Annotated in this window: 103 protein-coding genes, 5 tRNA genes and 1 riboswitch (2 of these 109 cut by a window edge); of the genes, 62 read left to right on the forward strand and 46 right to left on the reverse strand. The window is 66.6% G+C overall.

The annotated features are described in order from the left end of the window. The 7 genes from ASF34_RS15785 to ASF34_RS15815 form a co-directional block, all read right to left on the reverse strand. Window positions 1-898, reverse strand: partial view of a TonB-dependent receptor plug domain-containing protein gene (locus ASF34_RS15785; protein ID WP_443136543.1) — the start only. It extends 1055 nt beyond the left edge of the window; only the first 898 of its 1953 coding nucleotides appear in the window; it begins with the start codon at window positions 896-898; its stop codon lies off the left edge, out of view. A 148-nt stretch (window positions 899-1046) separates the two neighbouring features. Next, window positions 1047-1258, reverse strand: a riboswitch (cobalamin riboswitch). Between the two features lie 250 nt (window positions 1259-1508). Further along, complete coding sequence (locus tag ASF34_RS15790; RefSeq protein ID WP_056162300.1) at window positions 1509-4676, reverse strand: efflux RND transporter permease subunit; 3168 nt, start codon at window positions 4674-4676, stop codon at window positions 1509-1511. After that, on the reverse strand, window positions 4673-6169 hold the full coding sequence (locus ASF34_RS15795; RefSeq protein WP_056162303.1) for an efflux RND transporter periplasmic adaptor subunit: 1497 nt from the start codon (window positions 6167-6169) through the stop codon (window positions 4673-4675). Before ASF34_RS15795 ends, ASF34_RS15790 begins: the two co-directional genes overlap by 4 nt. After that, window positions 6166-6561, reverse strand: a complete 396-nt coding sequence (locus ASF34_RS15800; RefSeq protein WP_056162306.1) for a FixH family protein — start codon at window positions 6559-6561, stop codon at window positions 6166-6168. Before ASF34_RS15800 ends, ASF34_RS15795 begins: the two co-directional genes overlap by 4 nt. An 82-nt stretch (window positions 6562-6643) precedes the next feature. Next, window positions 6644-7039, reverse strand: a complete 396-nt coding sequence (locus ASF34_RS15805; protein WP_056162309.1) for a hypothetical protein — start codon at window positions 7037-7039, stop codon at window positions 6644-6646. 106 nt (window positions 7040-7145) lie between these two features. Next, window positions 7146-7700 (reverse strand): metallophosphoesterase, encoded by a 555-nt coding sequence (locus ASF34_RS15810; protein WP_056162311.1) that lies wholly within the window; start codon window positions 7698-7700, stop codon window positions 7146-7148. Window positions 7701-8175: 475 nt separating this feature from the next. Further along, window positions 8176-10185 (reverse strand): ATP-dependent nuclease, encoded by a 2010-nt coding sequence (locus tag ASF34_RS15815; protein WP_056162611.1) that lies wholly within the window; start codon window positions 10183-10185, stop codon window positions 8176-8178. A gap of 371 nt (window positions 10186-10556) precedes the next feature. Here ASF34_RS15815 and ASF34_RS22880 point away from each other — a divergent pair, with 371 nt between their 5' ends. After that, window positions 10557-11330, forward strand: coding sequence for a hypothetical protein (locus tag ASF34_RS22880; RefSeq protein ID WP_156465749.1), 774 nt, complete (start codon window positions 10557-10559; stop codon window positions 11328-11330). Between the two features lie 15 nt (window positions 11331-11345). Here ASF34_RS22880 and ASF34_RS22400 read toward each other — a convergent pair whose 3' ends face one another. The 7 genes from ASF34_RS22400 to ASF34_RS15850 form a co-directional block, all read right to left on the reverse strand. Further along, on the reverse strand, window positions 11346-13034 hold the full coding sequence (locus ASF34_RS22400; protein ID WP_081612673.1) for a site-specific integrase: 1689 nt from the start codon (window positions 13032-13034) through the stop codon (window positions 11346-11348). A gap of 89 nt (window positions 13035-13123) precedes the next feature. After that, window positions 13124-13215: transfer RNA gene (locus ASF34_RS15825), tRNA-Ser, on the reverse strand. A gap of 12 nt (window positions 13216-13227) precedes the next feature. Next, window positions 13228-14058, reverse strand: coding sequence for a glycosyltransferase family 2 protein (locus ASF34_RS15830; protein ID WP_056162316.1), 831 nt, complete (start codon window positions 14056-14058; stop codon window positions 13228-13230). 114 nt (window positions 14059-14172) lie between these two features. Further along, on the reverse strand, window positions 14173-15711 hold the full coding sequence (locus ASF34_RS15835) for an acyl-CoA synthetase (RefSeq protein ID WP_056162319.1): 1539 nt from the start codon (window positions 15709-15711) through the stop codon (window positions 14173-14175). Between the two features lie 123 nt (window positions 15712-15834). Beyond that, window positions 15835-17172, reverse strand: coding sequence for a methyl-accepting chemotaxis protein (locus ASF34_RS15840; protein WP_244479018.1), 1338 nt, complete (start codon window positions 17170-17172; stop codon window positions 15835-15837). Between the two features lie 559 nt (window positions 17173-17731). After that, on the reverse strand, window positions 17732-19978 hold the full coding sequence (locus ASF34_RS15845; RefSeq protein ID WP_443136544.1) for a sensor histidine kinase: 2247 nt from the start codon (window positions 19976-19978) through the stop codon (window positions 17732-17734). Beyond that, entirely contained in the window at window positions 19975-20280 is a 306-nt protein-coding gene (locus ASF34_RS15850; RefSeq protein ID WP_056162326.1) for a SelT/SelW/SelH family protein, read from the reverse strand. Before ASF34_RS15850 ends, ASF34_RS15845 begins: the two co-directional genes overlap by 4 nt. Before the next feature lie 231 nt (window positions 20281-20511). Between ASF34_RS15850 and ASF34_RS15855 the strand changes: the two genes are divergently transcribed. The 11 genes from ASF34_RS15855 to rpmG all read left to right on the forward strand — a co-directional run bounded on the left by ASF34_RS15855 (window position 20512) and on the right by rpmG (window position 33908). Next, window positions 20512-21165: a LemA family protein gene (locus tag ASF34_RS15855; RefSeq protein WP_156465750.1), complete on the forward strand. Its 654-nt coding sequence runs from the start codon at window positions 20512-20514 to the stop codon at window positions 21163-21165. 49 nt (window positions 21166-21214) lie between these two features. Then, window positions 21215-21961 carry a TPM domain-containing protein gene (locus tag ASF34_RS15860; protein ID WP_056162328.1) on the forward strand — a complete coding sequence of 249 codons (747 nt, stop codon included), beginning with the start codon at window positions 21215-21217 and terminating at the stop codon, window positions 21959-21961. 1 nt (window position 21962) lies between these two features. After that, entirely contained in the window at window positions 21963-22574 is a 612-nt protein-coding gene (locus ASF34_RS15865; RefSeq protein WP_018044583.1) for a TPM domain-containing protein, read from the forward strand. Window positions 22575-22680: 106 nt separating this feature from the next. Next, window positions 22681-24741: a carbon starvation CstA family protein gene (locus ASF34_RS15870; protein WP_056162331.1), complete on the forward strand. Its 2061-nt coding sequence runs from the start codon at window positions 22681-22683 to the stop codon at window positions 24739-24741. 5 nt (window positions 24742-24746) lie between these two features. Then, window positions 24747-24971, forward strand: a complete 225-nt coding sequence (locus ASF34_RS15875) for a YbdD/YjiX family protein (RefSeq protein WP_027172736.1) — start codon at window positions 24747-24749, stop codon at window positions 24969-24971. 249 nt (window positions 24972-25220) lie between these two features. Continuing rightward, entirely contained in the window at window positions 25221-26513 is a 1293-nt protein-coding gene (locus ASF34_RS15880; protein WP_056162334.1) for a YjgN family protein, read from the forward strand. After that, window positions 26513-27610: a M48 family metallopeptidase gene (locus ASF34_RS15885; protein WP_056162336.1), complete on the forward strand. Its 1098-nt coding sequence runs from the start codon at window positions 26513-26515 to the stop codon at window positions 27608-27610. Before ASF34_RS15880 ends, ASF34_RS15885 begins: the two co-directional genes overlap by 1 nt. Window positions 27611-27768: 158 nt before the next feature. Next, a complete protein-coding gene (locus ASF34_RS15890; protein ID WP_056162340.1) occupies window positions 27769-30996 on the forward strand; it encodes an efflux RND transporter permease subunit in 3228 nt (1075 codons plus the stop codon). After that, window positions 30993-32336 carry an efflux RND transporter periplasmic adaptor subunit gene (locus tag ASF34_RS15895; RefSeq protein ID WP_200913308.1) on the forward strand — a complete coding sequence of 448 codons (1344 nt, stop codon included), beginning with the start codon at window positions 30993-30995 and terminating at the stop codon, window positions 32334-32336. The genes ASF34_RS15890 and ASF34_RS15895 overlap by 4 nt, the downstream gene beginning before the upstream one ends. A 123-nt stretch (window positions 32337-32459) precedes the next feature. Continuing rightward, window positions 32460-33641 carry an MFS transporter gene (locus ASF34_RS15900; RefSeq protein ID WP_056162619.1) on the forward strand — a complete coding sequence of 394 codons (1182 nt, stop codon included), beginning with the start codon at window positions 32460-32462 and terminating at the stop codon, window positions 33639-33641. 99 nt (window positions 33642-33740) lie between these two features. Further along, window positions 33741-33908: a 50S ribosomal protein L33 gene (rpmG, locus tag ASF34_RS15905; RefSeq protein ID WP_018044575.1), complete on the forward strand. Its 168-nt coding sequence runs from the start codon at window positions 33741-33743 to the stop codon at window positions 33906-33908. Between the two features lie 77 nt (window positions 33909-33985). Here the strand turns inward: rpmG and ASF34_RS15910 are convergent, their stop codons facing one another. Together ASF34_RS15910 and ASF34_RS15915 are read right to left on the reverse strand one after the other, a co-directional pair. Beyond that, complete coding sequence (locus tag ASF34_RS15910; RefSeq protein WP_056162342.1) at window positions 33986-34621, reverse strand: general stress protein; 636 nt, start codon at window positions 34619-34621, stop codon at window positions 33986-33988. 50 nt (window positions 34622-34671) lie between these two features. Beyond that, the gene (locus ASF34_RS15915) at window positions 34672-35061 is read right to left on the reverse strand and encodes a hypothetical protein (RefSeq protein WP_018044573.1); all 390 of its coding nucleotides are present in this window, start codon (window positions 35059-35061) and stop codon (window positions 34672-34674) included. A gap of 361 nt (window positions 35062-35422) precedes the next feature. Here ASF34_RS15915 and ASF34_RS15920 point away from each other — a divergent pair, with 361 nt between their 5' ends. The 5 genes from ASF34_RS15920 to ASF34_RS15940 all read left to right on the forward strand — a co-directional run bounded on the left by ASF34_RS15920 (window position 35423) and on the right by ASF34_RS15940 (window position 42388). Continuing rightward, window positions 35423-36421: a calcium-binding protein gene (locus tag ASF34_RS15920; RefSeq protein ID WP_056162346.1), complete on the forward strand. Its 999-nt coding sequence runs from the start codon at window positions 35423-35425 to the stop codon at window positions 36419-36421. A gap of 188 nt (window positions 36422-36609) precedes the next feature. After that, entirely contained in the window at window positions 36610-37995 is a 1386-nt protein-coding gene (gene gor, locus ASF34_RS15925; RefSeq protein ID WP_056162349.1) for a glutathione-disulfide reductase, read from the forward strand. Between the two features lie 84 nt (window positions 37996-38079). Beyond that, the gene (locus ASF34_RS15930) at window positions 38080-40377 is read left to right on the forward strand and encodes an FdhF/YdeP family oxidoreductase (protein ID WP_056162622.1); all 2298 of its coding nucleotides are present in this window, start codon (window positions 38080-38082) and stop codon (window positions 40375-40377) included. 82 nt (window positions 40378-40459) lie between these two features. Next, window positions 40460-40759 carry an RNA polymerase sigma factor region1.1 domain-containing protein gene (locus ASF34_RS15935; RefSeq protein ID WP_018044569.1) on the forward strand — a complete coding sequence of 100 codons (300 nt, stop codon included), beginning with the start codon at window positions 40460-40462 and terminating at the stop codon, window positions 40757-40759. 228 nt (window positions 40760-40987) lie between these two features. Beyond that, window positions 40988-42388 (forward strand): class II 3-deoxy-7-phosphoheptulonate synthase, encoded by a 1401-nt coding sequence (locus ASF34_RS15940; RefSeq protein WP_056162351.1) that lies wholly within the window; start codon window positions 40988-40990, stop codon window positions 42386-42388. A 272-nt stretch (window positions 42389-42660) separates the two neighbouring features. Here the strand turns inward: ASF34_RS15940 and ASF34_RS15945 are convergent, their stop codons facing one another. From ASF34_RS15945 to rpmI, 12 genes are all read right to left on the reverse strand, one after another. Beyond that, window positions 42661-43404, reverse strand: a complete 744-nt coding sequence (locus tag ASF34_RS15945; protein WP_056162354.1) for an NUDIX hydrolase — start codon at window positions 43402-43404, stop codon at window positions 42661-42663. Beyond that, window positions 43361-43840, reverse strand: a complete 480-nt coding sequence (locus ASF34_RS15950; protein WP_056162356.1) for a DUF983 domain-containing protein — start codon at window positions 43838-43840, stop codon at window positions 43361-43363. The genes ASF34_RS15945 and ASF34_RS15950 overlap by 44 nt, the downstream gene beginning before the upstream one ends. A 200-nt stretch (window positions 43841-44040) precedes the next feature. Continuing rightward, window positions 44041-46353 carry a ribonuclease R gene (gene rnr, locus ASF34_RS15955; RefSeq protein ID WP_056162359.1) on the reverse strand — a complete coding sequence of 771 codons (2313 nt, stop codon included), beginning with the start codon at window positions 46351-46353 and terminating at the stop codon, window positions 44041-44043. Between the two features lie 138 nt (window positions 46354-46491). Then, the gene (locus tag ASF34_RS15960; protein ID WP_056162362.1) at window positions 46492-46821 is read right to left on the reverse strand and encodes a hypothetical protein; all 330 of its coding nucleotides are present in this window, start codon (window positions 46819-46821) and stop codon (window positions 46492-46494) included. A 293-nt stretch (window positions 46822-47114) separates the two neighbouring features. Then, window positions 47115-47693 (reverse strand): NADPH-dependent FMN reductase, encoded by a 579-nt coding sequence (locus ASF34_RS15965; protein WP_056162365.1) that lies wholly within the window; start codon window positions 47691-47693, stop codon window positions 47115-47117. A 121-nt stretch (window positions 47694-47814) separates the two neighbouring features. Next, the gene (locus ASF34_RS15970; RefSeq protein WP_056162368.1) at window positions 47815-48651 is read right to left on the reverse strand and encodes a DUF1186 domain-containing protein; all 837 of its coding nucleotides are present in this window, start codon (window positions 48649-48651) and stop codon (window positions 47815-47817) included. Between the two features lie 38 nt (window positions 48652-48689). Continuing rightward, window positions 48690-51113, reverse strand: a complete 2424-nt coding sequence (gene pheT / locus ASF34_RS15975) for a phenylalanine--tRNA ligase subunit beta (protein WP_056162373.1) — start codon at window positions 51111-51113, stop codon at window positions 48690-48692. A 17-nt stretch (window positions 51114-51130) separates the two neighbouring features. Continuing rightward, on the reverse strand, window positions 51131-51616 hold the full coding sequence (locus ASF34_RS15980) for a hypothetical protein (protein WP_018044559.1): 486 nt from the start codon (window positions 51614-51616) through the stop codon (window positions 51131-51133). Then, window positions 51616-51924 (reverse strand): hypothetical protein, encoded by a 309-nt coding sequence (locus ASF34_RS15985; RefSeq protein WP_018044558.1) that lies wholly within the window; start codon window positions 51922-51924, stop codon window positions 51616-51618. The genes ASF34_RS15980 and ASF34_RS15985 overlap by 1 nt, the downstream gene beginning before the upstream one ends. Window positions 51925-51946: 22 nt before the next feature. Further along, a complete protein-coding gene (pheS, locus tag ASF34_RS15990) occupies window positions 51947-53029 on the reverse strand; it encodes a phenylalanine--tRNA ligase subunit alpha (protein WP_018044557.1) in 1083 nt (360 codons plus the stop codon). Between the two features lie 198 nt (window positions 53030-53227). Continuing rightward, window positions 53228-53602, reverse strand: a complete 375-nt coding sequence (rplT, locus tag ASF34_RS15995; protein WP_018044556.1) for a 50S ribosomal protein L20 — start codon at window positions 53600-53602, stop codon at window positions 53228-53230. Between the two features lie 46 nt (window positions 53603-53648). Continuing rightward, on the reverse strand, window positions 53649-53852 hold the full coding sequence (gene rpmI, locus ASF34_RS16000) for a 50S ribosomal protein L35 (RefSeq protein ID WP_018044555.1): 204 nt from the start codon (window positions 53850-53852) through the stop codon (window positions 53649-53651). Window positions 53853-54170: 318 nt separating this feature from the next. Here rpmI and ASF34_RS16005 point away from each other — a divergent pair. The 4 genes from ASF34_RS16005 to ASF34_RS16020 all read left to right on the forward strand — a co-directional run bounded on the left by ASF34_RS16005 (window position 54171) and on the right by ASF34_RS16020 (window position 55415). Beyond that, window positions 54171-54247: transfer RNA gene (locus tag ASF34_RS16005), tRNA-Asp, on the forward strand. 57 nt (window positions 54248-54304) lie between these two features. After that, a tRNA-Asp gene (locus tag ASF34_RS16010) sits at window positions 54305-54381 on the forward strand. Window positions 54382-54506: 125 nt separating this feature from the next. Further along, window positions 54507-54722: a hypothetical protein gene (locus ASF34_RS16015; RefSeq protein WP_056162379.1), complete on the forward strand. Its 216-nt coding sequence runs from the start codon at window positions 54507-54509 to the stop codon at window positions 54720-54722. Between the two features lie 192 nt (window positions 54723-54914). Then, the gene (locus tag ASF34_RS16020) at window positions 54915-55415 is read left to right on the forward strand and encodes a CAP domain-containing protein (protein ID WP_051074329.1); all 501 of its coding nucleotides are present in this window, start codon (window positions 54915-54917) and stop codon (window positions 55413-55415) included. A gap of 25 nt (window positions 55416-55440) precedes the next feature. Here ASF34_RS16020 and ASF34_RS16025 read toward each other — a convergent pair whose 3' ends face one another. The 7 genes from ASF34_RS16025 to ASF34_RS16055 all read right to left on the reverse strand — a co-directional run bounded on the left by ASF34_RS16025 (window position 55441) and on the right by ASF34_RS16055 (window position 62564). After that, window positions 55441-55695, reverse strand: a complete 255-nt coding sequence (locus ASF34_RS16025; RefSeq protein ID WP_056162382.1) for a hypothetical protein — start codon at window positions 55693-55695, stop codon at window positions 55441-55443. A 46-nt stretch (window positions 55696-55741) separates the two neighbouring features. After that, window positions 55742-55817, reverse strand: a tRNA-Val gene (locus tag ASF34_RS16030). Window positions 55818-55933: 116 nt separating this feature from the next. Beyond that, complete coding sequence (gene lon, locus ASF34_RS16035) at window positions 55934-58363, reverse strand: endopeptidase La (RefSeq protein WP_018044551.1); 2430 nt, start codon at window positions 58361-58363, stop codon at window positions 55934-55936. A 251-nt stretch (window positions 58364-58614) separates the two neighbouring features. Next, on the reverse strand, window positions 58615-59886 hold the full coding sequence (clpX, locus tag ASF34_RS16040; RefSeq protein WP_018044550.1) for an ATP-dependent Clp protease ATP-binding subunit ClpX: 1272 nt from the start codon (window positions 59884-59886) through the stop codon (window positions 58615-58617). 223 nt (window positions 59887-60109) lie between these two features. Then, window positions 60110-60736, reverse strand: a complete 627-nt coding sequence (locus tag ASF34_RS16045; RefSeq protein WP_026176059.1) for an ATP-dependent Clp protease proteolytic subunit — start codon at window positions 60734-60736, stop codon at window positions 60110-60112. A gap of 132 nt (window positions 60737-60868) precedes the next feature. Next, window positions 60869-62305 (reverse strand): trigger factor, encoded by a 1437-nt coding sequence (gene tig, locus ASF34_RS16050; protein WP_056162624.1) that lies wholly within the window; start codon window positions 62303-62305, stop codon window positions 60869-60871. A 174-nt stretch (window positions 62306-62479) separates the two neighbouring features. Beyond that, window positions 62480-62564 (reverse strand) — tRNA-Leu (locus tag ASF34_RS16055). 196 nt (window positions 62565-62760) lie between these two features. On the opposite strand from ASF34_RS16055, the gene ASF34_RS16060 reads away from it, so the two are divergent. Then, entirely contained in the window at window positions 62761-64260 is a 1500-nt protein-coding gene (locus ASF34_RS16060) for a multicopper oxidase family protein (RefSeq protein ID WP_056162385.1), read from the forward strand. A gap of 137 nt (window positions 64261-64397) precedes the next feature. Here the strand turns inward: ASF34_RS16060 and ASF34_RS16065 are convergent, their stop codons facing one another. Both ASF34_RS16065 and ASF34_RS16070 read right to left on the reverse strand, forming a co-directional pair. After that, window positions 64398-65438: a calcium-binding protein gene (locus ASF34_RS16065; protein WP_157196556.1), complete on the reverse strand. Its 1041-nt coding sequence runs from the start codon at window positions 65436-65438 to the stop codon at window positions 64398-64400. Window positions 65439-65935: 497 nt separating this feature from the next. After that, a complete protein-coding gene (locus tag ASF34_RS16070; protein ID WP_056162391.1) occupies window positions 65936-67426 on the reverse strand; it encodes a bifunctional ADP-dependent NAD(P)H-hydrate dehydratase/NAD(P)H-hydrate epimerase in 1491 nt (496 codons plus the stop codon). Between the two features lie 216 nt (window positions 67427-67642). Between ASF34_RS16070 and ASF34_RS16075 the strand changes: the two genes are divergently transcribed. The 4 genes from ASF34_RS16075 to ASF34_RS16090 all read left to right on the forward strand — a co-directional run bounded on the left by ASF34_RS16075 (window position 67643) and on the right by ASF34_RS16090 (window position 70724). Next, a complete protein-coding gene (locus tag ASF34_RS16075; protein WP_003600526.1) occupies window positions 67643-67981 on the forward strand; it encodes a P-II family nitrogen regulator in 339 nt (112 codons plus the stop codon). A 239-nt stretch (window positions 67982-68220) separates the two neighbouring features. After that, on the forward strand, window positions 68221-69633 hold the full coding sequence (gene glnA / locus ASF34_RS16080; RefSeq protein WP_018044544.1) for a type I glutamate--ammonia ligase: 1413 nt from the start codon (window positions 68221-68223) through the stop codon (window positions 69631-69633). 163 nt (window positions 69634-69796) lie between these two features. Further along, window positions 69797-70450 carry an RNase A-like domain-containing protein gene (locus tag ASF34_RS23020; protein ID WP_162240045.1) on the forward strand — a complete coding sequence of 218 codons (654 nt, stop codon included), beginning with the start codon at window positions 69797-69799 and terminating at the stop codon, window positions 70448-70450. Window position 70451: 1 nt separating this feature from the next. Further along, entirely contained in the window at window positions 70452-70724 is a 273-nt protein-coding gene (locus ASF34_RS16090; protein WP_018044541.1) for a hypothetical protein, read from the forward strand. Between the two features lie 204 nt (window positions 70725-70928). Here the strand turns inward: ASF34_RS16090 and rocF are convergent, their stop codons facing one another. Beyond that, window positions 70929-71858 carry an arginase gene (rocF, locus tag ASF34_RS16095; protein WP_056162394.1) on the reverse strand — a complete coding sequence of 310 codons (930 nt, stop codon included), beginning with the start codon at window positions 71856-71858 and terminating at the stop codon, window positions 70929-70931. Window positions 71859-72067: 209 nt separating this feature from the next. Here rocF and ASF34_RS16100 point away from each other — a divergent pair, with 209 nt between their 5' ends. Beyond that, window positions 72068-73504 (forward strand): amino acid permease, encoded by a 1437-nt coding sequence (locus ASF34_RS16100; protein WP_056162397.1) that lies wholly within the window; start codon window positions 72068-72070, stop codon window positions 73502-73504. 110 nt (window positions 73505-73614) lie between these two features. Further along, window positions 73615-73875, forward strand: a complete 261-nt coding sequence (locus tag ASF34_RS16105) for a DUF6894 family protein (RefSeq protein ID WP_018044538.1) — start codon at window positions 73615-73617, stop codon at window positions 73873-73875. A 14-nt stretch (window positions 73876-73889) separates the two neighbouring features. On the opposite strand, the gene ASF34_RS16110 is transcribed toward ASF34_RS16105, so the two are convergent. Together ASF34_RS16110 and ASF34_RS16115 are read right to left on the reverse strand one after the other, a co-directional pair. Further along, window positions 73890-74759: a hypothetical protein gene (locus ASF34_RS16110; RefSeq protein WP_056162626.1), complete on the reverse strand. Its 870-nt coding sequence runs from the start codon at window positions 74757-74759 to the stop codon at window positions 73890-73892. A 110-nt stretch (window positions 74760-74869) separates the two neighbouring features. Continuing rightward, window positions 74870-75172, reverse strand: coding sequence for a hypothetical protein (locus tag ASF34_RS16115; protein WP_238253793.1), 303 nt, complete (start codon window positions 75170-75172; stop codon window positions 74870-74872). 548 nt (window positions 75173-75720) lie between these two features. Between ASF34_RS16115 and ASF34_RS16120 the strand changes: the two genes are divergently transcribed. The 19 genes from ASF34_RS16120 to ASF34_RS16210 all read left to right on the forward strand — a co-directional run bounded on the left by ASF34_RS16120 (window position 75721) and on the right by ASF34_RS16210 (window position 93368). Further along, window positions 75721-77601 (forward strand): methanol/ethanol family PQQ-dependent dehydrogenase, encoded by a 1881-nt coding sequence (locus ASF34_RS16120; RefSeq protein ID WP_056146245.1) that lies wholly within the window; start codon window positions 75721-75723, stop codon window positions 77599-77601. 240 nt (window positions 77602-77841) lie between these two features. Then, window positions 77842-78690, forward strand: coding sequence for a methanol oxidation system protein MoxJ (gene moxJ, locus ASF34_RS16125; protein WP_056162401.1), 849 nt, complete (start codon window positions 77842-77844; stop codon window positions 78688-78690). An 88-nt stretch (window positions 78691-78778) separates the two neighbouring features. After that, on the forward strand, window positions 78779-79369 hold the full coding sequence (moxG, locus tag ASF34_RS16130; protein WP_018044533.1) for a cytochrome c(L), periplasmic: 591 nt from the start codon (window positions 78779-78781) through the stop codon (window positions 79367-79369). A 91-nt stretch (window positions 79370-79460) separates the two neighbouring features. Continuing rightward, the gene (locus tag ASF34_RS16135) at window positions 79461-79751 is read left to right on the forward strand and encodes a methanol dehydrogenase [cytochrome c] subunit (RefSeq protein WP_018044532.1); all 291 of its coding nucleotides are present in this window, start codon (window positions 79461-79463) and stop codon (window positions 79749-79751) included. A gap of 110 nt (window positions 79752-79861) precedes the next feature. Then, entirely contained in the window at window positions 79862-80893 is a 1032-nt protein-coding gene (locus ASF34_RS16140) for an AAA family ATPase (protein WP_056162404.1), read from the forward strand. Next, window positions 80890-81762, forward strand: coding sequence for a DUF58 domain-containing protein (locus ASF34_RS16145; RefSeq protein ID WP_018044530.1), 873 nt, complete (start codon window positions 80890-80892; stop codon window positions 81760-81762). The genes ASF34_RS16140 and ASF34_RS16145 overlap by 4 nt, the downstream gene beginning before the upstream one ends. Window positions 81763-81770: 8 nt before the next feature. Beyond that, window positions 81771-82691, forward strand: a complete 921-nt coding sequence (locus tag ASF34_RS16150) for a hypothetical protein (protein WP_056162406.1) — start codon at window positions 81771-81773, stop codon at window positions 82689-82691. A 57-nt stretch (window positions 82692-82748) separates the two neighbouring features. Then, window positions 82749-83789 (forward strand): vWA domain-containing protein, encoded by a 1041-nt coding sequence (locus ASF34_RS16155; protein ID WP_056162409.1) that lies wholly within the window; start codon window positions 82749-82751, stop codon window positions 83787-83789. A gap of 194 nt (window positions 83790-83983) precedes the next feature. Beyond that, window positions 83984-84538 carry an MxaK protein gene (locus tag ASF34_RS16160; protein ID WP_244479019.1) on the forward strand — a complete coding sequence of 185 codons (555 nt, stop codon included), beginning with the start codon at window positions 83984-83986 and terminating at the stop codon, window positions 84536-84538. Next, window positions 84535-85524, forward strand: a complete 990-nt coding sequence (locus tag ASF34_RS16165; protein ID WP_056162411.1) for a vWA domain-containing protein — start codon at window positions 84535-84537, stop codon at window positions 85522-85524. Before ASF34_RS16160 ends, ASF34_RS16165 begins: the two co-directional genes overlap by 4 nt. Before the next feature lie 3 nt (window positions 85525-85527). Then, window positions 85528-86079, forward strand: a complete 552-nt coding sequence (locus ASF34_RS16170) for an SRPBCC family protein (protein ID WP_056162414.1) — start codon at window positions 85528-85530, stop codon at window positions 86077-86079. After that, entirely contained in the window at window positions 86076-87029 is a 954-nt protein-coding gene (locus tag ASF34_RS16175; protein WP_056162416.1) for a YncE family protein, read from the forward strand. The genes ASF34_RS16170 and ASF34_RS16175 overlap by 4 nt, the downstream gene beginning before the upstream one ends. Then, the gene (locus ASF34_RS16180; protein WP_056162419.1) at window positions 87026-87556 is read left to right on the forward strand and encodes a hypothetical protein; all 531 of its coding nucleotides are present in this window, start codon (window positions 87026-87028) and stop codon (window positions 87554-87556) included. The genes ASF34_RS16175 and ASF34_RS16180 overlap by 4 nt, the downstream gene beginning before the upstream one ends. Continuing rightward, window positions 87553-88188, forward strand: coding sequence for a response regulator transcription factor (locus ASF34_RS16185; protein WP_056162423.1), 636 nt, complete (start codon window positions 87553-87555; stop codon window positions 88186-88188). Before ASF34_RS16180 ends, ASF34_RS16185 begins: the two co-directional genes overlap by 4 nt. 158 nt (window positions 88189-88346) lie before the next feature. Further along, the gene (locus ASF34_RS16190; protein WP_056162425.1) at window positions 88347-89669 is read left to right on the forward strand and encodes an SLC13 family permease; all 1323 of its coding nucleotides are present in this window, start codon (window positions 88347-88349) and stop codon (window positions 89667-89669) included. Between the two features lie 156 nt (window positions 89670-89825). Continuing rightward, window positions 89826-90227 (forward strand): succinate dehydrogenase, cytochrome b556 subunit, encoded by a 402-nt coding sequence (gene sdhC / locus ASF34_RS16195; protein ID WP_056162429.1) that lies wholly within the window; start codon window positions 89826-89828, stop codon window positions 90225-90227. Window positions 90228-90239: 12 nt separating this feature from the next. Then, window positions 90240-90653, forward strand: coding sequence for a succinate dehydrogenase, hydrophobic membrane anchor protein (gene sdhD, locus ASF34_RS16200; RefSeq protein WP_018044519.1), 414 nt, complete (start codon window positions 90240-90242; stop codon window positions 90651-90653). A gap of 28 nt (window positions 90654-90681) precedes the next feature. Continuing rightward, a complete protein-coding gene (sdhA, locus tag ASF34_RS16205) occupies window positions 90682-92502 on the forward strand; it encodes a succinate dehydrogenase flavoprotein subunit (protein WP_056162432.1) in 1821 nt (606 codons plus the stop codon). Between the two features lie 62 nt (window positions 92503-92564). After that, on the forward strand, window positions 92565-93368 hold the full coding sequence (locus ASF34_RS16210; protein WP_018044517.1) for a succinate dehydrogenase iron-sulfur subunit: 804 nt from the start codon (window positions 92565-92567) through the stop codon (window positions 93366-93368). An 83-nt stretch (window positions 93369-93451) separates the two neighbouring features. Here ASF34_RS16210 and ASF34_RS22885 read toward each other — a convergent pair whose 3' ends face one another. After that, window positions 93452-93634: a hypothetical protein gene (locus ASF34_RS22885; RefSeq protein WP_018044516.1), complete on the reverse strand. Its 183-nt coding sequence runs from the start codon at window positions 93632-93634 to the stop codon at window positions 93452-93454. 215 nt (window positions 93635-93849) lie between these two features. Here ASF34_RS22885 and ASF34_RS16220 point away from each other — a divergent pair, with 215 nt between their 5' ends. From ASF34_RS16220 to ASF34_RS16280, 13 genes are all read left to right on the forward strand, one after another. Beyond that, a complete protein-coding gene (locus ASF34_RS16220) occupies window positions 93850-95094 on the forward strand; it encodes a glycosyltransferase (protein ID WP_244479020.1) in 1245 nt (414 codons plus the stop codon). A 321-nt stretch (window positions 95095-95415) separates the two neighbouring features. Further along, window positions 95416-95775 (forward strand): phasin, encoded by a 360-nt coding sequence (locus ASF34_RS16225; RefSeq protein WP_018044514.1) that lies wholly within the window; start codon window positions 95416-95418, stop codon window positions 95773-95775. A 407-nt stretch (window positions 95776-96182) separates the two neighbouring features. Continuing rightward, window positions 96183-96668, forward strand: coding sequence for a hypothetical protein (locus ASF34_RS16230; RefSeq protein ID WP_156465752.1), 486 nt, complete (start codon window positions 96183-96185; stop codon window positions 96666-96668). 82 nt (window positions 96669-96750) lie between these two features. Further along, window positions 96751-98202: a DegQ family serine endoprotease gene (locus ASF34_RS16235; protein ID WP_056162441.1), complete on the forward strand. Its 1452-nt coding sequence runs from the start codon at window positions 96751-96753 to the stop codon at window positions 98200-98202. Window positions 98203-98546: 344 nt separating this feature from the next. Next, window positions 98547-99863, forward strand: a complete 1317-nt coding sequence (locus ASF34_RS16240; RefSeq protein ID WP_026176052.1) for a replication-associated recombination protein A — start codon at window positions 98547-98549, stop codon at window positions 99861-99863. Window positions 99864-99930: 67 nt separating this feature from the next. Further along, the gene (locus ASF34_RS16245; protein WP_056162444.1) at window positions 99931-101427 is read left to right on the forward strand and encodes a carboxypeptidase M32; all 1497 of its coding nucleotides are present in this window, start codon (window positions 99931-99933) and stop codon (window positions 101425-101427) included. Window positions 101428-101579: 152 nt separating this feature from the next. Further along, entirely contained in the window at window positions 101580-102137 is a 558-nt protein-coding gene (locus tag ASF34_RS16250; RefSeq protein ID WP_018044508.1) for a tellurite resistance TerB family protein, read from the forward strand. Window positions 102138-102215: 78 nt separating this feature from the next. Continuing rightward, the gene (locus tag ASF34_RS16255; RefSeq protein WP_056162447.1) at window positions 102216-103463 is read left to right on the forward strand and encodes an Hsp70 family protein; all 1248 of its coding nucleotides are present in this window, start codon (window positions 102216-102218) and stop codon (window positions 103461-103463) included. Between the two features lie 70 nt (window positions 103464-103533). Then, window positions 103534-104952, forward strand: coding sequence for an RluA family pseudouridine synthase (locus ASF34_RS16260; RefSeq protein WP_056162449.1), 1419 nt, complete (start codon window positions 103534-103536; stop codon window positions 104950-104952). Window positions 104953-105058: 106 nt separating this feature from the next. Next, complete coding sequence (locus tag ASF34_RS16265) at window positions 105059-105442, forward strand: hypothetical protein (protein ID WP_056162452.1); 384 nt, start codon at window positions 105059-105061, stop codon at window positions 105440-105442. A 7-nt stretch (window positions 105443-105449) separates the two neighbouring features. Continuing rightward, window positions 105450-106163, forward strand: a complete 714-nt coding sequence (locus ASF34_RS16270) for an HAD-IA family hydrolase (RefSeq protein WP_056162455.1) — start codon at window positions 105450-105452, stop codon at window positions 106161-106163. Window positions 106164-106238: 75 nt separating this feature from the next. Continuing rightward, on the forward strand, window positions 106239-107033 hold the full coding sequence (locus ASF34_RS16275; protein WP_056162458.1) for an ATP12 family chaperone protein: 795 nt from the start codon (window positions 106239-106241) through the stop codon (window positions 107031-107033). A gap of 117 nt (window positions 107034-107150) precedes the next feature. Beyond that, window positions 107151-108683 carry an acyl-CoA carboxylase subunit beta gene (locus ASF34_RS16280; protein WP_018044502.1) on the forward strand — a complete coding sequence of 511 codons (1533 nt, stop codon included), beginning with the start codon at window positions 107151-107153 and terminating at the stop codon, window positions 108681-108683. A 246-nt stretch (window positions 108684-108929) separates the two neighbouring features. Here the strand turns inward: ASF34_RS16280 and ASF34_RS16285 are convergent, their stop codons facing one another. After that, the gene (locus ASF34_RS16285) at window positions 108930-109778 is read right to left on the reverse strand and encodes an FkbM family methyltransferase (protein ID WP_056162460.1); all 849 of its coding nucleotides are present in this window, start codon (window positions 109776-109778) and stop codon (window positions 108930-108932) included. Between the two features lie 419 nt (window positions 109779-110197). Between ASF34_RS16285 and ASF34_RS16290 the strand changes: the two genes are divergently transcribed. After that, a complete protein-coding gene (locus ASF34_RS16290; RefSeq protein WP_056162463.1) occupies window positions 110198-111544 on the forward strand; it encodes a NarK family nitrate/nitrite MFS transporter in 1347 nt (448 codons plus the stop codon). A gap of 232 nt (window positions 111545-111776) precedes the next feature. On the opposite strand, the gene ASF34_RS16295 is transcribed toward ASF34_RS16290, so the two are convergent. Then, entirely contained in the window at window positions 111777-112223 is a 447-nt protein-coding gene (locus ASF34_RS16295; protein WP_056162466.1) for an SRPBCC family protein, read from the reverse strand. A 265-nt stretch (window positions 112224-112488) separates the two neighbouring features. Between ASF34_RS16295 and ASF34_RS16300 the strand changes: the two genes are divergently transcribed. Continuing rightward, on the forward strand, window positions 112489-113253 hold the full coding sequence (locus tag ASF34_RS16300; RefSeq protein ID WP_056162470.1) for an alpha/beta fold hydrolase: 765 nt from the start codon (window positions 112489-112491) through the stop codon (window positions 113251-113253). A gap of 6 nt (window positions 113254-113259) precedes the next feature. On the opposite strand, the gene ASF34_RS16305 is transcribed toward ASF34_RS16300, so the two are convergent. The 3 genes from ASF34_RS16305 to ASF34_RS16315 form a co-directional block, all read right to left on the reverse strand. Further along, window positions 113260-114021 carry an ABC transporter permease gene (locus ASF34_RS16305; protein ID WP_056162631.1) on the reverse strand — a complete coding sequence of 254 codons (762 nt, stop codon included), beginning with the start codon at window positions 114019-114021 and terminating at the stop codon, window positions 113260-113262. Between the two features lie 11 nt (window positions 114022-114032). Then, window positions 114033-114959 (reverse strand): ABC transporter ATP-binding protein, encoded by a 927-nt coding sequence (locus ASF34_RS16310; RefSeq protein WP_056162473.1) that lies wholly within the window; start codon window positions 114957-114959, stop codon window positions 114033-114035. A gap of 149 nt (window positions 114960-115108) precedes the next feature. After that, on the reverse strand, window positions 115109-115343 hold the final stretch of the coding sequence (locus tag ASF34_RS16315; RefSeq protein WP_198290853.1) for a F0F1 ATP synthase subunit B family protein. It continues 251 nt past the right edge of the window; only the last 235 of its 486 coding nucleotides appear in the window; its start codon lies off the right edge, out of view — the gene reads right to left on this strand; it ends in the stop codon at window positions 115109-115111.

Raw genomic sequence — 115343 nt, forward strand, 5'->3', positions numbered from 1 at the left:
CGGCGAACGGTGTCCACTCGGCCTCGTTGCGGGTGAAGACTTGCTGCACGTCCGCCTGGCTGCGCAGGCCGCCCAGCGTCACCGGGAAGGTGCCATAGTCGTCGCCGCTGAAGAGCAGCTTCGAGTTGATGAACCGCGTGATCGAGTTGATTCGGAACGTGTCGGTGAACTGGTAGCCGAACTTCGCCGAGACGGTCTCGTTGTCGTAGTAGTTCGGGCGGGTCGTCGTTCCTGGGGCGACGAGGTTGGGCGGCGTCACAGGCGTTGCGGCAGCCCGGAGATGCTGGATCGACACCGAGTAGTCGAAGCCGTTTTCCGACCCGCTGATCCGGCCGCTCTGGTTGAACGTTCCGAATGAGCCGCCCTCGATCCGCGCGGTTGCCCTGGCCGGTCCTTCGCCACGCTTCGTCGTGAAGGAGATCGCGCCGCCGATGGCGTCGCTGCCGTAGAGGCCGCTCTGGGGACCCCTGAGCACCTCGATGCGGGAGAGGTCGTCGGTCAGGAGTTGCCCAAAGTCGAAGGAGCCGTTCGGGTTCGACGGGTCGGTCGCGTCGATGCCGTCGATGAGCACCTTCACGTGGTTCGAGTTCGAGCCGCGGATGAATACCGAGGTCTGACCGCCCGGGCCGCCGGTCTGCACGACGTTGAGGCCCGGCACCTGCTGGAGGGCATCCGGGACGGTGCGGCGCTGCTGGGCCTCCAGAGTGGCGGCGGTGAGCACGGTGACGCTCGATCCGACCTGGTCGACGGGCGTCGGCACGCCGGTGGCGGAGACGGAAAGCTCGGAGAGCGTGACGGCCGCCTCTGCCCCGCGCGGGACGTCGGCGAAGGGGGCGGCGGTCTGCTGCGCCAGGGCGGATACGGGAAGGGAGGCGCAGGCGAGCGCGAGCGTGCGCAAGCACGCGGATCGAGAGGGGAAGGACACGGGACAAGCCTCGGGCGACGTCTGTGGCACGTCACCGCGAACGAGGCCTGGGCGCTTGCCTGCCGTAAGGACAGCCGAACGCCTCGACACCCATCAGGACACCCCGCCCGATGCGTTTCGCGTGTGACCACGACTGACGGCAGGTCTCCTGGCTCGCGGGTCACCGCCCTCTCATCGTCTTCCCAGGCCCGAAGACCCAGTGACGTGTTGATGATGGGCTCGCCGCTTACAGTTGCGGGGGCAGCCGCGGCTTCGGGGAGGCCCTTTCGGACCTCATCCTCACCGCGTTCCCTTTTGATCCTCCGGGGAGGAACCGTCGGAGATAAGGAGCGCGATCAAAGCGTCCGCCGTCAATGGCACGCAAAGGCTTTCCGACGATGTGTGCCTGGAAGGTTACAGGTCAGCACTTACGAAGGTTTGCCTCGGTGCTATGCAGCGTCCGCTTTTCAAAAATTCGGCCCGAAAGCAGACCTTCGCATAACCACCCAACTCAGTCGTTGACTTCTGCCTCGACAGCTTTGGAGCGGACCTTCCGAAGGTCGGCAAGGGGTCGGGAGTGGGCCCAGGGCATGGGTTCCATCCGTCAGATTGTTCCTAACGTTAAAAGTCGGGCCTCGGGGTCAATGGCATTCGGTTCGGACCGTGGCAGGCCCCATCCTTTCACGAGCCCGTAGACCGCCGGGATCACGACCAGGGTCAGGATGGTGGACGAGACCATGCCGCCAATCATCGGCACGGCGATCCGCTGCATCACCTCAGAGCCCGACCCGGTGCTCCACAGGATGGGCAGGAGCCCGGCCATGATTGCGACCACCGTCATCATCTTCGGGCGCACTCGCTCAACCGCGCCGACCATGATGGCTCGCCCCAAGTCCTTTTGGGTGAACGCCCTCCCGTCGCGGTCGCATCCTGCCCGGATCTCGGCCAGCGCGTGGTCGAGGTAGACCAGCATGATTACGCCGGTCTCGGCCGCGACGCCGGCCAACGCGATGAAGCCGACGGCGACCGCCACCGACAGGTTGAAGCCCATCCACCACATCAGCCAGACCCCACCGACGAGGGCGAAGGGCAGCGACAGCATGACGATGAGCGTCTCGGTGAGCCGACGGAAATTGAGGTAGAGCAGCAGGAACACGATCAGCAGCGTCAGCGGGACCACGACCTTGAGCCGGGCCGTCGCCCGGTCGAGGTACTCGACCTGTCCGCTCCACTGCACGAGGGTGCCTTGCGGGAGGCTCACCTCTTTGGCGACCGCCGCCCTGGCCTCGGCGACGTAACCCCCGAGGTCGCGATTGGCGACGTCGACGTAGATGAACACCGCGAGCTGGCCGTTCTCGGTGCGGATCTGGGTCGGGCCGCGGTTCAACTGCACCTTGGCGACCTCGCCGAGCGGTACCGTGCCCCCGTCCGGGATCGGCACCTGCACCTCGTTCGCGATGGACCGCGGGTCGGAGCGGAAGGCCCGGGGGTAGCGCACGTTGACGGTGTAGCGCTCGCGGCCCTCGACCGTGTTGGTGACGCTCTCGCCGCCGAGCGCCATGGCGATCACGTCCTGCACGTCGCCGACCGTCAGCCCATACCGGCCCAGCACCTCGCGGTCGGGGGTGATGTCGAGGAAGTAGCCGCCCTGGACGCGTTCGGCGTAGGCGCTCGACGTACCCGGGACAGCCTTCACAACCGCCTCGACCTGGCGGGCGACCTTCTCCATCTCGGTGAGGTCCGTCCCCAGCACCTTGATCCCGACCGGCGTACGGATGCCGGTCGAGAGCATGTCGATCCGGGCGCGGATCGGCTGGGTCCAGGCATTCGAAACTCCGGGGAACTGGAGTGCCGCGTCCATTTCGGCTTTTAGGCTCCTGGTCGTGACCCCGGGGCGCCACTCGGCCTTCGGTTTCAGGTTGACGATGGTCTCGAACATCTCGCTCGGCGCCGGGTCGGTCGCGGTATTGGCCCGTCCGGCCTTGCCGTAGACCGAGGCGACCTCGGGGAACGACTTGATGATCCTGTCCTGGGTCGCCAGCAGGTCACCGGCCTTGGTCACCGAGATGCCCGGCAACGTGGTCGGCATGTACATCAGGGTGCCCTCGTCGAGGTCGGGCATGAACTCCGACCCGAGCCGGCTCGCGGGCCACGCCGTCGCCGCCAGGACGACCACGGCCAGCAGGATGGTGACGACACGCGCCCGCAGGACGCCGGCGATGAGGGGGCGGTAGACCCAGATCAGGAGTCTGTTCACCGGGTTACGGTGCTCTGGGATGATCCGGCCGCGGACGAACAGGACCATCAGCGCCGGGACGAGGGTCAGTGACAGCACCGCCGCCGCCGCCATCGCGAACGTCTTGGTGAAGGCCAGCGGCCCGAACAGGCGCCCTTCCTGGCTCTCCAGGGTGAAGATCGGCAGGAAGCTGACCGTGATGATCAGAAGCGAGAAGAACAGCGACGGCCCGACCTCGCTTGCCGCCTCGATCAGGATCTCGACCCTGGGTTTGTCCGGCGGCGCCCGTTCCAGGTGCTTATGGGCGTTCTCGATCATCACGATGGCGGCGTCGATCATGGCGCCGACCGCGATGGCGATGCCGCCGAGGCTCATGATGTTGGCACCGAGCCCCAAAACCCTCATGCCCGCGAACGCCATCAGGATGCCGACCGGCAGCATCAGGATCGCCACCAGCGCACTGCGGACGTGGAGCAGGAACACGACGCAGACGAGGGCGACGATGGCGCTCTCTTCGATCAGCGTACCCTTGAGGGTCTCGATGGCCGCCTCGATCAGGTGCGAGCGGTCGTAGACCGGAAGGATCTCCGTGCCCTTGGGCAGGCTGGCGGCGACCTCGGAAAGCCGGGCCTTCACGTTGTCGATCACGTTCAGGGCGTTGGCACCGAAGCGCTGCAGGATGATCCCGCCGGCGACCTCGCCATCGCCGTTCATCTCGGTGATGCCGCGGCGCTCGTCGGGGCCGAGCTCGACCTTGGCGACGTCCTTCACCCGCAGGGGCGTACCCGCCTCCGTCTTCAGGACGATGCTCTCGATGTCGGCGACGCTCCTGAGGTAGCCCCGCCCCCGGACGACGAACTCGAACTCGGAGAGCTCGACGGTGCGGCCGCCCACGTCGGCGTTGCTCGCCCGGATGGCCTCACGGAGTTTCGTCAGGGTGATGCCCTGCGCCCGCAACCGGTTCGGATCGACCACGACGTTGTACTGCTTCACGAAACCGCCGACACCGGCGACTTCCGCCACGCCCTCGGCGCGGGACGCCCCGAAGCGCACGACCCAATCCTGGAGCGAGCGGAGCTCGGCCAGCGTGCGTTCCTTGGCGACCACGACGTACTGGTAGACCCAGCCCACCCCGGTGGCGTCCGGTCCGAGGGTCGGGGTGACGCCGGGCGGCAGGCGCTTGGCCACGGTGTTGAGGTATTCGAGCACCCGGCTGCGGGCCCAGTACGGGTCGGTGCCGTCCTCGAAGATCACGTAGACGAACGAGACGCCGAAGAACGAGAAGCCGCGCACGACCTTCGACCGGGGCACCGTCAGCATGGCGGTGGTCAGCGGGTAGGTGACCTGGTCCTCGATGACCTGGGGCGCCTGCCCGGGGTACTCGGTGTAGACGATGGTCTGGACGTCCGAGAGGTCCGGGATCGCGTCGAGCGGCAGGGTCTTCAGGGCGTAGAGCCCCGCTCCGACGGCGAAAACGGTCCCGATCAGGACGAGCACCAGATTCTTCGCCGACCAGGCGATCAGTCGGGCGATCATGGCGCCTTCCCCTCGACGGCGGCCTGCGGGCGCGGCTCGGGCTCGGAGAGCCCCTGCAGAGCCGCCTTCAGGTTGCTCTCGGCATCGATGAGGAAGTTGGCCGACGTCACCACCCGCTCGCCCGCGGCGATGCCATCGCGGATCTCGACGTAGCCGTCGCCGCGGGTGCCGAGCCTGACCGGTCGGGGCTCGAAGCGGCCCTCGCCCCTGTCGAGCAGGACGACTTGTTTCGTGCCGGTGTCGATGACCGCGTCGTCGGGCACTGCCACCACCGGCTTGTCGCTCCCCGTGGCGATCGTCACGTCGGCGAACATGCCCGGGCGCAGGTCCCCGTTCGGGTTGGGCAGCTCGATGCGCAGGCGGGCGGTGCGGGTCCCCATGGCGAGGTGCGGGTAGATCCGGGTCACCGCGCCGGTGAAGACGCGGTCCGCGAACGTCCTGGCGCGCACGGTCGCCGTCTGGCCTTCGGCCACGGCCGCCAGGTCGCGTTCGGTCACGTCGGCGAGGACCCAGACCCTGGAATGGTCGACGAGCTTGAACAGCGTGTCGCCGGACTTGGCGCGCATGCCGTCGGAGACGTTGCGCTCGACCACGACGCCGTCGCGGGGCGCCGACCACGTCATGGTGGAAGGCACCTTCCGGGTGCGCTCGATCTCGTCGATGACCTCGGGCGGGATGCCGAGGTTCTCCAGGCGCCGGCGGGCGCCCTCGTAGCCGATGCCGGTGAGGTACTGCGCGGCGGCCGCGTTCATCTCCGACGAGAACAGGCGCAGGAGGGGCTGGCCCTTGTGCACGTGGTCGCCGGTGGTGACAGCCTCGACCTTCTCGATGAAGGCGTCGGTACGCATCGCGATGACCGAGATCCGGCGCTCGTCCTCTTCGATGGCGCCCGGCGCCCGCACCGGCATCGACAGGACGCGTCGCTCGACGACCGCCGTCCGGACCCCGGTGCGTTGGAGCTTGCCGGGCGAGATTTTCACGGTGCCGTCGTCGGTGTCCTCCCCCTCATAGACGGGGAGGTAGTCCATCCCCATCGAGTCCTTCTTCGGGGTCGGCGAGGTGTCGGGCAGGCCCATCGGATTGCGGTAGAAGTGCACCTTGCGGGCGCTTGCAGGGGGCGTGGCCTGAGCCATGGCCATGTCGCCGCGCCCGGCGTCGGGCATTGCCTCCGCCTCGTCGGGTTCGTCGAAGCGCACGTCCTCGCTCGCGTGGACGGCGCGATAGTCTCGACCGTCCGCCGTGCGCTTGGGCTCGGAGGCGTAGTCCGGCTTCCCGTCCGGGTCCCGGTAGTAGACGACTGGTCCCGTCGCCTTGGCCGGGACCCGAGCGGGCACCGAAGAGGGCTGCCGGGTTCCCGGCAGCCAGTGGGCGAACCCGGTCCGCGCCTGCTGGACGAGCGCCGGCACGGGGCTGCCCTCATGCCCCGCGCCATACCCCAACCCCCCCGCCGCGAGCGCTGCGAGGGTCCCGGCTGCCCAAGCCGACCGGCTCACTTGGTGGCCTTGAACACCAGCCTGTTCTCGACGGTGCCGGTCTCGCCGGGGACCTTGGCCCCGAGCGAGAGGCGCCAGCCGCCGGCCATCGTCAGCTTCGCCTTGAACCGGTAGAGGCCCGGCTCCGGCGACGGCATCTGCTCGATCTTGGAGGTCATCTCCTCCATGCTGTCGGGCGCCATGTCGATGCGCTTGGCGAAGATGACGGCGTTCGGCACGGGCTTGGACGTGCGCTTGTCGACGAGGCGGACGTCGAGGATGGCCTCGCCCTGCTTGGCCTCGTCCTTCACCAGCTGGAACTCGTAGTCCTTGGTGTCGGCCCGGGCCGCGGCAGTGAGGGCGAGGCCGAGCAGCGCAGCCGTGAGGGCGCGCGAAAACGATGTCTTGGACACGGTCGATGATCTCCTGAAAACGATGGGACCCGGGCCTTCAAGCGCGCGGGATCGGCCGGCGCAGGCGCCGGCGGCATCGGGTTCAGGCTCGGGGAGGCTCGGTGGGCGGCCCTTGCGAAAGGCTGTCGAAGGAGGCGGTGACGGCCCAGGCGGGTCCCTCGACGCCGGCAACGCGGCCCGGAAGCCCGAGGGCGACCGGCAGTCCGGTGGCGACCTTCGCCAGGCAGAGCGCCATTAGGGGGCAGCCCTTCGAGCAGTCGGGCATGTCCGGCCGCTCCTTGGGGCAGCACGGCATCTCGTCCATGGCCATCCCGGCCATGTCATCCATGGCCTCGTCAGACATCGCCATGGCGTGACCTTGAGCGGCCGTCGGCGCGCGCATGCCCGCGGCGGCCGCGGAGGCGGTCACCGGCGCAAGGGCGAGGCTGAGAACCGCCAGGAGCGGAAGCAGCCGTCGAAGGGCGATCCAGAAGGTCACGGAATGACGATGCCATATTGCGGGGCGGTGAGGAAGCGAAGGATCCGCGGCGTGCATTCCTCCGACACGGGGGGCCTCCTCCCTACCCCGTGAGGCAGGCTTGGCATCACGCTGACGAGCGGGTTGCAGGGGCTTCCGCCATCCTCGCCATGATCTCACCGAGGGTGACCGGCGCCCAATCCCAGCAGTCGACGCCGACGTCGAGGCTTGTCCGGGTAGCCGGAATGCCGCCGTGGGAATGGCCGTAGACGTGAAGGTCGCCGTGCCAGGCATTAGGCCACGTCACGTGCGCATAGTGGCTCGCCCAAAGGGCGACGCGTTCGGGCATCCCCGGGTCCTGGACGAAGACCCGTTGGACGTCGACGACGGGTCCGGCCCATTGGAGGCGGTCACCAAGTCCGAAATCGTGGTTGCCCCGGATCAGATGGATGCGGCCGTGCAGGCGCGCCTTGATGGAGGCGGCGTAATTCAGGCCGCACTTGTAGGCGAAGTCGCCGAGGTGCCAGACGATGTCATCCGGTCGGACCGCCTTGTTCCAGGCGGCGACCAGGGCCTCGTCGTGGGCCTCGATGGTCTCGAACGGTCGGGGTCGGGGCATGCGTGGACTGAGCATGCTCTTGTGCCCGAAATGGGTGTCGGCGGAGAGAAGTGTCCTTGTCATCGTAGCCTCCGAAATGACGGAGGCCTTCTCGCTTCGCGCGGCGCTCCAGGGTCAGGGGTGAGGGCGGAAGTCCCTGGCTTTCATCGGTCGAGCGCTCCTGTCGCGAAGTGTCGATCGCATCGTCCGTGTCTCTCCCGCAAGGGGACGGCGACCCGGATCCACCGGCCAGGGCTGTCCGTTGGCCGCTCCCCGTCCGATCACCCCTGCTTCCCGGGTGCTTCTTCATCGGCCGCAGGAGCGATCCGTTTTCGAAGCGGCGGCCCCGACGAGGGCCGCCCACCCATGGTTAAGGAATCCTTGATTCCGGAAGCGAGCAACGGGAAGCGCATCCTGCGTCCCGCTTCCATCGGAGTCGAGTTCGACCGCGTCAGCGCCTCGGATTATCGTGAATTCCGCCACCATGGCGACCCGCATAGCGAACCGTGACGACGAGCACCGTGGCCTCAATCGATGCCTGTGTTGTCCGGCGATGCCCCTACTTGAGAGCGGCGTTCATGGCGGTGATGAGGGCTTTCCACCCCTTGCGTTCCAAGGCGCTCAGGTCCGATGCCTCGTGCTCGCGTGCCCAGCGCAGGAAAACCTTGGCGAGCTTGTATTTCGAGAAGCCTGTGACCTCGGCCGTGAAGATATCGACCAAAGGCCGTGCGACCTGCGTCGATGCCTTGGTCTCTATGTCCCATCCGAGCTCGGACTTCGCGACCTTCACAAGGGTATCGCGAAGCAGGTCCTCGATCTCCGCCTTCGTGACCTTGCCCTCGCAGTAATCCTTCGTTCGAAGAATGGCCTTCTGCCCGAGCGTATGGACGAGGGTGTCCTGGCTTGCCACCTGGTCGCCGGCCGTATCGGAGTCGAGAAGGGCGGCTACCTTGAGCTTATGGGCATGCAGGATGGTGGCGAAGTACACGACCTTGCTCGCACTTCCGGCCGGAATGAGCGAAATCTTGTCGTTGAGCTTGACCTCCCCCGCGGCTCCCATGAGGGCCGCGACGGCCTCGACGTACCAGAAGTCCGTGAGACCTTCGAGAACGAGGTTGCGCTGGTTCGCGAACAGGCTCTGGGCCAGATCGTAGCCGAGCGCTTCCTGAAGCGGGAGGAGTGCCGCCTGGTCTCCGGAGGTAACCGAGGTATGGACCTTGGTGCCCTCGTTCCGGTCCGTCATCTGGACTACGCGTACGAGATCCAACTCGTCGGGCCCGACGAGGAACGGCGAATGGGTCGTGTAGATGGTCTGGTTCTTATGGGCCAGCCGGGAGATCGTCTCACGGAAGGTCCTTTGCTTGAGCGCGTGCAGGCTCAGCCCGGGCTCGTCGAGCAGCAGGATGGCATTGCTGTGCTTGCCTGCGGCTTCGGCGAAGAACACGACGAAGAACGAGACGAGCCACTGGAAGCCTTCCGAACGCTGGTCGAGTTCGATCTCGACGCCCAGGTCATCCTCGACGGCGACCTTCAGGTACTGCCCGTCCGCCTGGACCTTGAGCCTGTCCGCCTCGACCCTGTTGGGGTCGGGGTTCCAGATCGACCTGATCTCCTTCGTCAACATCACGCTCGCGGCGTTGAGTTGGTATCGACGCTTGTCGAGTTGGTCCCTGTATTTCTGTAGCTTGCCCGGTTCCCCCTGATCGGGCTCGTCAGCCTTTCCGAGATCGGACAGCTCCTTCGGGGTGAAGCCGAGCAAATTCAACAGGCAGGAATTTCCGTAGTCGTACTGATCGTCATCGAGCAGGTTGTTCTCAAGCCGCTCGGCCAAATGAGCCAGGTGAATGATCGGGCGAACCCGGAAATAGTTACTGAACAACACTAAGACCGGAACTCGTTTCTCAAGTGCCTTCAGAACAGTGTCCTGGCTTCCAGCCTTTTCGATCTTGTCCTGCAGAGTTACGAGCCGTTGGGTCTCGCGCTCGTTGTCCTCGTCGACAAGTATGAGCGCGGTCTTCAACCAGTTTGCCGTGGCCGTGCAGAATTCCGAGTTGAGGTAGCTTCCCCTTCTCAGGTCCTTTGTGATCACCGATAACGCCGCACCGGGAAGGGCTTTGCCCTCAACCTTGGCACGCTCATCGACATGGGCGGCCAAGCGCAGCAGATCGTTTTCCACGTCGGAGTACGACGGCACGGCAGGGCCGTTGCGCAAGTAATGAACGCCGCGATTGCTGAGATATCGCTCCAGCACATAATCGGAGTTGTGATACTCCGATGGAATAGCCGACCTATCATCGTCGTCGAGCTCGTACACGCCTGTAGCGACGATTACGTTCTCGGGGCTGACCGCGCCTCGCGTGATGTCGTTGTAGAGCGCCCTGGGATAATCGCGCAGCGGATCGAAGCCCTTTACGCCATCCGGCTTCTTGAGGCGCTGCAGGGCCTGGAGGATCGCGGTCTTGCCGGCTTCGTTCGGGCCGACCAAAATCGTTTTCCCGGGCTCCACCGTGAACTCCCCGGTGTCCCTGATGCTGCGATAGTTGCGGACTCGCGCGCTCTTCAGTCTCATGGCCGTCCAGGTCGTCGCAGGCATTGTGTCCGGCACGGATCGCCGACCATCTCCGCCATCGGTCATGGCTCACCGCCTACCATGGGAAACAAGTAAGCTTGGCCAGAAAGCCAACACGGCAGAACCCTGTTGGTTGCTGATTTCGTGCGACTTTTGTTCCCCGTTCGTGCGTCGGAAGCGGTCTCGACGACCTGAGACCGACGCCGGACGCTGTAACCCATGTTTGACGGCACCTTCCGCGATTGCGTCAGGATCAGATCAGGGCATTGGGATGCGGACGGAGCAGAGCACAGGAGCCTGACACAACCTTAGCTGGACACCGGACGACCCGACCCGGAAAATGCCACGGACGATTCCCGGTCGGAAAAACGATGAGACCTTACCAAGCGTTGCGCGTCACCGACCTTGAACGAGTGTTCGAGGCCGCGAAGGACGACCGGGACATTCTAGGCGCCCTAAAGGCGGAACTGGGTCACCGCTCGACGCCCAGCGCCGAGAAGCTCCGTGCGAAGGTCGAGAAGGCAATCGCGAACCTTACCCGAACGTCGGGTACTCATGCGGAACGCGATGCCGTTCAGCCCAAGGCGGCGAGCGACCGTCCCCGAGAGGCGCCGCCGTCCCGTCCCCCACCGCCGCCGGACGAGGAAGCCGCGGGTTCGGCATCCCGGCCCCGTACCGAGCCGCCACCCTGGACGAGGCCTGGTCCGCGTCCCGCCCCTCCGGCGGTACGTGACCGCCCCGAGGACATCCTCTCGGCCTGGACGGCCCTTGAGGTGCTCACGCCGATGACCTACCGGAAGCCGGCCGACATGGCGGACGGCGACCAGAGGCGCATCGCCGCCATTACCGGTCCGCTGCCATGGCAGCCCCCCGGCGAGAAGGCCCGGCCGAACAAGCAATTGTTCTATCAGGTGGTCCTCGGCGCGATCCGCATGGACGAGGCCACGAATGCGCTCCTGTCCGTCTTCGTCGACGGGAACCAGGACCGCCGCGGCCAACCCGGCCTCGCCGCGATAGCCACCCTGACCCTCGACAAGTCCGGCGTGCCCGTAGCTGAGGGCGAGGCGACGGCCATCTCCAGCTTCGCCTGGGGCCTGCCCTGGCCTGCCTCCCAAAAAGTGGTCCTCCCTGAGGTATGGCTTTAAGCCATGTGATAGGCACTATTTTTTTAGCCCACCCGGCACGGGAATTTGCTTAATCGCGGCGAACAACATCTCAACTGAATAATCATCGCCATAGAGCTCGCTCGATTCGCCTTCACTATGGCCCATCAGTCTGTTCCTGATCTCCGGCGGAATTCCACAATTTTTGCATTGGGTTGAGAAACGGTGTCTGAAGGAATGGCTTGGGCTGATGCGAGGATCCGTAATCCCAATTTTATCTCTTACCCATCTACTAATCACCTTAGTTGCGTTTCCCCCACGATTGCCGAATCGATCCGGCGTTGCGTCGGAAAATAGATCGTTTGTTTTACACGACGCAACGAATAGTAAAAATCCTTCCTCTATTAACTGAGGATGGATTGGAATGTGGCGTTTCGAACTAAAGTTTTTGAGATTTTTCTTTGCAATTCTGATTTCTTTGGATGCTGCACCTTCTCCTTCGTTGTCGTATTCAACCGTCATCCGAAAATAGTGAATTCCCATAGACGAGGCGACGTCGGATTTTTCCAACTGGCAGATCTCTGAAATGCGTGCGCCCGTGAAACAGGCGATCCAGGGAACCCACCTTCGATAGCCGTTGCGGTCACGTGCGGCCATGAGGACGCGAACGGTTTCTTCGTCGGTGAAATCGCGTTTTGCTGATCGCCGTTGCCCTTTCATGCCGGCCCGAGGCTGCTTCAGGCCCGCGAAGGGATTAACTGAGCATTTTCCATTCGCCACGGCCCAGCTGTAAATTGCTTTGATGGCGTTGAGGTCATTCGAAACGCTTTGTGCCGACCGCTTGGCAGCAGAGGCGCTCTTCCAGTCAGAAGCATCCGAGAGGCTGGCATTGTGGAATGTCAAACCTCGTTCCGTGAGAAAGGAGGTCCATCGGTGGACCTTGCTGGAGAACGTATAGAAGGTCTTCTCGGCCGGCTTATGATCACGTTTCCAACCCTGCAAAATTTCTTCCGGGGTTGGTGCACCCACCTTCTCGCGGGGAGACCAAATCAAGCGCTCCGTCCGATCATCGAGTCGAGTGATCGCCGTCAGGGCAGGCGTGGGCCGGGTGGCTCCGCCTTGTCGATCCCTGAGGATCGTCATCACCTCCAATTCTGCTTCGACGAACGCCATATAGAGGCGCCGATCCGCCGGAGAACCGTATGCGATGTTCAATCCGGCATCGATGACGGTCATCATCGCATCGTGGCTGAAGTGAGTTGCAGCGCAGTCACCGCGCGCGTTGGCATCGCGCAGCTCAGCTTCCCTGGCAGCGATCTCCTGGCTGAGGGCAGTGAAGGCTTCAATGCTGAGCGGCACGGCTCCACGACGTAGGGCTTCGTCATTCGCGAGTTTGCGGTGACGGAAGATGGCGACCAGCTTCTGAATGGTCTCGTCGTCGAGTTGTGAGATCAACGGCTGCGAGCTTAGAAGAAGGCGGCGCTTGGCGAGACTGATGAGAGTGTCTGCCTCACCATCCAGACGGCGCGCTCGGCGGCGAGCCTCATCCTCATCGCGGGTCCCAAGGCTGACCCAGAACTCGCGGCCTGCTCTGCTCGCTTTCAGAGAGACGGGAGCGCCCTCGTCGAAAATTCCATGGCCTGCGGTTCCGAGCACGGCCGGCATGTTCGCGCGCAGCGCTCGCGGTATGGTGCGACGAAAATAGAAGATGCCCCGACGCTGGACCAGACCCACCATCTGCCTCATGACTTCGTAGCACTCCTTCGTAGCAGGAGCGCGCTCAGAAGCCTACGGCATCATAAAGATGCCGTAATCGCAAGGGTTTAGGGGCTATATGGCGGAGACGGAGGGATTCGAACCCTCGATACCCCTTTCGGGGTATGCTCATTTAGCAAACGAGTGCCTTCAGCCGCTCGGCCACGTCTCCGTAGGGGTGGCTCTAGAATTTCGCGTCGGACGGGTCAACCCGCTTGGCCGGTTCAATAGGCGGCAACGGGGGGGAAATTAGCGCGCTGCGCCGTTCGTAGTGCTTGGCCACCCGGAGATGGCGGGAGATCGCGTAGTTGGCGGCTGTGAGGAAGCCGTAGACGCCCCTCACGAAATGGCGCCGGCCGAGATAGGCCTTCAGGAAATTCAGCGGCAGCTCGACGAAGATCCGCCAGGTGGGAATCGTGACGCCGCGGGCTTCGAGGTCCCGGGCCTGCTGGTCGGAATAGCGGTTGAGCTTGTCGAGTTGATCGCCGAGCGAGCGCACGGAAAAGTGGTGGATGACCCCCTTCAGGCGTCCGACGCTGGCGCCGGGATCGAGCTCCACCCGGTCGTGGACGGGGGAGGGCGAGTAGCGGCCCCTGTCCTTGCGGTAGAGGCGCACGGGATGCAGGGCATAGGCCCAGGGATGGGGCCTCGACTCACCGGGGAAGATTTCCGCGATGGCGATGCGATAGGCCGGGTGGGTGGGCTCACCGGCGGCGAACAAGGTCCGGATGGCGTCGGAGAGGTCCGGGGGCACCACCTCGTCGGCATCGAGGTTGAGCAGCCAGTCGTGACGGCAGACGGTCTCGGCGAAGCGCTTCTGCGGGCCGTAGCCGGACCAGGCGTTGTGGATCACCCGCGCACCGAGGGAGGCCGCCAGGGCTTGCGTTCCATCGGTGGAGCCGGAATCGACCACCACGAGGTCGTCGGTCAGGTCGCGCACCGCGCGGATGGTCGCGCCGATCCGGTCTGCTTCGTTGAAGGCGATGAGGAAGATCGAAAGCGGCGGCGCGGACATGGTGAGGGCTCTACGATATCGGTCCGGCCGGCCGATACACCTTTCTCGCCACGTTCGTCATGGAACGAAGACCCTGGACTCGGGATCGGCAGGGCTGGCCCGGCGACCTCGACTTCATGCCGCGACCGGCTGGTCGGCGAGCCGCTTGCGCTGGACCTTGCCATTGGCGGTGCGGGGCAGGGCATCGAGGAACCGGACCTCGCGCGGGCATTTGTAGGCGGCCAGTCTCTCGGCGCACCAGGCCAGGATCGAGGGTCCATCCGCCTCTTCCCCGGGCTTCAGCACCACGAAGGCGGCGATGACCTTCAGGTCGGCCCGGACGGCGAGTTCGGTGACGCCGACCTCCGCCACGGCGGGATGTCCCCCGACCACGCCCTCGACCTCGTTGGGCGAGACCCGGTAGCCGAGGGCGTTCATCAGGTCGTCGTTGCGCCCGTGGAACCAGAGGTAGCCGTCCTCGTCGAGGCTCGCGAGATCGCCGCCCGCGAACCATTCGCCGCGCAGGACAGCGGCTTCCTCCTCGGGCCGGTTCCAGTAGCCGAGCATCAGGCCGGGCTCCGTGCGGTGGATCGCGAGGAGCCCCGTCTCGCCCTCCGGAAGCGGCTCGTCCGGCCCGTCCACGGGCAGGATCGCCACGCGGCGCCCGGGCTGGGGCTTGCCAGGAGAGCCGGGCTTCACCGGGATGGTGGGGCCGCTGGAGACATAGGTGGAGATCTCGCTCATGCCGAGCGCCTCGTAGAGGGGCTTGCCGGTGGCGGCAGTCCAGGCGTCCAGCAGTTCGGCGGGAAGGGCCTCGCCGGCGGTGCAGCCGTGCCGCAGGCGGGACAGATCGTGCGCGGACAGATCGGCGTATTTCAGGATCTGGCGGTAGAGGCTCGGCACGGCGGCAAACAGCGTCGCGCCGTGCCGGGCGATGAGGGCTGGCCAGACGGCGGGATCGCGGGGCCCGTCGTAGAGGACGCTCGTGGCCCCGCAGGCCCAGGGATCGGTGATGCCGACGCCGAGCGTATAGGTCCAGTTCATGGTGCCGGCATGCAGCATGACGTCGGCCTCCGTCAGCCCCAGCCAATGCGCATGCATCGGGCGGCGCCCCCAGATCGCGCGATGGGCATGGAGCACGCCCTTCGGCCGGCTGGTGGTGCCGGAGGTGTAGACCAGGGTCGCCGGATCGTCCGCCGCGGTGTCGGCGTACTCCGCCACCGGCTCGGCACGCTTCATCGCGGCGATCTCGGAGGGGCCGAGGACGATGCGGCCCTCGGCCTCGGCCGGGTCGAGACGGTGGCCCGCCCCGGTCACCACGACGGCGGCGCCGGAATTCTCCATGAGGAACGCGGCTTCCGCCGGCGTCAGCTGGGGCGAGGAGGGGAGGGCCACGAGCCCGGCGGCGAGGGCGCCGAAATACACGAGGACGTAGTCCGCCTCGTTGCCCATCCGGATCATCACGCGGTCGCCGCGGCGCAGGCCGAGGGCGAGGAGACCGGCGGCGATGCCGCGCACGGCACGGTCGGCCTCGGCGAAGGTCAGGTGAAACGCCCCGTCCTCCGCGCCCGCCATGATCAGCGCGGTCTTGTCAGGCCGCAGGCGCGCATTCTCAGCGAGACAGTGGCGGGCGGCATTGAAACGGGCCGGTGGAGGAGCGTCCGGTCGGATCATGAAACGGTTCGGGTTCTCGCGTGGCGACGCGCTCAAGCCATGCCGAAACCCGCGGCCGGCAACAAGGGGCCGACCGCGGGACTTCGGAACGTTCGAGTGCGCGCTACCCACAAGGGGCGTCGATCACGCAGCCTTGACGGCGAGCAACTCTTTGGCCGCCGCGAGCATCTCCTTCATGGCGGCGGAAGCGGCCTGATAGGCCGGCGTGCCCACGTCCCAATTGTTCGCGGCGACGGCGTCGGTCATCGTCTTGGCTTCCTCGAGCGCCGTCTTCTCGGCAGCGGCGAGACGGGCCAGTGCCGGATGATCGCGCAGCGGGCCATTTCGCAGGTCCGTGCAGACGCTGTGATCCGCGCGGCCGAGCATCGTCGGATCGGAGGACGCGGCCGGGGCGAGGCCGACGAGGATGCGGGCGAGCTTGCGCTTCCACATGCCGACATCCGCCGGCAGGCAGACCAGGCCATGGGCCTTGACGCGTCCGCTTTCCGCCGCGAGGGCGGTCCGGCCGAAATCCTCGGCCTTCACGAGACGCGTCGTGATCTTGTCGATCTCCTCATGGGTCTTGGCGGCCTTGCCGGCGATGTTCTGCACGCTGGTGGAGATTTCGGCGGTGGCCGAACGCTGCTGGGCGAGCATCTGCGAGATCGCCTGGTTCAGGTCGCTCGCCTGGGAGATCCGCTCGTTGGTTTGCTCGACCCGCGTTTCCAGTTGCTCGACGATGGCCCGGCCGGACGTGACCGCATTCCGGCTCTCGCCGACGGCGGTGGAAATGGCCGACATCTCCGATGTCAGCGTGCTGAGAAGCCCCCGGATCTCGCCCGTGGACTTGGCGGTCTGGGCGGACAGCGACTTCACTTCGGCTGCGACCACGGAGAACCCGCGACCGGCCTCGCCGGCGCGCGCCGCCTCGATGGTCGCGTTGAGGGCGAGCAGGTTGGTCTGGGCGGAGATCGACGCGATGGCGGTCGCCATGACCTCGATCTGGGCGATGGCCCGCTCCAGCACCACAACCCGCTCCGAGATGAGCGAGGTGCGGACGTCGATCTCCTGCATGGCGGACTTGGCCTCGCGCCCGTCGCCGATGCAGGCGCTCATGGCGGTCAGGGCGTCCTGGGCGACGGTGACGACCGTGTCGGACGTCTGGGAGACCTCGGCGATGGATGCCGCCATCTCTTCCGTGGCGCCGGCGATCGTCTGCGTGGCGCGGGCGACTTCGCCGACATCGTAGGTCATCCAGCCGATGTTGATGGCCGCCTCGGACGTCTCCTTCGCCATGGCGGCGATGGAGGAGAGGTTACGCCGATTGTCGTCCTCGCCACGGCCGTTGAGGCGCTCGATCGCGGATTTGAGCTTTCCGTCGGGCAGGTCGATCGTCGACAGCCCCTGGCTCGACATCAGCGCTTCCACCGCAGCACCGAGACGAAGGTCGTCGGCCTCGGTCTGCTGAGCCGCGGTAGGCACCGCAATCGTGTCGTTGGCCGGACGCTTTCGGGAGAAGCCAATCATAAAACTACAACCTTGAGATACCGATAAGACAAAGTCATAGACGCTATTGTTTAATGGCGCCTTAGCAGTCCCCCCTTCCGCGCCGGCCGGAACGAATGGTTCGTCGACTTCCCTGGTACCGGCGCCAGCAACCAATGGTAACCGTGCGCCATGTTGCGGACGATTTCTTTTCCATGGCAGTATCGAACACCGGAGCCCCAAGACAGAAGAGCCGACCGATCTAATGACCTAGTCTTAGCATGACGCGCAGATAAAAATCCTCGGTTTCGCCTTTTGCCCAATCACACCATTGAGCCAAAGGAATTAAACTCAAGCCAATGACAAGACATCGGTGTACTTGTAGTTGAATTATAGCTCATAGGACGCCGCAACCCCTCAAGTAAATTTGTCGCGAACGTCGCGCCGATGCCGTGGGAGACACCTCCGCGCGGACGAACGAGGCACGACGGAGCACCGACGTCCCGAAAGTGTTCGGCAGAGCGCCCATCATGACTTGCTCGGATCGCTGAAAAGATCAGGCCGAATGGGGGAGAAGCGTCGCGGGTCGCAGGGGAACGAGGCCGGCCTTGCGCTCCAGCAGGGTCGGCGGAGGCACGGGCGCTTCGATGGAGCAGACCACCCCGCTAGCCGCGAACATGAGCTGGACCTCGCCGTCGAGCTCGCGGGCGAGGCTGCGCTCGATGAGGCGCGAGCCGAACCCGGTGCGTGTCGGCTTCGTCACCGGTGGCCCGCCGCTCTCGCTCCAGCGCAGGAGGAGGCGGGTTTCAGGCTCCTTCACCACGCTCCAGCTGATCGTCACGGTGCCACCCTCCTGCGAGAGCGAGCCGTACTTGACCGCGTTGGTGCCGAGTTCGTGCAGCGCCATGGCGATGGAGAGCGCGAGCCGGGGCGGCAGGCGCAGATGCGGTCCCGACACGATGAAGCGGGATCGACCCGCTTCGGTGGAATCGAGGGGAGCGGTGGCATCGGCCACCACGTTGCCGAGTTCCGCTCCCTCCCAGCTTTCGCGGGTGAGCACGTCGTGAACGCGGGCGAGTGCCAGAAGCCTCGCTTCGAACGCGGCCTTGGCCGCCGCCGCCTCCGGCGTGTCGAGGCCGCGCAGGGACTGGATGGCGATGGATTGGACGGTGGCGAGGGTGTTCTTCACACGATGGTTGAGTTCATGGATGAGCAGGAGCAGATGCTCTTCCGCGCGCTTGGCATCGGTGATGTCGACGTTGCAGCCGGTGTAGCCGAGGAAGGTTCCTGTATCGTCGAGGCGCGGCACGCCTTCGCATCGCAGCCAGCGCACCACCCCGTCGCGATCCACGACCCGAACCTCCGCCCTCACGGGAACGCGCCCGACGAAGGCGTCAGAGAACTTGGCGGAGAACGCCGGCAGGTCGTCCGGATGGACGATCGTCTGCCAGCCGCCGGCCGCCAGCGCGCTGGCCGGCTTTCCGAACAGGTGGTCGAAATGCAGGTTGGCGAAGCTGATCTCCCCGACCTCGTCCGTCATCCAGATCAGGGCGGGAGCCGAATCCGCCATGTGCCGGAATCGTGCCTCGCTCTCGCGCAGGGCCGAAAGGCCGCGTTCCGTCTCGGCGAGCGCCGTGTCGCGTTCCTCGCCCCGGGTGCGCAAGCGCAGGGAGGCGTCCGCCAGCACGTCGCCGAGGCGGCGGATCTCGTGGATCGGCGAGGTGATGCGCGGGATCGCCTCGCCGCGCGCCAAAGCCGGCCCCGTCGCCACGAGGCGGCGCAGCGGCTGGGAGACCTTCGACCAGAGATTGATGGCCAGGATCGACGAGGTCGCGAGGACGAGGAGGCCGAAGCCGGTGAAGGCCCAGATCCACCCGCGCAGCCGCGCATCCACCAGCGCCTTCGGGATCACCGCGCTCACCGTCCAGCCGGTGAGGCGCGAGCGGGCCTCCACGACCGTGACGGGGCGCATGTTGAAATCCTTGCCTTCCCAGACCCCCGGCGTCTCGGTCTGGCGCTGGCGAAGGGTCGCGAGGCGCGGGCGCCCGACAATCGATGCCGGATCGGGGATGCGGGCAAGGGCGATGCCGTCCCGGTCCGACACGCCCGTCATCCAGCCCTGGACGTATTCCCGGCCGAGGATGCCCTGCAGCCGGCTCACCGGCGCGAGGAAGCTGAGGACATAGGCGACCTCGCCCTCGGTCTGGACCGGCACGGCGATGGCATAGGTCGCGCGGTCGGGCATGCTGCCCGACAGGATGCCGGAGATCATCGCCCGCTGCGTGCCCGATGCGATCTCGCGGTCGAAGGGCAGGGCGGTCTTCGGGAGCGGCGCTCCGCGCGGGACCGAGGTGTTCACCAGTTGCTGGCCGTCCGGCCGGCGCAGCAGGATGTCGAGCCCGACGGTTTCCCGGACGAGCCGTGCCTGCGCGTCGAAATTCTCGAATTCCGAGTCCTTCAGGCGGGGCGACGTCGCCAGGGTCTGCAGCACGGAGACGAGCCCCGCCGTGTCGCGGTCGATGGAGAGGGCGATCCCGCGAACGTTCTCGCGCGCATCCTGCTCGAAGCGTGCCCGCTCGGTCCCGGCATAGCGAAACAGCAGGATCGCCGTGAACAGCAATCCCGGCCCGATCAACGCCACCACGAGGGCAACCAGATACACCTGCGTCGAGAACCCGCGCTGCCGGATGCGCGCGAACAGCCGGCCCGGGGCCGTGGCCTGCCACCCACCGCTCTTCGGCCGCTCGGAAGCGGGGTCGATGTGGTTCTCGGGCTCGGCGTCGTGATGGGTCTCGGCGGTCATGGCCTGTCGATGTGACCGAGGTCGCGGGACGGCGCCAGCCGATCGCGGACACGCTGTTTCAAGGTCTTCACGTCGGGAAATCCCCCGTCCCGCGTCCGGTCCCAGATCGTCTCCGATCCGCAGACGATCGGGAAGACGCCGCCATTCCCCGGGATCAGGGCGACCTCGCCGATATCGTCGCGGAAGGTGGAGAGGAGCTCCTGCGCCATCCAGCCGGCGCGCAGGAGCCACTGACACTGCGTGCAGTAGGTGATGGAAACCCTGGGTTTCTCGACCTGTGGGGCAGGTGGCGTTTCATCCATGGCCGGCACAGCGACCCATGCACGGTGCCTTGTCAACCTGCGACCGTGATAGTCGGCCCGTCGCTTGAACGGTTCGGCCGCCGGATCGATAGGGCATTTGACGGCCGGAGCGCGCCCATCCGGCCTTTCACCCGCGGCATCGCGCCCTATCTCAACGAGCGTAGCCGGGCGGCAGAGGCCTGGACCCGTCATGCCATGCCCGATGCCGCGCCCGTCCGCGAGGAGCCACCTATGCCGTCCGTTCTGCGTCCCGCCGCCGCCGCGCCCTTCGCGCGCTCGCCCCGCCCATCGCTGATCCGCCGGATGCGGTCCGCGCTCGTCGCCGTCGCCCTGGCCACGACCCTTTCGGGCTGCGGCGCGATCAACCGGGTGCCCACCCTGGAGGAGAGCGCGAAATCCTCGTGGAGCGAGGTTCAGAACCAGTACCAGCGCCGCGCCGATCTGATCCCGAACCTCGTGGAGACGGTGAAGGGCTACGCGCAGCAGGAGAAGGACGTGCTCGTCGGCGTCACCGAAGCCCGCGCGAAGGCCTCGAGCGTGAAGGTCGACGCCTCCACCGTCTCCGATCCCCAGAAGTTCAAGGAATTCCAGGACGCCCAGAACCAGCTCTCCGGCGCCCTGGGCCGTCTCCTCGTCACCGTCGAGCGTTATCCCGACCTCAAGTCGAACCAGAACTTCCTGGCGCTGCAATCCCAGCTGGAGGGGACCGAGAACCGGATCGCGGTGGCGCGCCGAGACTATATCGGTGCCGTCCAGGCCTACAACACCGAGGTCCGCACCATTCCGGGCCGCTGGATCGCCGCGTGGTTCTATCCCGAATCGAAGCCGATGGAGACGTTCACGGCGACGCCCAATTCGGACAAGCCGCCGGCCGTGAAGTTCTAGCGCGGTGACGAGGGCGACGGTTGTTCGAGGGCGCGCGCCAGCGTCCGTCATGGCACTCGTCCTCGTCGTCCTGGCGGGGATGATGCTGCTTGTGCGCGGCGAGGCCCTGGCGGCGGAGCCGACCTTCCCGGCCCTCAGCGGCCGGGTCGTGGATGCCGCCGGCATCCTCAAGCCGGACGAGACGGCCGCGCTCGAAGCGCAGCTGAAGGCCTACGAGGAGAAGACCTCCGATCAGGTCGTCGTGGCGACGGTGCCCAACCTCCAGGGACTGACCATCGAGGATTACGGCAACCGGCTGTTCCGCTCCTGGGCCATCGGGCAGGCCAAGACCAATAACGGCGCGCTCCTCCTCGTGGCGCCCAACGACCGCAAGGTCAGGATCGAGGTCGGCTACGGCCTCGAAGGGGCGCTCACCGACGCCCTGTCGAAGGTCATCATCACCACCACCATCGCGCCCCGCTTCAAGGCGGGGGATTACGGCGGCGGCATCAAGGCCGGAATCGATGCCATGCTGTCGATCCTGAGCGGCGACGCCGAGGAGTGGCAGCGCAAGGGGAAAGTGCGAAGCGACGAGGCCGAGCCGTCCCACGTCGTCGGCTTCATCGTCCTATTCCTGGTGATTCTGTTCGTCGTGTACCGGATGAATCGGGGCCGCCGTGGCGGCGGGTTCATCATCCTGCCCGGCCCATCGTCGGGGGGATGGAGCGGCGGCGTCTCCGGCGGCTTCGGCGATGGCGGGGGATTTTCGGGCGGTGGCGGCTCATCGGGAGGGGGCGGCGCCTCCGGGGATTGGTAGGATGCTGAGCGACACCGACAGGACGCGCATCGCCGACGCGATCGCCACGGCGGAATCGACCACGTCGGCGGAGATCGTCGTTCTCGTGGCCGCCCGCGCCGGCCTCTACCGGTCCGCCGCTTCGGTGCCGGCTTTGGCCCTCGGGCTCGCGGCGCCCTGGCCGCTGATCCTGCTCACCCCGTGGAGCGCCGCCTCGATCGCCCTGGCGCAGGCCGCCATCGTCCTCGCGGCGCTCGCCGCCGCCGCCCATCCGCGAGCCCGCCTCCTCCTCGTTCCCCGCTCGATCCGACGGGCGCGAGCGCACGAGGCGGCATCGCGGGAGTTCACCGCCCGCGGATTGGCCCGGACGCGCGGGCGCACGGGCATCCTGATCTACCTCGCCGTCGCGGAGGGCCATGCGGAGATCGTCGCCGATTCGGGCATCGCCTCCCGGATTTCCCCGGCGGCATGGTCCTCGGCCATCGACGCGCTGCTGTCCTCTCTTCGGCGGGGCGCGGCGGCCGACGGTCTCGTCTCCGCCGTGGAGGGGATCGGTGCGATCCTCGCGCAGCACTTGCCGCGACGGGCGGGCGATATCGACGAATTGCCGAACCGGGTGATCGTCACGGACTGACATCGCCGGCGACTTCGTATTTTTCTCTCTGGCCCCGAAAGAATTTTTGAGCGAGAAGAGCCTTGACGATCCGCCATCAAGGACGGGTCGCGGGAGCGAGACGTCGATGGGTGCTATACAGAAGCACGGGCCGTGGGCCCTTGTGGGTGCGTTGGGCGCGGCGGCCCTGGCGATCGTCGCCACCAGCCGCGGCGAATCGATCAACGCCCTGTGGATCGTCGTGGCGGCGGTCTGCGTCTATCTCATCGCCTACCGCTATTACTCGCTCTACATCTCCGACAAGGTGATGCAGCTCGATCCGAGCCGCAAGACCCCGGCCCACCGTCACAACGACGGGCTCGACTACGTCCCCACCAACAAGACCGTCCTGTTCGGCCACCATTTCGCGGCGATCGCGGGCGCGGGTCCCCTCGTCGGCCCGGTCCTGGCCGCGCAAATGGGCTACCTGCCCGGCATGCTCTGGATCCTGGCGGGCGTCGTGCTCGCGGGCGCGGTGCAGGACTTCATGATCCTGTTCATCTCCATGCGCCGAGACGGGCGCTCCCTCGGTGAGCTGATCCGGGCCGAGCTCGGCGTGATCCCCGGCGTGATCGCGCTGTTCGGCACCTTCATGATCATGGTGATCCTGCTCGCCGTGCTGGCGATGATCGTGGTCAAGGCGCTGGCCGAGAGCCCCTGGGGCACCTTCACCGTGGCGGCCACGATCCCGATCGCGATCCTGATGGGCCTCTACGCGCGCTTCATCCGGCCGGGCAAGATCGGCGAAGTGTCGATCCTCGGCTTCATCCTGCTCATGGCCGCCATCATCGGCGGCGGCCAGATCAACGAACACCCGGTCTGGGGTCCGGCCTTCACCTTCACCGGCACGCAGCTCACCTGGATGCTGATCGGCTACGGCTTCGTCGCCTCGATCCTGCCGGTCTGGCTCCTGCTCGCCCCGCGCGACTACCTCTCGACCTTCCTCAAGATCGGCACCATCATCGGCCTCGCTCTCGGCATCGTCGTGGTCGCCCCGCATCTGCAGATGCCGGCCATGACGAAGTTCGTCGACGGCACCGGCCCCGTCTGGGCGGGCTCGCTGTTCCCGTTCCTCTTCATCACCATCGCCTGCGGTGCCGTCTCCGGCTTCCACGCGCTGATTTCGTCGGGAACGACCCCGAAACTCATCGACAACGAAGCCGACACCCGCTTCATCGGCTACGGCGGCATGCTCATGGAGAGCTTCGTCGCGATCATGGCGCTGGTCGCCGCGAGCGTGATCGATCCGGGCATCTACTTCACCATGAACTCGCCGGGCGCCCTGCTCGGCACCTCCGCCGAGACGGCGGCCGCCGCCGTGACCAATCTCGGCTTCCCGATTTCCGCCGATGTGATCACCCAGACCGCCAAGGATGTCGGCGAACACTCGATCATCTCGCGCACCGGCGGCGCCCCGACGCTCGCCGTCGGCATGGCCCACATCATCTCGTCCGCCATCGGCGGCAAGACGATGATGGCCTTCTGGTACCACTTCGCGATCCTGTTCGAGGCCCTGTTCATCCTCACCGCCGTGGATGCCGGCACGCGGGCGGGACGCTTCATGCTGCAGGACCTGCTCGGCCTGATCTCGCCGACCTTCAAGGACACCTCGGCCTGGGCGCCCAGCATCCTGGCCACGGCCCTCTGCGTCTCGGCCTGGGGCTACTTCCTCTACCAGGGCGTCACCGACCCGCTCGGCGGCATCTACACCCTGTGGCCGCTCTTCGGCATCTCGAACCAGATGCTGGCGGCCGTGGCGCTGACGCTGGCCACCGTGGTGATCTTCAAGATGAAGCGCGAGCGCTACGCCTTCGTCACGATCATCCCCACCGTCTGGCTGTTGATCTGCACGCTCACGGCGGGCTGGCAGAAGATCTTCTCGGCCGATCCCAAGATCGGCTTCCTGTCCCATGCGGACCGGTTCTCGGCGGCGATCGCCGAGGGCAAGGTGCTGGGTCCGGCCAAGAACATGGCCGACATGCACAAGATCGTCTTCAACGACCGGATCGACGCGGCGCTCGCCGTCATGTTCGTCGGCCTCGTGGTGGCCATCGCCGTCTTCGGCGTCCAGGCCTGTCTGAAGGCCTACAGGGCCGACCGCTGGACGGCGCTCGAGAGCGGCGGCCCGTCCCCCGTCCCGGCGGAGTAAGAACCATGGCGCTGTCGTCGACGGAATTGCGGGACCGGCTCAAGACCTTCTCGAAATGCGTCTGCGACGGCGCCCGCCTCATGGTGGGGCAGGGCGATTACGAAGCCTATGCCGCCCATATCCGCCGGACCCATGCCGACCAGGAACCGATGACCGAGCGGGAATTCTACCGCAACCGGGAGAATGCCCGATTCGGCGTCGGTAACCGGAATGGTTTCCGCTGCTGCTGATCGGAGCGATCTCCTTCGATCATTCGACAGTCGGTGAGACAGATCTCCCCCTCCATCGCGATCACGCGATGAAAACGCTTCTAATACAGGTCTCCGGGCAGACATTCGAAGACCGGACGGGGGCTTTGTGACCATGGCGGCGGCCCCGTACTTCATCCGGGCAAGAGCAGGCCGATCTAAAGTCACGTCGGCGGGTAGCCTCGTCTGAGACGATAGGCTTATATGTCGCCTCCCGAGAGAGGAGGTATCATGTCGCAGCCGCCAATGACCGACACGCGATCCGGGATGGACCGCTCCGGCCCGATCACCTTCGACAGGACACTCCAGGGCCTCACCGGCATCGCCGTCCGTGGCTTCCTCCTGTCCCTCGTCACCTTCGGCATCTACCGGTTCTGGTACATCACCGAGTTACGGCGCTACTTCTGGAACCGGACAATCGTCAACGGCAGCCCGGGCGAATATACCGGAACCGGCAAGGAGTTGTTCCTCGGCTTCCTCGTCGCCGTCGCCATCCTGATCCCCGTCTACGTGCTGATCTTCATCGCGACGATCTCCGCGCCCTGGCTCGCGGCCTTCGGCAGCGTGCTGTCCTTCCTCGTCCTCTTCGTCCTCGGCCAGTTCGCGATCTATCGCGGCCGGCGCTACCGTGCCTCGCGCACCCTGTGGCGCGGCATCCGCCTCGGGCAGGACGGATCGGCGATCACCTACGCGCTGATGGCCATCGGCTGGTCGCTGCTGACGCTTCTGACCCTCGGCCTCGCCTTCCCCTTCATGCGCGCGAGCCTGGAGCGGTACCGGATCAATCACACCCTGATCGGGTCGAGCCGGATGGAATCCACCGCGCGCGGGCGCTCGCTGCTGCTGCCCTGGCTGGCCTTCTACGTGGTGGTGCTCCTGCCCATCGCCGCCGCGCTGATCGCCTTCCTCGTGGCCGCCGATTTCACCATCCCCGACGACCTGTTCATCCCCAAGGAGGGGGGCAAGCCCGGCGAGACGGAGTTCAACAGCGATTACGAGGGCACCCCCATCGCAACGTTCGGGGAGCTCTTCCTCACGACGCTGGGGATTACCATTCCTCTCGGGCTGCTGCTCATCCCCTTCTACCGGGCGCGGGAGACACGGCTCTTCATGAACGCGGCCAGCCTCGGCCCCGTGCGCCTTTCGTCCACCCTGAAGGCCCGCCAGTTCTACTGGCCCTATCTCGTCTATCTCCTCTCCGTGATCGGATTCGTGCTGATCCTCGGCCTCGTCATCGGCGGCGGCGGCCTGCTCCTCCAGGCGCAGGGCATGGAAAGCGGATTTCATTGGGCGCTCTTGTTCGGCATGGCATTCGGCTATCTCGGCGGCGCGCTGTTCTTCGCGGTCCTCTATGTCCGGGTCATCACGGCGCGGCTCTGGGCCGCGGTCGCCACCACGACGGTGGTCGAGAATGCCGGCGGCCTCGATGCCGTGCTCGCGTCGAGCCGGCGCGTGGGCAGCGGTCTCAACGAGGGCCTCGCCGACGCGCTGGATGTCGGCGGCGCCCTCGAAGTGGGGTTCTAGTGCCGGCACAAGCGGTCCACGGCACGTACTACGATGGCTTGAGCGCCAGGGCCCATCCGGTGACCCTGGTCCTCGAGGACAGCCTGGAGATCACCGGGCGGGACCTCCGCCTCGCCTGGACACTCGCCGACCTCGCGGCCGGCGACACGGCCGCCCCGCTCATGCGGGTCGGCCCGGCGGGACGTGCCGAGCGGGTCGATTTCACCGACGAGACTCTGGCCGCCGCGCTGAAGGATCGCTGTCCGGACCTGTACCGGGCCGACCCCTCCGCCTCGGGCGGTCGCCTGCGCCTCGTCCTGTGGTCGATCGCGGCCGGGATCTCGGTGATCGGCCTGGCGATCTACGGTGTCCCGGCCATCGCCGTGCGTCTGGCGCCCGTCATCCCGGCAGCGATCGAAGCGCGGCTCGGCGGCGCGGTGGACGGGCAGATCGGCAAGATCCTGGGCGACCCGCCGGTCTGCGACGATGCCCCGGCGCGGGCCGTCCTCGACCGTCTGATAGAGCGGATGACGGCGGATGCCGGCCTGCCGGTCGATCCGGCGATCAGCGTCCGCCGGCACGCCATCGCCAATGCCCTGACCCTTCCGGGCGGGCGGGTCGTCGTGCTGTCGGACCTCATCGATCAGTCCCGGACGCCGGACGAGTTCGCGGGCGTGCTGGCCCACGAATTCGGCCATGTCGCCGCGCACGATCCCATGCGCGCTCTGCTGGCGGCGAGCGGAAGCTCGTTCCTCCTCAGCCTCGTGCTCGGCGACCTGACCGGCTCCACGATCGTCGTCGCGGTGGGACAAGCCGCCATCTCGGCCGGCTATTCGCGTGAGGCCGAGAACGCGGCGGATTCCTATTCGGTGGAGGTCATGCGCCGGTCGGGCGGGGATGCCACGGCGCTGGCGACGATCCTCGAACGCATCGCCAAGGACGACGAGAAGCCCGAGTTCGCGGGCCTGCTCCGCAGCCATCCCTTCACGGTGGAACGCGCCAACCGCATCCGCGCGATGGCGGGCTCGGAGACGGTGGGCCGCCGCATTCTCGATGAGACGGACTGGACGACGCTCAAGGGCATCTGCCGCAACGTGCCGGCCAAACCCGCGAAATAGGCGCGGTCCTGGGCGGAGCGTCTCCGCGTACCGGTTACATCCGGAAACAAATATCCCGGCCCGGTCCGCCGCTTGCGTCGCGGCGTCACGGCTACAGATCACCTCGTCGCATGCGACGAACGTGGTACACCAGCCCGAACAGGTTGCGCGGATACCGTATGGGCCTCGTCCAGTATGCTCTGAAGTTTCGCATCACGATCTACGTGCTGGCCGTGCTGATGATGCTCGGGGGAGCGGCCTCGGTGATCGTGGCGCCCAAGGACGTGCTGCCCACCGTGGACATCCCGGTGGTCGTGGTGGTGTGGACCTATACCGGCCTTTCGACCTCCGAGATGGAGCGTCGCATCACGACCTATGCGGAGTTCTCGCTCTCGAACAACGTCAACAACATCGCCCGGATGGAATCGACGACGCTGCAGGGCACGGCGATCCAGAAGGTCTATTTCGACCAGTCGGTGAGCATCGATCTCGCCATCGCCCAGACCGTCTCGGCGATGAACTCGATCCGCTCGACCATGCCGCCCGGCGTCCAGCCGCCCATCGTCCTGCGGTTCTCGGCTTCCTCCGTCCCGGTGATCCAGCTCTCGCTCTCCTCCACCAGCGAGAGCCTGACCAAGGTCTACGATTACGCGCAGTACCGCATCCGCCAGCGCCTGACCCAGGTGCCGGGCTCCACGCTGCCCTCGCCCTTCGGCGGCACGCCGCGCCAGATCATGGTCGATCTCGACCTCCAGGCCCTGCGCGCTCTGGGCCTGACGGCACTGGACGTCACCAACGCCATGACGGCGCAGAACCTCACCGTGCCCTCCGGCCTCGCCAAGATCGGCGAGCAGCAATACCCGATCCAGCTCAACGCCACCCCGGACGCCATCGAGGCGCTCAACCAGGTGCCGATCCGGGTGGTCGGCGGACAGCCGGTGCTGGTGCGCGACGTCGCCAATGTCCGTGACGGCGGCCCGCCGCAGGTGAACATCGTGCGGGCCGACGGCCTGAACTCTGTGCTGATGCGCATCTTCAAGAACGGCACCGCCTCGACCCTCGACGTCGTCAACAACGTGAAGAAGGCCCTGCCGGACATCCGCGCCGCCGCCCCGGAGGGCATGGCCCTGCGGGAATTGTTCGACCAATCGGTCTTCGTCTCCGCCGCCATCGAGGGCGTCATCCACGAGGCGGTCATCGCCGCCGCGCTCACCGGCCTGACCATCCTGCTGTTCCTCGGCTCCTGGCGCTCCACCATCGTGGTGCTCGTCTCGATCCCGCTGTCGATCCTGACATCGCTCGCGATCCTCACGGCGCTGGGCGAGACCATCAACGTCATGACGCTGGGCGGACTCGCCTTGGCGGTGGGCATCCTCGTGGACGATGCCACGGTGGCCATCGAGAACACCTACCGGCTGTTCGAGGAGGGGGAGCCGTTCCGAAAATCCGTGGTGGAGGGCGCGGCCGGTATCGCCAAACCCGCGCTGATCTCGACACTCTCGATCTGTGCCGCCTTCGTCTCGGTCTTCGCCCTCACGGACACGCCGAAATACCTGTTCACGCCCCAGGCGCTCGCCGTCGTCTTCGCGATGCTGACCTCCTACGTGCTGTCGCGGACCCTGGTGCCGGTGCTGATCGACGTGCTCGTGGCACGGGAATACGAAGAGCATCACGGCAAGGGCGGGCAGGCTCCGCGACGGGGCCGCGTCGCCCGTGCGCTGGGATGGCTGTTCGGGCCGCTCTTCCGCCTCGCGGGCTGGTTCCGGCGGGGATTCGAAGCCCGGTTCGCCCGCTTCCACCGTAGCTATCTCGGACTGCTCCACGTGGTCCTGCGCCGCCGCGTCGTCACGCTGGCCACCGTGGCGGTGATCTTCGCGGGCACGGCGGGCCTGTTCGGCTTCGTCGGCCAGGATTACTTCCCGCAGGTCGAATCGAGCCAGATGACGCTGCATCTGCGCACCCGCCCGGGCATGCGCATCGAAACGGCGGTGCAGACCTTCGCCGAAGTCCAGGCCGTCGTCCGGGAGGTCATCCCCGAGGGCGAGATCGATCAGGTCCTCGACAATCTCGGCCTGCCCGCGAACAACTACAACTTCGCCTTCTCGGACGGGTCGTTCGTCGCCAACAACGACGGGCAGATGCTCATCAACCTGAAGGAAGGCCACGGCTCGGTCGCCGGCTACACCAAGCGACTGCGCGAGGTTTTGCGCGAGCGCTTCCCCGACCTGATCGTCTATTTCCAGCCCTCCGACATCATCACGCAGATCCTCAATTTCGGGACGCTGGCGCAGATCGACATCCAGGTCTCGGGCCGCAACACCGCCAAGGACCTCGCCGCCGCGCAGAACATCGTCCGTCGCCTCAAGGAGACGCGCGGGGCGGTGGACGTCCATCTCCACCAGATCGTCGGCACGCCGCAATTCTTCGTCGATGTCGACCGGCGCCTCGCCTCCGAGCTCGGCCTCACCGAGCAGCAGATCGCGCAGGGCCTCAACGTCTCCCTGTCGGGCTCCTTCCAGGTGACGCCGAACTTCTGGACCGACCCGAAGACCGGCATCCCCTACCAACTCTGGGTGCAGACGCCGGAATACCGCAACGACAGCCTCACGGCGATCCAGAACACCCCGCTCCTCGTCAGCGGCAATTCCGACGCGCCCGGCGTGTTGACGCTGCTCTCCAGCGTTTCCACCATGCGCCGCGAGGGGTCGCAGACGGTGATCAACCACGTCAACACGCAGCCGACCTTCAACATCTACGCGGCGGTGCAGGATTCCGATCTCGGTTCGGTGGCCAGAGACATCCGCCGGATCGTCGAGGAAGAGCAGAAGGCCCTGCCGGCTCCGGACAAGATCACCGTGCGCGGGCAGATCGAGAACATGCAATCGGCCTTCTTCCGCATGGGAATCGGCCTCTCCATCGCCCTGGTGGCGGTCTACCTGCTCATGGCCGTGAACTTCCAGAGCTGGGGCGACCCGCTCGTGGTGCTGGCGGCGCTCCCGCTCGCCTTCTGCGGGATCGTCGCGAGCCTGTTCATCACCGGCACGACCTTCTCGATCCCGTCGCTGTTCGGGGCGATCATGTCGGTGGGGATCGCGTCGGCCAATTCCATCCTCCTCGTCACCTTCGCCAAGGAGCACCGGGAGGCGACGGGCTGCAGCGCGGCTGAGGCGGCGTTGCTCGCCGGCGAAACCCGCCTTCGGCCCGTGCTGATGACGGCGGGCGCGATGTTCCTCGGCTTGATCCCGATGGCCCTGGGCACCGGGGAGGGCGGCGAACAGAACGCGGCGCTGGCCCGCGCCGTGATGGGCGGCATCGCCATCGGCACGCCATCGACCTTGCTCTTCGTGCCCTTCCTCTACACCCTCCTCAGGCGGGGCGAGGTCAAGCCGCTTCAGGATTATGCATGAGCGGGAACAGCCCTGGTGACGCGATCGATGAGAAGACCGGCACGGTGACGGCTCATGGTTCGAGTCACGGGTCCGGGCGAGGCTCGACGGAGATCCCGCCGCCGCCGGGGAAGGGGCCGTTCCTCATCGCCGGGCTCATCGCCGTCGGCCTGCTCGGCTGGGGCGGTTACGGTCATTGGCAGAAGGCCGCCGCGGCCGAGGAGACGCAGCGCAAGGCCAGGGATTTCGTGCCAAAACTGCGGACCATCGCGGTGGAGCGGGCCGACCAGCCCATCGACATCACCCTGCCCGGACAGACCGACGCCTTCGCCAGGGCGTCCCTCTTCGCCCGCGCCACCGGCTACATCGCCGAGCGCCGGGTCGATATCGGCACGCGGGTGAAGCAGGGCGACATCCTCATCCGCATCGCCGCCCCCGATCTCGACCAGCAGCTGGCGCAGGCCCAGGCGCAGGTGGGCCAACTCGAAGCCCAGCTCCTCCAGGCCAGGGCGATGGTCGATCAGGCGAAGGCCAACGTGAATCTCGCCACCGCCACCAACAGCCGTACCTCGACCCTCGCCGTGCAGGGCTGGGCCTCGAAGCAGAACGCGGACAATTCCCAGGCGAGCGTGCTGAGCCAGGGCGCGAGCCTCGCCTCGGCGGAAGCGGGAGTGAAGGTGGCCGAGGCCAACATCAAGGCGCAGCGCGCCACCGTGGACCGCCTGAAGGCACTGACCGGCTTCAAGGACGTGATCGCCCCCTTCGATGGCGTCGTGACTGCCCGCAGCGTCGATATCGGCGATCTCGTCCAGGCGGACGGAACCGGCACCGCCCTGTTGTCCATGGACCGGGACGACGTCCTGCGCGTGGTCGTCAACGTGCCCCAGAATCTCGCCGTCGGGGTAAGTCCGGGCGTCGCCGCGACGATCAAGGTGCCGCAGATCCCGGACCGGACCTTCTCCGGCAAGGTCGAGCGCAGCTCGGTCGCCCTGCTGACCTCGTCCCGGACCCTGACCACGCAGGTGGACGTTCCCAATGGCGACGGCAGCCTGCGGCCCGGCCTCTACGTCTACGTGACGCTGAAGGTGCCGCGGACGGGAAGGAACGCGGTCATCCCGGCCGAGGGCCTGGTGTTCAATCAGCGCGGCACCCAGGTCGCAATTTCCCGCGACGACGGCACGGTGGAATGGCGCGGCGTCCATATCCAGCGCGATCTCGGCACCACCATCGAGATCGACCAGGGATTGGACGGGGGCGAGCAGATCGTCCTGAGCCCGCCCGTCGACCTGCGCGATGGCCAGAGGATGGAGCGCCAGGCACCCAAGCAAGAGGGAAAGCCCCTGAAATCGGCGGCGCGGTAGCACCGGCTGGCCGGGGGCGCAGCCCAGCCCAGCCGTCCGGCAGGTTCCGTGGAAGGGGGATGATGGCGTAGAGCCTCACCCTCCATGCGCCCTCTCGCGCATCCCTCGGAACGGCCCTGGATCATGCTCGACCGCCCCGCCTCGGACACGCTCGATCGCGCGCATGTGGCGGCGATGAGCGCCGCGATCACCTGCGTGGCGGTGGTCGGCATCGGCCTCAGCCTTTCGATCCCGCTCCTCTCGCTCGAGATGGAGCGCATGGGCGTGTCGAGCACGGTCATCGGCATCAATACGGCGCTGGCGGGTCTCGCCAGCATCGTTACCGTGCCGTTCGTGCCGCGTCTGGCCGCGCGGATCGGCGTCGTCCGCCTTCTCATTCTCGCGATCGTCATCGGCGCGGCCTCCCTCATCGGGTTCAAGCTGCTCCACGACATCCGCTGGTGGTTCCCCCTCCGCTTCGTCTTCTCGGCGACGCTGGGCGTGCTCTTCGTCCTGTCCGAGTTCTGGATCAACGAGGTCGCGCCCCCGGCCCGGCGCGGCCTCGTCATGGGCATCTACGCGACGGTGCTGGCGCTGGGTTTCGCGGTGGGACCGACCCTCCTCGTCGTCATCGGCACCCAGGGTTACGCACCGTATTGCGCCGGTGCGGCTCTCTTCCTCCTCGGGACCGTGCCCATCGCCCTGGCGCGCGGCCTGGCGCCGGTGATCGAGGGAAAGAGCAGCCGAGGCGTCCTCGGCTATGTCCGGCTGGCGCCGGCCGCCATCTTCGCGGCCCTGGTCTACGGCGCCGTCGAGACCGGGGGATTCGCCATCCTGCCGCTCTACGGCCTGCGGATCGGGCTCGACGCGGAGAGTGCGGCCGGGCTCGTCAGCATGCTCGCGCTGGGCCACGTCCTGTTCCAGATCCCGTTCGGCCTCCTGGCCGACCGGTTCGACCGCCGCCACCTCCTCCTCGCCTCGGCGCTGGGTGGCGCCATCGGCGCGGCCTTGATCCCGGCGGCCTCGGCGTCCCCTTTCTGGCTCGCCGTCCTTCTGCTGATCTGGGGCGGCCTGACCGGCACGCTCTACACGGTCGGCCTGGCCCATCTCGGGGCCAGCGTGCGCGGGGCCGAACTCGCGGGCGCGAACGCCGCCTTCCTGATCTTCTACAATGTCGGCCTGATGGTCGGGCCGCCGATCATCGGCGGCGGCATGGACCTGATGCCCCCTCAGGGGTTCGCCCATGCCATGTGCGGCGTGCTCGTCGCTTATGCCTGCCTCGTCCTGTGGCGGCTTCGGACAACCGCCCCGGCCTTGACGAAGTGAGCCCGATGAGGCAATGACCGCGCGGAATTCAGCCGGTCCGTGCCGGCCATTTTGCGTTTCGCTCAAGCGGAATGCCGCCACCTTCAGGAGCACCGCGCCATGGCCAAGGCCGTCACCGTTAAAGTCAAGTTGATCTCGACCGCCGACACCGGCTACTTCTACGTCACGAAGAAGAACTCCCGGACGCAGACCGAGAAGCTGTCCATGAAGAAGTACGACCCCGTCGTGCGCAAGCATGTCGATTTCAAGGAAACCAAGATCAAGTAAGCCGCGTCTCCTCATCGAGACGGCACAAAAAAGCCGCCCTTTCGGGCGGCTTTTTCCGTTTGGGATCGGTGCCGGTATTACAGCGACGCCGTGGGGTAGGAGCGCACACCCGGACGGGCGCCGGGAACCGTGGTGGCATCGGAGGGCGTCGTGGTCGGCGCGGTCCAGCCATCGGCCTTCCAGCCCTCGGCACGCTCGGTGACGTTCACCGAACCGTGCTCTTCGAGCACGTCCATCACCTGCGACGCGCGGGCATCGTCGGCCTTGACGGTCACAAGGGTACCGCCCCGGCGCACGCCTTCGCTGTAGGTATGGGCATCGGCTTCGCTCAAGCCCGCGCCGGTCAAGCCGCCGACGAGGCCACCGGCTGCGGCACCGATGCCAGCACCGGCCAGGGTGGTGACGAGCCAGCCGGCGGCGACGACGGGGCCGACGCCCGGGATGGCGAGGAGGCCGAGACCGGTCAGGAGGCCAGCCGCGCCGCCCAGCAACGTACCGACGCCCGCTCCCGTGCCGGCACCCGTCGATGCCGTCTCGGCGGTGTCGGTACGGGTATGATCGGCGGTGGTCACGCGTCCGGCATGCCGGTCGTTCTCGTTGCTGCTGACGATGCTGATGTCGCTGTGGCTGATGCCCGACGCTTCGAGCTTGGCGACGGCCTTGCTGGCGTCGTCATACGAATCGTAGAGTGCCGTAATGGTCTGGTTTGCCATGGGATCGTTCCTCTCACTGTATCGACAGGCCGGCGGCTTCAGGGACGCGGTTAGTTGGCCGCGACGTTGCCCTTAAAGTCGACGCCGACGGTGACCGGCTTGCCGTTGAGCGTCGCCGCCCCGCGCCAGATGCCCTTGTCGTCCTTCTTGAGTTCCTTGACGTCCTTGTAGCCCGCCTGCTCGAGCCGGCTGCGGGTCTGGCCCTCGGTGAAGCTGTTGGCACCTTCCTCCAGCTTGGCGTTGGCCGCTGTCGCCTGTGTGGTGGCGGGGCGGTTCGCGTCGGGCTTGTCGGTGTTGGGCCGCGTCACGGATTCCTGGCCGCCGGACTTGGCGCTCGTCTCGGCGTCGGTGGCGGGCTTGCCGGTCACGGTGGTCTGCGCGTAGGCCGCGCTCGAACCAAGAATCGCCACAAAGGCGAGTGTAGCCAGCTGATGTCGCATGATAATCTCCCTCATCGGACCCATTCAATTCCGATGGAAGCCAAAGCGTTCCGTAGATATCACGCGATACACGGCCGCTAAGCGTAGCTGGGATCGCGGCCGTCTCGAAAAATATTTAGCGTTACCATTGCAACCATGCTTCAGGCCGCCACCCATGGCTCAGATGCATGTCGATATCGACAGGCTCCTACCTGCGATCTTACCGGAGCGACCACGTCGAAGGAGGCTTCGTCCCGGTCCGGCACGTCGCAATTGTGTGAATGTACAACGCTCTTAGGCCCGGATACCGAGCGCCGAGGCGATGATCCGGCCATAGGCACTGTCAGGCCCAGACATCGCTGCTCGAACACGGGTGGAAACGATGGCGACTTACAGCGTCTACGACAAGGTCGATTTTCGAACGCTGGATATCTGGCACCTCGATAAGACGGGTGGACTTTATTACGATACTGGCCCGAACGGATACGAGCTCGATTTCAACGATCGCACGGCCATCCTGGTCCAAGGCCACGATCTGACTTACGCGAGGAACGGAGACCCGACATCGGGGACGACGACGGCACTCGATTACGACGACGGCGCGGGCCTCTACAGCACGCTGCGCGGCATCGACGTGACGGTCGCCCACGAGAAGACATTCTTCGATCACAACGACACGCAATACGTGCTGAAGGACATCTTCGCCGGGAACGACACGATCAACGGATCGCGGTATTCCGACTATATCGATGGATATACCGGTGCCGATACGATGAAGGGCGGCGATGGTGACGACGTCTACATCGTCGATAATTCCGGCGATCGCGTCATCGAGCGGAGCTTGAACGGCGTCGACCTCGTCAAGTCCTCCGTGTCCTTCTCCATCGGCGGCCAGTTCATCGAGAACCTCACGCTCACCGGCACGTCGGCGATCAACGGCACCGGCAACACCGGGGACAACGTTCTCACCGGCAACGCCGCCGCGAACACGCTGAAGGGCGGCGCGGGGGACGATGCGCTGATCGGCGGACGCGGCCGCGACGTTCTTCTCGGCGGGGCGGGCGACGACACCTTCCAGTTCAAGTCCATCAGGGACAGCGCGGCGGGCGCCGAGCACCGAGACCAGATCTCGGATTTCACCATCGGTGCCGACCATATCGATCTGCACCTGATCCAAGCCGTGACGGGCGCGACGGGCGATCAGCCTTTCAGCTTCATCGGCGATGCCGCCTTCAGCAAGCAGGCGGGCCAGCTCCACGCCCTCGTTTCAGGCAGTGCGACGATCGTGGAGGGCGACGTGAACGGCGACGGCAAGGCCGACTTCCAGATCTCCCTCAAGAACGTGTTGGAGACCCTGCACGCGAGCGACTTCCTCCTGTAGCCGGCACCTCGATCGGACGTCGAGCCCCGGGCTGGGCAGCCATCCCAGCCCGGCGGAATCATCTGCGACGATGGATTCTCGGCGTTCGGCAATGACGGACATCGTGTTCCTGCGATAGAGCGGACGGAACCAGTCCCGCGTTCGGCCCGGACCGCCGAACCCCTATCCGTCACTGTGAGGAATCTGCCATGACCGACGAGTTCGACGTCGATCTGTTCGTCATCGGTGGTGGCTCGGGAGGCGTGCGGGCGGCACGCATCGCGGCCGGCTACGGCGCCAGGGTGAGTCTCGCCGAAGAGTACCGGATCGGCGGCACCTGCGTGATCCGCGGCTGCGTTCCGAAGAAGCTCATGGTCTATGCCGGGCGCTTTGCCGACGAGTTCGAGGACGCGGCCGGATTCGGCTGGTCGGTGGGCGAGCCACGCTTCGATTGGAGCGTCCTGAAAACCCGCCGGGACGCCGAGGTCTCGCGCCTCGAATCGATCTACGACACCAATCTCGAACGGGCGGGCGTCACCGTCATCGCGGAGCGGGCCGTCATCGAGGACGCGCATACGATCCGCCTCGTCGCCTCGGGGCGCCGCGTGCGGGCGAAATACATTCTCGTGGCGGTGGGCGCGTATCCGGTGAAGGTGCCGGTCATTCCCGGCGGCGATCTCGGCATCACCTCCAACGAGGTCTTCGAGCTGGAGACCTTGCCCGAGCGCATCCTCATCATCGGTGGCGGCTACATCGCGGTGGAATTCGCCAGCGTCTTCGCGCATCTCGGGTCGCGCACGACCCTGCTGCACCGGGGCGACCGCCTGCTGCGCGGGTTCGACCACGAGGTCCGCGACGCCCTCGGCCTCGCCTTCGACAAGCGCCTGGATCTCCGGCTCGACCAGACGGTGGAGCGCCTCGAACGGCGCGACAGCGGCATCGCCGCCACCCTGGGCGATGGCAGCGTCATCGAGGTCGACCAGGTCCTCGTCGCCACGGGGCGCAAGCCGGCGGTGAGCGGCCTCGGCCTGGAGAATGTGGGCATCGAGACCGACGAGAGCGGCGCGATCCCGGTGGACGTATACTCGCAGACCAGCGTGCCCTCGATCTACGCGGTGGGCGACGTCACCAACCGTGCCGCCCTGACGCCCATCGCCATCCGGGAGGGCCATGCCTTCGCCGACACCGTCTTCGGCGGCAAGCCTTGGGCGGTGAACCACGACCTCATCGCCACCGCCGTGTTCTCGACGCCCGAAATCGGCACCGTCGGCCTCACCGAGGATCAGGCGCGCGAGCGGTTCGAGGCGGTCGACATCTACAAGTCGAGCTTCCGCTCGATGAAAGCGACGCTCTCCAACAGCGCCGAGCGTGTCCTGATGAAGATCATCGTGGATTGCGCCAGCGACCGGGTGCTCGGCGTCCATATCGTCGGTCACGATGCCGGCGAGATCATCCAGGCGGTGGCCATCGCCGTGACGATGGGCGCGACGAAGGCCGATTTCGACAGGACCATCGCGGTCCATCCCACCGCGGGCGAGGAACTCGTCACCATGCGGGTGCCCGCCGTGACCAAACGGCCGGAGGGAGTGGGTTAGAGCCGCACCCCGGAACAGGGACTCGGCGCTGCCGTTGGCTTGCCAACCGACCCAGTGTCAGAGGCCCTGTGAATGACCGACAAGATGGCGGAGCCGAAGATCGAAGCCTATGACGGGCCGGCCGGCGGCTGGGGCTCCGCGCAGTCCCTCACCGAGATTCTCCTGCGGGAGGAGATCCCGGTGTCCGGCGCGGCGCTGCTGATGAAGCAGAACAAGCCGGACGGCTTCATGTGCGTATCCTGCGCCTGGGCCAAGCCCGCCAAGCCGCTCACCTTCGAATATTGCGAGAACGGCGCGAAGGCGACGGCCTGGGAGCAGACCGCCAAGCGCTGCGGCCCCGATTTCTTCGCCAGGCACACGGTGACGGAACTCCGCGACTGGACGGATTACGCCCTGGAGGAGCAGGGCCGGCTCACGCATCCGATGCGCTACGATGCGGGCAGCGATCGTTACGTGCCGGTCTCCTGGGACGAGGCGACGGCGGCGATCGGTCGGGAATTGCGCGCCCTCGATCCGAAATCGGCGGTGTTCTATGCATCGGGCCGGGCGTCGCTTGAGACGTCCTACATGTACGGGCTCCTCGCCCGGATGTACGGCAACAACAATCTGCCCGACTCGTCCAACATGTGCCACGAGCCGACCTCCGTCGGCCTCAAGGCGTCGATCGGCGTCCCCGTGGGAACGGTGGTGCTGGAGGATTTCGACACCACCGACCTGATCCTGTTCTTCGGCCAGAATGTCGGCTCGAACGCGCCCCGGATGCTGCACCAGCTGCAGGAGGCCCGCAAACGCCGGGTTCCGATCGTCACCTTCAACCCGCTGCGCGAGCGCGGGCTCGAGCGCTTCACCAACCCACAATCGGTGGTGGAGATGGCGACGCGCCACGCCACCGAGATTTCGACGCAGTACCATCAGGTAAAGGCGGGCGGCGATCTCGCGGCGATCACCGGGATGTGCAAGGCGCTCATCGCCGCCGACCGGGAGGCGCTGGGCGTCGGGCGTCCCGGCATCCTCGACCGGAGCTTCATCGACGAACACACCCACGGGTTCGACGCCTTCGCGGCCTATTGCGAGTCACAGGATTGGGCGGCCCTCGAAGGCCGGTCGGGTCTCACCCGCACCGCCATCGAGGCGGCGGCCACCGTCTATGCCCGCGCGCGTGCCGTCATCGGCGTCTACGGCATGGGATTGACCCAGCATCGCAAGGGCACGGAATCCGTGCAGATGCTGGTGAACCTCCTGCTCCTGCGCGGGAATATCGGGCGGAAAGGCGCCGGCCCCTGTCCGGTTCGCGGCCATTCCAACGTCCAGGGCCAGCGCACGGTGGGGATCACTGAGAAGCCGGAACTCGCGCCCCTCGATGTCCTGAAGGAGCAATACGGTTTCGAGCCGCCCCGCGAGAAGGGCCTCAACACGGTGGAGGCCTGCGAAGGTATCGTGTCCGGGGACGTGAAGGCCTTCATCAGCCTCGGCGGCAACTTCGTCCGCGCCATCCCCGAGACGGTGCGGATGGAGGAGGCGTGGCGGACCATGCGGCTCACCGTGCAGATCTCGACCAAGCTCAACCGCTCGCACCTCATCAACGGTGAGGTCGCCTATATCCTGCCCTGCCTCGGCCGGATCGAGATCGACACCCAGGCAAGCGGACCGCAGGCGGTCTCCATGGAAAGCTCGACCTCGTGCTTCCATGGCTCGCGGGGCAAGACCAATCCGGTGAGCGACCAGGTCCGCTCCGAGCCCTGGATCGTCGCCGAGATCGCCAAGGCGACGCTGGAGCCGAATCCGAACGTTCCCTGGGACTCATGGGTCGGTGACTATTCCCGCATTCGCGGGGCCATGGAGGCGACCTACCCCTCGGTGTTCCACAACCTCGAAGGCCGGATGTTCGAGCCGGGCGGCATCCACAAGCCGCTGGCCGCCCGCGACCGCCGCTGGGAGACGGAGACGGGCAAGGCCAATTTCACGGTTCCGGAGGGAGTCGAGGCCGATCCCGACATGCCGCTGCGGAGCGAAGATGCCCTCGACCTCATCACGTTGCGCTCGAACGACCAGTTCAACACCACCGTCTACGGCTATGACGACCGCTTCCGTGGCGTGAAGGGCACGCGGACGATTCTGTTCATGAATGCCGACGACATCGCTCGCCTGGGCTTTGCCGATGCCGAGATCGTCGACGTGACGACGGTCTCCGACGATAGGGTCCGTTCGGTGAAGGGGCTTCGGATCGTCGCCTACAACATCCCGCCGGGGAATTGCGCGGGCTACTACCCGGAGCTCAATCCGCTGATCCCGCTCTGGCACCACGACGAGCAATCGAAGACGCCGGCCGCCAAGGCGATCCCGGTGACCATCGCCCGCTCGGCCTCGCCCCTTCAGGGTTAAGGCCGCCGCGTCCTCCGGCGCCATGAAGTCGGCGATGCGGGGCTCTCTTGTTTCGAGCGGCTTTCGCGCTCCATAACGGGGCATGGCAAAGAACGACGACGCGCATGACCGGCGCCAGGCGATCATCGACCGAATGCTGGAACAGGCGCTGTTCCCGGATGTCGATCGTCGCCTGCCGAGTCACGACGCCCTGCCGGAGGACATGCGCGAGACGGTGGATCGCCTGCTCGCCAAAGCCGAAGCGCAGCGGGCGCGCCGCCTGACCTACGAGGATCTGGAGGAAGCCCTGCCGCCGCGCGACGTGACGGCCGAGGATCTCGAGGCGATCTTCTGGATCCTGTCGGAACACGGCATCGCCGTGGAGGACGGGGAGGGGGAGTAGCAACTCCCCCTACGGACATCCCGCCAAGCACGCGACGTCTTGAGTCGACGACGGCCAATCTCCATCTCCGGAGAAGACCTTGGCCTTATCGGGCGGGACACTCTCGCAACCGGCGGAACCGGCCGGCGCGTATCCCTCGCTTCTCTACGAGAACCGCTCTATAAGGCCCGCTCTTCGCGAGGGATTCTCCTTTCGTGAAGCCGGCCGAGAGGTGGACGGGAGATTATCATGGGCGAGCGTTGGACATCGAAGACCGGTTGGACGCCGACATCTTGGCGCAACCTGCCGATCCAGCAGGTACCGGCCTATCCGGATGCCGCTGCGCTCCAGACGGTCGAGACCCAGCTCGCCAGCTTTCCGCCCCTCGTTTTTGCAGGTGAGGCGCGCAAGCTGAAATCCGCGCTCGCCCGCGTTTCCACCGGGGAAGCCTTCCTGTTGCAGGGCGGCGATTGCGCCGAGAGCTTCGACGAGCATTCGGCCGACAACATCCGCGACTTCTTCCGCGTCTTCCTGCAGATGGCGCTGGTGCTCACCTTTGCCGGTGGGTCACCGGTGGTGAAGGTCGGGCGTATCGCCGGGCAGTTCGCCAAGCCGCGTTCCTCGCCCACCGAGACCATGGATGGCGTGAGCCTGCCGAGCTACCGGGGCGACATCGTCAACGGCATCACCTTCACCGAGGAAGCGCGCATCCCCGATCCGCGCCGGCAGCTGGAGGCGTACCGCCAGTCGGCGGCGACGCTCAACCTGCTGCGCGCCTTCGCCACCGGCGGCTATGCCAATCTCGAGAACGCTCACCGCTGGATGCTCGGCTTCGTCAAGGACAGCCCGCAATCCTCGCGCTACCAGGACGTGGCGGAGCGGATGAGCGACGCCCTCGACTTCATGCGCGCCATCGGCATCAACCCCGAGACGCACCAGGAGGTCCGCACCACGGATTTCTTCACGAGCCACGAGGCGTTGCTGCTGGGCTACGAGGAGGCGCTGACCCGCGTCGATTCCACCAGCGGTGATTGGTACGCCACATCGGGCCACATGCTCTGGGTCGGCGACCGAACCCGCCAGGCCGACCATGCGCATATCGAATATGCGCGCGGGATCAAGAACCCGATCGGGCTGAAATGCGGGCCGTCGATGACCTCGGAAGGGCTGATCAAGCTGATCGACCAGCTCAACCCGGAGAACGAAGCGGGCCGCTTGACCCTGATCTGCCGCTTCGGTGCGGACAAGGTCGGCGAGCATCTGCCCGGTCTGATCCGCACGGTGGAGCGTGAGGGCCGCAAGGTCGTGTGGGTCTGCGACCCGATGCACGGCAACACCATCTCGGCCGGCCGTTACAAAACGCGTCCGTTCGAGCGGGTGATGACGGAAATCGAGGGCTTCTTCGGCGTCCACCGGGCGGAGCAGACCATCGCCGGCGGCATCCATCTGGAGATGACCGGCAAGAACGTGACGGAATGCACGGGCGGCGCCCGCGCGCTGACGGCCGACGACCTGCAGGATCGCTACCACACCTATTGCGATCCCCGCCTCAATGCGGAGCAGGCGCTGGAAGTCGCGTTCCTCACGGCCGAGCTGGTCAAGCGCGAACGCGCCGAGATCGTCCGCCCGCGCCTCGACGCCGCCGAGTAACACTGCACCGAGGCCGGCATATGAAAGAAGCCCTCTCTCCCGGCAAGGGACAGAGGGCTTTTCCATTTCATACCCGCCGCGAGGCCATCGCGCCGGTGGATGTTTCCGTCCCAATGCGGCTCAGTGCAGCCAGGACGTGAAGAAGTAAATCAGCAGAATGATCGGCAATGGGATGCCGATCAACCACAGCAAACCGCCCTTCATCATGGTCGAACTCCAACTCTATCCTCGTTTGTTCAACGGAATGTGAGCGGGTCCGGTTCCTGGATCGTCTACAGAACCTCACGGACGTTCCTGCCGTTACGCTCGTAGAAGAACGGGATCGGCAGGTAGGGCGCGAACCCGCCGGCGATCTGCAACTCCAGCTCATCGAGGACCACGCGGGTGATTCGCGGCAGGTCGAGTTCCCGCGCCTCGGCGAAGCTCACCCAGGCGAGTTCCACGAGTTCGGATGTCGGCGTGACGATCCCCGGCTGTTCGGCGGCCACGGCCTTGCGGTCGATGGTGAAGAAGCGCGTGTCGAACCGGCGCGGCCGGCCCGGCGGCGTGATAGCCCGCGCCACGAGGTGGAGCGCTTCGAGGTCGGGCATCACACCGAACTGCTTGAACGCCTGCCAGCTTCCCTCCGGCACCGTCTCGGGCGGGCCGTATTCGGTGGTGCCGAGGAAGAGGCCGGTCTCCTCATGGGTCTCGCGGATCGCCGCCAGGGCGAGCGCCCGCCCGAGGGAGTGCGAGGCACGGGGAACGCGTTTCACCAGAGCGTCCTCGGCACGGGACGAGAGGGCACCGGCCACGCCCATGCGCCGGTCGCCGGGCTCGATCCGCCCGCCGGGGAAGACGAACTTTCCGGGCATGAAGGCGAGGCCCTCATGCCGCTTGCCCATCAGGAATTTCGGTTGGCGCGCCGTGCGGTCGATGATGATGAGGGTCGCCGCGTTGCGGGGCCGCAGAGCGGCGGCGCGCCTGGGGGATTCAGGCGCGGCCGAGGCCGGGGGTAGGATTGTCGCTTGGTCCAAGCTGAACCTCCTCGGAGCGGGCAATTGCCACGCTTGTCCCCGTCGGTAGCGTGGCAAAGCCCCCCATGCCAAGGGCGTACTGCAATCCGACCACGGCGCCCTTCACCGGCTGCAGCAGGGCAAGGGCCGATCCGAGGGTCACGATCGGCCAGAACGAGAGCTGAAACCACAACGGCACGTCGTAATTCGTCTCGAGCTCGAGGATGAAATACCCGACGATGTGGCCGATGATGAAGATCACAACATAGGGAGGAAGATCGTCGGCGCGGTGGTGGTGGAATTCGAGCCCGCACGCGTCGCAGGCCGGGCGTACCTTCAGGAACTTGCCGAAGAGCTTGCCCTCGCCGCAATGCGGGCAGCGGCACACGAAACCGCGCGCCATGGATTTGACGAGGCCGATGCGCTCACCGGGCAGGGACTCGACGCTCGCTGTCATGGCGATCTACCTTCCGCTTCGGATGTCCAATGCCGCAACCTCATCCTGAGGTACCCGCGAAGCGGGCTTCGAAGGAGCCCTCCAGCCACCACTGAGCCAGTTGGAGCCCTCCTTCGAGGCCGCTGACGCGGCCCCTCAGGATGAGGGGAGCGGTAGGGAGAGATGAACGCTCAACGTTCAGTGACCCTACACCAGCCGCCCTAGCGGCGCGACCCGCGGTGGCGCGACCCGGAGTTGCGGATGCCGGCGGGCCTGCCGGGCGCTCCGGCCTTGTGGAAACTCGGCGAGCGCGGAGATCTCGTCCCCCCGGCCCCGGGCCTCGTCTGGCCTTCGGAGAGCAGTTCGAAGCGCAGCGCTCCGGCCACGGCCGCCGCCTCCACCAGCCTCACCTCCACCCGATCGCCGAGGCGATGGGTCTCGCCGCTGCGCGAGCCGACCAGGGCATGGCGGGCCTCGTCGTGATGGTAGAAATCGTTGCCGATGGTGGAGATCGGCACGAAGCCGTCGGCACCGGTCTCGTCGAGCTTGATGAACAGCCCGGCGCGGGTGACGCCCGAGATCTGGCCGGTGAAGGTGGCCCCGACCCGGTCGGCGAGATGATGCGCGATGAGCCGGTCGATGGTCTCGCGCTCGGCCGCCATGGCACGACGCTCGGCGGCCGAGATCTGCTCCCCGATCTGGTCCAGGGCGCCCACCGTCACGTCGGAGGACAGGCCGTCCGGCCCGAGGCGGCAGGCGGCGATCAGCGCCCGGTGGACGATGAGATCGGCATAGCGCCGGATCGGCGAGGTGAAATGGGCGTAGCGCCTGAGATTCAGGCCGAAATGCCCGAGATTCTGCGCGGCATAGACGGCCTGCGCCTGCGAGCGCAGAACCACCTCGTTGATGAAGATCGCGTGCTCGGTCTCGGCCACGGAGCCGAGGATGCGGTTGAACAGGGCGGGGCGGAGTGCCCCTTCCTTGGGGATCTTGATGCCGATGGAAGCGAGAACCTCGCCGAGCGCGCGCATCTTCTCCACGGCCGGCTCGTCATGGACCCGGTAGATCAGCGGCTGTTTCGCCTGTTCCAGGGTCTCGGCGGCGGCCACGTTGGCCTGGATCATGAACTCCTCGATGAGCCGGTGCGCATCGAGGCGGGCCGGCACCACGACCCGGTCCACGGCACCATCCGGCGTCAGCAGCACCTTCCGCTCTGGCAGGTCGAGGGCGAGGGGGCCGCGTGCCTCGCGCGCCGCCGTCAGGGCCGCGTAAGCGGCCCAGAGCGGGCGCAGGATCGGCTCCAGCAGCGGCGCGGTCGTCTCGTCGGTGAATCCGTCGATGGCCGCCTGCGCCTGGGCGTAGGACAGCTTGGCGCGCGAGCGCATCATCACCCGGTGGAAGCTGTGGCGCTTCTTCACCCCGTCGGCGCCGATCACCATGCGCACCGCGATGGCCGGCCGATCCTCCTTCTCCCTCAGCGAGCAGAGGTCGTTGGAGATGCGCTCCGGCAGCATCGGCACGACGCGGTCCGGGAAATAGACCGAGTTGCCGCGCAACAGCGCTTCGCGGTCGAGGGCCGAGCCGGGGCGGACATAGGCGGCCACATCGGCGATGGCGACGGTGACGACGAAGCCGCCCTGATTGGCCTCGTCCGGGTCCGGCACCGCCATCACGGCGTCGTCATGGTCCTTGGCGTCGGGGGGGTCGATGGTCAGGAGAGGCTCGGCGCGCCAATCCTCCCGTCCCTTCATCCCCACCGGCTCCACAGCGTCGGCCTCGGCCAGGGTGTCGGCGGCGAAGACGTGGGGGATGTGGTGGAGATGGAGCGCGATGAGGCTCACGGCGCGCTCCGAGCCGAGCGACCCGAGGCGCTCGGTGACGCGCCCTCGCGGCAGGCCGAACCGGCTCTCGCTCACGAGGCTGACGCTGACGAGGTCGCCGTCCCGCGCCTCGCCTTCCTCGCCGGCCGGGATCGCGATCTCGCGGCCCTGCGCCCGCTTCTCCACGGGCACGATGCGGCCGCCATCGGGGCCGGAGCGGTAGACGCCGATCACCTCCGCCTTGTTCTTGCCGATCACCTTGATGACACGACCGGAATAGCGCCCGGTCTCGCCGGGAATGAGTTCGACGCGCAGAAGGGCGCGGTCGCCGATACCGGGGGCTGCGCGGCCCGGCTTCTTGCCGCTGCGCGGTGAGGAGACCAGGATCTTCGGAGGCGGGCCCTTCGCATGGTCCCATTCCACGGGAACCGCGAAGAAATCGCCGTCGCGATCCCGCGACTTGATATCGGCCAGCGTCACCGGCGGCAGCCGGCCGGGCGGCACCAGCCCGGCGCGCCCGCGCTCGATCTCCCCTTCCTCCTCGATCTCCTTGAGGATGCGCTTCAAGCCGATGCGGTCGGCACCCTTGATGTCGAAGGCCGCGGCGATCTCGCGCTTGCCGACCTTCTCGGTCGCCTGCGCGATGAAGGCGAGGATCTGCTCGCGGGAGGGAAGGGCGCTCTGCCCGGGGTTGGGATTGATGCGTCTGGCCAAATGTCTCTGGGCTCGAACTCGTATAACGCGCCGCTCATGTCTTGGCGGCGAGAGGTCGAAAGGCCTCAGGCTCGGGCCTTTCCACATCCGTCAACATGGGACCGCGCGAGGCCGGGGGCAATGTTCTTCCGGTGTTCATCAACCGGTGGACGCGGAACCGGCGATCCGCTCCACGCCGAGATCGACGTCGAAGCCTGGGTCGAGCAGGTCGGCGAGAGTAAACGGGGAAGAAGCCGGCAGGCCAAACGATACCCGGCCCTCCGAAGCCTGGAATTCGGGCGACTCGGCCTCGACCACGGCCAGCGTCCAGATCCCGTCGATCTTGAGGGATTTCGCCGCCTCGGCGTCGGAGACGAGGGCGGCATGGGTGCGCCGCGCCTCCTCGCGCCAGCGCAGGCTTTCCGCATCGTCCGAGATCAGGGACGCCTTCACGAGGCTGGCGAGAAGGGTCTGAAGAATCGTCGTCATTGCTGCGGCCTCCGGCATCATGGAGGGTCAACGCGCAAGACCCGCGCCGGGCCTCGCATCGGCGCTTTCCCGGCACGGAGCACCACCCTCAGAGCCTGTTTGAGTCGCTTTTTCAACGCTCCAGCTCATCCTGAGGTGCCGCGTAGCGGCCTCGAAGGAGGCTTCCAGGGATCACGCGAGCACTGGAGGCCTCCTTCGAGGCCCGCTGATGCGGGCACCTCAGGATGAGGCAGTCTGCTGGGATCCTCGGCTCTGGCGTGAGCATCCGCTGAGAAATCCAATCGGACAGGCTTTCAATACGGGGTGCCCTTGGCGCGCTGCGCCTTCAGGGCCTCGGCATGCCAGACCAGCTCGTCGAGGAACCGCTTGGCGGCCTTCCCCAGCCATTCCTCCTGCGGAACGCCCTCTTCGTCGAGCGCCTTGTGGATCCGGGGGATCGGCAGCAGCGACGCGATGCTCGGCGCGCCGAGCTCGGCCATCATCGCCCGGAGCTGCATCGCCGCGCGGACGCCGCCATATTGCCCGGCCGAGTAACAGACGATGGCCGAGGGCCGCCAGAAATACTCTTCGAGGAAGTGGTCCAGCGTGTTCGAGAGGGCCGGCGGGATCGAATGGTTGTACTCGGCCGAGACGACCACGAACGCATCCGACCGGCGGTAGAGCGTGGCGAGGTCCTCCAGCACCGCCGGCGCCTCGCCCTTGGGATATTCCTTGTACATCTTGTCGAGGAGCGGCAGCTTCAACCCGGCCGGGTCCACCAGCGGAGCCTCGATGCCGCGTTCCTGCATTCGCGCCACGAGGAAGCGCGCCGCGCGCAATCCCTGGCGTTCGCTTCGGACGGAACCGAGGATGACGGGGATCACGAGGGACATGGCACTGCTCCGGCAAAGATGAACGCGGGTTCGCCCATCGTACCGCCGTTGGCGAATGCTGTCGCGTCCGTGCGTCTGGAAGCGCCGGACCTTTACGGTCCGGGGCGATCCTGGCTCTTCGTCAGGCCGCGTTGAGGCAGCACTTCTTGTATTTCTTACCGCTTCCGCACGGGCAGGGATCGTTGCGGCCGATCTTCACCGGATTGCGGATCGGGAGGCCCGCCCCCTCGGCGGTCCAGGCCAAGGCCCCGATCGGGTCGTCGAACGTACCGTATTTCTGTCCGTCGAACCGCTGCAGGTCGTTCGGCTTTGCGGTCGCCCGGCGCAGGGTGGTGTGAAACCACCCTGCATCGCTGAATTCGTCGCTGAGGCGGCCGTCGGCCCTGGCCGCCGTGCTCCGCAGGGCGAGGTCGGCGTAGCCCAGGAGGGCGATGGTCTCCTCCCAGCCGACCCAGGCGAAATCGCCCTCCACGGCGGCGCGCTTGTCGTCGAAGCGGACGAGGAGATCGTGGGTCTCGGTCCGGTCGATCCGTCCGGTCTGGGTCAGGTAGGCGAGTGCGGCGAAGACCTCGTTGCGGGCAAAGCCGTCCACCGTCGAATCGAGCAGCAGCGCATGCATCGGCGCCACGTCGCCGTCGAAGAGGCTGGTGAGCATCTTCGCCATGGTGATCGTGAGGGCGTCGCCGAGCAGGGCGTCCAGCCCGTCGGAATCCTCGCGCCGCAGGATGGTGAGAAGCGGGAGGAAGGCCCGCGTCTCGCCGGCCGCCGCCAGGACGTGTACTCCCCAGAACAGCAGGTTGCCCTGCGCCTCGTCGAGCTCCTTGCCCTCCGCCGCCATGCCGAGAACGGCGAGGACCGGCTCGGCGATGTCGGCGGGGCTCGCCAGGGCCTCAAGCATCGCCGCCTTCGGCAGATGCTTGGCGGCCGAGAGAACCTCGATCAGTTCCTGGTTCGCCATGTGGTCGGCTTCCTTGTCTGGGGTTCCGAGTGCCGGCCTCAGCCTCTCAGGGTCGCGCCGGTCTTGCGGGCGACCTCGGCGACGATCTTGGCCGTCACGGCTTCGATCTCCGCATCGGTGAGGGTCCGCTCCACCGGTTGGAGCCTCACCGCGATGGCGACGGATTTCGCGCCCTCAGGAATGCCCGTCCCCTCGTAGATATCGAAGACGTCGATCCCCGCGATGAGCTTGCGTTCCGCGGCCTGCGCCGCCTTCACCACGTCGCCCGCCGCCACGTCGCGCCCGACCACGAAGGCGAAGTCGCGCGAGATCGGCTGGAAGTCGGAGAGGGCCAGCGCGGGCTTCACCTTGGTGGGGCGGTACTTCGGCAGGGGGATCGTATCCAGGGTGATCTCGAAGGCCACGAGCGTGCCCTTCAGGTCCAGAGCCTTCATCACACGGGGATGGATCTCACCGAAATAGCCGATCTGGTTCTTCGGCCCGAACTGCATCGTGCCGGAGCGTCCGGGATGAAGCCAGCCGGGACCACCCGCCACGATCTGGAGGCCGCCGGTCGGCACGCCCAGCGCCGTGAGGAGCGCCAGCGCGTCGGCCTTCGCCTCGAACGCATCGACGGTGGCGGCGGCCCCCGCCCAATGGCGGCCGGCGCCCTCGTGGCGTGCCGTTCCCCGGCGAATGGCCGTGGCGCGGATCGACTGGCCCTCGGGCTGGTCGGTCTCGAAGCACTGGCCGACCTCGAACAGGGCGACGTCGCCATAGCCCCGGTCGGCATTGCGCTGGGCCGCCCGGAGCAGGCCGGGTACCAGGCCCGGGCGCATGTCGGAGAGATCGGCGGCGATGGGGTTGGCCAGCGCCAGATCCGCCTTGCCGCCGCCGAACAGAACGGCGTCGTCATGCGGGATGAACGACCACGTCACCGCCTCCACGAGGCCGCGCGTGGCCAGCGCTCGCTTGGCGAGACGCGTGCGCTTCTGCAGGGGCGTCAGCGTCGCCTTGGCGATGGCGGCATCACCGCGCGTCAGTGGCTTCGGCTCGATCCGGTCGAGGCCGGCGATGCGGATGATCTCCTCCACGAGGTCGGCCTTGCCTTCCACATCCGGGCGCCAGGACGGGGTGAGAACCTTCACCCGGTCGCCCGAGCCGGCCACGTGGAACCCGAGGGTCTCCAACGTCACCTTCATCTCGGCGCGGGACAGCTCGATCCCGGCGAGCCGGCGGGTCTCGGTCCAGGGGAAATCGATGACACGCTCGGTCTCGGGCAAGTCACCGGCAATCACCGCCTCGCTCGGCGAGCCGCCGCAGATCTCGACGACCATGCGGGTGGCGAGGTCGAGGCCCGGCAGGGCGAAAACGGGATCGACGCCGCGCTCGAAGCGGTAGCGGGCATCGGTGATGATGCCGAGGCGCCGGCCGCTCTGGGCGATGTTCACCGGGTCCCACAGGGCGGATTCGATGATGACGTCCACGGTGGCGTCGTCGCAGCCGGAGGCCTCGCCGCCGATGATGCCGCCGATGGATTCGGGGCCGTTCTCGTCGGCGATGACGACGATGCCGTCATCGAGCGCATAGGTCTTGCCGTCGAGGGCCTTCAGGCTCTCGCCGTCGCGGGCGCGACGGACCGTGAGAGCGCCCTTCACCTTGGCCGCGTCGAAGACGTGGAGCGGGCGTCCGCGATCGAAGGTGAGGTAATTGGTGATGTCCACGAGCGCGTTGATCGGGCGAAGGCCGATGGCGCGCAGGCGGGCCTGCATCCAGTCGGGGGAGGGGCCGTTCTTCACGCCGCGCACGAGGCGCAGGGCGAAATACGGGCACAATCCCTGATCGAGGGGCTCGAAATCGAGGGCGACCGGCACGGGGCACTCGCCCTCGCCACGCACAGGCGGCATCGACTCGCGCTTCAACACGCCGATGCCGGCAGCCGAGAGATCGCGGGCGATGCCGTGGATCGAGGTACAATCCGGGCGGTTCGGGGTGAGGTTGATCTCGATGACCGGATCGTCGAGCCCGGCATAGAGCGCGTAGGCCTGGCCGGTCGGGGCGTCCGCCGGCAGGTCGAGGATGCCGCTGGATTCCTCACCGAGGCCGAGTTCGGCGCCCGAGCACAGCATGCCGAGGCTCTCGACGCCCCGGATGTTGCCGACCGCCAAGGTCTTGTCGAGACCGGGCACGTAGGTGCCGGGGGGCGCGAACACCGTCTTCATCCCGGCGCGCGCATTCGGCGCTCCGCAGACGACCTGCACGGGCTGCCCGTCGCCGGCATCCACGGTGCAGACACGCAAACGGTCGGCATTGGGGTGCTGTTCGGCCGTGAGCACATGGGCGACGACAAAAGGCGCGAGCGCCGCCGCCTTGTCCTCGATGCCTTCGACTTCGAGGCCGATCCGAGTCAGCGTCTCGGAGATGTTCTCCAAAGACGAGTCGGTGTCGAGGTGCTCCTTGAGCCAGGAGAGGGTGAATTTCATGAGTTCGTCTCTTCGGCTCAGAGGGGCCGGGTTCTGGCGATCAGGAGAACCGCAAGCTTCTTGCGGTCGAGCGTCGTGAGAGATTCGATCAACGTCACGGTCTGTTCCGCAAGCTCGATGTAGCGCAACGTCTCGTCATGACGAACCTTCAGAGTAGGCGGCGAATAGTCGGCGGCGTTTCGAGCTTCCTGCAAACTTAGGAAGTTATTGCCGATATCGGTAACGGTCGGTCCGATCAGGTTCGCATCCCGGCTGTTGAGACGCTTCTTTGCCGTTCCATGATCGAGCAGGCGGTAGATCGGTTCGACGATGTCGTTCTCCTGGGTCCACCCGATCAATTCACTCGCGCAAATGAAGCAGAGAGCGTGAAAGACAGAATAGTAGGCCCCGCTGACCGCCCGGCGCATCGCCGCTTTGCGCAGGTTCACCCGGCCGCGCGTGTCCGCGAGCGCGCGGGATGTTTCCAGGAGATCGTAGACGAGTGGATTTCCGAGCCTCGGCATCAGTGCCGGTCCGGTATTGATTCCGATGGGTCGTCGCCGAGCACTTCGTCGTCCGGATAATCGTAGCGAATGTACGGAAATCGCTCCTCGCCCTTATCGAGCAGCCGCTTCCGCAAGGCCGAGAGTGCCCTGGTCGAAGCGTCTCCGCTGGTCACCCCTGCCTTCGGCCTGAAATGCGCCGTCACATGGAGCGAGGGCTCGCCGTCGAAGTCGGGAGCCGGACGAACATCGGCGCTCTCGAACCCGTGCGGTCCGAGCGTTTCCCGCAGCACCTCGTTGGCGACCTGTCGGATTTCCTGCTCGGTCATGCGCGATCCCTCCCTCGGCATCCTAACTCGTCAGCCCGGCCACCAAGCTCGGGATGTCCAACGGGCGGAAGCCGTAATGCTCCAGCCAGCGCACATCCGCCTCGAAGAACGGGCGCAGGTCGGGCGTGCCGTATTTCAGCATCGCGATCCGGTCGATGCCCATGCCGAAGGCGAAGCCCTGGACGAAATCCGGGTCGTAGCCGCAATTCCTGAGCACGTTCGGATGGACCATGCCGCAGCCGAGAATTTCGAGCCAGTCGGTGCCCTCGCCGAAGCGAATCTCGCCGCCTTTGCGCGAACACTGGATATCGACCTCCGCCGACGGCTCGGTGAAGGGGAAGAAGGACGGCCGGAACCGCATCTTCACCGCGTCGACCTCGAAGAAGGTGCGGCAGAACTCCTCCAGCACCCATTTCAGGTTGGCGATGGTGGCGCTCTTGTCGATCACCAGCCCCTCGACCTGATGGAACATCGGGGTGTGGGTCTGGTCGGAATCGTGGCGATAGGTGCGGCCGGGGCAGATCACGCGGATCGGCGGCTCCTGAGACCGCATGGTGCGGATCTGGACCGGAGACGTATGGGTGCGCAGCACTTTGCGCTGGCCGTTGCGGTCGGGCGCCAGGAAGAACGTGTCGTGCATCTCGCGCGCCGGATGGCCGGGCGGGAAGTTGAGGGCGGTGAAGTTGTAATCGTCGGTCTCGATGTCCGGACCTTCGGCTACCGAGAAGCCCATATCGGCGAAGATCGCGGTGATCTCGTCCATGACCTGGCTGATCGGATGGATGCGCCCGCGCGCTTCCGGCGCCTCGCGCACCGGCAGGGTGACGTCGATCCGCTCCGCCGCGAGACGGGCTTCGAGGGCGGCCTCCGCGAGCGCCTCGCGCCGCGTGGCGATGGCGCCCTGGACCCTATCGCGCAGGCCGTTGATGAGCGGACCGCGCTCCTTGCGCTCGTCCGGCGTCATGCTGCCGAGGGTCTTCAGCAGGTCGGAGATCGAGCCCTTCTTGCCCAGAGCCGCGACGCGCACGGCATCGAGGGAGGCCTCGTCGGACGCGCTCCCGACCTGCCCGAGCAGATCGCCTTCGAGGGTTTCGAGATCGGTCATCGGTTCAAACCACCGGTTGGCATCTGGCCTTCGGATCGTGTGCGGCCCCCGCGAGCGGTTTTGCGGGTAAGCGCCGCCAATGCAAGCGCGCCCGCCGACGATCCTTTGCGAAAAACGAAGGCGCGGCACCTTTCGGTCCGCGCCTTTCGCATCGACGAATGAGAGGGCGTGTGAACGCGCCTCAGGCAGCCTTACGGATCAGGCAGCCTTGGCGAGGTCCGGGAGAGCGGCCTTGGCCTTCTCCACCACCACCGCGAAGCTGGCCGGCTCGTGAATGGCGAGCTCGGACAGGGCCTTGCGGTCCACCTCGATGCCGGACTTCGCGAGACCGTTGATGAAGCGCGAATAGGTCAGACCGTGCTCGCGGACAGCGGCGTTGAGGCGCTGGATCCAGAGAGCGCGGAACGTACGCTTCTTGTTCTTACGATCGCGGTAGGCATACTGCATGCCCTTCTCGACCGCCTGCTTGGCGATCCGGATCGTATTCTTGCGCCGGCCGTAATAGCCACGGGCGGCCTTGAGGACTTTCTTGTGCTTTGCGTGACTGGTCACGCCGCGCTTGACGCGGGCCATGGGTTCTCTCCTGGATTACGAAAACAGTATCGGCTGCGGCGAAGGATTACCGGCTGTTGGGCAGGAAATACTTCTTCACGTTGGCAGCATCGCCCTCGAACAGGGTGGTGGTGCCGCGCAGGTTGCGGATCTGCTTCGTCGTCCGCTTGATCATTCCATGGCGCTTGCCGGCCTGGGCATACATGACCTTGCCGGTGCCGGTGATCTTGAAGCGCTTCTTCGCGCCCGACTTGGTTTTCAGCTTGGGCATTTGGCTCTCCTGAACGCGCATGCCCTCCGACCCTGGGACAGGTCGAAGGCGTGCGCTCGGTTGATGCTTCTGATGGAGCAGCACGAACCGCCACGGCAGCCCTATCGGCCGGGCGGTTCAACGCGAGGGGGCGTATGACAGAAAAGAGACGTGGTTTCAATGGCGGCCGTGCTCGTCGAGCCGTGGCCCCGTCCGCACGATCCCGTCTCGAAACGACGGTGATCGGATTTTCCATGGAAATGCGGCGTCCGGTTGCTTGACAGGCAGGGGTGCGGAAACTAGACCCCCGACACCGCCGGAAACGGGGCGGGACGCCGTGCGGGCGTAGCTCAGTTGGTTAGAGTGCCGGCCTGTCACGCCGGAGGTCGCGGGTTCGAGTCCCGTCGCCCGCGCCACGTCCATCATCGACCTGCATCATGTGGGACGATCCGAATGCCAAGCTACCCAGATACGCGGGCGTAGCTCAGTTGGTTAGAGTGCCGGCCTGTCACGCCGGAGGTCGCGGGTTCGAGTCCCGTCGCCCGCGCCATTCACACAACCCAAATCACCGAACGCGCAGGCTCGATACGGGTCGCGGCGGGGATACCCTCGACACGGGACGTTCGCGCCCTAGCCTTTTCCCGAGCGCAACTCGCGAAATGGGCTGTCCGAACCATGGCAGGCTTCTTCTTCCTGTATTTCACCGCCTGCATGGCGAATGCGCCGGAAACCTGCGAATCGAAGCGGCTGCCGCTCGATGTCGCCGATGCGAGGGGCTGCATCCGCGCGGCACAGCCGCAGCTGGCGCGGTGGATCGACACTCATCCGGATTACCGCATCACAGCGTGGCGCTGCGGTTCGCCGCCCCGGGACCTCGGCACACGGATCTGACCGGATCGGCGACAGGTTCGAGCTCCGCCTCAATCCATCCGCACGGGCATCATGCGTGGCGGATCGGACACACCCGCCCGTCCTGCGACCCGGTTCGTCCCGCCGCCGCGATTTCGCCCCATCGGACCGGGATGGCGGAGCCGACGACACCGCAGCGCAGCGAACCGGCACCGAGCGATGATCCCCTTTTCCATGTCTCCCATTCTGGCGCGGCTATGCGCCGTCGTCCTCGTGGGGAGCCTGCTGACGCTCGGCGGCTGCGGCGGGCCGACGATCCTGCCCGAGGCCGACAATCTCACCAGCCCGGTGATCCTCGACGAGGGTGCCGCCGCCGCGGCGATCTCCCGCTACAGGGCGTCGCACGGCCTCGGCCCGGTGGTGCTGGATTCCAGCCTGATCCGGGCGGCCTCCTACCAGGCGGAATCCAACGCCAAGGCCGGCAGGCTCAGCCACGAGATTGGCGGCACCTTCGAGTCGCGCATGGCGCGGGCGGGATTCGGCCGCTCCTTCGCGGCCGAGAACCTCAGCGCCGGCTCCAACACCTTCGACGAGGTGCTCGCTCGTTGGAAAAATTCGTCCGAGCACAACAAGAACATGCTGATGCCTCAGCTGAAGCGGATCGGCATCGCCCGCGTCGATGCGCCGGGTACGCGCTACAAGCGCTTCTGGGCCCTGGTCCTCGCCGGAAACTGAAGCGCGTAGATCTTCTCCGCGCGGCTCAATCCGGGATCTGGTCCGCTTCGGTCAACCCGTCCTGGATGCTGCGGATGATCGTGCGCATCTCGGGGATCATCGCGATGGCCCTGGCGATCCGCAAAGCCTCCTCGCGGGTCATGAGGCCGGTCGCCTGCCGCTTCTCCGCCTCGTCGGAAAAGTAGGTCCAGGCCACGGCGGCCCCGTCCGCATCCTCGATGCAGAAACTCTCGACCTTCTCGACGACGAGCCAGGGTGTGGGGAAGCCGCGCGCGGTCATCGCTGGTCTCTGTAGCCGGGGAGGGGCAAGGGAACGGGAAGAGGCGTGGTGGGCGGTGACGGGCTCGAACCGCCGACCCTCTCCGTGTAAAGGAGACGCTCTACCAACTGAGCTAACCGCCCGATGCGCGCCGCATCGTTAATCCAAGCATCGTCGGGATGGCAACCCTCAGCAGGCCACAAAGAAAAGGCCCCGGAGCGTACTCCGGGGCCTTTCCATTTTCAAAGCACCCTATCGCCTAATGGGCGATGACGGTGGCGGGCTCGTCCTCGCCGACGACGGGACGGCGCGGCGAGGGGAGGGGCTCCTCCCACTCGATCGGCACCGGCTGCCGCACGAGGGCGTGCTTCAACACCTGATCCATCCGCGAGACCGGGATGATCTCCATCCCGTTCTTCACGCTGTCGGGCACCTCGGCGATGTCCTTGGCGTTTTCCTCGGGGATGAGGACGGTCTTGATCCCGCCGCGCAGAGCCGCGAGCAGCTTCTCCTTGAGGCCGCCGATGGGCAGGATGCGGCCACGCAGGGTGACCTCTCCGGTCATCGCCACATCCTTCCTCACCGGGATGCCGGTGAGGGTGGAGATGATGGCGGTGGCCATGCCGATACCGGCAGACGGACCGTCCTTCGGGGTCGCCCCTTCGGGAACGTGGACGTGGATGTCGCGACGCTCGAACAGCGGAGGCTCGATGCCGAAGTCGACGGCCCGGGAGCGGACATAGCTCGCCGCAGCCGAGATCGACTCCTTCATCACGTCACGCAGATTGCCCGTGACCGTCATCTTGCCCTTGCCGGGCATCATGACGCCTTCGATCGTCAGCAACTCGCCGCCGACCTCGGTCCAGGCGAGACCCGTCACCACGCCGACCTGATCCTCCTCGTCGATCTCGCCGTAGCGGAACTTCGGCGCGCCGAGGAAATTCGGAAGGTTCTCCTCGGTGACGGCGACGGCCTTCACCTTGGTGATGAGGATCTCCTTCACCGCCTTACGGATCAGGTTCGAGATCTCGCGCTCCAGGTTACGCACGCCCGCTTCCCGCGTGTAACGGCGGATGAGCATGAGAACGCCCGAATCGTCGATCTCCCATTCCTTGACCGTGAGGCCGTGCTTCTTCACCGCCCCCGGGATGAGGTGCTTGCGCGCGATCTGAAGCTTCTCTTCCTCGGTGTAGCCGGCGATACGGATCACCTCCATGCGGTCCATCAGGGGCGCAGGGATGTTGAGCGTGTTCGCCGTCGTCACGAACATCACGTCCGAGAGGTCGTAATCGACCTCGAGGTAGTGATCGTTGAACGTGCCGTTCTGCTCCGGGTCCAGTACCTCGAGGAGCGCCGCGGACGGATCGCCGCGGAAATCCTGGCCCATCTTGTCGATCTCGTCGAGCAGGATGAGCGGGTTCGAGGTCTTGGCCTTGCGCATCGACTGCACGATCTTGCCGGGCATCGAACCGATATAGGTCCGACGGTGACCACGGATCTCGGCCTCGTCACGCACGCCGCCCAGCGACATCCGCACGAATTCGCGGCCGGTCGCCTTGGCGATGGACTTGCCGAGCGAGGTCTTGCCGACGCCGGGAGGTCCGACGAGGCACAGGATCGGGCCGGTGAGCTTGTTGGCGCGCTGCTGCACGGCGAGATACTCGACGATGCGCTCCTTGACCTTCTCCAGACCGAAATGGTCCTGGTCGAGCATGGTCTGGGCGCCCAGCAGATCCTTCTTGATCCGCGACCGCTTCGACCACGGGATGCCGAGCATCCAGTCGAGGTAGTTGCGCACGACGGTGGCCTCGGCCGACATCGGCGACATCTGGCGGAGCTTCTTCAGCTCGGCCGTCGCCTTCTCGCGAGCCTCCTTCGAGAACTTGGTCTTCTCGATCTTCTCCTCGATTTCGGCGAGCTCGTCCTTGCCGTCCTCGGAATCGCCCAGTTCCTTCTGGATCGCCTTCATCTGCTCGTTGAGGTAGTACTCGCGCTGAGTCTTCTCCATCTGCCGCTTCACGCGGGTCCGGATGCGCTTTTCCACCTGGAGCACGGAGATTTCGCTCTCCATCAGCGACAGCACGCGCTCGAGGCGCTCGGCCACCGTGGGGATTTCGAGGATCGCCTGCTTGTCGGCGATCTTGACCGCGAGATGCGAGCCGACGGTATCGGCGAGCTTCGAGGGCTCGTCGATCTGGGTGACGGCGGAGACGACCTCGGGAGAGATCTTCTTGTTGAGCTTCACGTAGTTCTCGAACTCGGAGATGACCGAGCGGGCGAGCGCCTCGGCCTCGACGGGGTCTCCAAGCTCGTCGGTGAGCGTCTCGACCTCGGCCTCGTAGAACGAATCCGACTTGTTGAAGTTCGTGATCCTGGCGCGGCCCGCGCCTTCGACGAGCACCTTCACGGTGCCGTCGGGCAGCTTCAGCAGCTGCAGGACGCTGGCCAGCGTGCCGATCTTGTAGATCGCATCGGTGGACGGATCGTCGTCGCTGGCATTGATCTGGGTGGCCAGCAGGATGTGGCGGTCGGTGCGGACGGCCTCTTCGAGGGCGCGGATCGACTTCTCGCGGCCGACGAAGAGCGGCACGATCATGTGCGGGAAGACGACGATGTCGCGCAAGGGCAAAACGGCGTAGGAGCCCGTCGAACCCGGAACGACCGGCTGGCGAGATTTCGATTGGGACATGTCGGACTTCCTCTTGATGGACTCCGGGCTCTAGCTCCTCGAAATGAGCAAGCATCCTGCCACGGGCCGACCAGGCCGCATCGCGGGGTCGGGGACATCGTTGAACTGTGAGGCTGGAGGCGGACACCGCACCTCAGAAGGTGAGCGTGCGGCCGTCGCGTCTGACAGTTCAGATGGAAGCCGGGGAGGACTTTTTCAAGAATTCTCCCCGGACCGTTTCGGCGGCTAACTTCGGCCGCCGAGTCGCACCCTCAGGCGCTGACGCTCGCCGGAACGTCCTTGTTGCGGTCGCCGTGGATGTAGAGGGGGCGCGACTTGCCCTCCACCACTTCCGGACCGATCACCACCTGCTCCACGGATTCGAGGCCGGGCAGGTCGTACATCGTCTCGAGCAGGATGGTCTCGAGGATCGAGCGCAGACCACGGGCGCCGGTCTTCCGCTCGATCGCCTTGCGGGCCACCATGGAGAGCGCCTCGTCCTGGAAGGTGAGGTCGACATTCTCCATCTCGAACAGGCGCTGGTACTGCTTGACGAGGGCGTTCTTCGGCTCCTGCAGGATGCGCTTGAGCGCGGTCTCGTCGAGGTCCTCCAGCGTCGCCAGCACGGGCAGACGGCCGACGAATTCCGGGATCAGGCCGAACTTCAGCAGATCCTCGGGCTCGACATTGCGGAAGATCTCGCCGGTGCGGCGGTCGTCCGGAGCCTGGACCGTGGCGCCGAAGCCGATCGAGGTGCCCTTGCCGCGCGCCGAGATGATCCGCTCGAGGCCCGCGAAGGCGCCGCCGCAGATGAAGAGGATGTTGGTGGTGTCGACCTGCAGGAATTCCTGCTGCGGGTGCTTGCGGCCGCCCTGCGGAGGCACGGAGGCGACGGTGCCTTCCATGATCTTCAGGAGGGCCTGCTGCACGCCTTCGCCCGACACGTCACGGGTGATCGACGGGTTGTCGGACTTGCGCGAGATCTTGTCGATCTCGTCGATGTAGACGATGCCGCGCTGCGCCCGCTCGACGTTGTAGTCGGAGGCCTGGAGCAGCTTGAGGATGATGTTCTCGACGTCCTCGCCGACATAGCCGGCCTCGGTCAGCGTCGTCGCATCCGCCATGGTGAAGGGCACGTCGAGGATGCGGGCCAGGGTCTGCGCGAGCAGGGTCTTGCCCGAACCGGTCGGCCCGATCAGCATGATGTTGGACTTCGCCAGCTCGACGTCGTTGTGCTTCGAGGCGTGGGCGAGGCGCTTGTAATGGTTGTGGACCGCGACGGAGAGAACCTTCTTCGCGAAATCCTGGCCGATGACGTAATCGTCCAGGACGCGGCGGATCTCCTTCGGCGTGGGCACGCCGTCGCGCGATTTCACCAGGGAGGACTTCGATTCCTCGCGGATGATGTCCATGCACAGTTCGACACACTCGTCGCAGATGAACACCGTCGGGCCCGCGATCAGCTTGCGGACCTCGTGCTGGCTCTTGCCGCAAAACGAGCAGTACAGCGTGCTCTTCGAGTCGTTGCCGCCAGTCTTGCTCATGTCGGTCTCCGTTCGCGGGTGCGACGCCAGCCCCGGGGCGCACGCGCATCTTTTAAGATCTAAGGGCGCCCGCCTAAAGAAACAGTCACCTGCGCGCTTTCTGCCGGTAGGTCAGACTCGCGATGCAAGCATGCTGCCGCGACGGGATCAAGGCAAAGCCGCACGCGCGGCCCGCCTCTAAAGGACGCGCCGGGGCCGCCAGGCGGCCACGGCGCGGTCGAAATCAGGCGGCGGCCGGCTCGGGACGCTTCTGGATCACTTCGTCGATCAGGCCGAATTCCTTGGCCGCGTCGGCGGTCATGAAATTGTCGCGCTCGAGCGCCTGGACGATGGTGTCGTAGTCGCGCCCGGTATGCTTCACGTAGATCTCGTTGAGGCGCTTCTTCAGCGCTTCGATCTCGCGGGCATGGATCAGGATGTCCGTCGCCTGGCCCTGGAACCCGCCGGAGGGCTGGTGGACCATGATGCGGGCGTTCGGCAGCGCGAAGCGATGGCCGGGCTCGCCGGCGGTGAGCAGCAGCGAGCCCATCGAGGCGGCCTGGCCGACGCAGAGGGTCGTCACCGGGCAGCGGATAAACTGCATCGTGTCGTAGATCGACAGGCCCGAGGTCACCACGCCACCGGGCGAGTTGATGTAGAAGGAAATTTCCTTCTTCGGGTTCTCGGCTTCGAGGAACAGCAGCTGCGCCACGATCAGCGAGGCGCCGTAATCCTCGACCGGGCCGGTGAGGAAGATGATCCGCTCACGCAGCAGGCGGGAATAGATGTCGAAGGCGCGCTCGCCGCGGCTCGACTGCTCGACCACCATGGGAACGAGTGCGCTGTTATAATAGTCGACCGGATCTCTCATCATTCTCGTGCCCCAGGCTTCAAGGGGTCCGGCCGCGCGAATCAGGGCGCGGGCCGGACGTGTCAGCGAACTACGGCGGCGGTGAACGCCGCCTTTACATCCAAGCCCGCCGCCCTTTTGGGAGCCTCGAGCTCAATCGACCTTGGCGACGGCCGGCAGATCGTCGCCCGAAGGAGCCTGGGATTCGTCCGCCTTCGACTCGGTCGATTCGGCGCTGGCCGCATCGGCATCCTCGTCGGCGAACAAAGCATCCTTCGAGACGGGCTCTTCGACCAGCTTCACCTGGGCGAGGACATGGTCGACGACCTTCTCCTCGAACAGGGGTGCGCGAAGCTCGGCCAGGGCCTGTGCGTTCTTCCGGTAGAAGTCCCAGACCTGCTGCTCCTGCCCGGGATACTGCCGGACACGGGCGATCAGGGCCTGGTTCACCTCGTCGTCGCTGACCTTGATATCGGCGGTCTCGCCCACCTGCGCAAGCACCAAGCCGAGACGGACGCGCCGCTCGGCGATCTTGCGGTATTCGGCCGTGGCCTTTTCCTCGGTGGTTCCCTCGTCCTCGAAGGTCTTGCCGCGGGTCTTCAGGTCCTGCTCGACCTGGGCCCACACGGCGGCGAATTCCTGGTGGACCAGGCTCGGGGGCAGGTCGAAGGCGTATTTGCCGTCGAGCGCGTCGAGGAGCTCCTTCTTGAGCTTGCGGCGCGACTGGGCCTCGAAATCGCCGCCGAGGGCGCCGGCGACGGCCTCCTTCAGCTTCTCCAGCGATTCCATGCCGAAGCCCTTGGCGAGCTCGTCGTCGATCTTGGTCTCGCCCGGAGCCTGGATCGCCGTGACGGTCACGTCGAACTCGGCGTCCTTGCCGGCCAGGTGCTCGGCACCGTAGGCCTCGGGGAAGGTGGACTTCACGACCAGGGACTGGCCGACCTTGGCGCCGACCAGCTGGTCCTCGAAGCCGGGGATGAACGAGCCAGAGCCGAGTTCCAGATCGACACCCTCGCCCTTGCCGCCGTCGAACTCGACGCCGTCGATCTTGCCGACGAAATCGATGGTGACGCGGTCGCCGGTGGCGGCCTCGGCGCCCTCGTCCTTCGGGGTGAAGGCGCGGTTGGAGGAGGCCATGCGGGTGATGGCCTCGTCGACTTCCTCGTCGCTGGGCTTGGCCACCTGCTTCGTCAGGGTGACGTCCGACAGGTCGGCGAGCTCGAAGCTCGGCAGCACTTCGAGGGCGACGTTGAAGGAGACGTCGTCCTTGGCTTCGAGCGCCCGGTCAACGATCGAGGCCTCGCCGGGGAATTCGATCTTCGGCTCAAGGGCGAGCTTCAGGTTGTTGTCGGTGACGATCTTCTGATTGGCCTCGTTGACCGCGTTCTGCAGCACGTCGGCCATCACCGAGCGGCCGTAGAGCTTGCGCAGATGGGCCACCGGCACCTTGCCGGGGCGGAAGCCCTTGATCTGGGCCTTGTCCTTGAGGGTGGACAGCTCGGTCGTCAGGCGCTCTTCGAGCTCCTTGGCGGCCAGAAGCACCTGGAACTCGCGCTTCAGACCCTGGGAGAGTGTCTCGGTCACCTGCATCGTCGTCTTCCCGCTGTCGTCCGTGTGATCGGTCAAAAATTCTCGCGTGGCACCGCCGTCAGGGCGTGACACCACAGGCGGCGTTTGACGAAGCGCGCCCAACCGGAGGCCGACTCCGAGCGGCAGAGCGGGCCGGCCATCGCTGTGAGCCAATCCGTTCCCGACGGCGGAGGCTGGTGCGGGCGGAGGGGCTCGAACCCCCACGTCTTGCGACACTGGAACCTAAATCCAGCGCGTCTACCAGTTCCGCCACGCCCGCAAGCGCCAACGCCCGGCGCGCCTTTTCAGCCGCCAGAGCGCGGTCCTATAGCATGCGCGCGCAAGTCCGCAGCAAAAAAATAAGGCGTCGTCCATCGGGCGCGCGGCGGCGGTTGGCGCCGCGCGGGAGCGCCGTCTACAAGCATGCCGGCGGGGCGGATGCGACCGCCCGTCCATCGACTTCCGTCCGAGGTGACATGCCGAGTTCCGACCCGAAGAATGGCCGTTCCCCCTCGGAGACCGGCGGCCTGTCCCGCCGTTCGCTGATCGGCCGGGCGGCGGCCCTCGGCCTTGCCGGACCGGCTTTCATCACGGGCGCGGAGGCGCAGACGGGGCCGGGGAAAGCCGCCCCCAGGCCGGCGCCCGCACCGGCAAAGCCGGCGGAATCATTGCCGGAGCCGCGCCCGATCGTCGCCGGGCCGGGGACGAACCGCCTGAAGCCCGAGCCCGCCGCCGAGACGCCGGTCTGGACCTTCGACGGCAAGGCGAGCCTCCCCGTCATCCGGGCGAAGCTCGGCGAGACCGTCCGCCTGCGCGTCGAGAACAAGACGGACAAGCCGCTCTCCCTCCACTGGCACGGGGTCCGCAACCAGAACGCCATGGACGGCGTCGGCGGCGTGACCCAGCCGCCGATCCCTCCGGGGGCGGACTTCACCTATTCCTTCGTCCCGCCGGATGCGGGCACGTTCCTGATCCGACCCCTCGTCGTGGGCGGTTCGAGCGAACCCTCGGGGCGGGGCCTCGCCGGCGCGCTGATCGTCGAGGAGACCACGCCGCCCGCGCTCGACCAGGACCTCGCGCTGTTGATGCAGGATTGGCGGCTGGAGGAGAACGGCGCGCTGATGCCGTTCGGACAGCCGGCCTTCGCCGCGGCCTCCGGGCGCCTCGGCAACCTCGTCACCATCAACGGCAAGCCGGTCCCCGAGGCGATCGAGGTCCGCCCGGGATCGCGCATCCGCCTTCGGCTCGGCAATGTCTGCAACGCGCGCGGAACCCGCATCCGGTTCGAGGGCGCCAAGGTCTACGTGGTGGCGGTGGACGGCCAGCCCACCGACACGTTCGAGCCCCTGCGCGCGACGCTGCCCTTCCCCCCCGGCACCCGCTACGACCTGATGCTCGACATGCCGGCGGAGGCCGGCGCCAGCATCACGGTCAATGCCCTGGTGGGCAACGGCCTCGTCCTGGCGACGCTCACCGCCAAGGGCCAGCCGGTGACGGAGAAGCGTCCGCCGATCGCGCCGGTGGGCGAGAACAAGCTCCTGCCCGCGGAGGTCAAGCTGCAGAACGCAATCCGCCGCGACATCGCGATCACCGGCGGCGCCAAGCTCGACAAGGACAAGCCCAACGCCGAACCGGCCTATTCGGGTGACCCGAACCGGGTCTGGGCCATCAACGGCATCACGGGCGCCTCCGGCGTGGCTCCCTCCTTCACGGTGAAGCGCGGCCAGGTGGTGGTCCTGGCGATCCGGAACGACACCGCCTTCCCGCAGGCCCTGCATCTTCACGGCCACGCCTTCCGGCTGCTCCATCCCCTCGACGACGGCTGGGAGCCCTATTGGCTCGACACGTTCCAGCTGCTCGAGGGACGCACGGCCCGGATCGCCTTCAAGGCGGACAATCCGGGCCGCTGGGTCATCGGCTCCACGGTGCTGGAGCGGTTCGACACCGGGCTGTGGACGAGCTTCGAGGTGACCTGAGGGACGAAGGGCCGCCTTTTACGGCCTCGCCGACCTGCTCGGAGCCTGTTCGAGGTGTTTCCCCAAGACTTCACCTCATCCGGAGGTGGTCTGCTGGGATGAGCGACTGCGCGCCGAGACATCCAATCCACAGCCCCTCAGGCACCGAACAGGAACAGCTCGTTTTGAGCGGCCTCGACGGTGGTGACGTTCATGTCGTGCAGGATGATCTTGTTGCCGGCCGCCACGCCCTCGAACGTCACCAGCGTATCGCGACCGCCGCTCATGGGGCGAAGCAGGATATCGGTGGCATCGACACCGGCGATGTCGACGACGATGTGATCGGCGTTCAGGTCCAGGCCGTAGAGGTTGTCGCGGCCGAACCCGGCCTCGAACCGGACGCTGTCGGCACCCGTGCCCGCGAAGAGCTTGTCGCTGCCGATACCACCGTCGATCGTGTCCCCACCCGTGCCTGCGTAGATCCTATCGCTGCCTGTGCCGCCGTCGATCGTATCCCCGCCTTTGCCGCCCTTGATCGTGTCGTTGCCTGCGCCGCCGTCGATCGTGTCCCCGCCCTTGCCCGCCATGATCGTGTCGTTGCCCGCCGTGCCGACGATCTCGACGGCGTGGCCCGAGGTCGATTGCGAGACGATCTTGTTCCCGGCCAGCACGTCGGTCATATCGAGATGGGTGTCGTTGCGGACATACACGGCCTCGATATCGGCGAACCTCGTCTCGGTGAGGCTGACGGTGCCGCCGCCCATCACGATGAGGACGTCCTTGTCGTCGCCACCGCTGATATAGAGGGGCGTCGAAGACAGGACGATCCGGTCGTCACCACCCCGACCGGCGATGTCGTCCTCGCCGCCATTGCCGCGAAGGGTGTTGTCGTTGTCGTCTCCGACCAGCGAATCGTCGAAGGTACTCCCGGTCAGGTTTTCGATGTCGATGAGTGTGTCCTGGCTGGCATCGCCTTCATAACCCATCTGCGCTTCCAGGCTGGCGTAGACCCTGCCGGTGGCATGCTCGTAGCTCGCCGTGTCGACACCCAGGCCGCCCTTGATCGTATCGGCGCCCGCGCCGCCTTCCAGCACGTCGTTGCCATTTCCTCCCTTCAGGGTGTCGGCGTCGGAGCCTGCCCGCAGGATATCGCCGAAATCACCGCCCTCCAGATAGACCGACGCCGTGTTGTCCGACATATCGGCCGAGACAGAGTATTCGGTCCCGGTGATCGCGTATCCGGGAAAACCGCCTACGACCCTGTCCCCGTCGACGAAATACGACCCGCCGATTTCGATGCCTGAAGTGTTATTGAAGACGAATCTGCTAAAAAGTTCAATTTGCGGCCCGAAAGCGTGGATATTGTTCGGGCCATTCGAATCGTCAGACCCATCTTGGCTTAACGCGACCAGATTGAGGGGATCGTAGTCACCGTTATATGTGAACGTGAAGGTTGGCATAGGTCTATCCGAGAACAGAGGCTTCAGGCCTGCTCGCTATAATTCCGATTCATTTATAAATCCCTCTCAAATTCAGTATTCCTGTCAGCGACGGGACAGATCCGGGCATCGATCCGAGCGGACCCGATCGTTCGTCACACGCTCGCCAAGTCATCCGCCACGTCGCCAGCCTCCGGCCGGCTCGCGGCAGGGCGGGCACGATCGTCCTCTCGAGCTTCGCACGAGGCACTCGGCCGTCACCGTAGGCCGGCGAGAACCCTCGGCATCATCTCCGGCAGATCCTCGGCGATGAGGCCCGGCCCATGCCGCAACCCGGCATCGCCATGGAGCCAGACCGCCGCGCAGGCGGCCTCGAAGGGCGGCATGCCCTGCGCCAGCAGGCCGGCGACGAGGCCGGCGAGGACGTCGCCGGAGCCGGCGGTGCCGAGATAGGGCGTGGCGTGGTCGTTGATGGCGGCGCGTCCGTCGGGCGCGGCGACGATGGTATCGGCGCCCTTCAGCACCACCACCGCCCCGGCGAGGGAGGCCGCCCTCAGCGCCCGTTCGAGTTTGCTCGCCGCCGGGTCGACCGCGTCCGTGCCCGCGAAGAGGCGGCCGAACTCCCCGGCATGCGGGGTCAGCACCGCTTGGCCTCCGCCATCCGCGATGAGGCCGGCGAGTTGATCGACCTGCCCCTTGAAGCTCGTGAGCGCGTCGGCGTCGAGGACGAGGCTTCTCCCGACGCCGGCCGCCACGGCGACCCGCTCTCGCGTCGCCTCGCCGCTCCCCAGGCCGGGGCCGGCGAGGATGACGTTGAGGCGCTCGTCCACGAGGAGATCGTCGAGGTCGTCGGCGGTCTCGCACGGGGTCAGCATGATCGCGGTGAGATGCGCGGCGTTCTCGGGCATCGCGGCGGTGGGGGAGGCGATGGTGACGAGGCCGGCCCCGACCCGCAACGCCGCCCGCGCGGCTAGGCGGATCGCCCCCGTCTTGAAGGCGGGACCGGACAGGGCCAGCACATGCCCCCTGGTGTATTTGTGGCTGACGGCGTCGAGCCTCGGGAAGTCGTGCCCCCAGAGATCCGGCTCGTTGCGCCAGACCCTCGGCGTGCCGGCCAGCCCCTGTTCGAGGGCGGAATCGCCGATGCCGATATCGGCCACATGGAGATGGCCGCAATGGTCGCGGCCCGGCTGCAGCAGGTGGCCGGGCTTGAGCGCGACGAAGGTCACCGTCTCGCGCGCCCTGAGCGCCACCCCGCGTAAAGCGCCCGTATCGCCGTCGATCCCGCTCGGAATGTCGACGGCGAGGACCGGCACGTCCTCCGCCGCGACCCGCTCGACCATGGCCTTCGCGGGACCGTCGAGGTCGCGGGACAGGCCCGCCCCGAACAGGGCGTCGATGACGAGGGCGGCCCCGGCCGGATCGGCATCGGTGAGCACCACCCCCTGCCATTCCGCCGCCGCCAGGGCGGCATCGCCCGTTAGGCTCTCCACCGGCACGGTGCAGACGAGGTCGACCGCATAGCCGCTGCGCTCGAGGAGGCGGGCGGCGACGAGACCGTCCCCACCGTTGTTGCCGGGTCCGCAGAGGACGAGGATGCGGGAGGGCGCGGCGACCATCGCGGCGGCCCTGGCGGCCAAGGCGGCGCCCGCCCGGCGCATCAGCTCGATTCCCGGAACGCCCGCCGCTATCGCGGCGGCATCCATCCTCCGCATCGCGTCGACGGTGATGAGACGGTGTGACGGCATTGCGAACTTTCGCCTTGTCTCGGGTGACCATGCCTGCGCACCGCTCATGCCGCGCCGCTATTTCAGGCGCAAAGCGGTCGTGGCTGAAACGATTTGCATTCAATGCCTACCGAATGGGCAATTTAACACCCGTCTCCGGGAAAACGGCGTGGCGAAGGCCGAGCCGCGATGGTAGGAAAAGGACCCGGAGCAGCATTCAGGTCAGGCCCGTTCGGCATGAAGAAGATCGAAGCGATCATCAAGCCATTCAAGCTGGACGAGGTGAAGGAGGCCCTTCAAGAGGTCGGCCTTCAGGGCATCACCGTGATCGAAGCCAAGGGGTTCGGCCGGCAGAAGGGCCATACCGAGCTCTATCGCGGCGCCGAATACGTGGTCGACTTCCTGCCCAAGGTGAAGCTCGAGATCGTCCTCTCCGACGCCCTGGTGGAGGGTGCCGTGGAAGCCATCCGCAAGTCGGCCCAGACCGGACGCATCGGCGACGGCAAGATCTTCGTCTCGACCATCGAGGAAGCGATCCGCATCCGTACCGGCGAGACCGGCACCGACGCCATCTGACGCGTCGTCCCGGCACGGCATCGGCCGGCCGGCGGCGATGGTCGGGCTAAAAGGATCCGACGGCATGACGGGGTGCGAAGGCGTCGACCTGTTACGATACGGTGGCGCACGGCTCTAGCCTCGCGCCGCACCAGAAGCTAAGTCCCTTCGCGCACGCCCCTTCCCAATCCGCGGCACGCCACCGCGTGGTGCGGCAAAACCACGGCCGAAACAGGCCGAGCCTCGAAGGAGACACAGGGATGGCAAAGACCGCCGATCAGGTCCTCAAGGACATCAAGGACAACGACGTCAAGTACGTCGATTTCCGCTTCACCGATCCCCGGGGCAAGTGGCAGCACGTCACGTTCGACGTGTCCCTCGTCGATGAGGAAATCTTTGCCGAAGGCACGATGTTCGACGGCTCGTCGATCGCCGGCTGGAAGGCGATCAACGAATCCGACATGCTGCTGATGCCCGACCCGGCGACCGCCTGCATGGACCCGTTCTTCTCGGCCTCCACCATGTCGATCGTCTGCGACGTGCTCGAGCCCTCGTCCGGCCTGCCGTATTCGCGCGATCCGCGCAGCACCGCCAAGCTCGCCGAGGCGTTCCTCAAGTCCACCGGCATCGGCGACACGATCTATGTCGGCCCCGAGGCCGAGTTCTTCGTGTTCGACGACGTGAAGTTCGGCTCCGACCCGTACCATACCGGCTTCCAGCTCGATTCGGTGGAACTGCCCACCAACGGCTTCACCGATTACGAGGGCGGCAACCTCGGCCACCGCGTCGCCACCAAGGGCGGCTATTTCCCGGTGCCGCCGCAGGATTCGGCGCAGGACATGCGCGGCGAGATGCTGGCCGCCATGCAGTCCATGGGCGTCAAGGTCGAGAAGCACCACCACGAGGTGGCGAGCGCACAGCACGAGCTCGGCATGAAGTTCGACACGCTGACCCTGCTCGCCGACCACATGCAGATCTACAAATACGCGATCCACAACGTGGCCCAGAGCTACGGCAAGACCGCGACCTTCATGCCCAAGCCCGTCTTCGGCGACAACGGCTCGGGCATGCACGTGCACCAGTCGATCTGGAAGGACGGCAAGCCGATCTTCGCCGGCGACAAGTATGCCGACCTCAGCCAGGAATGCCTCTGGTACATCGGCGGCATCATCAAGCACGCCAAGGCGCTCAACGCCTTCACCAACCCCTCCACCAACTCCTACAAGCGCCTGGTGCCCGGCTACGAGGCCCCCGTGCTGCTGGCCTATTCGGCCCGCAACCGCTCGGCCTCCTGTCGTATCCCGTGGACGACGAACCCGAAGGCCAAGCGCGTCGAGGTCCGCTTCCCCGACCCGATGGCTAACCCCTACCTCGCCTTCTCGGCCCTGCTGATGGCCGGCCTGGACGGCATCATCAACAAGATCGATCCGGGCCCGGCCATGGACAAGGATCTCTACGACCTGCCCCCGCGCGAGCTGAAGAAGATCCCCACCGTCTGCGGCAGCCTGCGTGAGGCGCTCACGAACCTCGACCGCGACCGCGGCTTCCTCAAGGCCGGCGGCGTGTTCTCGGACGACCAGATCGACTCCTTCATCGAACTGAAGATGACGGAAGTGATGCGCTACGAGATGACCCCGCATCCGGTCGAATTCACGATGTACTACTCGCTCTGAGAGCAGGCCGGCCGGGCGACTCGCCCGGCCTTTCGGACAATGCGCGACGCCGGGGCCTCGAAGGGGGCTCCGGCGTTTCGCGTCTCAGCGCCCCTATTTCGTGATTGAGATTAAGCTATTATTCCTTTATAGGCATAATAGCTTGATCTAGGGGGTGAATCCGATGTCGTCGAGCGCAACGGCCCTTCTGCGGGCGAGATGGCTGATCACGTCGTGCCGTGTTCAGGTCGCGTTTCAGCGGTTGCGTCTGTCGCTCCGTGCGTACCACGCCGATCAACCCCGCGTGCCGGCCGGACATCCGGACGGCGGCCAATGGACGGACGGCGGTGCGGGCGACGGATATGATTCCGGTGACGATGCGCGGATCGTCCACGTCTCGGATGACCTCAACCGTCGGTACACGGTCGTGCTCTCCGAAGAAGAGGTGCGCGGCGGCCATACGCTTCGCGAGCATGTCGGTAAGACGGACGCGCAGATGATGCAGCGCGTCCATTCCAGCAAAAGGAGATTTCTGTTCGTAGACTATGGCCTCAGGCGAGATGGCACGTTCGAGTCTGTGGAGACCGCAAACGATCTCATCAACCGCACCTTGGAACAGAACGCCTCCGAAGTTGATGACGTCGCAACCGGGAAAAAGGCCAATGCATTCCTAAAGTCCCGATTTGGATACAAAACTGGTCGGGAAGCCTACACGGCGGGGCAGCTTGAGCCGTACATGCGTACGACTTACGGTGTCGGAATCTTTATCCTTCACGATCCGGGCAACCCCCGCGGGTACCGCATCCATACCGCCTATCCGCGCAACGACGGAGATTGACATGCGAGCGTCCCCGGAATTCCTGAAGTTCGGCCGTTGGTTCATGCAGGACATCGGTGGCGGCGCGCCGACGCTCGACGAGATGTACGATTTCGTTCTCAACCTCTTCCGCGGCGAGGAGCGCGTCCGGTTGCGGCAGTTCATCGACCGCGCCCTCCGCGAGGCGTCCGACGAGACGCTGAAGCAGCTGTGGAAGGAGACGGACGCCGACATCTACTTCCCCACCGCGCAGGACCTGCGCGCATTCCTGACCGGCGCCCGCGACCGGCTCTGAACGCCGTTTCGTTCGCCCTGCGCGACGCCGATCCAAATCGGCCGCCGATATTCACCCATCTGGCGGGCACCTCGGGTCCCCTCTCCTGGAAGGAGAGGAAGCCCGTCGCGCCTCATGTCGAACCCCGGTTGGATAGAGCGAGTAGCCCACAAGGGGGAGAGGGACGCGCTCCGCCTGTCCGAGGAGTGGTGTGAACCCCGTCGGTCAAAAACTCCGCGTCGGCCGGTCGAGGACGCTGCGTCCCATCAGGCTGGCGGCGAGATCCGTCATCAGGATCGCGGTGCGGCCGCGCTCGTCGAGGAAGGGGTTGAGCTCCACGAGGTCGAGGCTGCGGACGAGGCCGCTGTCGTGCAGCATTTCCATGGCGAGATGCGCCTCGCGGAAGGTCGCCCCGCCCGGAACCGTGGTGCCGACGCCCGGCGCGATGCCGGGATCGAGAAAATCCACGTCGAGGCTCACATGCAGCCATCCGCCGGCGGCGGCCACCCGTTCGAGGAAGGCTTTGAGCAGGATGCCGATGCCGAACTCGTCGATGGCGCGCATGTCGTGCACGGTGATCCCGGCCTCGCGGATCGTCCGCCGCTCCGCCGGATCGACGCTGCGCAGGCCGATCATGCAGACGTTGTGCGGCTTCACCGGCGCCACGGGCGGCGGCAGGTAGGGGCCGAACCCGTCCAGGCCGAGTGCATAGGCCATGGGCACGCCGTGGAGATTGCCGCTCGTCGTCGTCTCCAGGGTGTGGAGGTCGGGATGCGCGTCGAGCCAGAGCACGTGCAACTCGCTTCCCTCCTCGGCCGCCCGCCGGCTCATGCCCGAGATCGTACCGGCCGAAAGGCTGTGATCGCCGCCGAGGAAGATCGGCAGGCCCTCGCCCCCGGCCCGATAGGCCGCCTCGCTGAGCGCCGACGTCCAGCGCGCGAAGTCGGAGAGGTGGGTCACGCTCGGATTGGGATGGGCGACGGCCGCGCCGGGGGGAGGGGCGACGTTCCCGCGATCCTCCACGACGAGGCCGAGGGCAGTGAGGGCGCCGCCCAAACCGGCGGCCCGATAGGCGCTCGGGCCCATGTCGCAGCCCAGCCGGCTCGTGCCCTCCTGGACCGGCACGCCGATGAGGATACAGCGATTCTCGTCCATGGGTTCATTCTCCGGTCCGCCGACACGATAGGGGCCGCGCACGACACCCGTGTGAGGAAGGGGCACGGCCGCGTGGCAGGATCGGGACCAGTCTCGGCATCCGTTCGATCACGCCCTCGGAGTCGTGGGAGGCGGCATGGCGCTTGCTGCCGTTAGCAAAGAAACAAGATCGGCACCCCTCGTCCCGGTCGCTGTGAGGTCGTGTAGCGATGGGGTCGTTGATCGGATCGGACGGGGGACGAACCGACTGGCGCCGGGCGGTGCTGCGGCGGAAACCCGTATCCCCCTCGACGCAGGATGCCGATGCCGGAGCCCGGCCCCTCGAACGCTCCATCGGCCTGTTCCGCCTCGTCATGCTCGGGGTCGGCGCCACGGTGGGAACCGGCATCTTCGTGATCCTGAGCGCGGCGGTGCCGGAGGCCGGCCCCGCCATCCTGGTCTCGTTCGTGCTGGCCGCCGTCACGGCGGGCCTCACGGCACTGTGCTACGCGGAACTGGCCTCGGCACTCCCGCTCTCGGGCTCGTCCTATTCCTATGCCTACGCGACGCTCGGCGAACTGGCGGCCTTCCTCGTCGGGGCCTGCCTCCTCCTCGAATACGCGGTCTCCGCCTCGGCCATCGCCGTCGGGTGGGGCCAGTATCTCAACGAGGTGTTCAGTGCGCTCATCGGCTGGACCATGCCCGATTCCATCAGCCAGCCCCCCGGCCGGGGCGGCTACGTCAACCTGCCGGCCATCGTCCTGATCGCCCTATGCACCCTGCTGCTCCTGCGCGGCGCCGCCGAATCCACCGCGATCAACGCGGTCCTCGTGGTCCTGAAGCTCGCCGTGCTGGTGTTCTTCGCCGTCGTCGCCCTCACGGCGTTCGAGCCTGCGAACCTCACGCCCTTCGCGCCCCTCGGCATGGCCGGGATCGGCACCGCCGCCTCGACGATCTTCTTCTCCTATATCGGCCTCGACACGATCTCGACGGCGAGCGAGGAGGTGCGCGACCCGGCCCGCACGCTGCCCCTCGGGATCCTCCTCTCCCTCGCCATCGTCACCGCGATCTACCTCCTCGTCGCTGTGGCGGGGATCGGAGCCCAGCCCTGGACGCTCTTTGCCGGGCAGGATGCCGGGCTGGCGGTGATCCTGCGCAACGTCACCGGGACGGCCTGGCCGGCCCTCGTCCTGTCGATCGGGGCGGTGGCCTCCATCTTCTCGGTGACCCTGGTGACGATGTACGGCCAGACCCGAATCCTCTTCGCCATGAGCCGGGACGGGCTGCTGCCGGCGCTGTTCCAGCGGGTGGACCGGCGGACCCGGAGCCCGAACGCCAACACGCTGGTGGTGGCGCTCTTCGTCGCCGCGCTGGCGGCCCTCGTCCCCCTCGACGTGCTCGCCAACCTCACCAGCATGGGCACCCTCGTGGCCTTTTCGGCGGTCTCCCTCGGCGTCGTCATCCTGCGCCGGCAGCGACCCGACTTGCCGCGAGGATTTCGCGTGCCGCTCTACCCGCTCGTGCCCCTCGCGAGCCTCGCCTGCTGCCTGATGCTCATCGCGGCGCTGCCACGGGACACCTACCTGCTGTTCGCGCTCTGGATCGGCGCCGCCCTGGTGATCTATGCCGCTTATTCCCAGCGTCATTCGCGATTGGCTCGGGGCTGAGGAGGCGCGGACGATCGTTTCGCCCTATAGGTCAGGCCGTCAGGCCTTGCGCCGCCGCGCCGCAGCTTCCAGGTGATGGCAGCTGTTCCTCGAGCGGATCGAACGCGCCGATGCCCCGATTCTTCTTTCACACCCATATCGGCCGCGAGGTCATCGCCGATCCCACCGGCACCGAATTGCGGGATGCCGACCATGCCTGGGAGGTCGCCCGCGACACGATCCAGGCGACAATGGCCGAATCGGAGGCGCAGGCCCGCCTGATGGGAGCCATCCTGGTGGTCACCGACGAAGCCGGGGAAACGGTTCTCGAATTCCCGTTCTCCGAAGTCGTCACCCTCGCGCCGGAGGAGCCGGCTCCGACCGTGCACTGAGACGCCCCGGCGCTTCACCGGGTCTTCGCGGCCTCGCCCTCCGCCGTCACGGCGTGCCGGATCGCCGCCAGGAGGGCGCCTTCGAACAGCAGGGCGGAGCCGTAATGGAACTCGAGGTCGAAGGGGCGGCGCGAATTCATCGAGAGCGAGGCGCTCTGCATCGCCACGAGACGGCCCGACAGGTCGAACAGGCCGGAGCCCGAGCCGCCGAACCCGTCGTTGCAATTGTGCCGGGCGCGGCGGATGTCGTCCTCCGTCGGCGGATCGATCTGGTGGATCGCGCAGGTCTCGGTGCTGCTCGGCCCGCGATAATTCTCGTGCCCGCCGGGTGAGACCATCACCACCGGGATCTCCGCGATGCCCGTGGCCAGAATCGGCGCGTCGGGGACCGGCTGCGGCGGCGCGCCGACCACCGCCTCGGTGAGATCGAGCAGGGCCCAGTCGTCGGTGATGTGCAGGGCCTTGGCGTCGGGCGCCGCACCGAGGCGCAGGCTCGCCGGCACGAAGCCGTAATTCCGCCCGCCGATCTGGAAGAAGCAATCCTCCACCTCCCGCGTCACCTCCATGCGGCGGTTGCGGAAATTGTGCGCGTTCATCACCACGAGACGCGGCGACCCCACGAGCCAGGCCGCCGCCGCCTTCTGGGGGATGCCGTCCGGCCGGCGATGGCAGAACAGGACGCCCGCACCGGGATAGCGGGTGATGTCGGCGCCCGTGAGATCGCGCCGCCCGTCATGCGGATAGAGAGCGGCCATGCGCCCTTCCTCCGCCGACGCCGCCCCCGCCACCATGAGCGCGAGGCCGGCCAGGGCCGCTCCGGGTGTCAGGCGGAACCGGGCACGGTGCCTCCGGCGGATCGCGCTGTCGGCTGCGACATGGGTCATCTGCGATGTGAACCGATGCTGATGCTGCGCCATCGCCGCTCGATCCGGGGAGGAGGGCGGTTCGGAATCCGTGGCCTCGCGCCTTGAACACGGGCCTGCGCCAAGGCCGCCTATTCCGGCGGGTCCTTCTTCACGGACACGCACATCTTCACCGCCGATTCCAGCTTGATCTCGCCCGGATTGCCGATGTTCGCGGTCTCTTCCAGGCAGCGGATGAAGTAGTTCTTGTCGAGCTCGGCGTTGAGGCTGGAGAAGGCCTTGCCCATGCGCGTGGCGAAATCGATTTTCTCGTCCGTGGAGGCACGGGGCCAGCGCGACACCTTGTCATCCATGGTCAACCGTGCCGCATTGGCAATGGATGGCAGGACAATCAGGCAAATCACCAGCGCAGTTGTTCTTCTGATCATCGGCATGTCTCGTTTTTGTTTCCTACCCGGGCTGAGTTTAGCGCCGGTCCACATTGAGTAAAGCGTGGGTTCGAGGGCACAGGACGCTTTTCCTGACGCGGAACGGTGCAAAACTCTTGCGCATTATGACCGCCGGGGCTCCGCGCCCAGGCATGATGCCCTGCCGGACTCGGGATCGCCCCATCGCGCGGATCGCCATCGCCGAGCCGGCTAAGCCCTTCGACCCGCAGGGAAAGACCGGCCCCGCCCGCATGTGGCGCATCGACGGATGCCCTCCGGATCGACCCGGAACAGCTGCACAAAGGTATGGCTCAAGTTGCCAAATCGTCCTGTAAAAAAAGGTTGAAGTGGCTAAAGACATCAGGCAAAGCAAATGATTATATAGCTAGCCGATGGATCAGTAATAAGTCTTTTATAAGAGCGGCCAGCGTCAGGTTATTCTTATAAATACGTTCATAACATCGACCGACTGACTGTTTGCTGAACCGGCGAAAGCAATGGCTGCGGCCGACCCCCCGGGGTCGAGCACGCGGCAGAAGGGCAGGAGACGCAGAATGAACAGGTTACTGAATTCAGTCTCGGTGCTGGCCGTCTTGGCCCTGGCACCGATCGGACTGTCAGGGATCGCCTCAGCCAACGACAAGCTCATCGATCTGTCGAACAGCGATGAAAATTGGGTGATGCCGGGCAAGAACTACGACTCGGACAACTACAGCAAGCTCAAGCAGATCAACACGACGAACGTGAAGGACCTCAAGGTCTCCTGGACGTTCTCGACCGGCCTGCTCAACGGCCACGAGGGCGCGCCCGTCGTCGTCGACAACAAGATGTACATCCACACCTCCTTCCCGAACAACACGTTCGCCCTCGCCCTCGACGATCCGGGCAAGATCCTCTGGCAGGACAAGCCCAAGCAGAACCCGGCCGCCCGCGCCGTCGCCTGCTGCGATCTCGTGAACCGCGGTCTGGCCTACTGGCCCGGCGACGGAAAGACCCCGGCGCTGATCCTCAAGACCCTGCTCGACGGCAACGTCATGGCGCTCAACGCCGAGACCGGCGAGACGGTGTGGAAGGTCGAGAATTCCGACATCAAGGTCGGCTCCACCCTGACCATCGCCCCCTACGTGGTGAAGGACAAGGTCATCATCGGCTCCTCGGGCGCCGAGCTCGGCGTGCGCGGCTACCTCACCGCCTACGACGTGAAGACCGGCTCCCAGGTCTGGCGCGCCTACGCCACCGGCCCGGACAAGGACCTGCTGCTGGGTGCGGACTTCAACATCAAGAACCCCCATTACGGCCAGAAGAACCTCGGCACCTCCACCTGGGAGGGCGATGCCTGGAAGATCGGCGGCGGCACCAACTGGGGCTGGTACGCCTACGATCCGGGCACCAACCTGATCTACTTCGGCACCGGCAACCCGGCGCCGTGGAACGAGACCATGCGTCCCGGCGACAACAAGTGGACGATGACCATCTTCGGCCGCGACGCCGATACGGGTGAAGCCAAGTTCGGCTACCAGAAGACCCCGCACGACGAGTGGGATTACGCCGGCGTCAACGTGATGATGCTGTCGAACCAGAAGGACAAGGACGGCAAGGACCGCAAGCTCCTGACCCATCCGGACCGGAACGGCATCGTCTACACGCTCGACCGGACGGACGGCTCGCTCGTCTCGGCCAACAAGATCGACGACACCGTCAACGTGTTCAAGTCGGTGGACCTGAAGACCGGCCAGCCGGTGCGCGATCCCGAATACGGCACCCGCATGGACCACCTCGCGAAGGACATCTGTCCCTCGGCGATGGGCTACCACAACCAGGGCCACGATTCCTACGATCCTGAGCGCAAGCTCTTCTTCATGGGCATCAACCACATCTGCATGGATTGGGAGCCCTTCATGCTTCCCTACCGTGCCGGTCAGTTCTTCGTCGGCGCCACTCTGAACATGTATCCCGGCCCGAAGGGCGATCGCCAGAACTACGAAGGTCTGGGGCAGATCAAGGGCTACAACGCCATCACCGGCGAGTTCAAATGGGAGAAGATGGAGCGCTTCGCCGTGTGGGGCGGAACGACGGCGACCGCCGGCGGTCTCGTGTTCTACGGAACGCTGGACGGCTACATCAAGGCGCGCAACTCGGACAACGGAGACCTTCTCTGGAAGTTCAAGATGCCGTCGGGCGCCATCGGCTACCCGATCACCTACAGCCACAAGGGTGATCAGTACGTCGCCATATACTACGGCGTCGGCGGCTGGCCGGGTGTCGGCCTCGTGTTCGACCTTCAGGATCCGACGGCCGGTCTCGGCGCGGTGGGCGCCTTCAAGAAGCTCGCCAACTACACCCAGATGGGCGGCGGCGTGATGGTGTTCTCGCTGAACGGCAAGGGTCCGTACGACGATCCGAGCGTCGGCGAGTACCAGACGGCGGCCAAGTAACGGCTGCATCGGGAAACGAGCGCGTCCCTCTCCCCCTTGTGGGGAGAGGTCAGGAGTGGGGGTGGTTGGGTGACCCGCAGGCCGCGGAGGCCAGCGGAGCCACCCCCACCTCCAACTCCTCCCCGCAATCTCGACGGATCTCGGGCAGGCCCGAGATCCGCTGGGGAGGAGAGCGGCGCTCCGCTCACGCCGCCTCGATCCCAACGAATCCGACCCATAAAAAACAACGGAAACGCTCTCATGTCCTTCGCCAAAGGATGTCTGTCCGTCGCGGCTGTCCTCGCCTTGGGCGGTGCCGCGTTCGCGCAGGCCGACACGAAATCCGCGCCCGACGACAGCGTCCTCCGGGTCTGCGCGGCCAACCAGCCGCCGCTCTCGATGAAGGACGGCTCCGGGCTCGAGAACCGCATCGCCTCCGCCGTCGCCGAGGCCATGGGGCGCAAGGCGCAGTTCGTCTGGTCCGACAAGGCCGCGATCTATCTCGTGCGCGACAGCCTCGACAAGAAGCTGTGCGACGTGGTGGTGGGCCTCGACAGCGACGACCCGCGCGTGCTCGCCACGAAGCCCTATTACCGCAGCGGCTACGTCTTCATCACCCGCGCCGACAGGGACCTCGACATCAAGTCCTGGGCCGATCCGCGCCTGAAGACCATCGACCACATGGTCGTCGGTTTCGGCACGCCGGGCGAGGCGATGCTGAAGGATATCGGCCGCTACGAGGAGGACATGGCCTACCTCTACTCGCTGGTGAACTTCCGCGCGGCCCGCAACACCTACACGCAGATCGACCCGGCCCGCATGGTCAGCGAAGTCGTCGCCAACAAGGCCGACGTGGCCGTGGCCTTCGCGCCGGACGTCGCCCGCTACGTCAAGGATTCGAGCCAGCCCCTGCGCATGAATCCGGTGCCGGACGATACGGTGCGCAGCGACGGCCAGAAGGTGCCGCAGAGCTTCGACCAGTCCATGGGCGTCCGCCGCGACGACCAGGCCCTGAAGGCGGCCCTCGATGCCGCGATCGCCAAGGCCCGCCCGCAGATCGAGGCGATCCTCCGCCAGGACGGCGTGCCCGTCACCCCCGTCTCCAACTGATCCTCCGAACCCTGTCCCGCGTCGCCGGTGCGCTGAGCACCGGTACGCCCACCTCGGCCGCAAGTCCGGGGATAAACAGAGCAAATCGATGCGTCACACGAACCGTGTCCTCGCCGCCTTCCTCGCCCTCGGATTCACCTCCATCGGCGTGGCGGCCCTGGCCCAGCCGAATGCGGGCCCGTCAACGGGGATGACCTTCCGCAACACCGTCACCGGTGAGGAACTCAACACCTCCGAGGGCAAGGAGGGTGGCCGCGACACTCCGGCCGTCAAGGAGTTCTTCCAGACCGGCAAGAACCTCTACATCGACGACAAGTCCTGCCTGCGTAACGGCGAGTCGCTGTTCGCGACCTCGTGCTCCGGCTGTCACGGGCACCTCGCCGAAGGCAAGCTCGGCCCCGGCCTCAACGACAATTACTGGACCTATCCGTCCAACACCGAAGATACTGGCCTGTTCGCCACCATCTTCGGCGGCGCCAACGGCATGATGGGTCCGCACAACGAGAACCTGACGCCCGACGAGATGCTGCAGACGATCGCCTGGATCCGGCACCTCTATACCGGCCCGGTCAAGGACGCCGTCTGGCTCAACGACGAGCAGAAGAAGAAATACACGCCCTACAAGCAGGGCGAGACCTTCCCCAAGGACGCTCCGGGCCAGTGCCCGCCGCTGGAGTAGCGGTCTTGGGAAGTCACGTCGCGCGGGGATGCCTCGCGCGGTGAGCGAGAAGCGGCGGACGCCGTAGCAATCAAAACCAGAGGAGACGACCATGCGGACACTCATCACGGCTCTCGCAATCGGTGCGGGCGCGCTGCTCGCCGTTCCCGCGCTCGCCTATGACGGCACCAAGTGCAAGGCCGCCGGCGATTGCTGGCAGCCCAAGCCCGGCTTCCCCGAAAAGATCGCCGGCACGAAATACGACCCCAAGCACGATCCGAAAGAGCTGAACAAGCAGTCGGAGTCGATCAGGCTGATGGAAGAGCGCAACAAGAAGCGCATCGAAGCCGCCAAGAAGACCGGCAAGTTCGAATACGACGTCACCAAGATTTCCTCCAACTGACGTCGTCGCCGCCCATCGCTTTGGGCGGCCATCACGGTGACCGCGATCCCCTCAGGCGCCTGGACCGCTCCGTCCGGGGATCGCGGCCGCTGTCCTCAAAGGCAAACCCCATGAACGACATCCGCTCCGGCGACGCGATGCTCACCGATTGGCGCGAGGCGGCCGGCCGTTTCGAGCGCGCGGTCCGCGGCGCCGTGGTGGGCCAGGACCGGGCGATCCGGCTTCTCACCATCGCGCTCTTCGCCCGGGGCCACGTGCTGCTCGAAGGCGATGTCGGCGTCGGCAAGACCACCCTGCTGCGCGCCGTGGCGCGGGCGCTCGGAGGCGCCTACGAGCGCATCGAGGGCACGGTGGACATGATGCCGTCCGACCTCATCTATCACACCTACCTCGCCGATGACGGTCGCCCGCGCGTGGAGCCGGGGCCGGTGCTGCGGCAATCCGAAGACCTCTCGATCTTCTTCTTCAACGAGATCAACCGCGCGCGTCCGCAGGTCCATTCGCTCCTGCTCCGCCTCATGGCCGAGCGGAGTCTCACCGCGTTCAACCGCGAATACCGTTTCCCCAATCTCCAGGTCTTCGCCGACCGCAACCGCGTCGAGCGCGAGGAGACCTTCGAGCTCCCCGCCGCCGCCCGCGACCGCTTCCTGATGGAGATCGGCCTCGAAGCCCCGCGCGATGCCGAGGCGCGCCGCGCCCTCGTCTTCGATCCGCGCTTCCACGACACCGACGCCCTCATCGCCGGCATCGACGGCGGCGTCCTCGATCACGCCGCCATGGCGGGGATCGGCGCGGCGATCCAGCACGGCATCCAGGCGAGCCCGGCCATCGAGGCCTACGTGGTCGGCCTGTGGGAGGCCCTGGTCCGCCCGCACGAGGCCGGCATCCGCCTGCCCGGCATCGACATGTCGGCCCTGATCCAGGGCGGGGCCTCGCCACGCGGCGTCGCCTTCCTCGTGCGGGCCGCCCGCGTCCGCGCCTGGCTGGAGGGCCGCGACTGGCTCGTGCCCGAGGATATCCGCGCGATCTTTCCCGAAGTGATGGCCCACCGCGTCTTCCTCGAGCCGATCTACGAGATGCGCCGCAGCACCATCGTGCCGGAACTCTGCCGCGCCGTGTTCGACACCGTGCCCGCCCCGTGACGGCGCCCGAGAGAACGCCCCAGGAGCCGACGCCGGACATCGTCTACCGCCCGCGCGGCCGCGTGCCCGGCACGGTGGCGGGCGCCCATCGCGGCCGCGACGCCGGGGGTCTGGGCACCTTCCGCGATCAGGTGCCGTTCCTGCGCATGCCGGATGCCCGCCGCATCGACGTCCGCGCCACCCTGCGCGACCCGTTCGAGGGCACCTATGTCCGCCGCTTCGAGAGTCGCACGGCGCTCGAAGTCTGGGCGCTGGTCGACCTTTCCGCCTCCATGCGCTTCTCCGGCGAGGCGGACAGGATGGGGCTCGTCTCGTCCTTCTGCGGCTGCCTCGCCGCCTCGGCCACGCGCATCGGCGACGCTTTCGGCCTGATCGGCTGCGATGCCGCCCTGCGGGAGGACGTGTTCCTGCCCGCGAGCCGTCGCCGCAGCATGGCCGGCGACGTGGTCTCCCGGCTGACCGACGCCGCCTGTACCGGCGACCGCGCGGACGGGATGGGGCAAGCGGCCCGCCGCCTCGTCGGCCGTCCCAAGATCGTGTTCCTGGTCTCCGACTTCCGCTGGCCGGAGGCACTCATCGCCGAGACCTTCGCGAGCCTGTCGCGTCACGACCTCGTGCCCGTCGTCCTGGCCGATTCCGCCGAGGACGACGATCTGCCCGAATGGGGCCTGATGGAACTCGACGATCTCGAAGGCGCGGGCCGCCGCGTGGTCTTCATGCGCCCCGGCCTGCGCCGCCGCTGGATCGCGCGCGAAGCCGAGCGAGCGGAGACCCTGCGCCGGATCGCCTCCACCTACGGTCGTCCCCCCTTCCGCCTCGCGGGCCGCTTCGACCCGGACGCGATCAGCCGCCACCTCCTGGCGAGTTGAGGCATCCCATGCGCCGCCTCGCCCCGCTCCTGTTCCTGCTCTGCTCGTCGCTCGCCGCCCAGTCCCAGGTGCGGACCGTCGAGGTGCGCACGCCGCGCCCGTTCGGCTACTTCCTGGGCGATCTCGTCCGCGCCCAGGTCGATATCGTGGTCGAGCCGGGCTTTGCCCTACAGGCCGCCTCGCTGCCCCAGCCCGGCGCGATCACCTATTGGCTCGACCTTCGCACCGTCGCGGTCACGCAGGCATCCGCGGGCGGCGTCAGCCGGGTGCGCCTCGATCTCACCTATCAGAACTTCTACGCCGCCCTCGATGCCCGTGCCCTCGAGATCCCCGGCTTCACCGTCACCTTCGTGAGCGATACGGACAAGGGCGCGACCACGGCCAAGGCCCAGGTCCCGCCGTGGTCGTTCAACATCTCGCCCCTGCGCGAAGTCCAGCCGCCGGCTCGGGAAGACCCGAGGAACTACCTGCGTCCGGACGGGCGGGTCGCGTCCCTCGACACGCAACCCCTCGTGGTCGGAAGCGCCGGATTCGCCGCCATGGCCCTGCTGGCCTTCGCGGGTCTCGCCTGGGACCGGACATGGTGGCCCTTCGCCAAACGCGGAGGAAGGGCCTTCGCGGCGTGCCTGCGCCGCCTGCGCGCCCTCGCCGGACGGGGGGAGGACGAGGCGGCCTACGAGACCGCCCTTCTCGCGCTTCACCGGGCGCTGGACGAGACCGACGGGCGCCGGGTTCTGGCCGACGACCTGCCGGCCTTCCTCACCCGCCATCCCGCCTATGTGCGGGAGCGTGCCGGCCTCGCCGCCTTCCTCGACGCCTCGCGTCACAGCTTCTTCGGACCCGGTCCGGCCGCCGCCATGCGGCGTCTGCCCCTGGCCGACATCGTCTCGCTGACCCGGAAACTCACCGCCATAGAGCGGGAATCATGAACGGGCCGAAAACCCGTCCGATGGCGGTCGAAGCATGGGTCTGATGGCGGTGGTCTCATGCGCCTGATGGCGGATTTTCCCTGGGTCTTGTGGCTGCTGCCTTTGGCGCTGCTGCCGCTCGCCGCGTCGAGCCAGCGGGTCACCCCGCTCTCCAGCATCGCGGCCAGCCCCGTCGACGGCCTGTCGCGCCTCATCGGCTGGAGCCTGCGCGCGGCCGGCATCCTCGCCATCGGCGGCCTCGTCGTCGCCCTGTCCGGTCCCTATCGCCAGGGCGAGACCATCACCCGCACGGGCATCGGCGCCCAGGTCTCGATCCTCGTCGATCGCTCCGGCAGCATGAACGAGACCTTCGCCGGATTGCAGCCCTCCGGTGCCGAGGAATCGAAGGCGGCGGCCTCGCGCCGGCTGCTCGGCGAGTTCGTCGGCAGCCGCGCCCACGACCAGTTCGCCGTCTCGGCCTTCTCCACGGCCCCCATGCTCGTGGTGCCGATGACCGATCGGCACGAGGCGGTCCGCGCGGCCATCGCCGCCATCGACCGGCCGGGCCTCGACTACACCAACGTGGCGCGCGGCCTCGGCATGGCACTCTCACAGTTCGGCGCCAGTACCGCCAATGTCTCGCGCGCCCTGCTCATCGTCTCCGACGGCGCGGCGGTGATCGATCCCCGCGTCCAGGGGACGTTGCGCGCCGAATTCGCGCGACTTCGCCCGAACCTCTACTGGCTGTTCCTGCGCACCAAAGGCTCGCCTTCGATCTCCGACAGGCCGTCGGGCGAGGACACCCCTCAGGCCGCGCCCGAACGACATCTCGACCTGTTCTTCAAGAGCCTCGGGACACCCTACCGCGCCTTCGAGGCCGAGGGCGCCGAGGCGGTGGCCGACGCCATCGGCCAGATCGAGCGCCTGGAGCGCGACCCGATCCCCTATATCGAGCAGCGGCCACGCCGGGATCTCGCGGGATGGGCCTATGGAATCAGCCTGTTGGGCTTGATCCTGCTCGTCGCGGCCAAGCTCGTCGAGGCGGATCTCAGCCTGCGCCGGCCGGTGGTTTCCGCCTCCGCCGCGCCGGCTCCCCAGCCCCAGAGGCTCGCCGCATGAAGGCGTTTCTAAAACCAATATCGCCGCAGCGCGCCAACCCTCCCCCCTCTGCGGGGGAGGGTGGTCGCGGAGCGACCGGGAGAGGGGGCGACCTCTCCGGACAGCGCGCTCCCCTCTCCCGACCCTCGCTGACGCGAGGGCCACCCTCTCCCGCAGAGGGGAGAGGGGGAGTCGGTGCCACTCTCGGCAAGGCTTTGCGCCGCGCCCGCCCGCATCTCCTTGTCGTACTTCCCATATTTCTGCTCGTCATCGCCCTCGGCTTCGGCGCGGTGGCTTGGCGCGCGGCGCGCGACAACGCCGCGATCGCGGCGCTCGCCGCCGGCAGGGACGTTCCCGTTTCCCTCGACGCACCGGCTCCGCTCCTGCTGGCGCGGGTTCAGCATCTCGCCCGTCGCGGCGTGACCGAGGAGATCGAGCCGCTGATCGAATCCCTCGACCGCCGGGGCGAGACCGACCTTTCCGCGCGCGCCCGTTATGCACTCGGCAATGCCCGCCTGCGCCAGGCCTTCGACCTTCTGGAACGGAGCAACCTCGATCCGGCCGGACCGCTCATCACCTTGGCCCGTCAGGATTATCGGCGCGCGCTCCAGGGCCGGCCGGACCTGTGGGACGCCAAGTTCAACCTCGACGTGGCCTCGCGCCTGCTCCGCGACTTCCCCGAATTCGACCGCAAGACCGGCGACGAGCTGAAGGCCGAACCGAAGAAGATCTGGACCGAGATCCCCGGCCAGCCCCGGGGCGAGCCATGAGGGCGACAAGCCTCGTCCGGCGAAATCTGCGCGACCGGCGGTTCCAAATCCTGGCCGCCGCACTGGCTCTCGTGGCGCTGACTTTCGTCGCTCGCCCCCTGCCGCTGACCCGCAACGGCGTCGAGATCCTCGCGGTCCTCGACATCACCGGCAGCATGAACGTCCGCGACTACGTCGGGGCGGACGGCAAACCGGCAAGCCGTCTGGAGACGGCGAAGGCGGCCTTGCGCGAACTCGTCACCTCGCTGCCCTGCGGGTCGCGGGTGGCACTGGGCCTGTTCACCGAGCGCCGGCCGTTCCTTCTGTTCACCCCCATCGAAGTCTGCGCCGATTTCGCCCCCCTCGACGGGGCGCTGAGCGCCCTGGATTGGCGCATGGCCTGGGAAGGCGACAGCCGCATCTCCGCCGGGCTGTTCCGCTCGGTGGAGATGGCCGCCAGTCTCGGCACCGACCTCGTCTTCATCACCGATGGCCAGGAAGCGCCGCCCCTGCCGAGCACAGGTGGCCCCGCCTTCGACGGCAAGCCGGGCGCCGTGCGCGGCCTCATCGTCGGAGCGGGGGCCTACGCCCTGTCGCCGATCCCGCGCTACAACGATCGCGGCCGCGAGACCGGATTCTATGGCTCGGGCGACGTCCAGCAGGAGAACCGGTTCGGACCGCCCCCCGCCGATGCCGAGAGCCGCGAGGGCTACAACCCGCGCAACGCCCCCTTCGGCGCCGCGGCGGCCTCCGGCACCGAGCATCTCTCCTCGGTGCGCGAGCCCTACCTCAAGACTCTCGCTCAGGCGACGGGCCTGACCTACGCCCATCTCGACGGCCCTGCCGGGCTCGGCCCCGCGCTGGTCCGCGCGGCGACCCCGCGCCCGCTCCCCGGCAGCCTCGACCTGCGCCCCGTCTTCGGCGGGATCGCCCTCGCGCTGATCCTCGCCGTCTTCGCCGCCCCTCTGTTCGGGGCCGGCCGTTTTGTCCTGGTAAAGAAGGTCTGATCGATGCGTTTTGCCCTGCCGTCCGCGTTCCTCGCTCCCCTGGCAGCCACCGCCTTCCTCGCAACCACGGCCCTCGCGCACGGCCCGACTCCACAGAAGGTGGACCAGTCCATCGCCATCGCGGCAAAGCCCGATGCCGTCTGGGCCGTGGTCGGCGATTTCGCCGGCGTCTCGAACTGGCATCCGGACGTGGCGAAAAGCGTCGGCACCGGCGGCAACGCCTCGGGCGGCCGTCGCACGCTGACCCTGAAGAACGGCGGCACCCTCGACGAAGGCTTGGACGAGTGGGACGCGGCCAAGCGCAGCTATTCCTACCGCCTCGGCGATGCCGACCTGAAGGCGCTCCCGGTCTCGTCCTACTCCGCGACGATCACCGTCTCGCCGGAGGGCGAGGGCTCGAAGGTCGAGTGGCTCGGCCGCTTCTATCGCGGCGACACCGGCAACGAGCCACCGGAGGAGCTCAGCGACGCCGCCGGTAAGGATGCGATGAACCTCTATTTCAGCAACGGGCTCAAGGGTCTGAAGGCGCGCCTGGAGGGCAAGACGGCGCGATGACTCCTGTGCGCCCGATGCTCCTTGCCGGTCTCGTCCTGACGCTCTCCACCCCTCGGGTGGAGGCCGGACCCGTTTATGTGTCGAGCCAGGGAGCCGGGACGCTGAGCCGCATCGAGGCCGGGGCCACCACGGTCGCGGCCACCATCGCGGTGGGGCAGGGGATCGCGCAGGTGGCGGCCGGACCGAACGGCCGCCTCTACCTGAGTCAACCGGACCACGCGGGGATCGACGTAGTCGACGGGCGAACCCGTGTCGTCCTTCGGCGCCTGCCGTTTCCCGGACAGGCCTTCGGCATCGCCGCCTCGGCGGATGGCGAGAGCCTCTTCGTCGGCGACTGGGCCGGGGGACGGGTGGTCCGGCTCTCCGCATCGACGGGCGCCGTCGAGGGCGAATGCCCCGTGGGCAAGGACCCGGCCGGCCTCGTCCTCGACCGGCAGGGCCGCCTCTACGTGGCCGACCGCGAGAGCCGGCAGGTCAGCGTCATCGACACCGCGCGCATGGAGCGGGTGGCGACGGTGCCGGTGGGCGAGGGGCCGTTCGCCCTCGGGCTGAGCCCCGCCGAAGACAGGCTCTACGTGGCCAATGTCCGCAGCGGCGACCTCAGCGTCGTCGACACGGGCAGCCTGACGGTGACGGCCACGGTGAAGATCGGCGGGATGCCCTACGGCGTCGCGACCAACGAGGACGGCAGCCTCGTCCTCGTCACCAACCAGCAGGCCGGCACCGTGGCAGTGCTCGACTCGGGCAGCCTCGGCCTCAAGGCGACGATCCCGGTCGGGCGCTACCCCGAAGGGATCGCCGTCGATGGGGTCTTCGCCTATGTGGCGAACTGGTTCTCGGATTCGGTCTCGGTCATCGACCTGACGTCGCTGAAGGAAACCGCCCGCATCCCCGTGGCGGAGGGGCCACGCAGCCTCGCCGTCGGCTCGAACCCCGAGGCGGTGCGATGAAACGGATCAGCCACGCGATCCTGTGCCTCCCCCTCGCCCTGGCGGCCTGCGACAAGGGCGACGAGGCCGGCAGCGAGGCCGCGGGCACCGGCGATCAGGCCCTCGTCGCCACGAAATCCGACGCCGACGTTCCGACCTGGCTCTCGCATACGGACCCGACCGAGCCGGCCCGGTGGCTCGCGAGCCGCGAGATCGGCAGGCCCGCCGCGGAGGTGGGTTCGCAGACCGAGCATCTCCGCCACAGCCTCGCCCGCGCCAAGGAGGTCTTCATCGAGGATCCGCGCATGATGGCCAACCGCATCGTCCAGCTCGGCGAGATGCTGGCCGAGGCGGGAAAGCCCGAACCCTATGCCGATCTTCTCGACGGGCTGGAGGAGGTCGCCGCCGCCACCCACCGCAAGCAGCTCTTCGGCGAGATGTGCCAGCACTATTACAACACCCGCCAGCAGGGAGCCGACCGGGCCACCGCCCTCACGAGGCTGAAGGAGCGCTACTCGCTCCAGGGCGAGGGACGCGTATCGCCGTGACCGCCGTTCTCGTGGTGGACGATCATCCCGTGGTCCTGCGCGGCTTCCGGCGCCTCATGGAGGATGCCGGCGTCGAGACCATCCACGAAGCCACCGATATCATGTCCGCCTACCGGATCTTCCACCGCCTGCGCCCGCCGATGGTGGTGGCCGACCTCAGCCTGCAGGGGGAGGGGCTGTCCGGCCTGTCGCTGATCCGGCGGATCCACACCCTGGCGCGGGAGACGCGCATCCTCGCCTTCAGCATGCACAACGACCCGGTGATCGTTTCGCGCGCCCTGGAGAGCGGCGCCATCGGCTACGTCTTCAAGGATGTTCGGACAGCGGAATTCCTCAAGGCCTTCGAAGCGGTACGCGCCGGGCGAAGCTACCTCGATCACGACCTCGCGGTAGAGATCGCAGTGCTGCAGGCCGGAGCCCGCCGCTCACCCCTGGCGGATCTGAGCAACCGAGAGCGTGAGATCCTTTCCCTCCTCAGCCGTGGGACCTCGTATCAGAGCATCGCCGACACATTGTCGATCAAGTACCGCACTGTCCTCAACACCTGCTCCGCCATGCGTCAGAAGCTCGGGTTGAGGACCTTGGCCGATCTCATTCGCTTTGCCGTGGACCAGGAAAATCGGGTGCGCTGAACCGCGTTCTCGACGCCCGGCGCATCGGCCATCCTTCGCCGTTCGCGAAGGATCGGTCGGCGATATCCGAATTGCGAACCACTCCAATTCGAGATCAATGTCCGCGCGGTGAGACGGGAGACCCATTCTGCCCGGCTCCAGCGGAGCATTCCCCGCAGATGCAGGCGGCGTCCATCCTCGCAGATGAACAGACGGTTCTCGTGACCGGGATGTTGCTCGTCGTTTGCATGGGCCTGTGGGCGACCGGCATCGTTGCCGAGGTGGTCACGGCGATGCTGTTCTTTGCCGCCGCGATGCTTCTGAAGCTCGCGCCTGCATCGACTGTCTTTTCCGGCTTCTCCTCGTCGGCCTTCTGGCTCGTGCTGAGCGGGATGGTGGTTGGCCTCGCGATCACCCGGACCGGCCTCGGCACCCGCCTGGCGCGCAGCCTGGCCGGCCGGCTATCGGGCTCCTACACGGGCTTCATCGGCGCCGTCGTCGCCCTGTCCTTTGCCCTTGCCTTCGTGATGCCCTCGAACCTCGGGCGCATTGCGCTGATGATCCCGGTGGTGTTGGCGCTCTGTGACGCGTTCGGCCTGGGGCCCGGTCGCCCCGGCCGGAGCGGGGCGGTTCTCGCGGTAGCCCTGGCGACGCCGCTCTTGTCCGCGGCGATCCTGCCCGCCAACGTCCCCAACCTCGTCATGGCTGGCACCGCAGAGACGCAATACGGCCTGCACCTCGCCTATCTGCCCTACCTTCTGCTCCACGCACCCGTCCTCGCCGGCGTGAAGGGCATGATCCTCGTGGCAGCCATCGTGCGCTTGTTCCCGGACCGGATGAGCGCCGCCGCCGTGGATACGGACGAGCCCGCACTGGCATTCTCGCCGGAGGAGCGGAGACTCACGATCATTCTTGGTCTGACTTTGGCCTTCTGGGTGACGGACAGCCTCCACCATATCGCCCCGGCCTGGGTCGGGTTGACGGCGGCGGTGATCTGCCTCCTTCCCCGCATCGGCGTATTGCCTGCGGAAGCCTTCGGCGCGGTGAACCTGCGGACCTGCTTCTATGTGGCCGCGCTCCTGGGACTGGTGGCGGTGGTCAACGAGACGGGTCTGGGCTCCAGGCTGGGCCATGCTCTGCTCGCGGTCGCGCCCCTGGAACCCGGAGCGCCGGCCCAGAATTTCGGCGTGCTGACGGCCATCGCGTCGCTCTTCGCGATCGTCGTCACGGCCAACGGCGCCCCGGCCCTCTATACGGCCTTGGCCGGCGAGATGTCGCGTGCGAGCGGACTGGACCTCGCCAACGTGGTGATGATCCAGGTCGTGGGATACTCGACTCTGTTCCTGCCCTACCAAGCCCCACCCATCGTGATGGCAATGGATCTGGGGCGGGTACCGCTCCGGTCGGCGACGATCCTGACCCTCGTGGTCGGCCTCGCCTCACTCTTCGTCATCGCTCCGCTGGACTACCTCTGGTGGAACATTCTGGGCCGTTTTCCATGAGCGCGAGCCGAATGACGATCAGCTGAGTGTGTCACACCGCAATGCACATCGATACGGCTTGCGCATTGGCGCGTGGGCCGTACCCCTTTAGAGACGGTCCAATCTGAGCAGCATCCCTGCTGGCATTGGCACCGCAACGCCGAGGACTTTCGCAGAATGGCACCTACCGTCCGCCCCACGGTCGCCCAGCCGCTCTCGCCCCATCTCCAGATCTACCGATGGACCTGGACTATGGCGATGTCGGTGTTCCACCGCATCACCGGCACCGCGCTGTACGGCGGCACCGCTCTGGTGGCCATCTGGCTCGTGGCGCTCGCCTCCGGTCCGGCGGCCTATGGCTGGGTAGCGTGGTTCTTCGGCTCGATCGTCGGGAAGCTGGTCCTATTCGTCTACACCTGGATCCTGATGCATCACTTGCTGGGTGGCCTGCGCCATTTCATCTGGGATTTCGGCTACGGCTTCGACCGCGAGCAGCGCATGGGCCTCGCCCGCGCCACTCTGATCGGCTCCGTGATCCTGACCGTCCTGATCTGGGCGCTTGCCCTCATCTTACGCTGAGGAGCGATCCCCATGGCAGACAACCGTCAGAACACGAACGTGACCATGCGGACCCCACGCGCCCGGGTGAAGGGCCTCGGTGCTTCCGGCCACGGGGCCGGTCACTTCTGGCAGCAGCGCCTCACCGCCGCCGCCAACGCCCCGCTGATGCTCGCCTTCGTGGTGATCGTCGCGATGATGGCCAACCGCTCGTACCCGGAAGCGGTCGCGCTGATGTCGCACCCGCTCGTCGCGCTCGTCCTGATCCTCGCCGTGATCTCGGTCACGCTCCACATGAGGATCGGCATGCAGGTCATCATCGAGGATTACGTCCACGCCAAGGGACTGAAGCTCGCCAGCCTGTTCGCCAACAATGCCTACGCGGTCGTCGTCGCCGTTGCCTGCCTCTACGCAATCCTGCGCGTGAGCCTCGGCAAGCTCGTCTGACCCGCCCCAGAACCCGAAGGATCTGCCCATGGCCACCAACGGAACCAACGGCAACGGCGCGCCGGCCTATTCCATCATCGACCATACGTTCGACGTTGTGATCGTCGGCGCCGGCGGCGCTGGTCTGCGCGCCACCGTGGGCTGCTCGCAGGCCGGCCTGCGTACGGCCTGCATCTCGAAGGTATTCCCGACGCGCTCGCACACCGTGGCGGCGCAGGGCGGCATCTCGGCTTCCCTTGGCAATATGGGCCCCGACGATTGGCGCTGGCACATGTACGACACCGTGAAGGGGTCGGACTGGCTCGGCGACCAAGACGCGATCGAGTACCTCGTGCGCAACGCGCCCGCAGCGGTGTACGAGCTCGAACACTGGGGCGTACCGTTCTCGCGCACCGAGGAAGGCAAAATCTATCAGCGCCCCTTCGGCGGCATGACCACCGATTACGGCAAGGGCACCGCCCAGCGCACCTGCGCGGCGGCTGACCGCACCGGCCACGCCATGCTCCACACGCTCTACGGCCAAGCGGTGAAGAACCATACCAACTTCTTCATCGAGTACTTCGCGCTCGACCTCATCATGGACGAGGAGGGCCGCTGCCTTGGCGTCATCGCCATCGATCAGGCCTCGGGTGAGATCCATCGCTTCCGCGCCCAGATGACGATCCTGGCCACCGGTGGCTATGGCCGCTCTTACTTCTCGGCGACCTCTGCCCATACCTGCACGGGCGACGGTAACGCCATGGTGCTGCGCGCCGGCCTGCCGCTGCAGGACATGGAATTCGTGCAGTTCCATCCCACCGGCATCTACGGCGCCGGCTGCCTCATCACCGAAGGCGCCCGCGGCGAGGGCGGCTACCTGACGAATTCCGAGGGCGAGCGCTTCATGGAGCGCTATGCTCCCAGCGCCAAGGATCTGGCCTCGCGCGACGTGGTCTCGCGCTCGATGACCATGGAGATCCGTGCCGGCCGCGGCGTTGGCAAGACGAGCGACCACATCTACCTGCACCTCGACCACCTCGATCCGGCGATTCTGCATCAGCGCCTTCCGGGCATCTCGGAATCGGCGAAGATCTTCGCGGGCGTCGACGTCACCAAGGAGCCGATCCCGGTCCTGCCGACAGTCCATTACAACATGGGCGGCATCCCCACGAACTATCATGGTGAGGTACTGACCCTGAAGAACGGCAATCCCGATACGGTGGTGCCGGGTCTGATGGCTCTGGGCGAAGCGGCTTGCGTCTCCGTGCACGGCGCCAACCGCCTCGGCTCGAACTCGCTCATCGACCTCGTGGTGTTCGGCCGGGCCGCCGGCCTGCGCTGTGCCGAGATCGTCGAGCCCGGCGCCCGCCAGATGGACCTGCCGAAGGATTCCGCCGACAAGGCGCTCGCCCGCCTCGACCGCTTCCGTTACGCGAATGGCGGCACGCCGACGGCGGAACTGCGCGCCGAGATGCAGAAGACCATGCAGAACAACTGCGCCGTCTTCCGCACCGGCGAAGTGCTGGAAGAAGGCAAGGCTCTGATTCACAAGGTCTGGCAGGGCGAAGCCGATATCAAGATCACCGACCGCTCTCTGATCTGGAACACCGATCTGCTCGAGACCCTGGAATTCGACAACCTGATCGGTCAGGCCGTCGTCACCATGGAATCGGCGGCCAACCGCAAGGAAAGCCGCGGGGCGCATGCCCGCGAGGACTTCCCCGATCGCGACGACAAGGAGTGGATGAAGCACACCCTTTCGTGGCTCGACGACAAGTCCCAGCAGGTGAATATCGATTACCGCCCGGTTCATACGTATACAATGTCAAACGAGATTCAGTACATCGAACCAAAGGCTCGTGTTTACTAGGGAAAAGACTGAGATTTCTCCCGACGATGGTACTCACGAGACGGATTTAGGCACCCCGAACCATGGCCCAATTCAACCTTCCCAAAAACTCCCAGATCACCGAAGGCAAGACTTGGCCACGGCCGACGGGGGGCAACAATCTTCAGGAATTCCGGATCTACCGCTGGAACCCGGATGACGGCGCAAATCCGCGGGTCGACGTCTATCAGGTCGACCGGGACGATTGCGGGCCGATGGTCCTCGACGCCCTCCTATGGATCAAGGCCAAGGTCGATTCGACCCTGGTGTTCCGCCGCTCCTGCCGCGAGGGCATCTGCGGCTCTTGCGCCATGAACATCGAGGGCCAGAATGCGCTCGCCTGCACCATGGGTATCGACGAATGCCAGGAGCATGCGAAGGGCAAGAAGACCGGCGCGGTGCGGATCTACCCGCTGCCGCACATGCCGGTCCTCAAGGATCTCGTCCCCGACCTCACAAACTTTTTCGCCCAGCACGCCTCGGTCGAGCCGTGGCTCCAGACCGAGACGCCTGCGCCCGAAGGCGAATGGAAGCAGACCCCGGAGGATCGCGCCCAGCTCGACGGCCTCTACGAGTGCATTCTGTGCGCCTGCTGCACGACGTCCTGTCCGAGCTACTGGTGGAACGGCGACCGCTTCCTCGGCCCAGCGGCCCTGTTGCAGGCCTACCGCTGGCTTATCGACAGCCGCGACGAGAATACCGGCGAACGCCTTGATGCCCTTCACGATCCGTTCCGGCTCTACCGCTGCCACACGATCATGAACTGCGCCAATGCCTGCCCGAAAAGCCTGAACCCGGCAAAGGCCATCGCCGAGATCAAGAAGATGATGGTGTCGCGCGAAGTCTGATGCGCGACCTCATGACAGCGCATTGATGCCAAAGCCGAGATGCCCCGCATCTCGGCTTTGGCATTTTTCGTCCCTATGGCCGATTACTTTGTGATCTTCACCGAGACCGGGTCGCTGGACGGGAAGGTCTCTTCCAGCGCCTCGTCCAGTCGCTGGCTCATTTCGTCCTGATGATTTTCGGGATTCGTCTTGTCATTGCTGGGCGCCGGATCCACACGGCGCTTCTCGTCGGTGTCCGACGTGGATGTTGGCTTGGGGTCTGACATGGGTGCCTCCTCTGGCTCGCCTGACCGCCGCCAGGGGCGGCGGAATCACCTTGACCAACGCGAGGAGACGATGCCCGATCCCTTCCGTCGCCGCCGTCATGGCGGCTTGCCGCTCCGTCGGTGGCGTTTACCGGACGTGAGGCGATAGCCCCTAGCGTCGCTTTCGCGGCATGGGCATGACGGGCCCCGAGGCCGGCCGAGGTTCCGGGCAGGCCATGCATATCGTGATCCTCGCAGAGTTCGCCGTGGCGAGCGGCGGTGCCGAGAAGGTCGCGGTGGAATCCGCGTACGGCCTCGCCAGAGCGGGGATGGACGTCACCTTCATCCAGGCGATCGAGGGAACGGCGGATCGGCTCCTCGATCATCCGAAAATTCGGCGGGTCTGCCTCGGCAATACCGACATCTGGAACCGCCCGGTCCTGGAGGCGGCACTGTCCGGCATTTGGAGCCGGGATTCCGCCGCCCGTTTGCGCGCCGTACTCGGCGCCCTCCCGCGACCGGTGGATATCGTCCATCTGCATCAATGGACCCGCAGCCTGTCGCCGAGCGTGTTCCCCGTCCTGCTCGACAGCGGCATCCCGCTGGTGGTGACCCTGCACGATTACTTCCTGGCCTGCCCCAACGGCGTCTATTACCGCTTCGATCAGGATCGCCCTTGCACGCTGACGCCGCTCTCCGCCTCCTGCGTCGCGGCTCCTTGCGATCCGAAAAGCCGCCTTCACAAGGCGATCCGGGTCGGGCGGAGCATCACCCAGAACCGCGCCTTGCGTCGCCGCCATCTCCACGTGGTCCATGTCTGCGATGCCAGCATCCGTCGGATGGGCGATCTCCTCGGCTCCCTGGCCGTCACCCATCACCGCATCGACAATCCCGTGCGCGTGGAGAAGGGAGTGCGGGCCGATCCGGCGGCAGGGAAAGCCATCGCCTATGTGGGCCGCTTGACCCGCGAGAAAGGCGCAGATCTCGTCGCCGAGGCGGCGCGGGATGCCGGCATGCCGGCGCTCTTCATCGGCACCGGCCCGCTGGAGGCGGAATTGCGGGCGCAGCCACATGTGGAGATGCTCGGATGGCGATCACCGAACGAGGTATCCGCCATCCTCGTTCGGCGGACGAGGGCGCTGGCCGCGCCGTCTCGGTGGTTCGAGACCGGCCCTCTGACTGTCTACGAGGCCCTGGCTGTCGGGCTGCCGGTAGTCGCGTCGGATAGGTCCGGGGCCGCGGAGAAAGTGATCGACGGCGTCACCGGCTATGTGGTCGCGCCGGAGCGGGCAGCCCTCGCGACCGCGTTCCGGAATCTTGACGTGATTAAGGCGGAAATGCTCGGGCGCGCCGCTCACGCCCATTACTGGGACACTCCCATGTCCATCGACGCCCATGCGGATGCGCTCGGCGAACTCTATCGAAGGATCGCGCGAAACGTATCGCCCATACCGACCGACGTTCTCCGAAAACCAGGATAGCTGCCGTCGCCCAAGCCCCGCGCGGTGGTGCTTCGCGGCCGGACTCCGTCGCGCGGAATCATCCTGCTTGCCCGCATTCACAACACAGCCGCCGGCGTGTCATTACTACGCGACTTTCGTTTGACGGCCCTCGCTGTGCTTGCCGAGACTGCACGTTCAAATCCTATCGTCTTCTCGTTTGATTGCGAACGAGGGCCCGGATTGCGCAGCTACAGACGGGCACTTGCTCGAAACCCGTCTTGACTCTTATATTGCGCCGCAACATATCGATGGTGCGGCGCGCCATTCCGTGTCGCTCCCGTTGATTCAGTGAGGAACGACATGAACGCGCCGACCTATGAGATCCCGGCCGAATTGCGCGACTTCGCGGAAAAGAGCGTCGATCAGGCCCGCACCGCTGTGACCAACCTGCTCGGCACGGTGGTGAAATCCGCCGAACAGTTCCAGACCTCGTCGACGACGGCGCATGGGGCGATCCAATCCGTGATCGCCAAGGGCCTCGACCAGGTTCAGTCCAATGCGAGCACGACCTTCGACTTCGCCCAGAAGCTGGCGCGCACCCGCGATCTGAAAGAGGCATTCGAGCTGCAGAGCCAGTTCCTGCGCAGCCAGATTTCGACGCTTCAATCTCAGGTCAAGGATCTCGGCGCTCTGGCTCAGTCCGCCGCCAAAAGCGTCTGATCCTAGCCCCTCCGCGCGGACTGGCCCGGTGCCGGTTCGCGCAAATGGCATGGACGCGGTAACGTGCCTGGAACACGGGCGCACGCCGGGGCCGGGCCATGCGCGGTCGATTGTGCACGAAGGGGACGCGAATCATGGCCACACGCCGACAAGCACGCTCGATCGGTCGCGGGGGAAGCAAGGCCGGACAATCGGCGCGACTTTCCAACGCTGATGCAGCTGCCACGACTGCCGACGACCTGGTGCCGGTTTCGCAGACCCTGGCTGTGGACGATGGGACGGTCTCAGTATCCACGCTCGACGTCGCTGCCACCGAGCCTGAGGCCTTGCCCGTGAGTGAGACCTTGCGAGCGCCTGAGACCTTGATGGAGACCGTGTCACCGGAAGCGCTGTTGACCGGACAGGGTATGGCGGACGTCATTCACGCCGCTCCGGAAACCGCCCCCGTGGGCTACGCCCCGTCTCAGGACAGTCCACCTGCCACCGATGTGGTGACCGCAGCCACTGAGCAGGAGGCGACGAGCCACACTCCTACAGGCAACAGCCCGCAAGGCGAGAGCGAGGCGACCGAGGATTCCCTTCTACCCGCCGAGATCGAAAGCGCCATCGCCTCGGCCCAGGATCTCGCCTCGCCGCCGACGAACACCGTCGCCGTCACCGCCTCGGCGTTGACCGAGATCACGGCCGCCAACGACACGCTGACGACCTATGTCCGCAACGAGAGTATCGCCACGTTCGCGCATTGGCGCGCCCTGTCGACGGCGAAGAATCCGGCCGATGCCCTGCGCCTCCAAGTTACGGAGATGCAGCGGGCAGCCGATGCCTCTTTGAGCTGCATCGCGAGTCTCGCACGCCGGGCAGGGCGCATCGCCGCAACGCTCCGCCGTCCGTGACACCCCTCGCGCTGACGCCCCGGCGCGTCTAGATATCCCGGATTCTGCAGCGGCTCCGCCGCCTGCCATCCGGGAGATCGCGATGTTTCATCGGCCGCTGCTCGCCTGCCTCGTCACCGCGACCATCGCCGTCTCGCCTAGTGCCCAGGCGCAGATGATGAAGACACCGGAGGCGCATGCACCGGCCAAGGCCGTGCCGAGTTCGAAGGGCGAGGTCGATCTCTCCTTCGCGCCGGTGGTGAAGCGGGCGGCACCCTCGGTGGTGAACGTCTACGCCTCGCATGTGGAGCAGCGCGGCACATCGCGCAGCGCCATGGACGAATTCATGCGCCGGTTCTTCGGTGAGCAGGGCTCGGGCCGCGGCCAGGGCATGCCGGGCGAGCGGGCGCAGAAGTCGCTCGGCTCCGGCGTCATCGTCGATGAGTCCGGCCTCGTCATCACCAACAACCACGTCATCGACAACATGAACGAAGTTCGTGTCTCGCTCTCCGATCGGCGGGAGTTCGAGGCGAGCATCGTCCTGCGCGATCCACGAACCGATCTCGCCGTGATCAAGATCAAGAGCCCCGTCGGCGGACTCGTACCGATGCCCATGGGCGATTCGGAAGCTCTCGAGGTCGGCGACTTCGTCATGGCGATCGGCAACCCGTTCGGGGTCGGCCAGACGGTGACGCAGGGCATCGTTTCGGCCCTGGCGCGCACCCAGGTCGGTTCATCCGACTATCAGTTCTTCATCCAGACCGATGCCGCGATCAATCCGGGAAATTCCGGCGGTGCACTCGTCGATCTTAAGGGTCGGCTCGTCGGCATCAACACGGCGATCTATTCGCAATCGGGGGGGAGTCACGGCATCGGCTTCGCCATTCCCACCAGCATGGTCCGCGCCGTGGTCGAGACGGCCAAGGGTGGCGCCACCACCGTGCGTCGCCCCTGGCTCGGGGCGCGGGTGCAGAACGTCACGCCCGACATCGCCGAGAGCATGGGCCTCGACCATCCGACCGGGGTCCTGGTTGCGAGCCTGCAGCCGAAGAGTCCGGCCGAAGAGGCCGGCCTGAAACGCGGCGACCTGATCCTCACGGTGGACGACAAGGTCGTCGACGATCCGGAAGCCTTCGGCTACCGCTTCGCCCTCAAAGGCATCAGCGGCACCGCGAAGTTCGGCATCCTGCGAGGCACCGCCCGCTCCACCGTCTCGGTCAAGCTCGCCTCTGCCCCCGAGACGCGGCCGCGCGACGCGGTGAAGGTGCGCACGCGCTCGCCCTTCTTCGGGGCCACCCTGGTCAATACCTCGCCGGCCGTGGCCGAGGAGTTGCAGAAGGACTTCGCCAGCGAAGGCGTCGCGGTCTCGTCCATCGATGAAGGGTCCATGGCAGCCCGCGCCGGCCTCCAGATCGGCGACGTGATCGTCGCCATCAATGGCGTCCCGGTGACCACCACCAAGGACCTCGAGCGCCTGACCCGGTCAAGCTCGGGCATGTGGGAGATCGCGATCAATCGGGGCGGCGCCGTGCTGACGTCGGTGTTTGGTGGGTAGGGTCTGACTTCGGTTCACGCGGCCGGCATCCGGGGCCATCCGTCCGGATGCGCTCGCGGGAGAGCCAGGCGGCTCAGTTCCCGGCCTGGCTCATGCCGAACTCATGGCGGAGGGAGACGACGACATGGCCATCGTATGACCACGACTGACCTTCGACCAAACCCTGTTCATCCTGTTCTCATGGGGAGCCAAAAGGCCGCCCAGATGCATCATCCACGGGGCGGGCGGGTCACTCCTCGACCTCGGTAAGGATCACCCGCTGCACCGGGGCAGATCCGCCGAAACGCGGGGACGGAGCCATTTGCGGATTGCGGGATGACGCAGGCCACGTCTTCTATGCGTCGATGTCCGATCTCTTCGCTTCCGCCGGCCTGCAGAACGATGCGCCGCGCCCGCTGGCCGACCGACTGCGCCCTCGCTCCCTCGCCGAGGTGGTGGGACAGGAGCACCTGACCGGGCCGGACGGCTCCCTGACCCGGCTCCTCAGCGGAAAATCCTTCGGCTCGCTCGTGTTCTGGGGGCCGCCGGGCACCGGCAAGACCACGGTGGCGCGTCTCCTGGCCCACGAGACCGATCTCAAGTTCGAGCAGATCTCGGCGATCTTCTCCGGTATCGCCGACTTGAAGAAGGTCTTCGAAGCGGCGCGCCAGCGCAGGACGATGGGGCAGGGGACGCTGCTCTTCGTGGATGAGATCCACCGCTTCAACCGGGCACAGCTCGACGCTTTCCTCCCCGTCATGGAAGATGGAACCGTGACGCTCGTCGGCGCCACCACCGAAAACCCGTCCTTCGAGCTCAATGCCGCGCTGCTCTCGCGCGCCCGCGTCCTGCTGTTCCGCTCCCTCGACGATGCGGCCATCGCCAAGCTCCTGGTTCGCGCCGAGGCGTTGACCGAACGGCCGCTGCCGCTGGACGAAGAAGCGCGCGGCGTCCTCGTCCGCATGGCCGATGGCGATGGGCGCGCCTGCCTGACCCTGGCGGAAGAGGTCTGGCGCTCGGCCAAGCGCGACGAGATCTTCGATGCCGCGACCCTGCAGGACATCGTCCAGCGCCGGGCGCCGATCTACGACAAGAGCCAGGAAGGTCACTACAACCTCATCAGTGCCCTGCATAAGACGGTGCGCGGTTCCGACCCCGATGCGGCGCTCTACTATCTCTGCCGCATGCTCGACGGCGGGGAGGACAGATTGTTCATCGCAAGGCGTCTCGTGCGCATGGCGGTGGAGGATATCGGGCTCGCCGACCCGCAGGCCCTGGTCGTTGCCACCGCCGCCAAGGATGCGTTCGACTTCCTCGGCTCGCCGGAGGGTGAACTCGCCCTGGCACAGGTCACCGTCTATCTCGCCTGCGCGCCGAAATCGAACGCGGTCTACAATGCCTACAAGGCGGCAACGCGGGTGGCCAAGGAGCACGGCTCGCTGCCGCCGCCCCGGACCATCCTCAACGGCTCGACCAAGCTCATGCGCAAGATCGGTTACGGCGAGGGCTACCGCTACGACCACGACGAGCCGGATGCGTTCTCGGGCCAGGATTACTGGCCCGAAGCGCTCGGCCGGCAGCGTTTCTACGAGCCCACCGACCGGGGCATGGAGACCCGCTACGGTGACCGCCTCGCCCATTGGGAAGCCTTGAGGAAGCAGCGCCGTGACGAGGAGCGCTGATCTCGTCGTCCGCTCCTGAATCCCGTGATAGGGCGGCGCTCAGTCATGCAGAAGGCCAGCCACGACCATGCACGCCTATCGTAGCCTCGCTACCCGCTTTGCCCGCATCGGCGCCGTCGAGGATGCCGCAGGCATCCTCGGTTGGGACGCCCAGACGCTGATGCCCAAGGGCGCGGCGGAAGGCCGGGCCGAGCAGCTCGCCCAGTTGCGGGTCATTGCCCACGAGATCATCACCGCCGCCGAGACCGGTGACCTGATCGCACAGGCCTCGGACGACGAGGCCGGCCTTGGTGCCTGGGAGCGGGCCAACCTGCGTGAGATGCGCCGCGCCTATCTTCACGCCTCGGCCGTGCCAGGCGATCTCATCGCCGCGAGTTCCAAGGCGTCGTCCCGCTCCGAGATGGTCTGGCGGGAAGCGCGGGCGACATCCGACTTCGCGATGCTGGCGCCTCATCTCGCCGAGACCCTGCGCCTGCAAGGGGAGGTCGGGGAGGCGAAGGGCGCCGCTCTGGGCCTCGCGCCCTACGACGCGCTCCTCGACGGCTACGATCCCGGTATGCGCCGGGCGGTGATCGACCCGCTCTTCTCCGAGCTTCGGGCGACCCTGCCGGGCCTGATCGGGACGATCCGTGACCGACAGGCGAAGATGCCGGCGCCGATGCCATTGCCGGGACCGTTCCCTGTGGAGGCGCAGAAGGCCCTGGGGTTGGCGCTGATGCGCGCTGCCGGGTTCGATTTCGAGCGCGGACGGCTCGATATCAGCCTGCACCCGTTCTGCGGCGGGGCCACCGACGACGTGCGCATCACCACGCGTTACGACGAGGCCGACGCCACCCGCGCTCTCATGGGCGTGCTGCATGAGACGGGTCACGCCCTCTACGAGCAGGGCCGGCCGCCTGCGTGGCTGCACCAGCCCGTGGGGAATGCCCGAGGGATGAGCCTGCACGAGAGCCAGTCGCTTCTGATCGAGATGCAAGCCTGCCGCTCCGCCGAGTTCTGTGCCTATCTCGCGCCTCGTCTGCGCGATGTTTTCGCAGGCGTGGGGAGCGCCTGGGACGCGGAGAACCTGCACTGCCTCTACACGCGGGTGGAGCCCGGCCTGATTCGGGTCGATGCCGACGAGGTGACGTATCCGGCGCACATCCTCCTGCGCTACGAGCTCGAAACGGCGATGATCTCCGGCGACCTCGCCATCGCCGATCTGCCGGGCGCATTCGACGAAGGCATGCGCGGCTTGCTCGGTATCGTCGTGCCGAGCGACCGGCTCGGCTGCCTTCAGGATATCCACTGGCCCGGCGGCAGCTTCGGCTATTTCCCGACCTACACCCTCGGCGCAATGGCGGCGGCGCAGCTGTTCCGCGCCGCCCGCGAAAGTCTGCCCGGCATCCCCGCCGATCTGGCGCGAGGCGATTTCACCGCCTTGCGCGGGTGGCTGCGCGAGAACGTCCACCAGCGCGGCAGTTTCCTGGAGACGGACGAGCTGCTCGTGGCCACCACCGGCAAGCCCCTGGGTGCCGAGGATTACATGCGCCACCTGCGCCACCGCTATCTCGGGGAAGGCTGAACGCTCGCATCGGCTGGTTGCGAATCGGTTGCGGTCTGGCGATCCTTCGCGGGGTCGGACGTCCCTCGGGGTTTGCCGCTGCAGCCAGAGCGCTATGCTCACGGCCGATTCAATCATCCGACCGGCCCGGCTCCGGGGAAAGGCGCGTTTACATGGTCGTCATCGTCGCAGTGATCGGGATCGTGGGTGCCGTCCTGTTCTGGATCATCCGCGCACATGGCACCGCGACGGCGCTGAGGGAGGTCAATCGCGACACGAAGGGACTTCAGCGCCGGGCAAAGTCGACCCTGGAGGAGATCATCGGCACGCCGCTGAAGCGAGTGCGGGACGTCAGGCTCGCTGCGGTGATCCTCATGATCCAGCTGGTGCGCACGGGCAGCCCCGTCACCGCCGCCGAGAAAACCAAGATTCTGGAATTCATGGATTCTCCGCTTCAGATCGATTCGATCTCAGCCACGTTCGAGCGAGCCTGGACCTATACCGAGGCCCGGCGGCCGTTCTCGCTGGTGGCCGACGAATTGCTGCCCCTGCTGCGGGACAACCTGACCGAGGCCGAGCGCCTGCACTTCATCGACATGCTCTCGCAAGTCGCCAGCGCCCATTCCGCCGCGAGCGAGCTGCAGCGCGAAGCGATCGTGCGGCTCAAGCGCCGGCTCACCGGTGGGAGCCCTGCGTTGAAGGCGAGCCGGGCCGGCGATTTCGGTCGTTGAGACCGGTGGACCCGGGGGAGCGCAGCCTGTAGGTCGGCGGCCCCCCTTTCCAGCGGACAGACCGTCCGGAGATCTTACATGGCGGCCTGTGGCCTCGATTTCGGCACGTCCAACACCACGCTCGGCCTCGTTACCGAGGGACGGCCGGCCCTGCTGCGGCTGGAGGGCGACCACGTCACGATTCCCAGCGCGATCTTTTTCCCGCCGGGTGGGACGCACCTCGTCGGCCGCGCAGCCATGGCGGAGTATGTCGAGGGCACACCGGGCCGGCTGATGCGCAGCCTCAAATCGGTGCTCGGTTCCTCCCTGATCGAGGAGACGACGCCGGTGGGGCGTGAGCGCATCCGCTTCCGCGACGTCATCGCCCGTTACCTCTCCGCCGTGAAAACGCGGGCCGAGGCGCAGGCCGGAACGGCCATCGACACAGTGGTCCACGGCCGCCCGGTCCATTTCGTCGATGGCGACCCGGAGGGCGACGCCCGTGCCGAGGATGCCCTGTGCGAGATCGCCCGGAGCATTGGCTTCCGCCACGTCTCGTTCCAGTACGAGCCCATCGCGGCGGCGCTCGATTACGAACAGCAGGTGACGGGGGAGGAGATCGCGCTCATCGCCGATATCGGCGGCGGCACGTCGGACTTCTCCATCGTGCGGCTCTCCCCCGAGCGCCATGCCAAGGTCGACCGGTCCGGCGACATCCTCGCCAATGACGGCGTGCGCATCGGCGGCACCGACTTCGACCGGCGTCTCAGCCTCGGCACGGTGATGCCGCTATTCGGCCTCGGCAGCCCGATGAACCGGGGCGATCTCGACGTGCCGAGCGGCTATTTCCACGATCTCGCCACTTGGTCGAGCATCAATCGGCTCTACAACGCCAAGACCTTGCGCGAGATCGAGGAAGTCCGCCGTGACGCGCGCCGGCCGGACCTGATCGCTCGGCTCTACACCGTCGTGGAGGCCGAGCGCGGGCATTCCCTCGCGATGGAAGTGGAGGGCGCCAAGATCGCAGCCTCGGATGCGGGCCAGGGCGGCGTGGCCCTCGGCTGGGTCGAGCCGGGCCTCGCCGCCACTCTCGACCATGCCGGCCTCGTGGCTCAGACGGAGGAGCTCTCGCGGCGCATCGCCGAAAGAATCGGTCGTTGCCTGAACCAGGCGGGATTGCCGGCGGAGGGCATCGACGCCCTGTTCCTCACCGGCGGGTCGACGGGTCTGCCGCATGTCCGCGCCGCTTTGGTGGCGGGCGTGCCGAATGCCCGCGTCGTCGACGGCGACACGTTCGGCTCCGTCGGGACGGGCCTCACGATTGAGGCGGGTCGCCGCGCGGCCTGACCTCCGGTTCACGCAGCGCTCCGTTCTCGAAGCGCTTTGCCGAGAGGGGCGAGGGTGTTACGAGCACCCGATGACCACCAGACCACCATCACGCGGCAATGCCGGACGCAAAGGTTCCGGCGCCGGCAAGGGCCGGCCGCCCGGCAGCGGCGGCAAGCCCTACCGTCCCGGCAAGCCCGGCGCGTTCCGCAGGCCCGACCGCGAAGGCACCGGCCCGCGCACGAGCGCCCTCGACGCCGCCCATCGCGCGGCGCAGTTGCGCGGCGAGGCCGACAAGCGCGCGCCCTGGCGGCCCGGCGATGCCCCTGAGACGCCGGTCGACGACGAAGCCTCGGTTCCCCGCGCTCCTCGGACGCGGGCGCCCCGCAACGAGGTCGCGGCGAAAGCCTTCGACGCGCCGCGTCCGCGCCGTACCGGCGCCAAGCCCACGGAACCGGCGGTCGAGGGACCGACCCGGCGCGAGCAGCGCGCGGCCGCCTCCGCGACCCTCGCCTCCGGCGTGCAGACGCTGATCGTCGAGGAGGACGAGGCCGAGATGCGGATCGACCGCTTCCTGACCACGCGCTTTCCGCAACTGCCCTTCACCCGTGTCCAGAGCATCGTCCGCAAGGGCGAGTTGCGGGTTGACGGCAAGCGCGCCAAGCCGAACGACCGCCTCCTGCCGGGCATGAGCGTGCGCGTGCCGCCCCTCAAGCTCGACCCGGTGGCGGAACGGCCGCGCAGTGTCGCGCGTGACGCCACCGACGCCGACTTCCTGCGCTCGCTCATCCTCTACGAGGATGCGGACATGATGGTGCTGAACAAGCCCTTCGGCCTCGCGGTCCAGGGCGGCTCCGGCACCGTGCGCCACGTGGACGGGCTGCTGGAGGCCCTGACCGGACCGGACGGGCAGAAACCGCGCCTCGTCCACCGCCTCGACAAGGACACCGCCGGCTGCCTCATCGTCGCCAAGACACGCCTCGCGGCGGCAACCCTCGCCAAGAGCTTCCGATCGCGGTCCGCCCGCAAGGTCTACTGGGCGCTCACCGCCGGTGTCCCGCGCGTACCTCAGGGCCGGATCTCGACCTACCTCGCCAAGGAGGAGGCTCCCGACGGCGACGCCCGGATGCGGGTAGCCCAGCACGGCGACGACGGCGCCGCCCATGCGCTGACCTATTACGCCATGGTCGACAATGCGGCGCAGAAGCTGTCCTGGCTTTCGCTGAAGCCCGTGACCGGGCGCACGCACCAGCTCCGCGCCCATGCCGCGCATATCGGCCATCCCATCGTCGGGGATCCGAAATATTTCAGCGTCGAGAACTGGGCCTTGCCGGGAGGTATCCAGAACCGGTTGCACCTGCTGGCACGCCGCATCGTCATCCCGCATCCGCGCACGCTGAAGCCGGTGGACGTGACGGCGCCGCTGCCGCCGCATATGGCGCAGAGCTGGAACCTGCTGGGCTTCGACGCATCGCGCTACGATCCCATCGTCGAGGCGCCGGAGGCGTGATCCGCTTTGGCCGCATCGGCGGGGAGGACCCGCGGATGCGCCTTGGCAATCGGGCGCCATGCCTTATCCTTGTGGTCGACCTCACCCGTCGTTGCAGCGAGAACCCATGCCGATGACGTTCGCGACCTTGGCCAGCACCGCCCTGATCGGCCTGTTCGTGTGCTTCGGATCAGCGTCGCTGACGTCTGAGGCTGTCGCGCAGGCGACGGGTCCACAGCAGAATCCGCCGAGTCCTGCGGCAAAAGCGGCTCCCGCTCCGGCGGCCCAGAATCAGGCACCGCCGCCTCCCTCCGTAGGCCGCCATGGATCGCAGGTGCGGGCGGGCGACCGCAGGCGACGGTCCTATGCCAGCTGTAATCGGTTGTCGCATGCGCGCGGCCTGCGCGGCGGCGTGCGACGTCGCTTCCTGATCCGCTGCAAGCTCGGCTACGAGCGCCAGAAGCCCGGACAGGTTCCGGCCCAGCAATCGCCGCAGGGGCGCCAGCCGTGATGCGGCCATGCGGGACGGTCCCGTGAAACTCGTCGTCTTCGACGTCGACGGGACTCTCGTCGACAGCCAGCACCTCATCGTCGCCGCGCAAGGCATGGCCTTCGCCGAACACGGCATCGAAGCGCCCGGGCGTGCGGTGGCCCTCTCCGTCGTCGGGCTCTCCCTGCCGCAGGCCTTCCGGCGCCTGGTCGGCGAGGATGGACCCGTGGAGGGCCTGTCCGAGAGCTACAAGCGCGCCTTCAACACCCTTCGCCTGGACGCGGCCTATGAGGAACCTCTGTTTCCGGGCATGGCCGACTTGATCGAACGCCTGCGCGCCCGCGACGACCTTCGGCTCGGGATCGCCACGGGAAAATCCCGACGCGGGGTCGACCGTCTGATCGAAAGCCATGGCTGGGGCGACGTCTTCTCGACCATCCAGACTGCGGACGACGCACCGTCGAAGCCCGACCCGGCGATGCTGCATCAGGCGATGGCCGAGGTTGGAGCATTGCCGGAGACCACGGTGATGATCGGAGACACCACCTACGACATGGACATGGCGGTGAGTGCCGGCGCGGCCGCCATCGGTGTCGCGTGGGGCTACCACCCGCCGGGTGCCTTGCTCGGAGCCGGGGCGGTGACCGTGGTGGAAACCGCCTCCGCGCTGGCGGATATGTTCTCGGGAAATTTTCGCGAGTCCGGCGCGGGCACCAGCATCGACGGCCTCGCGCCCGACTAGACGCGGTACCGGAACAGCGATCTGACCCGGCTCAGCGCTCGCGGGCCGATGCGTGATGCGCTAGAACCCCGCCCCATGAGCAACGACGATCCCGCCGGCTGGCTCGGCGCCTCCGATGCCCCTCCCATTCACGACCCACACCGGGCCGTGCGCGCGCAGACGCGTGTCGCCCTGCCGAAGCGGTTCTACGCGGAGGCCGGTCTCACAGACGACGACGGCGGGTTTCGCCTAACCCTCGATGGACGGTCCGCCAACACGCCGGCGCGCAACCCGCTGCGCCTGCCGACGCGGGCGCTGGCCGAGGCCGTGGCCGCCGAATGGGCAGCGCAGGTCGAGTTCATCGACCCATCGACCATGCCGCTGACGCGCCTCGCCAACACCGCCATCGACGGCGTCGCCCCCCGCCGCGAGGCGGTGATCGACGACCTCTCGGCCTATGCCGGAACGGATCTCGTCGCCTACCGCGCCGCCGACCCGGAACGCCTCGTGGCCGATCAGGGCCGCGCCTGGGATCCGGTGATCGAATGGGCACGCGAGGCCTTTGATGCGCGCCTCATCCTCAGCGAGGGGGTGATGCACGTCACCCAGCCCGAGACGTCGGTGACCGCCTTGCGCGGCGCGATCGAAGCGGTCGACGGGCCGTTCCGGCTGGCGGCTCTCCACACGATGACCACGCTCACGGGCTCGCTCCTCATCGCGCTGGCAACCCTGCACGGACGCCTGACCCCGCAGGAATCCTGGGCGGCGGCGCATGTGGACGAGGCCTATCAGGCCAGTGTCTGGGGAAGCGACGCCGAGGCGGAAGCGCGCCATGTCCTGCGCAAGGCCGAATTCGAGTCTGCGGCGGAGTTGGCAAAGCTTGCCCGTTAAATCCATTTTCGCTGCCTGCCCTCCGTGCTAAGGCGCTTTTGACTCTGAACCGCCAAGCCATGCCCAAACATGCGGTATGGCGCCAATTCCTCGCACCCATCTCAAGGCTCACCGCGCATGAAGGATATTCTCGAGAAGCTCGAAGAGCGGCGCGCTCAGGCTCGCCTCGGCGGCGGCGAAAACCGCGTCGTGGCCCAGCACAAGCGTGGCAAGCTGACGGCGCGCGAGCGCATCGAGCTCCTCCTCGACCATGGGTCGTTCGAGGAATTCGACATGTTCGTGCAGCACCGCTCCACCGATTTCGGGATGGAGAAGCAGAAGATCCCCGGTGACGGCGTGGTGACCGGCTGGGGCACCATCAACGGGCGCACCGTCTTCCTGTTCTCGAAGGACTTCACCGTCTTCGGCGGCTCGCTCTCGGAAACGCATGCCGCGAAGATCGTCAAGGTCCAGGACATGGCGCTGAAGATGCGCGCCCCGATCATCGGCATCTTCGATGCCGGCGGCGCCCGCATCCAGGAAGGCGTCGCGGCGTTGGGAGGCTACGGCGAGGTCTTCCGCCGCAACGTCGCCGCCTCCGGCGTCATTCCGCAGATCTCCGTCATCATGGGCCCCTGCGCGGGCGGCGACGTCTACTCGCCGGCCATGACCGACTTCATCTTCATGGTCCGCGACACGAGCTACATGTTCGTCACCGGCCCCGATGTGGTGAAGACCGTGACCAACGAAGTGGTCACGGCCGAGGAACTCGGCGGCGCCAAGGTCCACACCACCAAGTCCTCCATCGCCGACGGATCGTTCGAGAACGACGTGGAGGCGCTCCTCCAGGTCCGCCGCCTCGTCGACTTCCTGCCCGCCAACAACATCGACGGCGTGCCGGAGATCGAGAGCTTCGACGACCCCCTACGCCTCGACAAGTCCCTCGACACCCTGATCCCGGACAACCCGAACAAGCCCTACGACATGGGCGAGTTGATCCGGCGCGTGGCCGACGAGGGCGATTTCTTCGAGATCCAGGCGACCTATGCCCGCAACATCATGACGGGCTTCGGCCGCATCGAGGGCCGCACCGTCGGTTTCGTCGCCAACCAGCCGATGGTGCTGGCCGGCGTGCTCGATTCGGACGCCTCCCGCAAGGCGGCCCGCTTCGTGCGCTTCTGCGACGCGTTTTCGATCCCGATCGTGACCTTCGTCGACGTGCCGGGCTTCCTGCCGGGCACCGCCCAGGAATACGGCGGCCTCATCAAGCACGGCGCCAAGCTGCTCTTCGCTTACAGCCAGGCCACCGTACCGCTGGTGACGATCATCACCCGCAAAGCCTTCGGCGGCGCCTACGACGTGATGGCCTCCAAGCACGTGGGTGCGGACATCAACTACGCGTGGCCGACCGCGCAGATCGCGGTGATGGGCGCCAAGGGTGCGGTCGAGATCATTTTCCGAAGCGAGATCGGCGATACCGACAAGATCGCGGCACGGACCAGCGAATACGAGGACCGGTTCCTCTCGCCCTTCGTCGCGGCGGAGCGCGGCTATATCGACGAGGTGATCATGCCCCATTCGACGCGCAAACGCATCGCCCGGGCGCTCGGCATGCTCCGCACCAAGGAGATGGAGCAGCCCTGGAAGAAGCACGACAACATCCCGCTCTAAGCGGTGGAAGGCTTCCCCCCGGGGAAGACTGTTCCCAGCGGCCCACCGCGAAGCGGACGGTGGGCCGGGACGTGAGGTGTGGCGATGACGTCTTCGGCCATCCCGATCTCGACTCATCGTCAGGTGCCGTTGCACCTGACGATGAGAAAGGCTCCAGCCGGACCTGAGCGAACGAAAGAGCTCCTCGAGGCCCATATACCCGGGGCACCTCCGGATGAGGTGGTTCGATGGGACGGATGAGCGTGCTCAGCCGACCGTCCGCTCGAAGATCAGGTTCAGCCGAGTGCGAGCGATCTGCCGATAACCTCGGCCCTCGAGCAGACCGACAAGGTCGATCTGCCATTGCGCCGTGCCATCCTCGATGACGAGCAGACGAGGGTGCAGGGAGACCGGCGCCTCGCGGAAGAACGGCTCCAAGATCAGATCCTCGGCGCCCTCCACATCGAGCTTGATCGCGTCGATGCGGGTGATGCCCTCGCCCTGGGCGAGCCCAAGCAGGGTGACCGCCGGCACGCGGATCTGCGCGCCCTCGTTGGTGCCGACGATCTTCAGGCTCGATTCGCCACGGTTGCGCGGGTCCACGAACAGCGTCAGTTCGCCGGCCTTGTCGGCTACTGCGCAGGCCACCGCCTTCACTGTGCCGAACGGGTTCTGGGCGATGTTGTAGGTCAACCGGTCGAACACGTCGGGCTGCGGCTCGACGGCGAGGATGCGAGCACCCGAACCGGCGAAAGCGGCGACGAAGAGGGCGTAGGCGCCGATATTCGCGCCGATATCGAGGAAGGTGCAGCCCGGCTTCAGGCGTGAGGCCAGCAGCGCCCGCTCTTCGGGGTCAAAGAATTGCGGGGTAAACAGCACCTTCTTCTCGCAATTGTTATTGTAGGGGTGCAGCCGCATGCGGGCGCCGAACCGCTCCACGTCGAGGGGCCGTCCATGCAGCATCGTGATGGCCAGCCGGCGCAGAAAGAAGCCGATGCGCCGCCCCGCCCAACTCTTGCCGGAGAGCGTCACGGTGCGGTCGGTGATACGCGCCACCAGCCCTCGGGGCGCGTAGGTGCCGAAAGGCTGGATGGCGGAAGATTGCGTGTCAGTCATTGTGGTGGGTGATGCCAGCCCGACAGGCGCACCGCAAGCATCGCCTGTCGTTCGACGCTGTCGGCTAGACCTGCACAAATCGGCGTCGTGCCTACAAACAACGCAGCCTCGAGATTATCGCCTGCGCAAGCGATCATCGGAGAGGCACCATCGGCAACCCTCGAGACCTCCGGAATCATAGGTGGAAACGGGACCGTCCTAGGGGAAAAACGGGATGCTGCAGCGACATCTCAGAATCATCCGACATGGCACGCGCCGTGCGAATGCCCCGACGTGGGCAACGGCGCCCGCGAGAGACGCCTTCGAAGTCGGGCGGCTCGTGCTCACTGTGGCGTGAGCGACCAATCTCTCCCCACCCCGCAATGGGGGCCACTCGCACCGAGTGCCGGGAGACATCAGATCGCCTGGAGCCTCTCCGCATGCAGTCCCAAAAAGCCACCCGAATCGATCTGTTCAGTCTGGCCACGCCTCAGATGCGCGCGTTCCATATTACCTGGCTCGCGTTTTTCGTCTGCTTCTTCGCCTGGTTCGCGGTCGCGCCGCTGATGCCGGTGATCAAGGGCGAGTTCCAGCTCACCAACGATCAGGTCTACAACATCAACATCGCCGCGGTCGGCATCACCATCCTGGTGCGCCTACTGATAGGGCCGATGTGCGATCGGTTCGGCCCCCGCCTGACCTATACCGGCCTTCTGATCCTCGGATCGGTCCCGGTAATCGGCATCGCCTTCGCCAACTCCTATGAGAGCTTCCTGTTCTTCCGCCTCGCCATCGGAGCCATCGGGGCGAGCTTCGTCATCACCCAGTTCCACACCTCGGTGATGTTCGCGCCGAACGTGGTGGGCACCGCCAATGCCACCGTGGGCGGCTGGGGCAATGCCGGCGGCGGCGTCACCCAGAGCGTCATGCCCCTGATCCTCGCGGCCCTCGTCAGCGTCGGCGTCGAGAAGACGATGGGCTGGCGTCTGTCGATGATCGTGCCGGGCGTGATGATGCTCGTCGTCGCCTTCCTCTACTTCCGGTTCACGCAGGACACGCCCGAAGGCAACATCATGGAGTTGCGCGCCCGCGGTGTCGCGGTGGATTCCGGCAAGAAGGGCGGCTGGGCGGTCTTCAAGCAGGCGATGACGAATTACCGGGTGTGGATGCTCGCCATCACCTACGGCGCCTGCTTCGGCGTCGAGATCTTCATCCACGCGGTGGCGGCGACCTATTATGTCGAGCGCTTCAGCCTCGATCTGACCCAGGCCGGCATGGCGGCGGGCAGTTTCGGCTTGCTGGCCCTGTTCGCCCGCGCGCTCGGCGGCATCGCCTCGGACCGGGTCGCACGCTCGAAGGGCCTCGACGGCCGCACCCTGCTCCTGTTCGCCCTGATGGTCGGCGAAGGAATCGGCCTCCTCGCCTTCGCCTATGCCGGCTCGGTGGTACTGGCCGTCGTCGCCATGCTCGCCTTCGGCCTGTTCACCCACATGGCCTGCGGCGCCACCTACGCCCTGGTGCCGTTTATCGACCGCAAGGCGCTCGGCGGCGTTGCCGGTATCATCGGCGCCGGCGGCAATGTCGGCGCCGTGGCGGCGGGCTTCCTGCTCAAGGGTGTCGGCAACCTGCCCGGCGCTCTGTTCATCCTCGGCATCGCCGTGCTGATCTCGTCGCTCTGCGCAATCTCGGTGCGCTTCTCGCTCACGCACAAGGAGACCGAGCAGAAGCTCTACGACGAGGCGGTCGCCCAGCGCGCCGTCACCAGCGGACAGCCGGCCTTCGCCTGAGCGACGATCACCCTGGGGGCTGCAGCGCAGGATGTGGTCCCTTGGTCGTTTGATCCGGCAAGGGAGGAAACGGCTCCCTGCCCGGATACCTGAGCGTCAACGGAAGGTGATCCAGATTGCAGCAAGGGCCGCCGCGCGGCTTTCGGCGATCGATCCAAATTGGGTTCTGCTGCGCTTCACCCGCTTCAAGGTGTGTGTGGAGGTAACTGGCCGTCGATCCATTTGAAATCCGTTACGCCAACGCGGCCTGGAGCTTCGAAAAGCAGCTCCGCCAATCCTCACGATACGCATTCCGGACGTCTGCGCTGACGATGCGGCGATGGGTGAGCGTGATCTCCGTAGCCCGGTCGCCGACGGAGAGCAGATCGACATGGATCAGGGTTTCGCCGATGCGCAGGAGCGGGTTCGGTCCCTCATACGTCCAAGTCTGATGCAGAGAATGCCCCCGCCTGATTTCCTCGTAGTGCCCGGTCACGGAATGGGACGCTCCATCCGGATCGCGCCGCCGCAATAGAAACGCGCCGCCGACACGCAGGTCGGTCTCCGCGAGTTCCACGATGGAGTCGCCGGGCGCGAGCCAGCGCATAATGAGCAGAGGATCGGTCCAGGCACGGAAAACGTCCGGATGCGGGGCGCGCACGACGTGTTTGAGGACGACAACGGGTACGATCTGAATCATGGGCCGTCCGTATCCTCGCAAATCGACCGGAACGACCCGACCGGAGCGGTGCCGCTTTGACGATCCCCCCGTTCATCGCGCCGGAGACGCCGAGCAGCAAGGGGAGTTAAGCCGGCCGAACCCGCGCGAAACGAGGAAAAAGCTTTCCTGTCACCCCTTCGGATATTCGCACCTTGCCTCCGTTCCGTTCAGAGGCGAATTTGACGGCCCATGGAGGCCGTCCATCGACCGACGGAGCCCTCCATAAAAGGTATAGACAAGCCCGATGCAGACCTTCGATTCCGACGGGACCACCATCGCCTATATCGACGTGCCGGCGAAGGGCGGCAGCGGCGATCCGATCGTACTGATCCACGGATTTGCCTCGAACCATTCCGTGAACTGGGTCAACACGCTTTGGGTGAAGACCCTGTCCGAGGCGGGGCGCCGGGTCGTCGCCCTCGACAATCGCGGGCATGGCGAGAGCGAGAAGCTCTACGATCCGGAGGCTTACGGCTCCGACATCATGGCGCAGGACGCGCGGCGGCTGCTCGACCATCTCGGCATCCCCCGCGCCGACATCATGGGCTATTCCATGGGCGCGCGGATCGCGGCCTACCTCGCCCTCGATGAGCCGGCGCGGGTACGTTCGGTGCTTCTCGGCGGTCTCGGATTGCATCTGGTGGAGGGCAAAGGACTGCCGAACGGGATCGCCGAGGCCTTGGAAGCGCCCCCCGGCGAAAAGGCGCCCAACCTCACCGCCGCCGCTTTCCGCACCTTCGCAGAGCAGACGAAGAGCGATCTCAGAGCGCTGGCCGCCTGCATGCGCGGCTCGCGCCAAACACTGTCGCGGGAAGAGGTCTCGCAGATCGAGGCGCCGACCCTTGTCACGGTAGGCACGCTCGACACCGTTGCCGGCTCGGCCCCGGCGCTGGTTGCCCTCATGCCCAATGCCAGGAGCCTGGAACTTCCCAACCGCGATCACAGCACGGCGGTGGGCGACAAGCAGCACCGGCAGGGCGTCCTGGCTTTCCTCGACGGGCGCCCCTGAGGAGGATCAGCTCTTCAGCCGGTAGCCGGTGCGAAAGATCCAGGTCACGCTGCCGAGGCAGAGGGCGAGGAAGACCAGGGTCATCGCGAGGCTGATCTCGACCCGCACGTCGGAGGCACCGAAGAAGCTCCAGCGGAATCCGCTGATGAGGTAGACGACCGGGTTCACGAGGCTGACCGCCCGCCAGAACGGTGGCAGCATCTCGATGGAATAGAAGCTGCCGCCGAGGAAGGTGAGGGGCGTCACCACCAGGAGCGGCACGAGCTGGAGCTTCTCGAATCCGTCGGCCCAGAGGCCGATGAGGAAGCCGAACAGGCTGAACGTCACCGCCGTGAGGAGAAGGAACGCCACCATCCAGAGCGGATGCTCGATCCGCAAGGGGACGAACAGGGCAGCGGTGGCGAGGATGATCAGCCCGATCAGAATGGATTTCGACGCGGCCGCGCCGACATAGCCGAGCACGATCTCGAAGGGAGAGACCGGCGCCGACAGGATCTCGTAGATCGTGCCGGCAAAACGCGGGAAGTAGATGCCGAACGAGGCGTTGGCGATGCTCTGCGTCAGGAGCGAGAGCATGATCAGCCCCGGCACGATGAAGGCGCCATAGGCGATGCCATCCACCGAGGCCATACGCGACCCGATCGCCGCGCCGAAGACCACGAAGTAGAGCGATGTGGCGATGACCGGCGCGACGATGCTCTGCAGCCCCGTGCGCCAGAACCGGGCCATCTCGAAGCGGTAGATCGCACCAACCGCCGGCCAGTTCATCGACAACGGATTCATGCCTGCTCCCTTACGAGATCGACGAAGATGTCCTCCAGCGAACTCTGGCTGGTGGAGAGATCGCGGAAGGGGATGCCGGCGGCGGCGAGGTCGGTGAGGAGCGTGGTAATCCCGGTGCGCTCGCTCTTGGTGTCGTAGGTGTAGACGAGTTCCTGGCCATCCGCCGACAGGGCTAGGCCGTGCGGCGCGAGCTCGTCCGGCAGGGCGGGGAGGGGGTTCTGCAATTGCAGGATCAGTTGCTTCTTGCCGAGCTTGCGCATCAGCTCGGCCTTCTCCTCCACCAGGATGATCTCGCCCTTCCGGATCACACCGACACGGTCGGCCATTTCCTCAGCCTCGTCGATGTAATGCGTGGTGAGGATGATCGTGACGCCCTGATCGCGGAGCTTGCGTACCAGCCGCCACATGTCCTGGCGCAGTTCCACGTCGACACCGGCCGTCGGCTCGTCGAGGAACAGGATGCGAGGTTCGTGACTGAGCGCCTTGGCGATGAGCACGCGCCGCTTCATACCCCCGGACAGGGTCATGATCCGGCTGTCCTTCTTGTCCCACAGGGACAGGTCGCGCAGCACCCGCTCGATATGGGCAGGGTCGGGTCTCATGCCGAACAGGCCCCGACTGAAGCTCGTCGTGTCCCACACCGTCTCGAATGCGTCGGTGGTGAGTTCCTGCGGTACGAGACCGATGGCCCTGCGCGCCTCGCGGTAATCCGCTCCAATGTCGTGTCCATCCACCGTGACGGTACCGGAGCTCGCGCGGACGAGGCCGCAGACGACGCTGATCAGCGTCGTCTTGCCGGCGCCGTTAGGACCGAGCAGGGCGAAGATCTCGCCCTTTGCGATGTCGAGATGGATGTTCTTGAGGGCATGGAGGCCGGAAGCGTAGACCTTCGACAGGCCGGATATGGAGATGATCGGCGGCATCTGATCTCCATGGATTATTCTTGTGGGGATGGGCGTGTGCGCCGCCTTACCACGACAGGGGGTGCGACCCGCGAGTGTGATGCGGCACGTCAGGCAACAAAAAAGCCGCCCGGTGGGCGGCTTTCACGAAGCGATCGTACTGAAAAACGTCAGGCCCGGAGACGGCCCTTGACCTCATCGAGACTGGAACGGACCAGCGACAGGGCGGCGTCGCCCTGCATGCGCTCGCGGAGCACCACCTCGGACACCTTCACGGCTGCGTCGGCAGCGGCGGCGCGGACCTGGGCGGTGGCCTGGACCTCGGCCTGTGCGATCTTGGTCTCGGCCGACTTGGTGCGGCGAGCGATGAACTCGTTCAGACGGGCGTGGCCCTCGTCGGCGATG

Source organism: Methylobacterium sp. Leaf106, from assembly GCF_001422895.1.
In the GTDB taxonomy this organism is placed as follows: Bacteria; Pseudomonadota; Alphaproteobacteria; order Rhizobiales; family Beijerinckiaceae; genus Methylobacterium; species Methylobacterium bullatum.

Bases quoted from the DNA above. Each gene is read 5' to 3' on its own strand.
- ASF34_RS15790 (WP_056162300.1), bottom strand. From the start codon at position 4,676: ATGATCGCCCGACTGATCGCCTGGTCGGCGAAGAATCTGGTGCTCGTC.
- ASF34_RS15810 (WP_056162311.1), bottom strand. From the start codon at position 7,700: ATGACAAGGACACTTCTCTCCGCCGACACCCATTTCGGGCACAAGAGC.
- ASF34_RS15815 (WP_056162611.1), bottom strand. From the start codon at position 10,185: ATGAGACTGAAGAGCGCGCGAGTCCGCAACTATCGCAGCATCAGGGAC.
- ASF34_RS22880 (WP_156465749.1), top strand. From the start codon at position 10,557: ATGAGACCTTACCAAGCGTTGCGCGTCACCGACCTTGAACGAGTGTTC.
- ASF34_RS22400 (WP_081612673.1), bottom strand. From the start codon at position 13,034: ATGAGGCAGATGGTGGGTCTGGTCCAGCGTCGGGGCATCTTCTATTTT.
- ASF34_RS15830 (WP_056162316.1), bottom strand. From the start codon at position 14,058: ATGTCCGCGCCGCCGCTTTCGATCTTCCTCATCGCCTTCAACGAAGCA.
- ASF34_RS15835 (WP_056162319.1), bottom strand. From the start codon at position 15,711: ATGATCCGACCGGACGCTCCTCCACCGGCCCGTTTCAATGCCGCCCGC.
- ASF34_RS15845 (WP_443136544.1), bottom strand. From the start codon at position 19,978: ATGACCGCCGAGACCCATCACGACGCCGAGCCCGAGAACCACATCGAC.
- ASF34_RS15850 (WP_056162326.1), bottom strand. From the start codon at position 20,280: ATGGATGAAACGCCACCTGCCCCACAGGTCGAGAAACCCAGGGTTTCC.
- ASF34_RS15855 (WP_156465750.1), top strand. From the start codon at position 20,512: ATGCCGTCCGTTCTGCGTCCCGCCGCCGCCGCGCCCTTCGCGCGCTCG.
- ASF34_RS15860 (WP_056162328.1), top strand. From the start codon at position 21,215: ATGGCACTCGTCCTCGTCGTCCTGGCGGGGATGATGCTGCTTGTGCGC.
- ASF34_RS15865 (WP_018044583.1), top strand. From the start codon at position 21,963: ATGCTGAGCGACACCGACAGGACGCGCATCGCCGACGCGATCGCCACG.
- ASF34_RS15870 (WP_056162331.1), top strand. From the start codon at position 22,681: ATGGGTGCTATACAGAAGCACGGGCCGTGGGCCCTTGTGGGTGCGTTG.
- ASF34_RS15875 (WP_027172736.1), top strand. From the start codon at position 24,747: ATGGCGCTGTCGTCGACGGAATTGCGGGACCGGCTCAAGACCTTCTCG.
- ASF34_RS15880 (WP_056162334.1), top strand. From the start codon at position 25,221: ATGTCGCAGCCGCCAATGACCGACACGCGATCCGGGATGGACCGCTCC.
- ASF34_RS15890 (WP_056162340.1), top strand. From the start codon at position 27,769: ATGGGCCTCGTCCAGTATGCTCTGAAGTTTCGCATCACGATCTACGTG.
- ASF34_RS15895 (WP_200913308.1), top strand. From the start codon at position 30,993: ATGAGCGGGAACAGCCCTGGTGACGCGATCGATGAGAAGACCGGCACG.
- ASF34_RS15900 (WP_056162619.1), top strand. From the start codon at position 32,460: ATGCTCGACCGCCCCGCCTCGGACACGCTCGATCGCGCGCATGTGGCG.
- rpmG (WP_018044575.1), top strand. From the start codon at position 33,741: ATGGCCAAGGCCGTCACCGTTAAAGTCAAGTTGATCTCGACCGCCGAC.
- ASF34_RS15910 (WP_056162342.1), bottom strand. From the start codon at position 34,621: ATGGCAAACCAGACCATTACGGCACTCTACGATTCGTATGACGACGCC.
- ASF34_RS15915 (WP_018044573.1), bottom strand. From the start codon at position 35,061: ATGCGACATCAGCTGGCTACACTCGCCTTTGTGGCGATTCTTGGTTCG.
- ASF34_RS15920 (WP_056162346.1), top strand. From the start codon at position 35,423: ATGGCGACTTACAGCGTCTACGACAAGGTCGATTTTCGAACGCTGGAT.
- gor (WP_056162349.1), top strand. From the start codon at position 36,610: ATGACCGACGAGTTCGACGTCGATCTGTTCGTCATCGGTGGTGGCTCG.
- ASF34_RS15930 (WP_056162622.1), top strand. From the start codon at position 38,080: ATGGCGGAGCCGAAGATCGAAGCCTATGACGGGCCGGCCGGCGGCTGG.
- ASF34_RS15935 (WP_018044569.1), top strand. From the start codon at position 40,460: ATGGCAAAGAACGACGACGCGCATGACCGGCGCCAGGCGATCATCGAC.
- ASF34_RS15940 (WP_056162351.1), top strand. From the start codon at position 40,988: ATGGGCGAGCGTTGGACATCGAAGACCGGTTGGACGCCGACATCTTGG.
- ASF34_RS15950 (WP_056162356.1), bottom strand. From the start codon at position 43,840: ATGACAGCGAGCGTCGAGTCCCTGCCCGGTGAGCGCATCGGCCTCGTC.
- ASF34_RS15960 (WP_056162362.1), bottom strand. From the start codon at position 46,821: ATGACGACGATTCTTCAGACCCTTCTCGCCAGCCTCGTGAAGGCGTCC.
- ASF34_RS15965 (WP_056162365.1), bottom strand. From the start codon at position 47,693: ATGTCCCTCGTGATCCCCGTCATCCTCGGTTCCGTCCGAAGCGAACGC.
- ASF34_RS15970 (WP_056162368.1), bottom strand. From the start codon at position 48,651: ATGGCGAACCAGGAACTGATCGAGGTTCTCTCGGCCGCCAAGCATCTG.
- pheT (WP_056162373.1), bottom strand. From the start codon at position 51,113: ATGAAATTCACCCTCTCCTGGCTCAAGGAGCACCTCGACACCGACTCG.
- ASF34_RS15980 (WP_018044559.1), bottom strand. From the start codon at position 51,616: ATGCCGAGGCTCGGAAATCCACTCGTCTACGATCTCCTGGAAACATCC.
- ASF34_RS15985 (WP_018044558.1), bottom strand. From the start codon at position 51,924: ATGACCGAGCAGGAAATCCGACAGGTCGCCAACGAGGTGCTGCGGGAA.
- pheS (WP_018044557.1), bottom strand. From the start codon at position 53,029: ATGACCGATCTCGAAACCCTCGAAGGCGATCTGCTCGGGCAGGTCGGG.
- rplT (WP_018044556.1), bottom strand. From the start codon at position 53,602: ATGGCCCGCGTCAAGCGCGGCGTGACCAGTCACGCAAAGCACAAGAAA.
- rpmI (WP_018044555.1), bottom strand. From the start codon at position 53,852: ATGCCCAAGCTGAAAACCAAGTCGGGCGCGAAGAAGCGCTTCAAGATC.
- ASF34_RS16015 (WP_056162379.1), top strand. From the start codon at position 54,507: ATGGCAGGCTTCTTCTTCCTGTATTTCACCGCCTGCATGGCGAATGCG.
- ASF34_RS16020 (WP_051074329.1), top strand. From the start codon at position 54,915: ATGTCTCCCATTCTGGCGCGGCTATGCGCCGTCGTCCTCGTGGGGAGC.
- ASF34_RS16025 (WP_056162382.1), bottom strand. From the start codon at position 55,695: ATGACCGCGCGCGGCTTCCCCACACCCTGGCTCGTCGTCGAGAAGGTC.
- lon (WP_018044551.1), bottom strand. From the start codon at position 58,363: ATGTCCCAATCGAAATCTCGCCAGCCGGTCGTTCCGGGTTCGACGGGC.
- clpX (WP_018044550.1), bottom strand. From the start codon at position 59,886: ATGAGCAAGACTGGCGGCAACGACTCGAAGAGCACGCTGTACTGCTCG.
- ASF34_RS16045 (WP_026176059.1), bottom strand. From the start codon at position 60,736: ATGAGAGATCCGGTCGACTATTATAACAGCGCACTCGTTCCCATGGTG.
- tig (WP_056162624.1), bottom strand. From the start codon at position 62,305: ATGCAGGTGACCGAGACACTCTCCCAGGGTCTGAAGCGCGAGTTCCAG.
- ASF34_RS16060 (WP_056162385.1), top strand. From the start codon at position 62,761: ATGCCGAGTTCCGACCCGAAGAATGGCCGTTCCCCCTCGGAGACCGGC.
- ASF34_RS16065 (WP_157196556.1), bottom strand. From the start codon at position 65,438: ATGTCGGACAACACGGCGTCGGTCTATCTGGAGGGCGGTGATTTCGGC.
- ASF34_RS16070 (WP_056162391.1), bottom strand. From the start codon at position 67,426: ATGCCGTCACACCGTCTCATCACCGTCGACGCGATGCGGAGGATGGAT.
- ASF34_RS16075 (WP_003600526.1), top strand. From the start codon at position 67,643: ATGAAGAAGATCGAAGCGATCATCAAGCCATTCAAGCTGGACGAGGTG.
- glnA (WP_018044544.1), top strand. From the start codon at position 68,221: ATGGCAAAGACCGCCGATCAGGTCCTCAAGGACATCAAGGACAACGAC.
- ASF34_RS23020 (WP_162240045.1), top strand. From the start codon at position 69,797: ATGTCGTCGAGCGCAACGGCCCTTCTGCGGGCGAGATGGCTGATCACG.
- ASF34_RS16090 (WP_018044541.1), top strand. From the start codon at position 70,452: ATGCGAGCGTCCCCGGAATTCCTGAAGTTCGGCCGTTGGTTCATGCAG.
- rocF (WP_056162394.1), bottom strand. From the start codon at position 71,858: ATGGACGAGAATCGCTGTATCCTCATCGGCGTGCCGGTCCAGGAGGGC.
- ASF34_RS16100 (WP_056162397.1), top strand. From the start codon at position 72,068: ATGGGGTCGTTGATCGGATCGGACGGGGGACGAACCGACTGGCGCCGG.
- ASF34_RS16105 (WP_018044538.1), top strand. From the start codon at position 73,615: ATGCCCCGATTCTTCTTTCACACCCATATCGGCCGCGAGGTCATCGCC.
- ASF34_RS16110 (WP_056162626.1), bottom strand. From the start codon at position 74,759: ATGACCCATGTCGCAGCCGACAGCGCGATCCGCCGGAGGCACCGTGCC.
- ASF34_RS16115 (WP_238253793.1), bottom strand. From the start codon at position 75,172: ATGCCGATGATCAGAAGAACAACTGCGCTGGTGATTTGCCTGATTGTC.
- ASF34_RS16120 (WP_056146245.1), top strand. From the start codon at position 75,721: ATGAACAGGTTACTGAATTCAGTCTCGGTGCTGGCCGTCTTGGCCCTG.
- moxJ (WP_056162401.1), top strand. From the start codon at position 77,842: ATGTCCTTCGCCAAAGGATGTCTGTCCGTCGCGGCTGTCCTCGCCTTG.
- moxG (WP_018044533.1), top strand. From the start codon at position 78,779: ATGCGTCACACGAACCGTGTCCTCGCCGCCTTCCTCGCCCTCGGATTC.
- ASF34_RS16135 (WP_018044532.1), top strand. From the start codon at position 79,461: ATGCGGACACTCATCACGGCTCTCGCAATCGGTGCGGGCGCGCTGCTC.
- ASF34_RS16140 (WP_056162404.1), top strand. From the start codon at position 79,862: ATGAACGACATCCGCTCCGGCGACGCGATGCTCACCGATTGGCGCGAG.
- ASF34_RS16150 (WP_056162406.1), top strand. From the start codon at position 81,771: ATGCGCCGCCTCGCCCCGCTCCTGTTCCTGCTCTGCTCGTCGCTCGCC.
- ASF34_RS16155 (WP_056162409.1), top strand. From the start codon at position 82,749: ATGCGCCTGATGGCGGATTTTCCCTGGGTCTTGTGGCTGCTGCCTTTG.
- ASF34_RS16165 (WP_056162411.1), top strand. From the start codon at position 84,535: ATGAGGGCGACAAGCCTCGTCCGGCGAAATCTGCGCGACCGGCGGTTC.
- ASF34_RS16170 (WP_056162414.1), top strand. From the start codon at position 85,528: ATGCGTTTTGCCCTGCCGTCCGCGTTCCTCGCTCCCCTGGCAGCCACC.
- ASF34_RS16175 (WP_056162416.1), top strand. From the start codon at position 86,076: ATGACTCCTGTGCGCCCGATGCTCCTTGCCGGTCTCGTCCTGACGCTC.
- ASF34_RS16180 (WP_056162419.1), top strand. From the start codon at position 87,026: ATGAAACGGATCAGCCACGCGATCCTGTGCCTCCCCCTCGCCCTGGCG.
- ASF34_RS16190 (WP_056162425.1), top strand. From the start codon at position 88,347: ATGCAGGCGGCGTCCATCCTCGCAGATGAACAGACGGTTCTCGTGACC.
- sdhC (WP_056162429.1), top strand. From the start codon at position 89,826: ATGGCACCTACCGTCCGCCCCACGGTCGCCCAGCCGCTCTCGCCCCAT.
- sdhD (WP_018044519.1), top strand. From the start codon at position 90,240: ATGGCAGACAACCGTCAGAACACGAACGTGACCATGCGGACCCCACGC.
- sdhA (WP_056162432.1), top strand. From the start codon at position 90,682: ATGGCCACCAACGGAACCAACGGCAACGGCGCGCCGGCCTATTCCATC.
- ASF34_RS16210 (WP_018044517.1), top strand. From the start codon at position 92,565: ATGGCCCAATTCAACCTTCCCAAAAACTCCCAGATCACCGAAGGCAAG.
- ASF34_RS22885 (WP_018044516.1), bottom strand. From the start codon at position 93,634: ATGTCAGACCCCAAGCCAACATCCACGTCGGACACCGACGAGAAGCGC.
- ASF34_RS16220 (WP_244479020.1), top strand. From the start codon at position 93,850: ATGCATATCGTGATCCTCGCAGAGTTCGCCGTGGCGAGCGGCGGTGCC.
- ASF34_RS16225 (WP_018044514.1), top strand. From the start codon at position 95,416: ATGAACGCGCCGACCTATGAGATCCCGGCCGAATTGCGCGACTTCGCG.
- ASF34_RS16230 (WP_156465752.1), top strand. From the start codon at position 96,183: ATGGCGGACGTCATTCACGCCGCTCCGGAAACCGCCCCCGTGGGCTAC.
- ASF34_RS16235 (WP_056162441.1), top strand. From the start codon at position 96,751: ATGTTTCATCGGCCGCTGCTCGCCTGCCTCGTCACCGCGACCATCGCC.
- ASF34_RS16240 (WP_026176052.1), top strand. From the start codon at position 98,547: ATGTCCGATCTCTTCGCTTCCGCCGGCCTGCAGAACGATGCGCCGCGC.
- ASF34_RS16245 (WP_056162444.1), top strand. From the start codon at position 99,931: ATGCACGCCTATCGTAGCCTCGCTACCCGCTTTGCCCGCATCGGCGCC.
- ASF34_RS16250 (WP_018044508.1), top strand. From the start codon at position 101,580: ATGGTCGTCATCGTCGCAGTGATCGGGATCGTGGGTGCCGTCCTGTTC.
- ASF34_RS16255 (WP_056162447.1), top strand. From the start codon at position 102,216: ATGGCGGCCTGTGGCCTCGATTTCGGCACGTCCAACACCACGCTCGGC.
- ASF34_RS16260 (WP_056162449.1), top strand. From the start codon at position 103,534: ATGACCACCAGACCACCATCACGCGGCAATGCCGGACGCAAAGGTTCC.
- ASF34_RS16265 (WP_056162452.1), top strand. From the start codon at position 105,059: ATGCCGATGACGTTCGCGACCTTGGCCAGCACCGCCCTGATCGGCCTG.
- ASF34_RS16270 (WP_056162455.1), top strand. From the start codon at position 105,450: ATGCGGGACGGTCCCGTGAAACTCGTCGTCTTCGACGTCGACGGGACT.
- ASF34_RS16275 (WP_056162458.1), top strand. From the start codon at position 106,239: ATGAGCAACGACGATCCCGCCGGCTGGCTCGGCGCCTCCGATGCCCCT.
- ASF34_RS16280 (WP_018044502.1), top strand. From the start codon at position 107,151: ATGAAGGATATTCTCGAGAAGCTCGAAGAGCGGCGCGCTCAGGCTCGC.
- ASF34_RS16285 (WP_056162460.1), bottom strand. From the start codon at position 109,778: ATGACTGACACGCAATCTTCCGCCATCCAGCCTTTCGGCACCTACGCG.
- ASF34_RS16290 (WP_056162463.1), top strand. From the start codon at position 110,198: ATGCAGTCCCAAAAAGCCACCCGAATCGATCTGTTCAGTCTGGCCACG.
- ASF34_RS16295 (WP_056162466.1), bottom strand. From the start codon at position 112,223: ATGATTCAGATCGTACCCGTTGTCGTCCTCAAACACGTCGTGCGCGCC.
- ASF34_RS16300 (WP_056162470.1), top strand. From the start codon at position 112,489: ATGCAGACCTTCGATTCCGACGGGACCACCATCGCCTATATCGACGTG.
- ASF34_RS16305 (WP_056162631.1), bottom strand. From the start codon at position 114,021: ATGAACTGGCCGGCGGTTGGTGCGATCTACCGCTTCGAGATGGCCCGG.
- ASF34_RS16310 (WP_056162473.1), bottom strand. From the start codon at position 114,959: ATGCCGCCGATCATCTCCATATCCGGCCTGTCGAAGGTCTACGCTTCC.